This window comes from Curtobacterium sp. PhB130, assembly GCF_003755165.1.
Classification (GTDB): Bacteria; Actinomycetota; Actinomycetes; order Actinomycetales; family Microbacteriaceae; genus Curtobacterium.
This window is the reverse complement of the sequence record NZ_RKII01000009.1, coordinates 1-111,680: the sequence shown is the minus strand read 5'-3', so window position 1 is coordinate 111,680 and position 111,680 is coordinate 1. Positions and strand designations below refer to the sequence as shown.

Here is a 111,680-nt window from a genome sequence, read left to right as displayed (position 1 = left end):
GCCAGCGGAGCGGGTCCTCGGCGAAGTCGGTGAGCCCGGTCCGGGTCAGCACCGGCATCTCCCACGCCCGGAGGACCGTCAACCGGCGGTGCCGCCGTCGGGCCTCGTCGACGGCGATGGCCACCGCGCGCTCGTCGAGCGGTTCCTCCACCGCGAGGACCACGTCACCGTCGATCGGGTGCGGACCGTCCGGCACCACCACGGTCGGCACCGCTGACCGTTCGGCGACCCGGGCAGGACCGTTGCCGGCCGTGGAACCGCGGCGGCTCCGGAAGGTCCCGACGACGAGCAGGTCGCCCGCGTCCGACTCCCGCACCAGTGCGGCGTCCAGGGGACCCGCGTGCCGCACGATCGCGACGTCGACCCCGGGCAGGGCGTCGCGGGTCTCGTCCGCGACGTGCTCCGCCACGCGTTTGCCGTCCGACCCGACACGACCCTCGAGCGCCGGGTCGACCCCGACCACGCGGACGTGCTCGATCCCGGTCCCGGCGCGTGCCGCGACCCAGGCGATGGCCTCTTCGTGGGGACGCGCCGCGTCCGCCGCCAACGTGACCGTTCTCCAGTGCTCGTCCATCCCGATCGACCTCCTCGTCGAGATCCGCCGGGGCGTCAGGTGGCGCTCCTGGCGCGAAGCTACTCCCGCAGGGTGCCGAGCAACCAGTCCATCGCCTGCGGAACACCTGCGAGGACGGCGATGTGCCCGGCGTCCGGCCGCTCGTGGAAGGTCGCGTCGGGCAGCCCGGCCGCGAGCATCCGGCCGTGCGCGAGTGGTATCACCCGGTCCTCGACACCCTGCTCCACGAGCACCGGGACCCGGACGTCCGACAGCGCGAAGCCCCAGTCCGTCACGAACGCCAGGTCGTCGTCCGCGGCGCCCTCGCTCCCCGTCGGCCCCGCGGCCTGCGCGTCCTGACCCAGCGCCGCCCACTCGCCGTCGAGGGCTGCCCAGTCCGCGTCGGTGAACTGCGCCGGGTCGAAGCCGGCCGTCTCCGCCCAGGTGAGTCGCGCCTCCCGTCCGGATCGTGCCGAACGGAGGCCGCCGTCGTCGGCCATGCCCGCCCACCAGGCCGGCGTGTCGACGAACGGGGCGGGGGAGGCGAAGGTGGCGACCGCGGAGACGCGGTCCGGCAGCAGGGCCGCGGCAGCGAGGGCGTGCGGGCCGCCGCCGGAGCCGCCGATGGTGGCGACGCGGTCGATGCCGAGCGCGTCGAGGACCTGCTCGAGGTCGCGGGCGCCGTCGGCGACCGTGCGGCCGGGGAGGGGGTCGGCGCCGCCGAAGCCGGGGCGGGTGAGGGCGACCAGACGGATGCCGCGGGCGGTGGCGGCGGCGAGGACCGGGGCGAGGTGCCTGCCGGTGTGCGGGGTCTCGTGGTGCCACACGAGTGTGGGCGCGGCTGGGCCGGTTTCGACTGGGCTGGTTTCGGGTTGGCCGGTTTCGGGTTGGCCGCTGTCGTCGACGTGGACCGTGCGCTCGTCGCTGAGCCGGATCGCGTGCATGGCGGCGAGCGTAGTCTGCCGGCGTGGTGCGGAGTGCGGGACTGCTGCTGTACCGGACCGGCGCGTCCGGGCTCGAGGTGTTCGTCGCGCACATGGGCGGACCCTTCTGGAAGCGACGGCCACGGGCGTGGTCCATCCCGAAGGGGGAGTTCTCGGCGGACGAGCCCCCGCTGGACGCCGCCGTGCGGGAGTTCGCCGAGGAGATCGGGGTCGCCCCACCCGACGTGCACTACGAGCTGCTCGGGGAGTTCCGGCAGTCGTCCGGCAAGCGGGTCACGGTGTTCGCGGGCGCTGCGCCGGAGTTCTCGGTGTCCGCGGTCCACTCGAACACCGTGCGGCTCGAGCTGCCGCGCGGGTCCGGGCGGTTCGTCGAGGTCCCGGAGGTCGACGACGCCCGGTGGGTGCCGGTGGACGCCGCACGGTCGATGCTGGTCGCGGGGCAGGTCCCGGCGCTCGACGCGCTGGCCCTGCTTCGTCACGAGGACGTCTCGATCTGGCCCGATCCCGCGGATGCTGGTTAGCCTGAGCGAGCGCTGTGGCACACCGGCGCGCGAGCAGGGGAGCACGCATGCGTCAGTGGCGTCGTCGTCGAGTGGTCGTGGCCGGGTTGACCGGGATCGTCCTCGGAGCAGGGCTCGCACTGGGGGGAGCGACCAGCGCATCCGCGGCACCGGTCGGGCAGTGGGGTGACTTCACCGTCAGCGGCACGAACAAGGCGTACACGGGGACGATGACGATGCCCGGGTTCCCGGACACCACGTTCACGTCGAACTCCCGCCAGACGACCGTGATCAGCGGTGCGTCGACGTGGCAGGGGGCGTCGACCGGTCCCGGTGCCCGCTACGGCTCGAGCCGCGGGAACACCTACATCAACCAGCGCCCGAACAGCGACTCGCCCACCGCGGCCGCGGCGTCGACGACGACCTACACGTTCGCGACACCGACGCCCGCCGGCAGCTGGTCCTTCGTCCTCGGGGACATCGACGCCGACCAGGCGACGATCACCGCCACGGTGCAGGGCGGCGGGGTGGCGACCGGAGCCCAGCTCGGGTACCAGGGCTCCTACAACTCGTGCTCCACCGTCTCGGTCGGCGGATGGTCCTGCCCCGCCGACCCGGGCAACGTGCCCGCCGGGTCGGACGTCCCGTCGTACAACGTGTCCTCGACGGCCGGGCTGCTCGTCGGCAACGTCCAGGCGAACGACACCTCCGGCGCCACCGCCTGGTTCACGCCGACGGTCCCGCTCGACTCACTGACCATCACGTACCAGGCGCGCAGCGGGTTCCCCGTCTACCAGACCTGGTTCGCCTCCCGGACGGCGGCGCTCACCGGCACCGCGACGCTCGACGGCACCCCGATCCCCGGCGCGACGGTCACCGTCACGGCGCCGCGCGGGACTGTTTACACCACGACCACCGCGGCCGACGGCACGTACTCGTTCCCGTCGCTCCCGCAGATCGCCGGGTACACCGTGGTGGTCACCCCGCCGGACGGGGCGACACCCATCGACCAGACGGCGACGGTCTCGCTCGTCGGGGCCGACGGCACCGCTGACCGTGCCTTCGTGGCACCGACGGGCACCGCGTCCGTGATCGGTACCGTCGTCGACGAGGACGACAACCCCGTGGCCGACGTCCCGGTCGTCATCATCGACCCGTCCGACGGGTCGACCCTGGTCGAGACCACGACGAACAGCGACGGGGTCTACACCGCCTCCGGGCTGCCCGCCGAGACCGAACTCGGCGTCTCCGTCGGTGGAGCCGACCCCGTCGTGATCACCACCGGCGAATCGGGTGCAGCGCCGGTCGAACCCGACCCCATCGTCGCGCCGGCCGCCGCGGTCGCGACGATCTCCGGCACCGTCACGCTCGACGGGGCTCCGGTGGCGGCGGGGACCGTCGTCGAGCTGCTCGACGGCACAACCGTCGTCGGGAGCACCATCACCGCGGCCGATGGCTCGTACTCGTTCACAACTGTCCCCGGCGGCTACACGGTCCGGACCGTCACCCCCGCTGACGGGGCCACCGGACTCGTCTCGCGTCCCGCCGACGCGACCTCGGGGTCCGCGACCGTCGACTTCCCGTTCACGTCCCCGGTCGCACCCGTCCCCGTCACCGTGTCCCAGCCGGGTACCGTGACGGACTCGAACGGCGATCCCGCTGCGGGCATCCCCGTCACGGCCACCCCGACGGACCCGGAGGCCGGCGCTCCCGTCACCACCACGACGGGTGCCGACGGGACCTTCACACTCACCGGGCTCGCGGCGGAGACGGAGTACACCATCGTCGCGGGCACAGGGGACGGCGCAGGTGATCCTGTGACGATCACGACGCCCGCGACGGGTTCGGGCGTGCCGCTCGCCCTCGTGGTCCCGGCCGCCGCGGTGACCCCGCCGCCGACGTCCACCCCGACGCCGACGCCCACGCCGACGTCGTCACCGACCACGGTGCCGGTGTCCTCGTCGGGCGGTGGCTCCGGCTCCACCGGTGCCCTGGCGTACACGGGGGCCGACATCGGCCCGGCGGCCATCGCAGCCGGCGTGCTGGTGCTCCTCGGTGCCGGGCTGCTCACCTTCCGGGCCGCGCGCAACCGCCGCCGCACGGAGCACTTGCAGGACTGACGCGCTGCCGCACTGCCGCACCGCGCGCCGCCGCACCGCCCGCCGCCGCGGCACCGCACCGCACCGCACGAGGAATTCGACACGGCACCACGGGATCCCGTGGTGCCGTGTCGATTCCGTGGCGCGCTGCCGTCGCGGCGCCGGCCGCGAGCGCGGCTGCCGCCGCGGTGCCGGGCCGCACGCGCCCACTCCGTGCGCGCCGCGGCCGCGCGCCGGCGGCTGCTGCCCCGGAGGCGACCACACGCGGAACGACGAGTGCGCTGTCGTACGACAGCGCACTCGTCGCTGCCCCGCGTGCGCAACGACCCGCGTGCGCAATGAACGACATGGCCGCTGTCCGACGACAGCGACCATGTCGTTCCGGATCAGTTCCCGAGCCCGCCGCGCCTCCCGCGCCGCCCTGCCCCGCCCCCGCGCGCCCGCGTCAGCGCACGCGCCGCGTCCGCTGCGCGCCCGTCACCGTGGCGACGGACCCCGTCATCGTCTGGATCGCCCGGGTGATCACCGGCATGGACGTGGTGACGACGGCGAGCGAGGACGTGATCGCCTCGATCGAGGACGTCGACAGGTGCGACTGGTGCGCCGAGTGCACCGGGAAGCCCCGGCGTGCCGCGACGACCACGCCGAGCGACCCGAGCAGCACGAGGGCCCCGGCCAGGGGGAGCGTCTGCATCCCGGACAGCCCGAGCACCTGCCCACCGATCGCCGCACCGCCCGCGATGCCGATGTTCGACGCACCGTTGACCAGCGCGCCCGCGATGTCGGGGGAGACGCCCCCGGTACGGATCGCGGCGGCCATGAAGAGCGTGCCCGTCGTGCCGTTCGCCGCCATCCAGACGCCGGCGACCACCATCGTGCCGATGAGGGACCCGTGCACGAACGGCAGTGCTGCGAAGGCGGCGGCCATCGTGGCGACGGCGGCGATGAGCGTCTGCCGCGGGGCCTTGTCGACGAACATGCCGGCGAGCCACAGGCCGATCACGCCGGTGCCGCCGAGCACGAGGAGCGCGCCGCTGACCAGCCCGGACGCGAGTCCGGCGTCGATCACGTACGGCCCGATGTACGTGTACACGATGTAGTGCCCGGCGAACAGCAGCAGGTCGGCGACGACCACGGCGAGGAGCCCGGTCCGCGCCCAGGCCTTCGGGGAGCCGATGTGCGGGGACGACGTCCCGCGGACGGACGGCAGGAACGCGAAGGCCACGACGGCGAGTGCTGCGGCGCAGAGCGCGACGGCGCCGACGGCGGGACGCCACCCGATGGACTGCCCGACCCCGGTCGCGAGCGGCACCCCGACGACGAACCCGAGCGAGCTGCCGGAGTACACGAACGCGATGGCGCGCCCGGCGAGCCGCGGCGGCACGATCCGGGTGGCGTACGCGGAGGCGACCGAGAAGAAGAGCGCGTGGGCGACACCGCCGACGACCCGCCCGGCGCAGACCACGGCGAACGACGGCGCGAGCGCGACCATCAGGTTCGAGACGGCGTACCCGACGAGGGTCGCGACGAGCACGGCCTTCCGCGGGAGCCGCGCGGTGAGCGAGGTGAGGGGCAGTGCGAGCAGCGCGACGGCCGCGGCGTAGACGGTGATGACGATGCCCATGGTCGACTCGGTGACGCCGAGGTCGGAGCTCATCGTCCCGAGCAGCCCGACGGGCATGAGCTCGGTGGTGATCGCGAAGAACGTGGCGAGGCCGAGGACGGCGATGCCGACGATCGACTTCGAGGTCAGGACGGTGGTCGAGACGGACGACGTGGTCGTGGTGATGGACGCGGTGTTCGTGGACACGGGGCTGACCTCCTCAGGACGTGGTGGAGCGCGCGACGGGGACGTCACGTCGGCGACACCACGACCGGGTCGGTCGGGCTGTGCGCGCTCGCTGTGGGTGTGCGGGTGGGTGGTACGTGGTCACTCCACGGCGAGTGCGATCAATCCAGTGTTGCACGCGACTCCGCGATTGTCACAGGAGCGCTCCAACGAATTCGCTGAGCGCGGACCGTGGGGACGCCGTGGAACGGACCGACCGCGCCGACCGCGCCACCGGGCACCCGGCACGTTCAGAACGAGTTCGTCACCGTCCCACGGACGCCGCCGCCCGAGAGGTTCACCGTCAGCGTCCCGCTGAGCGACGACGCCGAGAGCGACACGGCACCGTGCAGTGCGTCCTCCCGCGGGTAGCACGCGCTCGTGGCCTGCAGCCGGTCCGCCGTCGCCACCAGGCAGATCGTCGAACGGTCCGTCCCGACCCCGGCCCACACGTTCCACGGCGTCGCCGCGTCGTCCCCGCTCAGCGACCGGTTCGTGAACACGAGCCGCGTGGTGTGCAGGCTCACCGGCGCCTCGAGCGACCCGGGCAGCTGGTCCGCGTACGTCTGCGGGGCGTCGAGCAGCTGCTGGAGCGTGATGGTGCCGGCGGTCGGCGTGACCGACGGTGACGACGGGGCCACCGGGTGCACCGTCCCGATCGCCAGACCCGTCCCGAACGCGACGACGACGGCCGCCGCGGCACCCCCGGCGAGCCACGGCCGCGCCCGCGCGCTCCGCACCACGCGCAGCACCCGTGGCCAGACCCGCGACCACCGACCGGTCGCCGGCTCGTGGAGCGGCTCCCGTTCACCGCCCTCGGACGGGAGGCCCGGATCACCTTCCGACATCGGCTGCCGCTCCGGCGTGGGGTCGGCCTCCATTGCGGCGCGCACCTCCGCCGGTCGGCTCGCGTCCGCGCTCGGCGCATCCGAGGCCGTGCGTGCGGAGCGGGGCTCTGCGGGACCCGAGCGCGACGGGCGAGGGTCCACCGCCGCCGCGCGTGCAGGCCGGCGCCGTCCGGAGTCCAGGTCCGCGAGCGCGATCCGGGCGCGAGCGGCCTCTGCCTCGCTCGATCCCGAGCCCCACGCGACGCGTTCCAGGCGCGCTCGTTCCAGGTCGGTGTCGCGGTCGTCCTCGGCCATGCGCACTCCCGGTTCCCGGTCGCTGCTCTCTCTCGCGTTCAATGGTGGCACTCGGCGCCCCGGTGCGCGCACCGGATCGGCCGGTCGCACGCACCCAGTCCAGGGGAGTACGACGGCTCCATGAGCGATGCACGCGAACCCGACCCCGAGGTCCTCGAACCGGTCAGCCACGACGCGACCTCCGGCGAGGCCGACTACGTCGCGACGAACCCGGGCGGCAGCGGCACCGAGCGGCACAACCCCCTCCCGGAAGAGGAGCAGGGTCGCGGCACCGAGTACGACCCAGTCGACCAGGGCCCCGAGCACGAGGGCTGACCGGCGCTACGCCAGCGCCGGCCGCAGGACCGCGCGCTCGGCCAACGTCCACGCCGCGCTCGTGACGACGTAGAGCGCGGCCGCGAGCGGTGCGATCGCCGCGAACACGACCGTGACGAACGGCGCGAACCGCCCGATCGCCGCCGTCGCCGCAGCCCCGGGCACGTCCGGCGCACCGTCTGCTCCGGGCACGGCAGCGGGGTTCCACCGCAGGTTCGCCCGCCGGGTCAGCTCGACGAGCACCACCAGCACCGCGAGGAGCAGCACCACGACCCAGGCGTGCACCCACAGCGGCGAGGTCACGACGGCGACGAAGGAGTGACCGAGCGGGATGCCGGCGAGCGTCGCCTCGAGCAGCGTGTTCGTCGCGCCGGCGATGCTCGCGTGGGTGAACAGGGCGTAGAGCATCGACACGACCGGCGCCTGCGCGAGCACGGGCAGACACCCGGCGAGCGGTGACACCTGCTCGGCGGTGTAGAGCTCCCGCATCGCGCGCTGCAGTCGCTCGGCGTCCTTCCCGTGGCGCTTCCGCAGCGCGGCGACCTGTGGCGCGAGCCGACGGCGGTCCCGTTCGGCGCGGACCTGCAGCACGGACAGCGGGACGAGCACGGCCCGGACGGCAATGGTGAGGAGCACGACGGCGAGCGCGGCCCCGAGCGGTCCGGCGACGGGGGAGAGTGCCCCGGAGAGCGTGGCGAGCAGGTCGGCCCCGAGGTGCAGCAGGGGTCCGACGACGGGCAGGGTGGAGAGGTCCATGACGTTCCGATCGATGAGGGTGACGGGGGTCGGCGAGCGACCCGGCACCGATCGGTGTCAGGTCGCGGGGACGGCTCCCGGTGCCCGCGGACGGGCGTGCCCCTCGGCGTCGGGGTGGCTCCACGCGATGCGCGTCACCAGGTCGAGCGGTCGGCGCCCGGGGATCCCGACGCGACCGGGTGCGACGCCCAGCACGAGCGCGAGCACCTGTGCGACGAGGACGGCGGCGGCGACCGCGGCGACCCCGAGGCCCGCCAGTGCGAGCATCGGCAGCGCGCCGGAGGCGGGGTCGACGAGGAGCAGCGCGGCGACGGCGCGCAGGAACACCTCGATGACGGCCATGGTCCGTTCAGCGTAGCCCCGCGTGCCGCTCGGGAGGAACGCCCTGGTCAGGGGATGATCACGACATGAGCGCAGGTTCCCCGAGCACCCCCGCCACGCTCGCGTTGGAGCGCGCCGGGGTCCCCTTCACCCCGCACGTCTACGAACACCACGAGACGGCGACCAACTTCGGGGAAGAGGCCGCAGCCGCGCTCGGACTCCGCGAGGAGCAGGTGTTCAAGACCCTCGTGGTGTCGGTGGACGGCACCCTCGCGGTCGCGATCGTCCCGGTGGCGAACCGCCTGGACCTCAAGGCGATCGCCGCGGCCGTCGGCGGGAAGAGGGCGACCCTTGCCGACCCGGCCCTGGCGGAGAAGCGCACCGGCTACGTCGTCGGTGGCATCAGCCCGGTCGGGCAGCGGTCCCGGATCCGCACGGTCCTCGACGTCTCGGCGGAGACGTACCCGACGATTTTCGTGTCGGGTGGTCGTCGTGGGTTCGACATCGAGATCGCCCCGAGCGACCTCCAGGCGGTCACCGACGCGACCACCGCGGCGATCGCCCGGACCTGAGTCGGGTCGCCGCAACTTTCTCCGACGACCGGGAATGACCCGGCGCCCCCTGCGTTGCATTGAGTCGAAGGCACTCAAGTTCCCAGGAGGTCCCGTTGCCAGAGACGTTCGGCCCGACCGGCGGCAGTGACTCGTTCGACGAGTTCCTCGCCCGCCTCCTCGCAGCCCAGAACACCGGCGCCCAGCGATCCGTACCGCTGGGACGGCCGGTCGACATCACCCGGCTCCTCAGCCGACGCACCCACGAGATGCTCCAGCACACCGCCGAGTACGCGGTGGAGCAGGGGCAGCGCGAGATCGACGCACTGCACATCCTGCACGTCCTGATCCGCACCCAGCCGTTCGACGCCGTGATCCGCTCCGGCGGAGTCGACCCCGAGCGCCTCGCCGACGAGGTCGAACAGCGTCTGCCCGCCCCGTCCGACGAGCGCATCGAGGGCCGCCCGGCCCTGACCCCGTCCGCGCAGCGGATCCTCGTCGAGGCCACCCAGGCCGCGCGCGGCTTCGGCAGCACGTACACGGACCCCGAGCACGTCTTCTTCGCGCTCGTCATGGACCAGGAGACCGTCACCGGTCAGCTCCTCGCGGGCGCCGGCGTCACCCCCGCGGTCATGCAGTCCTACGCACAGCAGGCCGCCGACGCGGCACGAGAGGGGCGCCCGATGCCCGGCACCACCGAAGCCGACGAGCAGCAGAGCGACACCCCGACGCTCGAACAGTTCGGCACCGACCTCACCGAGCGCGCCCGTGACGGACGCATCGACCCGGTGATCGGCCGCGCCGACGAGATCGAGCAGACCGTCGAGATCCTGCTCCGTCGCACCAAGAACAACCCCGTGCTGATCGGCGAGCCCGGCGTCGGCAAGACCGCGATCGTCGAGGGCCTCGCCCAGCGCATCGCCGACGGCGACGTCCCGAGCCTGCTCCAGGGCAAGCGCGTGGTCGCACTCGACCTCGCCGGCATGCTCTCGGGCACCCGCTACCGCGGTGACTTCGAGGAGCGCCTCACCAAGGCGATGGACGAGATCGCCGCGCACGCGGACGAGCTCATCGTCTTCGTCGACGAGCTCCACACCGTCGTCGGTGCGGGTGGCGGCGGCGAGGGCGGATCGATGGACGCCGGCAACATCCTCAAGCCGCGCCTGGCGCGCGGCGACCTGCACATGGTCGGTGCGACGACCCTCAAGGAGTACCGCCGCATCGAGAAGGACGCCGCACTCGAGCGCCGCTTCCAGCCGGTCACGGTGGGGGAGCCGAGCGTCGAGGACGCCGTCGCGATCCTCACCGGCCTCGCGCCGCGCTACGCCGACCACCACGGTGTGACCTACACCGACGACGCCCTCCGTGCCGCCGTGGAGCTCTCCCACCGCTACGTCACCGACCGGCACCTGCCGGACAAGGCGATCGACCTCATCGACCAGGCCGGCGCACGCCGCCGACTCGCCCGCTCGGGCGACGTGGACGTCGACGCGCTGCGTGCCGAGGTCGCGGACCTGACGGTCCAGAAGGACCGCGCGGTGGCCGAGGAGCTGTACGAGGACGCGTCCCGTCTGCGCGACCAGATGGTCGAACTGGAGGCTCGCATCACCGCCGCCTCGTCGGCGGACGCGACCCGTGCCTCCCGTCCGGAGCAGCTGGGCACGTCGATCACGGAGGCCGACATCGCAGCCGTGGTGTCCCGGGCCACCGGGATCCCGGCCACCCGGCTCACGCAGGGCGACCGGACGCGGCTCGCCGTCCTTGAGGACGAGCTGCACGAGCGTGTGATCGGCCAGGACGACGCGGTGCGCGCCATCGCGACCGCTGTCCGGCGCAGCCGGACCGGCATGGGCGACCCGGACCGACCGGTGGGGAGCTTCCTGTTCCTCGGACCGACCGGTGTCGGCAAGACCGAGCTGGCGAAGGCGCTCGCATCCTCGCTGTTCGGTGACGAGTCGGCGATGCTCCGCTTCGACATGAGCGAGTTCGGCGAGCGGCACACCGTGTCGCGGCTGGTCGGTGCCCCTCCCGGGTACGTCGGCTACGACGAGGCCGGGCAGCTCACCGAGCGCGTCCGTCGGAACCCGTACTCGGTGATCCTGCTCGACGAGGTCGAGAAGGCGCACCCGGACGTGTTCAACCTGCTGCTGCAGGTGCTCGACGACGGGCGGCTCACCGACGGCCAGGGCCGGACGGTCGACTTCCGGAACACGGTCGTGATCATGACGTCGAACATCGGGTCCGAGCTCCTCGCGTCGCGCTCCGGCGCCCTCGGGTTCTCGGCGTCCGCGGACGGCGGGTACTCGGACGAGGACCTGCGCCAGCGGGTGATGGGCAAGCTCCGCGAGTCGATGCGGCCGGAGTTCATCAACCGGATCGACGACATCGTGCTGTTCCGCAAGCTCGACCCGTCGCAGCTCCGGTCCATCGTGTCGCTGCTGCTGGCGGAGACCTCGTTGCGGCTCATCGCGCAGGACATGGTCCTGTCGGTGTCCGACGAGGCCGTCGACTGGCTCGCCGAGCACGGGTACGAGCCGGAGTACGGCGCCCGCCCGCTCCGGCGCCTGATCCAGCGCGAGGTCGACGACCGCATCGCGACGCTGGTCGTGGACGGTGCCGTGCAGGCCGGTGACACGGTGCAGATCGCCGTGGACGGGGACGCACTCGTCGCCCGCGCCACCGCACCGGTCGTCGCATAGCGCGTCGCCCACAATGGATGAACGCCCCGGGACCACCACGGTCCCGGGGCGTTCTCGTGTGTTCGGGAGTGCAATTTGCCGCCATCCCGAAAAAGAGGTTGCGCGGTCTCGCAGAATGCCGCTACTGTGCAAGCACCACTTCACCGATCCGCTCCGAAAGGGGGCCAACAATGTTCACCATGCAGACGCCGTTCCGTGCAGTCCGTGGGATCACCGGTGCCCCGTTCGCCGGGTCCCGCTGACGCGGAGCGTTCCTCGCCACACCTGACACGCAACCGCTGAGCGCTGCTCGCGGTCGCTGCTCCGGGAGCTGACCGTCGGTCGTTCGAAGTCGCTGTTCGCGCTTCGTCCGAGCGGCGCTCGAAATGCACCCGGAAATGTCGGTGGTCACTGGGACGCTTCCCGTGTCACAAATCGCGGCCCGCGTGACCTGCGGGTCGATTCTCCATTCGCGTATTCATTCGCATGCATGGGTTTCTTCGCCATGCCCTCTTTGTTCAAACACTCTTCATCGAACGGTGACCACGATGTCAACGAAGTCCGTCCTCCGTCCGCCCGGCACGACGCTCGAACCCCGGAAGGTCTCCCTGACCGACCGGATCGCGCTCCGTGTCGGGATGGCACTCATCATCTGGAGCCGCCGCACCCGGCGTGTGCGGCCTCCGGTCGACCCGGCCCTGGTGGCCGAGCTCGAGCGCGAGCGCGCCGAGCGGGAAGCCGAGTGGGCCATGCTCGGCATCGGGATGCGCGCCTGGCGCTGAGCGCCGCCGCGCGCTGCCGGCGCCGGCGCGGCCCGTACGGTTGAGGGATGACCGAAACCGCGTCCGACCTCGTCCAGCGCCTCACCGCGATCGTCCACGACTTCCCGAAGCCCGGGATCCTGTTCCGTGACGTGACACCGGTGTTCGCGGACCCGGTGGCGTTCGGCCGCGTGTGTGAAGCACTCGCCGCGCCGTTCGCGATCGGTGCGGGTTTCGCGGCCGTCGCCGGCATCGAGGCGCGCGGGTTCGCCCTGGCCGGCGGCATCGCGGCGCAGCACCAGGTCGGCGTGCTCACGGTCCGGAAGGCCGGCAAGCTCCCCGGAGAGGTCCTCAGCGAGCAGTACGCGCTCGAGTACGGGGAGGCCGAGCTCGAGCTGCGCCCGGCCCAGCTCCCCGCGGGCACCCGGGTCCTCGTCGTCGACGACGTCCTGGCCACGGGCGGCACCGCGTCCGCCAGCATCACCCTGCTCGAGCGCGCGGGGTACGAGGCGATCGGCTTCGCCGCGCTGCTCGAGCTCGACGGGCTCGCCGGCCGCGAACGCCTCGAGCCGCGCCTGCCCGTCACCACGCTCGGCGTCGTCCCGGCCTGAACGGCCCCGGTCGCCGACTAGCATTGCTCCACCACCAGATCGAGGGAGTTCCACCATCGTGACCGAGTCAGTCGCCCCCGCACCCGACGACGCGCCCCAGGCGCCCGAGCCCGTGACCGCGACGACCACGACGACGGGCACCGAGCTCTTCGACGGCGTCCGTGGCGTCGTCGCGATCCGCGTGGCCGGGGTCCTCAAGGACCTCGCTGCCGAAGTGCAGGCGGGCGAGACCGCCGAGCCGGTCACCCTCGACGAGCAGGACGGCCTCGACATCCTGCGCCACTCCGCCGCGCACGTCCTCGCGCAGGCGGTGCAGCAGATCAACCCGGACGCCAAGCTCGGGATCGGTCCGCCGGTCACCGACGGCTTCTACTACGACTTCGACGTCGCCGAGCCCTTCACCCCGGAGGACCTCAAGGCGATCGAGAAGGGCATGGACCGCATCATCAAGCAGGCCCAGCGCTTCCGTCGCGTCGTCGTCACGGACGAGCAGGCCCGCGAGCTGATGGCGGGGGAGCCCTACAAGCAGGAGCTCATCGGCCTGAAGGGCGCCGCTTCCGACGGCGACTCCGGCGAGAGCGTCGAGGTCGGCGCCGGCGAGCTCACCGTCTACGAGAACGTCGACCCGAAGAGCGGCGAGGTCCTCTGGCAGGACCTCTGCCGCGGCCCGCACGTCCCGCACACCCGCTGGATCGGCAACGCCGCGAAGCTCATGCGCGTCGCCGCCGCGTACTGGCGCGGCTCCGAGAAGAACCCGCAGCTGCAGCGCATCTACGGCACCGCATGGCCCGACAAGGACCAGCTGAAGGCGTACCTGGTCCGGCTCGAGGAAGCGGCCAAGCGCGACCACCGCAAGCTCGGTGCCGAGCTCGACCTGTTCTCGTTCCCGGACGAGATCGGTTCCGGACTGGCGATCTTCCACCCCAAGGGCGGCATCATCCGCCGTGAGATGGAGGACTACTCGCGCCGTCGGCACGAGCAGAACGGCTACTCGTTCGTCTACACGCCCCACATCACCAAGGGCGACCTCTTCGAGACCTCCGGGCACCTCGGCTGGTACAAGGACGGCATGTTCCCGGCCATGCACATGGACGAGGCGAAGGACGAGGACGGCAACGTCACCCGCCAGGGCGCCGACTACTACCTCAAGCCGATGAACTGCCCGATGCACATCCTGGCGTACCGGTCGCAGCCGCGCTCCTACCGCGACCTGCCGCTCCGGATGTTCGAGTTCGGCACGGTCTACCGCAACGAGAAGTCCGGCGTGATCCACGGCCTCACCCGGGTCCGCGGCATGACCCAGGACGACGCGCACATCTTCACGACGAAGGAGCGCATGAAGGAAGAGCTCACCACGACGCTCGAGTTCGTGCTCTCGCTGCTGCGCGACTACGGCCTCGACGACTTCTACCTCGAGCTCTCCACCAAGGACCCGGAGAAGTACGTCGGCGACGACGACGTCTGGGAAGAAGCGACGAACACCCTGCGGGAAGTCGCCGAGGAGTCCGGGCTCGAGCTCGTGCCGGACCCCGCCGGCGCCGCGTTCTACGGCCCGAAGATCTCCGTCCAGGCTCGTGACGCCATCGGCCGCACCTGGCAGATGTCCACGGTGCAGCTCGACTTCAACCTCCCCGAGCGCTTCGGCATCGAGTACGCGGCGGCGGACGGCACCCGGCAGCGCCCGGTGATGATCCACCGCGCCCTGTTCGGCTCGATCGAGCGGTTCTTCGGCGTGCTCACCGAGCACTACGCCGGCGCGTTCCCGGCGTGGCTCGCCCCGGTCCAGGTCGTCGGCATCCCGGTCGCGGAAGAGTACGGCGACTACCTCGACGAGGTGATCGCGAAGCTCCGCACCCACGGTGTCCGCGCCGAGGTCGACCACTCGGACGACCGCATGCAGAAGAAGATCCGCACGCACACCAAGCAGAAGGTCCCGTTCCAGCTCATCGCCGGCGGGGACGACCGTGACGCCGGTGCCGTGAGCTTCCGCTTCCGCGACGGCCGTCAGGACAACGGCGTGCCCGTCGACGAAGCGGTGGAGCGAATCCTCACCGCGATCCGCGAGCGCGCGCAGGTCTGATGCCGGAGCAGCACGACGATCCGCTGGTCATCCGGGACGCGGCCACCGAGGCCGCCGTCCCGGATGCCTTCCAGCGCCTCTGGAACCCGCACCGGATGGCCTACATCGACTCCGGCCGGGCCGGGGAAGGCCGTGGCCACCGGGACGACTGCCCGTTCTGCGAGGCGCCGGCGAAGTCCGACGAGGACGCCCTGATCGTCGCCAGGGGCGAGCACGCCTACGTGCTGCTCAACCTCTACCCGTACAACAACGGGCACCTGCTGGTCTGCCCCTACCGGCACACCCCGCTCTACGACGAGGCAACCCCCGACGAACTCCGGGAGATCGGCGAGCTGACCCAGACCACGATGCGGGTGCTGCGGGAGGTCTCGCACTGCGACGGCTTCAACATCGGCATGAACCAGGGCGAGGTGGCGGGTGCCGGGGTCGCCGGACACCTGCACCAGCACATCGTGCCGCGGTGGCAGTCCGACTCGAACTTCTTCCCGATCATCGCCAGGACGAAGTCGATGTCCCAGCTGCTCGGGGACACCCGTCGGCTCGTCGCGGAAGCCTGGCCCGCCGCGCACTAGACTGGTCGCCATCATGAGCGACAGCACCAGCACCCCCGGCCAGAACGTCAACGGCACGTCGATCACCGGCTCCTCCCGTGTCAAGCGCGGTCTCGCGGAGATGCTCAAGGGCGGCGTCATCATGGACGTCGTCGACGCCGAGCAGGCCCGCATCGCGGAAGAAGCCGGCGCGACCGCGGTCATGGCCCTCGAGCGCGTCCCCGCCGACATCCGTGCGCAGGGCGGCGTCGCCCGCATGTCCGACCCCTCGATGATCGAGGAGATCATCGCAGCGGTGTCGATCCCCGTCATGGCGAAGGCCCGTATCGGCCACTTCGTCGAGGCCCAGGTCCTGCAGGAGCTCGGCGTCGACTACATCGACGAGTCCGAAGTGCTCTCGCCCGCCGACTACCTCAACCACATCGACAAGTGGAAGTTCACCACCCCCTTCGTCTGCGGTGCCACCAACCTCGGCGAAGCGCTCCGCCGCATCACCGAAGGTGCGGCCATGATCCGCTCCAAGGGTGAAGCCGGCACCGGTGACGTGTCCGAGGCGACGAAGCACATCCGCACCATCTCGAAGGAGATCGCGGCGCTCCGCAACCTCCGTCCCGACGAGCTCTACGTCGCGGCGAAGGAACTGCAGGCCCCGATCGACGTCGTGCAGGAAGTCGCCGAGACCGGCAAGCTCCCCGTCGTGCTCTTCACCGCCGGTGGTGTCGCCACCCCGGCCGACGCCGCGATGATGATGCAGCTCGGCGCGGACGGCGTCTTCGTCGGCTCGGGCATCTTCAAGTCCGGCGACCCGGCGGCCCGCGCTGCTGCGATCGTCAAGGCCACGACCTTCCACGACGACCCCAAGGTCATCGCCGAGGTCTCGCGTGGTCTGGGTGAGGCGATGGTCGGCATCAACGTCGCCGACGTCCCCGCACCGCACCGCCTCGCCGAGCGTGGCTGGTAGTCCGACGGCCGGCGCGGCACCCCGCATCGGGGTGCTCGCGTTGCAGGGCGACTTCCGCGAGCACATCGCGTCGCTGACGGCGCTCGGGGCAGAGGTGGTGCCGCTCCGTCGTCCGGAGGAGATCGCGTCGCTCCACGGCGTCGTGATCCCCGGCGGCGAGTCGAGCGTGATGGACAAGCTGTCCCGCGCGTTCGGTGTCGCGGAGCCCCTGTCCGAGGCGATCCGCGACGGGCTGCCGACGTACGGCACCTGCGCCGGCATGATCATGCTGAGCGATCGCATCACCAACGCGATCGGCGGCCAGCAGACCCTCGGGATCCTCGACACGACGGTCCGGCGCAACGCATTCGGCAGCCAGAACGACTCCTTCGAGACCGACATCCCGATGCCCGACCTCGGCGACGCCCCGGTGCACGCGGTGTTCATCCGCGCACCCGTGGTGGAGGAGCACGGTGACGGCGTGCACGTGCTCGGTGCCCTGTCGGACGGCCAGGTCGTCGCGGTGCAGCAGGGCAACGTCATCGCGAGTGCGTTCCACCCGGAGGTCGCGGGGGAAGACCGCTTCCACCGCCGCTTCCTGGACCTGGTCCGGAACGCCTGACCCGGCCACGGGGCGCGCCAGCGTGGCCCGGCCACTTGTCCACAGGCCCTGCGCGCCGGACGTGCACCGAGCCTCCAGGCCGTAAACTCAACCTGACTTTCCGCAAGACGCAAGGAGAACCGTGTCCGGGCATTCCAAGTGGGCGACGACGAAGCACAAGAAGGCCGTCATCGACGGCCGACGTGCCAAGTCGTTCGCGAAGCTCATCAAGAACATCGAGGTCGCCGCGAAGATGGGCGGTGCCGACATGTCGGGCAACCCGACCCTCGTCGACGCCGTGCAGAAGGCCAAGAAGACCTCGGTCCCCAACGACAACATCGACCGCGCGATCAAGCGCGGCGCCGGCCTGACCGGTGAGTCGATCGAGTACACGACGATCATGTACGAGGGCTACGCCCCGAACGGCGTCGCGATGCTCATCGAGTGCCTCACCGACAACAAGAACCGTGCAGCGGCCGAAGTCCGCACCGCGATGTCGCGGAACGGCGGCACCATGGCCGACCCGGGCAGCGTCGCCTACAACTTCTCCCGCAAGGGCGTCATCTCGGTGACGAAGGTCGACGGCCTGTCCGAAGACGACGTCATGACGGCCGTGCTCGACGCCGGTGTCGAAGACGTCATCGACCAGGGCGGCGGCTTCGAGGTCATCACCGAAGCATCCGACCTCGTCACGGCCCGCACCGCGCTGCAGGACGCCGGCATCGACTACGACTCCGCCGACGCCGAGTTCGTCCCCGGTCTCAAGGTCCCGGTCGACGCCGAGACGGCACGCAAGGTGTTCCGGCTCATCGACGCGCTCGAAGACAGCGACGACGTCCAGAACGTCTACGCGAACTTCGACATCCCCGCCGACGTCCAGGCCGAGCTCGACGAGGACGAGGACTAGGCAGGTGCTGCGCGTGCTCGGGGTGGACCCCGGGCTCACCCGGTGCGGTGTCGGGGTGGTCGAGGTCACTCCGAACCGTCGCGCCCGACTGGTGCACGTCACGGTCGTCCGCACGCCGGCGGACATGGCGCTGGAGCAGCGCCTCGTCCTCATCGCCGCCGGGATCGCCGAACAGATCGAAGAACACCGCCCGGATGCCGTCGCGGTGGAGCGGGTGTTCGCCCAGGCGAACGTCCGCACCGTGATGGGCACCGCGCAGGCCTCCGGTCTCGCGCTGCACGCCGCTGCCGTCCGGGGGATCCCGGTCGGCCTGCACACCCCGTCGGAAGTCAAGGCGGCGGTCACCGGCTACGGCAACGCCGACAAGAAGCAGGTCCAGGCGATGATCGCCCGGATCCTCGGCCTGGCGGAGGCACCGAAGCCGGCCGACGCCGCGGATGCGCTCGCGCTCGCGGTGTGCCATGCCTGGAGGCTCGGGGCACCCGACCAGGTCGGCGTGCAGTCCGGCAGCCTGACGCCGGCGCAACGCGCGTGGCGGGACGCGCAGGCCGGCACGGGTGGACGGTCCACGTCGTCGCCGTTGGCGCAGGCCGCGGCCGCCGCAGCGGCGGCAGGTCGCTCCGGTGCCGGGCAGCGCGCCTCGTCGGGGACGTCGGCGGCTGCCCGTAGGCTCGGGGCATGATCGCGAGTCTCCGGGGCACCTGCATCGACGTCGCCGGATCGTCCGTCGTGATCGAGGTCGGCGGGGTCGGCTACGCCGTCACCGTCACCCCCGCGCACGCGCTGACCATGCGCCACGGCGCCGAGGTCTTCGTGCGCACCGCGATGATCGTCCGTGAAGACGAGCACCTGCTCTTCGGCTTCGAGTCGACGGACGCGCTCCGCGTGTTCGACCTGCTGCGGAGCGTCTCCGGCGTCGGTCCGAAGTCGGCGCTCGGCGTCCTCGGGGCGATGGACCCGGCACAGATCGCGAACGCCGTCGCGCACGACGACGACGGCGCCTTCCGCAAGGTCTCCGGCATCGGCCCGAAGACCGCGAAGCTGATCATCGTCGCGCTCTCCGGCAAGCTCGCGGCGTTCGAGACCCCGACCGCTGCCCCCGGTGCTCGTGCCGGTGTCGCGCACCCCGCCTCGGAAGACGTCGTCATCGCGCTCGTCGGGCTCGGCTGGCGCGAAGACGCCGCGCGCAGCGCCGTCGACGACACGATCGCGAACGAACCCGGCGTCGCGGCGATGGGCACCCAGGCGCTGCTCCGCGCGGCGCTCGGCGCGCTCCGTCCCACCGGTGCCGGTCGATGAGCGGCGGCATCACCGCGGCCGACGCCCAGTCCCCGGAAGAACTCGCCTTCGAAGGTGCGCTCCGGCCGAAGTCCCTGGCGGAGTTCGTCGGACAGCGGAAGGTCCGCGGGCAGCTCGACCTGCTGCTGAAGGCGGCGGCGATGCAGGACCGCACCCCTGACCACATCCTGATGGCGGGGCCACCCGGGCTCGGCAAGACGACCCTCGCGATGATCGTCGCGCACGAGTCGGGCCGCCCGCTGCGGATGTCGAGCGGGCCGGCGATCCAGCACGCCGGCGACCTCGCCGCGGTGCTGTCGTCGCTGATGCCGGGCGAGGTCCTCTTCATCGACGAGATCCACCGGATGGCGCGCTCGGCGGAGGAGATGCTCTACCTGGCGATGGAGGACTTCCGGATCGACGTGATGGTGGGCAAGGGTGCGGGTGCGACCAGCATCCCGCTCGACCTCGCGCCGTTCACGCTCGTCGGTGCCACCACCCGGGCGGGCCTCCTGCCGAACCCGCTGCGCGACCGCTTCGGCTTCACCGCGCACCTCGAGTTCTACGAGCGCGACGAGCTCGAACAGGTCCTCATCCGTGCCGCGCACCTGCTCGACCTCGACTTCGACCGCTTCGCCCTGCGGGAGATCGCGGGCCGCTCGCGGGGGACACCCCGCATCGCGAACCGGCTGCTCCGCCGCGTGCGGGACTACGCCCTCGTGCACGGCACCCGGGACGGCATGGCCGCGGTCCAGGGCGCGCTCGAGCTGTACGACGTCGACGAGTACGGCCTCGACCGGCTGGACCGCGCCGTGCTCGAGACGATGCTCACCCGCTTCGACGGCGGCCCGGTCGGGTTGAACACCCTCGCAGTCTCCGTGGGCGAAGAGTCCGAGACCATCGAGTCCGTGGTGGAGCCCTTCCTCGTCCGGATCGGCCTGGTCACGCGGACGCCGCGCGGCCGGATCGCCACCCCGTCGGCGTGGCGCCACTTCGGCCTGACCCCGGGTCAGGGCGGCGTCGGCCCACAGCCCGGCCTGTTCGAGGACGAGTAGTCCGACCGTCTCAGCCGGGGGAGACGACGGGCACAGCCCCGTGCCCTAGACTGCTACGGCCCGAAACCGAAATACCAGAGAAGGCATCGCAATCATGGGTCAAGAAGTCATCCTCATCGTCATCGTCGTGGCGTTCGCGGCCTTCATGTTCTACAACAGCCGCAAGCGCAAGAAGCAGCAGTCCGAACTCGCGACCAAGATGGTCCCGGGCGCTCGGGTCATGCTCTCGTTCGGCCTCTACGGCACGCTCCTCTCCGTCGATGACGAGAAGGTCACCGCCGACGTCGAGATCGCCCCCGGAACCATCGTGACCGTGCACCGTCAGACGCTCTCCCGCGTCGTGGACGACAGCGCATCGGACATCGAGACCACCGCCACCCCGGAAGACGAGCCCAAGCCCGTCGCCGAACTCAACGGTGAGCCCGTCTACGGCGAGCGTGCAGACGACGCCGAGCAGGCGAAGCGCAAGTCCGAGGACTGATCCGCTCACCCGCCCGGACACATCCGTGACCGGGCGGTGACATCTCTGCCGTCGGCGTGCGCGCCGTCGGTCCTGACAGAAAGACGAGACGACCGGTGGCACGATCGACACCCGTCAAGAAGGCGCTGCGCTCGCTCACCTGGTTGGTGATCATCATGGCGATCCTCGCTGGCCTGAACACGGCCGCGTCGATCCTCGCCAGCACCACCAAGGACGACACGGGCAAGTGGTTCGAAGGCGCGAGCTGGGTCCCCGAGCTCGCCCTCGACCTGCAGGGCGGCACGCAGCTGACCCTCGCGGCGCAGAGCACCGACGGTGACTCGGTCACCGCGGACCAGCTCAAGCAGGCGGTGAACATCATCCGGCAGCGCATCGACGCCACCGGTGTCTCCGAGTCCGAGATCAACACCCAGGGCGCGAACAACATCGTCGTCTCGATCCCGGGCAAGCCCGACCAGCAGACGATCGCGCGGATCGAGGCAGCGGCGAAGCTGACGTTCCGCCCGGTCCTCTACACCGAGGCAGCGACCGACACCTCCGTCGGTGACGGGTCGTCCTCGAGCGCCTCGCCGACGCCGTACTCGCCGCCGGCGTCGCTCCAGGCCACGCCGAGCGCGAAGCCGTCGAACGCGAGCGACCTGAACTGGGTCACGCCGAAGCTGCAGGACCTGTACACGAACTACCAGTGCACGGCTCCGGACGACGTCTCCTCCGCGCCCGATGACGAGCCCCTCGTCACCTGCGACCAGGACGGTGCCGCGAAGTACATCCTCGGCCCGGTCGAGGTGTCCGGCGCGAACATCAGCAACGCCACCTCGGGCCTCGCGACGTCCTCCCAGGGCACCACGACCGGTGAGTGGGCGGTCAACCTGACCTTCGACGGCACCGGCACGAAGGACTTCCGCACGGTCACGAACCGCCTCGTGTCCCTGACCGCGCCGCAGAACCAGTTCGCGATCGTGCTCGACGGCAACGTGATCACCGCGCCGACGACGAACAGCGCGATCACGAACGGCAAGGCGCAGATCAGCGGGTCGTTCACCGCGGAGTCCGCGAAGACCCTCGCCGACCAGCTGAAGTACGGCGCCCTGCCGATCAACTTCAAGGTGCAGTCGAACGAGAACATCTCGGCCACGCTCGGCACCGCGCAGCTCATCGGCGGCCTGGTCGCCGGCCTGATCGGTCTGATCCTCGTCATCATCTACTCGGTCATCCAGTACCGGGCCCTGGCGTTCGTGACGGTCCTGTCGCTCGGCGTCGCCGCCGCGCTGACGTACCTCGTGATCGCGATCATGTCCTGGCGCGTCGACTACCGATTGTCGTTGGCCGGCGTCGCGGGGTTGATCGTGGCGATCGGCATCACAGCGGACTCGTTCATCGTCTACTTCGAGCGGATCCGCGACGAACTCCGTGAAGGCCGAGCCCTCGAAGGCGCGGTCGAGTCCGGCTGGAAGCGTGCACTCCGCACGATCCTGGCGTCCGACTCGATCAACTTCCTCGCCGCGATCGTGCTCTACATCCTCGCGGTGAGCGACGTGAAGGGCTTCGCGTTCACGCTGCTCCTCACCACCCTCATCGACGTCGTGGTCGTGATCCTCTTCACGCACCCGATGCTCCAGCTCATCTCGCGCCGCCGCTTCTTCAACGAGGGGCACCGGTTCAGCGGGCTCGACCCAGCGGCCCTCGGTGCCGTGTACCGCGGCCGTGCCCAGTTCCGGGCACCCGTCGTGGACGGCAAACGCCAGCGCAGTGCCGGTGAGGCACAGCGTCGACAGACCATCGCGGAGCGCAAGGCCGGCAACGGCGACAACGGCGGCAAGCCGAACGGGAAGGACAGCTGATGGCGAGCTTCAGCCAGTTCGGCAACGACCTCTACACGGGCAAGCGCTCGTACGACATCGTCGGCCGCCGACGCCTCTGGTACGTGATCGCCATCGCGGCGATCCTGATCTCGCTGGGCGTCCCGTGGCTCCGCGGCGGGTACCAGCTCGGCATCGAGTTCACCGGCGGTTCCGAGTTCACGATCTCGGACGTCAAGAACCTCGATCAGAACCTCGCGACGGACGCCGTCGAGAACATCGTCACCGACGAGATCCCGCGCGTCTCGCAGCTCGGGACGCACGGCATCCGCGTGCAGACCGGGCAGCTCACCGACGCGCAGACCACGCAGGTGCAGGGTGCCCTCGCCGACGCGTACAACGTCGACAGCAGCGAAGTCGCATCGACCTTCATCGGCGCGACGTGGGGTGCCGACGTCCTCGCGCAGGCCATCCGCGGCCTCGTGATCTTCCTCGCACTGGCAGCCGTGTTCATGGCGCTGTACTTCCGCACCTGGAAGATGTCGCTCTCGGCGATGGTGGCGCTGCTCCACGACCTCCTGATCACGGCCGGTGTCTACGGCATCGTCGGGCTCGAGGTCACGCCGGCAGCGGTCATCGGCTTCCTGACGATCCTCGGGTACTCGCTCTACGACACCGTGGTGGTCTTCGACAAGGTGCGTGAGAACACCGCGATGGAGACCCACCGCACCTTCGTGCAGTCGGTGAACCTCGCGGTGAACCAGACGCTCGTCCGCTCGATCAACACCTCGGTCGTGGCGCTCCTGCCGGTCGGCGCGATCCTCTTCATCGGGTCGTACGTCCTCGGCGCCGGGACGCTCCGCGACATCTCGCTCGCGCTCTTCATCGGCATCATCGTCGGCACCTACTCGACGATCTTCATCGCGTCGCCGATGTACGCACACCTCCGCGAAGGTGAGCCGAAGATCAAGGCGGCGGACGCCAAGAAGCAGGCCGCGGCGAAGAAGCGCGCCGAGGTCAACGCGACGGCGGAGGCCTGATCCCGTGGAGGAGATCACCACCGAGGAAGCCCTGCGCCGCATCGCGGCCGGCTCGCGGCTGTACGACGTCCGCGAGCAGGGGGAGTGGGACGACGTCCACGCCCCGCAGGCCACACTCGTGCCGATGTCGGAGCTGTCGGAGCGCTGGACCGAGATCCAGCCCACCGACGAGCCGGCGATCACCGTCTGCCACTCCGGGATGCGGTCCGCACGGGTCGTCGCGGCGCTGGAGCAGTCCGGGGTCCCCGCGGTGAACCTCGCCGGCGGCATGGTCGCGTGGGAAGCCGCCGGTGCGCCGGTGGAGCGCGCCGACGCCCAGCGCGAACGTGGTCACGAGCACTGACGCCACGCGCGTAGTCTGGTCCGATCAGTCCTGGGAGGCGCATCATGACGGACATCCGTGAGTCCTCGAAGCAGGACGACTCCACGCCCAGCCGCCCGGGCGCATCGGTCCCCGGCGCCAGCCCACTGCCGTCGAGCCCGCCGCTCGGCCCGAACACCACGGGCAACCTCGGCTCGCTCCGGTCCCTCCTGCCGCGCCTGTTCTCCCGGGCACAGCCGGCCGGTGCGGTCGACACCCTGATCCGCACGGTGCGCTCGCACCACCCCAAGGCCGACATCACGCTCATCGAGCGCGCGTACTCCGTCGCCGAGCGCGCCCACGACGGGCAGAAGCGCAAGTCCGGCGAGCCGTACATCACACACCCCGTCGCGGTGGCGCAGATCCTGGCAGACCTGGGGATCGGGCCGATCACGATCGCGGCCGCCCTGCTGCACGACACGGTCGAGGACACCGACTACCAGCTGGACCAGCTGCGCCAGGACTTCGGCGACGAGATCGCGATGCTCGTCGACGGCGTCACGAAGCTCGACAAGGTCAAGTACGGCGACAGCGCGCAGGCGGAGACCGTCCGCAAGATGGTCATCGCGATGTCGAAGGACATCCGCGTGCTCGTCATCAAGCTCGCGGACCGGCTGCACAACGCCCGCACGTGGGGCTTCGTCGAGTCGACCTCGGCCACCCGCAAGGCCAAGGAGACCCTCGAGATCTACGCGCCGCTGGCGCACCGGCTCGGGATCCAGATGATCAAGCTGGAGCTCGAGGACCTCTCGTTCGCGGTGCTGCACCCGAAGCTCTACGTCGAGATCGACAGCCTCGTCAAGGAACGGCAGCCGAAGCGCGAGCAGTTCGTGCAGAACGTCATCGGCACCCTCAAGAAGGACCTCAAGGCCGCGAAGGTCCGCGGCGAGGTCATGGGGCGGCCGAAGCAGTACTACTCGATCTACCAGAAGATGATCGTGCGGGGCCGCGAGTTCGACGAGATCTACGACCTCGTCGGCATCCGGGTGCTCGTGCCGACGGTCCGTGACTGCTACGCGATGCTCGGGTCCGTGCACGCGCGGTGGACGCCGCTGCCCGGCCGGTTCAAGGACTACATCGCGACGCCGAAGTTCAACCTCTACCAGTCGCTGCACACCTCGGTCCTCGGACCGCAGGGGCGCCCGGTCGAGATCCAGATCCGTACCCACGAGATGCACCAGCGCGCCGAGTTCGGTGTCGCCGCGCACTGGAAGTACAAGCAGCGTGCCGCCGGCCGCGAAGTCGACAGCTCCAGCGCCACCGACCAGGACATGGCGTGGCTCGCGCACATCACCGACTGGCAGGCGGAGACCAGCGACCCGGGCGAGTTCCTCGACTCGCTGCGCTACGAGATCGGCGCGAAGGAGACCTACGTCTTCACGCCGCAGGGCAAGGTCATCGGCCTGCCCGCCGGCGCCACCCCCGTCGACTTCGCGTACGCCGTGCACACCGAGATCGGCCACCGCACCATGGGTGCGAAGGTGAACGGGCGGCTCGTGCCGCTCGAGAGCTCGCTGTCGAGCGGTGACGTCGTGGAGATCTTCACGTCGAAGAACCCCGACTCCGGCCCCTCGCAGGACTGGCTGACCTTCGTCCGGAGCCCCCGCGCCCGGAACAAGATCAAGCAGTGGTTCACCAAGGAGCGCCGCGAAGAAGCCATCGAGCAGGGCCGCGACGCGATCGCCCGGGCGATGCGCAAGCAGAACCTGCCGCTGCAGCGCATCATGAGCCAGGACTCCATCTCCGAGGTGGCCTCGGCGATGCGCTACGACGACGTCTCCGCGCTCTACGCCGCCATCGGTGAGGGCCACGTCTCCACGCAGTCGGTCATCGAGAAGGTGCTCGCCGGCGTCCAGACGGAGACCGAGACCGACGAACCCGAGCTGGCGTTCCCGCGCCAGGTCACGAGCCGGCAGCTGCGCAACAGCGACAGCGGTGTGCTCGTCCGTGGTGCGCCCGACATCCTGGTCAAGCTCGCGAAGTGCTGCACCCCGGTGCCGGGGGACCAGATCGTCGGGTTCATCACCCGCGGTCAGGGCGTCTCCGTCCACCAGGCGTCGTGCACGAACGTGAAGTCCCTGATGAACGAGCCCGACCGGATGATCGAGGTCGAATGGGCGCCGTCGTCGAAGTCGGTCTTCCTCGTCCAGATCCAGATCGAGGCGCTCGATCGGTCGGGGCTCCTCAGCGACGTCACCCGGGTGCTGACGGACCACCACGTGAACATCCTGTCGGCGACGGTCTCCACGTCGTCCGACCGTCTGGCCCTGTCCCGGTTCGTGTTCGAGATGGGTGACACCACCCACCTGGACCGCGTGCTGAACGCGGTGCGCCGCATCGACGCGGTGTACGACGTGTACCGCGTCAGCGCAGGCTGAGCGACACCGCGCGGACCACGGCAGTCGTGCCGGTGCTGTCTGCGGCGCCCGCGAGCTCGGCCAGTCGTCGCTCGGCCTGACGCACCATCGGCACGGTCCCGAGCCGGTGCAGCCGCTCACGAACGTGGTCGGCCGTCACGTCCGTGACCGCGAGGAGCCCGACCACGGTCGCGGCGCGCTCGGCCCACCCGTCCGGACTGGCGGTGCGCAGCAAGTCCAGCGCCGTCCGGGTCGGCGAGGTCACCGAGGTCCCCGCCAGGAGGACCAGGTCGTCCTCGTCGATCGCGATCTCCCGGATCCGGTCGCCGCCGCTCTGGCGGACGCGTTCCCCGGCACGGACGCAGGCGTCGTGGGGGAGTGGCGGCCGGGAGCGGGCACCCCAGATCCACGCGGCGCTCCGCCCGGAGGCGATGACCCGGTCGTCACCGGTGCTCCACGCGAACGACGCCGCACGGAGTGCCGGGTCCTGCGGCTCGGCGACGGATGCCCAGCAGGCTCCCACGGCGACGAGCTCCCCCGCGAGCACGGCCGCGCGCAACTCCGCTTCGGGCCAGTCCTCGGTGGTGACGAGGCGGGAGGGAGGCACCCGCACATCCTGCCGCACCCACCGGCCGACCCGGTCCCCTTGTGGACAGCGCCCGGCGAAGTGCGCGCGAGCGCGACAGCGCCGGGCGAAGCGCGCGCGCCGGCGCCCGGCTCAGCGCAGGACGTGCGCCCGGTGCACCAGCGCCGCCGCGCCGATGAGCGGCCCGTCCTGCGAGAGCCCGGTCGGGACGATCCGCACCTTCGTGACGAACCCGAACTCACGACGCTCCGCGACCGCCTGCCGCGCGTACTCGAACAGGTCCGGCGTGACGTGCGAGAACCCGCCGCCGATCGCCACCACCTCGAGGTCGACCAGCGACGTCGCCGACGCGATCGCCTGCCCGAGCGCCCGTCCGCTGCGCTTGACCGCGGCGACCGCGATCTCGTCACCCGCCGCGTACGCGGCCGACAGTTCCTCGCCGGTGGTGCCGGTGAATCCCTGACGCTGCGCCCACGCGACGGTCTTCGGGCCGCTGGCCACGGCCTCCAGGCAGCCGGTGCCGCCGCAGGCGCACGGATCGTCGTACCCGCCGCACTCGACGTGCCCGATGTGTCCGGCGTTGCCGGTGGGGCCGCTGACGGTCCGGCCGTGCAGGATCAGCCCGCCACCGACGCCGGTGGACACGATCATGCCCATCACGTGGTCGGAGCCCTGCGCCGCGCCGAGCCAGTGCTCGGCGAGTGTGATCGCGAGCCCGTCCATGCGGAGCGTCACGGGCGTGCCGTCGGGCACGTGCGCGGCGATGCGGTCACGCAGCGGGTAACCGCGCCAGACCGGCATGTTGAGCGGCGAGACGAGCCCGTGCTCCTCGTCGACGGGGCCGGCGGAACCGATCCCGACGCCGGCGAGCGTCGCGTCGGCGGGCAGCGCACCGAGCGCGTCGGTGACGACCTCGTCGACCGCGGCCTGCAGCTCCTCCGAGGTGCGCTGCGGCCCGGTGGGGCTCCGGAAGCGGCTGCCGGGCAGCACGACGCCCTGGTCGCTGACCAGCGCGGCCTCCACCTTGGTGCCGCCGAGGTCGACGGCGAGGGCGAGGGCCCCGGGGTGGTCGGTCGTGGGTTCCGTGTTCGACATGCTCGCTCCGATGCGACGGTCTGGAGGCTCGGTGCGGCCCCGTGACGCGTCGTCGCGTCCGGTCCGCACCCCGGCTCAGGGCAGGTGGTGGGTGGGAGGGTGCGGATCAGTGCGCCGCGGAGCAGCGCCGCGGTCCAGCGCGCCGCGGTTCAGTACGAGCTGGTGTCGTCACCCGCGCCGGAGGCGGCGCCGGTCTCGACGCGGTGCGCGACCTCGTCGAGGATGCGTGCCGAGGCGCTGGTGCCGATGCGGTCGGCACCGGCCTGGACCATGTCGATGAGGGTGTCGAGCCCGCGGACGCCGCCTGAGGCCTTCACGCCGGTGTCCGCGCCGACGGTCTCGCGCATCAGGGCGATGTGCTCCGTGGTGGCGCCACCACCGGCGAACCCGGTCGACGTCTTCACGAACGCGGCGCCACCGGCGACGGCGGCCCGGCTGGCGGCGACGATCTCGTCGTCGGTGAGGAACGCGGTCTCGAGGATGACCTTCACGACCGTGTCACCGGCGGCGTCGACGACGGCGCGGACGTCGTTCCGGACCCGGTCCCAGTCGCCGGACTTCGCGGCGCCGATGTTCTGGACCATGTCGAGCTCGAAGGCGCCGTCGGCCAGGGCCTGCAGCGACTCGGCGACCTTCGCCTCGGTCGAGGTGGTGCCGTGCGGGAAGCCGATGACCGTCCCGACGCCGACCCCGGTGCCCTGGAGGCGCTCCACGGCGTGCCGGACGTCGCTCGGCCGGACGCACACGCTGAAGACGCGGTACGTGGCGGCTTCGTCGAGCTGCGCGTCGACGTCGGCACGGGTGAGTTCCGGCTTCAGGATCGCGTGGTCGATGAGTCGACGGACTGCGTCGGCGGTGACGGGGAAGGCTGCGTTGTCCACCCGACGAGCCTACCCTCAAGGCGCGCGGCGTACCGTGCCCCGCATGCGCGTCCTCGTCACCGGGGCCACCGGCTACATCGGCGGTCGTCTCGTTCCCCGTCTCCTCGAAGCAGGGCACTCCGTGCGGGTGCTCGTCCGCACCCCGCAGAAGCTCGACGACGTCCCGTGGCACGGTGACGTCGACATCGTGCAGGGGGACCTGCAGGACGCCGACGCCGTGGCCACCGCGGTGGACGGGATCGAGGCCGTCTACTACCTGGCGCACGCGATGGGCGCCGACGGCGACTTCGAGTCGGCCGAGCGGAAGGCCGTCGAGACCATGGCGTCCGCCGCGGAGGCCGCTGGTGTGCGCCGCTTCGTGTACCTCGGCGGCCTGCACCCGGACGGCGAGCTCTCGAAGCACCTGCGCAGCCGGAAGGAGGTCGGCGACGTCCTGCTCGGCTCCGGTGTCCCGACGATCGCCTACCAGGCCGGTGTGGTGATCGGCTCCGGCAGCACCTCGTTCGAGATGATCCGGCACGTCACGGACGTCCTGCCGTGGATGCCCGCGCCGAAGTGGGTCCGCAACCGGATCCAGCCGATCGCCGTGCGCGACGTGCTCTACTACCTCGTCGCGGCGCTCGACATCCCCGACGACGTCAACCGGACGTTCGACATCGGTGGGCCGGACGTGCTCCGGTACGGCCAGATGCTGAACGGCTACGCGGTCGAGGCCAAGCTGCCCCAGCGCCCGATCTCGTCGCTGCCGGTCATGACGCCGGGGCTCGCCGCCCACTGGTTCAACGCCGTCACCCCCATCCCGCGCAAGCTCGCGACCCCGATCATCGAGTCGCTGCAGTTCGAGTGTGTCCAGCGCGAGCACGACATCGACGACGTGGTCCCGCGCCCCGCCGGGGGACTCACCTCGTACCGACGGTCCGTGCGGCTCGCGCTGACGAAGATGCGCAAGGGCGAGGTCCAGACGAGCTGGCGCAGCGCGACGCTCGCGAGCACGCCGGCCGACCCGCTGCCGAGCGACCCGGACTGGGCCGGCCACACCGTCTACGTGGACGACCGGCACCGCCACAGCGCCGCGCCGCCGGAGGCCGTCTGGAGCGTCGTCGAGTCCATCGGCGGCGAGAACGGCTGGTACTCCTTCCCCCTCGCGTGGGTCGCACGCGGCTGGATGGACAAGATCGCCGGCGGTGTCGGGCTGAACCGCGGCCGTCGCGACCCCAAGCGTCTCGAGCAGGGCGACGCGCTCGACTGGTGGCGCGTCGAACGACTCGACCGCGGGCGCTACCTGCGGCTCCGGGCCGAGTTCAAGTCACCGGGTCGTGCGTGGCTCGAGATGACCGTGACCCCGACCGACGACGGCGGCTGCGACTACCACCAGCGGGCGCTGTACTTCCCGCAGGGACTCGCCGGACGGCTCTACTGGTACTCGATCCTGCCCTTCCACGGGGTCATCTTCCCCGGCATGGTGGAGCGCATCACGGCCCGTGCCGAGCGCGAAGCCCACCGCACCGACTCGACGCAGGCCAACAGCACGCACCAGAATGGGTCTCGCACGCCGGAGCACGAGGAGGCAGCATGAGCGACGACGAACGCGGCACGATCCTGTTCCTGGGGGACAGCATCACCGCAGGCGGGTCCTGGGACGAGCGTCTGCCGGACGAGCAGACCCTGAACCACGGCATCAACGGCGACACGACGGACGGCGTCCTCGAACGGCTCGACGCCGTCGTGGCAGCCGCACCGGAAGAGATCGTGCTGCTCATCGGCACCAACGACTTCGGCAACCACCGCAAGAGCGCCGAGCACGTCGTGCGGAACGTCGAGACGATCCTCGTGACGCTCCGCCGCGAGCTCCCCGGGGTCCGGCTCCTGCTGGTCTCGATCCTCCCGCGGCAGGCCGAGTACACCCCGCGCATCGAAGAGGCGAACCGGCACCTCCGCCAGTTCGTCGCCACCTGTCACGCGCAGTACCTCGACGTCTGGCCGGCCCTGGCCGACGGGGACCACCTCGCCGAGCAGTTCACCGACGACGGCCTGCACCTCACCGACGAGGGCTACCGGGCGTACGTCGCCGAACTCGTCCCGGCGCTGGAACGGCTCCGCGGCCTCCCGCCGATGTCCCGGCCCATCACCGCGATCGAACTGGACGAGGCCTCCGCCTGATGGCAGCACGGAAGGGACGGCCCCCGGTCGGGTCGTCGTTCGGGGCGGCCGCGTCCAGCGCACGCCCGGCCCCTGCGGTGTCCGCCACCCCGGCGTTCACCCGTCCGGCGCTCGCACCGTCCCTGCTCGCGGCCATCGTGCTGCTGGCGTGCATCGCGTTCCTGGACGCCCCCGCGTTCGTCTTCGTGCGCTGGGGGATCACCGTCCTGGCCCTGATCGTGCTGGTCTTCTGCATCCGCGGCCGCTCCTGGTGGACCGCCGTGCTGATGGCCGCCGTCGCGGTCTGCTGGAACCCGCTCGTCGTCGTCCCGATCCCCGGGCAGGTCTGGGCGGCGCTGCAGGTCGTCGCCGCCGCGCTGTTCATCGTGGTCGGCATCGTCGTCAAGGTGCCCCGAACGACGGAAGCACCGCCCGCCCGGTAGGATCGGCAGCGTCGGGCACGTGGTCCGACCACACGAGACGAAGGGCATGGATGAGCAACGAGACCGAGCCGGTGACCGAGAGTCCTCTGCTGAACCCTCGACCGTCCTCCGGCGGTCTCGATCGATCCGACGTCGTGCTCCGGAAGGGGCGCTTCACCCTGCTGAACGGGCACCTGACCCCGCAGCAGTCCATGATCGAAGACCTGCTCTTCCTCGACGACGCGCTCACCGCCGCGGACGTCGACCACCTCCTCATCCGCGGCAACGACCAGCGCCCGGTGATCGCGCTCGACGAGCGGGACCGCCAGCGCGCCGAGTCCGCCGTGATGGACGCCGCCGTCGGCGAACCGTTCTACGCGAAGCCGCCGGGGAAGCCCGCGGTGCTCGTCGTCGACGACGGCCTCGGCTCGCCGGACGACCTCGTCCTGCGCGTCTTCCGTCCGCGCGTCGAGCCGCTCGGTCGTCTCCGCTACGGCGCCGAGACCAGCGTCCAGATGGAGTTCTGGCGGGTGACGGACACCGAGGTCCTCGCACCGGTGGAGAACGCCCTGATGCGTCGCAGCCTGCCGGTCGAGGAGTTCGTCCTCGTCGACATCGAGCGCTACGGTCGCACCTGGCGCACCGTCGAGCACATGTTCGACGACCACGTCTCGGACATCCGCTTCCCGATCGACATCGTCTTCTCGTGGGTGGACGGCAACGCGATCGAGTACCAGCGAGCCCGCCAGGCAGCGCAGTCGTCCGCCGTCCTGGGGGAGGGCGACGACGCCCCCGCCCGCTTCCGGCAGATCAACGAGCTCAAGTACGCACTCCGCTCGGTGTACATGTACGCGCCGTGGGTCCGGACGATCTACATCGCGACCGACTCCCCGGCACCGGCATGGCTCGCCGACCACCCGCGCGTCCGGATCGTCCGCAGCGAGGAGTTCTTCGCCGACCCGTCCGTGCTGCCGACGCACAACTCCCAGGCCGTCGAGTCGCAGCTGCACCACATCCCGGGCATCAGCGAGCACTTCATCTACTCGAACGACGACATGTTCTTCGGCCGGCAGGTCGACCCGTCGGTGTTCTTCAGCCCGGGCTCCGTGACGAAGTTCATCCTCGCCACCACGCGGATCGGCCTCGGCTCGAACAACCCCGCGCGCAGCGGCTTCGAGAACTCCGCGCGGGTGAATCGCCGGCTCCTCGCGCAGCGCTTCGGCGCCGTGACGACCCGGCACCTCGAGCACGCTCCCACCCCGCTCCGCGCGAGCATCATGACCGAGATGGAGCACGAGTTCGCGGACGAGTTCGCGGCGACCGCCGGCTCCCGGTTCCGTGCGGCGGAGAACATCTCGGTGACGAACTCGCTCTACCACTACTACGCGCTGCTCACCGGTCGCGCGATCGTGCAGGAGAACGCGCCCGTCCGCTACATCGACACCACGATGCAGTCCGGGCTCCGCGCACTCGAGGACCTGCTGAAGAAGCGGAACGTCGACTTCTTCTGCCTGAACGACGGCAGCTTCCCCGAGGTCAGCGACGACGAGCGCACCACCCGCGTCACCGACTTCCTGGACCGCTACTTCCCGTTCCCGGCCCCGTGGGAGAACCCGGACGCGTAGCGCCGCGGGAGGACGCGTGCGCTGGCGCTGGCGCTGGCGCTGAGATCGCACTTCGTGTCGGGTCCGTCACGGACGATCCGACACGAAGTGCGATCTCACCAGGTACGGGACCAGCGCCGGGGCCGGGGCGCGTCAGCGGTGGACGGGGGAGACGGGGACCGAGTCGAGCGTGAAGACGGGGATGCTCGAGGTCACCGGAGCCGGCTCGACCGCCGCGGGGATGACGACTCCGGCCGCCGCGAGACGGGCGTCCGTCTGCTCGGACGACACCGGCTCACCGACCGTGGCGTACTGCCCGATCGGCACCACCGAGTGCACGACGTTGTGGCCGTACACGTGGACCAGGTTGAACGACTGCGCACCGTCGCGGCCGCGCGTCCCGCCCTGGAACTCGTTGAGGTCCTGCGTGTAGCACGTGGCACTCGCCACGGAGACGGGGATGCCGGCGAACACGGCGCTCGTCGAGTAGTGCAGGTGCCCGGCGATGATGGCCAGGATGTCGGATCCCTCGACGACCTCGGCCAGCGCCTGCTGCTCGCGGAGCTCCACGAGGACGGTCAGGTCCTGCACGCTCGGGACGGGCGGGTGGTGCATCGCGAGGATCGTGCCGTGCGGTGCGGCCTCGGAGAGCACCTCTGCGAGCCAGTCGAGCTGCTCGGGGGTGACGATGCCGTAGTGCTCGCCCGGGACGCTGGTGTCGAGGGTGATGACGCGGAGGCCGTTCACCTCGTACACGAAGTCCACCGGCCGGTCGGTGGGGTGGAGTCCGAAGAGCTCCTGGCGGAACGCGCCGCGCTCGTCGTGGTTGCCCATCGCCCAGATCACCTGGGCGCCGATGCGCTCGGCAGCCGGCTCGATGATCCGTCGGACGCGGGCGTAGGCCCCTGGCTCGCCCTTGTCCGCCACGTCCCCGGTGATGATGATCGCCTCCGGACGGGCACCGGATGCCTCGATCTCGTCGATGATCTGCGACAGCCGTGCGGCCGAGTCGACGTCCCCGTAGAGGTCGCCGTCACCCGCGATGAGGTGGGTGTCGCTGAGGTGGAGCAGGAAGTGGTTCGGCCTGGGGTGCTCGGCCGTCCGGGATTCCATCGGGTTCTCATTCCGTTGGTGGGCCCCTCGGGGGAGGAGCCCGTTCCAGATGCGTGGTGCAACACGATGCCACACCGTCCTGGACGAGTCCAGCACGCCCTCGTGAATCGCGGGTGAACCGAAGGCGGCGTGGCACGAAACAACCCCCACCACGATCGTGGCGGGGGCTGTTTCGTTGCGCTGTCCGGACTCAGTGTCCGCCGGCTCCGACCTGCGGGGCCTGGTGCGTGCCCTCGAGGTCTGGGCCGTGGTGCGCGGCGTGCGCAGCCTCGAGCTCGGACTTCGAGACGGGCGCGATGCGGTCCTCGAAGAAGAAGCGCGACATGCCGGCGCGGACCTTCTGGACCGGGGTGATCTGCCCCTTGGCGTTCGGACGGATCATGAGCGGCTTGTACTCGTTGAACTGCAGGAGCTTCCAGCGCTCGTACTCGTCGAGCTGCTCGTGGACCTCGATGTACTCACCGTGCGGGAGTCGGACGATGCGGCCCGACTCGTAGCCGTGGAGGACGATCTCGCGGTCCTTCTTCTGCAGCGCCAGGCACACGCGCTTCGTGATCCAGAAGGCGACGAACGGGCCGAGGACGGTCGTGGCCTGGATGACGTGGATCACGCTGTCGATCGAGACCAGGAAGTGCGTCGCGATGATGTCCGAGCTCGCCGCGGCCCAGAGGCTGGCGTAGAGCGTGACTCCGGCAGCGCCGAACGCGGTGCGGGTCGGGGCGTTGCGGGGACGGTCCGCGATGTGGTGCTCACGCTTGTCGCCGGTGACCCACGCCTCGATGAAGGGGTAGATGAAGATCGCCAGGATGAGTCCGACGAGCACCGCGATCGGCGCGAGGATGTTGAACGACACCGTGTAGCCGAACCACACGACTTCCCAGTGCGGGGGCACCAGTCGGAGCGCGCCGTCCGCGAAGCCGATGTACCAGTCGGGCTGGGTACCGGCGGACACCGGGGAGGGGTCGTACGGGCCGTAGTTCCAGATCGGGTTGATCGTGAACAGCGACGCGATGAGGGCGAGGATGCCCGCGACGATGAAGAAGAAGCCACCGGCCTTCGCGGCGAACGCCGGGAGGATCGGGACGCCCACGACGTTGTCGTTGGTCTTGCCGGGGCCCGCGTACTGCGTGTGCTTGTTGACCACGACGAGCACGAGGTGGACACCGAGGACCGCCACGAGGATCGCCGGGAGCAGCAGGATGTGCAGCGTGTACAGGCGGCCGACGATCGCGGTTCCGGGGAACTCGCCGCCGAACAGGATGTAGCCGATCCAGACGCCGATCACCGGGACGCCCTCGATCATGCCGACGATGATGCGGAGACCGTTGCCGGAGAGCAGGTCGTCGGGGAGCGAGTAGCCGGTGAAGCCCTCGGCCATGGCGAGGACCCACAGCACGAAGCCGAAGACCCAGTTGAGCTCGCGCGGCTTGCGGAAGGCACCGGTGAAGAACACGCGGGCCATGTGAAGCATCACCGAGGCGACGAACAGCAGGGCCGCCCAGTGGTGGATCTGCCGGACGAAGAGCCCGCCACGGATGTCGAACGAGATGTTCAGCGTCGACTGGAGTGCCGTCGACATCTCGACGCCCTTGAGCGGGACGTAGGAGCCGTTGTAGACGACCTCGGTCATCGAGGCACCGAAGAAGAACGTCAGGAACGTCCCCGACAGCAGGATGACGACGAAGCTGTACAGCGCGACTTCACCGAGCATGAAGCTCCAGTGGTCGGGGAAGATCTTGCGACCGACCTCCTTCACCAGACCGGAGATGCTCGTGCGCTCGTCGATGTAGTTGGCGACCCCGCCGATGATGCGGGACCCACGCTCCGGAGCGGGCTTGGTGCTCGCCGTGTTCGGTGCGTTCGTGGTGGTGGTGCTGGTCATCAGCGTTCACGCTCCCAGAAGGACGGTCCGACCGGCTCGTGGAAGTCGCTCTGCGCAACCAGGTAGCCGTCGTCGTCGATCGCGATCGGAAGTTGGGGGAGGGGGCGAGCCGCCGGACCGAAGATGACGTCGCAGTTGTTCGAGACGTCGAAGGTCGACTGGTGGCAGGGGCACAGCAGGTGGTGCGTCTGCTGCTCGTAGAGCGCGACCGGGCATCCGACGTGGGTGCAGATCTTGGAGTAGGCAACGATACCGTCGTAACCCCAGTTCTCGCGGCCCTTCGAGGGGTTGAGGTCCTTCGGGTCGAGGCGCATGAGGAGCACCGCGGCCTTGGCCTTCTCCTCGAGCATGTCTTCCTTGTCGAGGAGCCCGTCCGGGATCACGTGGAAGACCGAGCCGATGGTGACGTCCGAGGCCTTGATCGGCAGACCGGTCGGGTCCTTCGTCAGGCGCGTGCCCTTCGCCCACATGGTGTGGCGGAGGAGCTCGTTCGGGTCGGCGGCCGGGGCGAGGTCGCGGACCAGCACGATGCCGGGCAGCGGGAACGCCACGAGGGCGCCGATCATCGAGTTGCGGATCAGCTTGCGACGGCTGAAGCCGGACTCCTTGTCGGCGAGCTGGAAGGCCTCGACGGCCTTCGCGCGGGTCGCGTCGGTGCCACGGGTGGGGTGGCGGAGCTCGCTGATCTCTCGGTCGGAGACCAGGGACTTCGACCAGTAGACCGCGCCGATGCCGAGGGCGAGCAGCGCGAGCGAGATGGCCAGACCGAGGAAGAGGTTCGCGGTGCGGACCGTCCCGAAGTCGTCGGACTTGATCGGGAACGCGACGTACGCGGCGATCGACAGGACGCTGCCGACGATCGAGAGGTAGAAGAACGTCGCGACCTGGCGCTCGGCCAGCCGCTGCTTCTTCGGGTCGACGTCGGTGCGGCGCGCGCGGTGCGGCGGCTCACCCGGGTTCTCGAACGGTTCCGCGGGCAGGACCGCGGTGCCGGCCGGCACCGAGGTGCCGTGCTTCTCGACAGCCGAGGACGAGTTCAGCGCCTCGTCGTCGTGCTCTGCCATGGTGTTCCCTTCAGTGTCGTGCGACACGGACGATCAGTTGGACTTCGCGGTCAGCCAGACGGTCATCGCGACCACCGCGCCGAGTCCGAAGATCCAGATGAACAGACCCTCTGCCACCGGGCCGAGGGCGCCGAGGCCGAAGCCACCGGGCGAAGCGTTGTCCTGCACGTACTTGAGGTACGTGATGATGTCGGCCTTCTGCTGCGGCGTGATGTTCAGGTCGTTGAACACCGGCATGTTCTGCGGACCCGTGACCATGGCCTCGTAGATGTGCTTGCCCGTGACGTTCGTCAGGTTCGGCGCGTACTTGCCCTCGGTCAGGGCACCACCGGCACCGGCGACGTTGTGGCACATCGCGCAGTTGATGCGGAAGAGCTCCGCACCGGCGGCGGCGTCACCGTCGGAGCCGTCGGTGAGCGACGTCGAGGGGATCGACGGGCCGGGGCCGAGCGAGGCGACGTACGCCGCGAGGGCGTCGACCTGCGTGTCGGTGAACTGCGAGGGCTTCTCTTCGGCCTGGGGGCCCTGGGCAGCCATCGGCATGCGACCGGTGCCGACCTGGAAGTCGACCGACGCTGCGCCGACACCGATGAGGGACGGGCCCTCGCTGGTGCCCTGTGCGGACAGGCCGTGGCAGGTGGCGCAGTTGGACGCGAAGAGCTTCTGGCCTTCGTTCACCTGCGACTGGCTCGCGGCCGCGACCGTGGTCGTGCTGCTGTCGTCGGCGGAGGCCGTGGAGCTGAACAGCGCGTACGCACCGCCGGTGGTCATCAGACCGACGACGATGAGCGAGACGGTCGCCAGCGGGGAGCGGCGGCCCTTCTTGGACTTGGTTCTGTTGAACATGCGGTGGGTGCTGTCCGATTCCTACTTGAGAAGGTAAATGACGGCGAAGAGGCCGATCCAGACCACGTCGACGAAGTGCCAGTAGTACGACACGACGATGGCCGTGGTGGCCTCCTTGTGGCCGAAGTTCTTCGCGGCGAAGCCACGGCCGAGCGTCAGGAGGAAGGCGATCAGGCCACCGGTCACGTGCAGGCCGTGGAAGCCGGTGGTGAAGTAGAACGCCGAGCCGTAGGCACTGGAGGAGAGCGTGATGCCCTCGTGCCAGAGGTTGGCGTACTCGAAGATCTGGCCGCAGACGAAGACCGCGCCCATGCAGTACGTGACGAAGAACCACTCCGTCATGCCCCAGTCACGGGGGTTCCAGCTCGTGCGGTGCACCTGGAAGCGCTCGGCGGCGAAGACCGCGAACTGGCACGCGAAGCTGGACAGGACCAGCACGATCGTGTTCACCGAGGCGAACGGCACCTCGAGGTGGGCGGTCTCGGTCGCCCAGAGCTCGGGGGAGGTGCTGCGCAGCGTGAAGTAGATCGCGAACAGGCCGGCGAAGAACATGACCTCGCTGCCCAGCCACACGATCGTCCCCACGGCAACGGGGTTCGGCCTGTTGAGGACCGTACCGCTGGCTGGTCTGGAGAGAGGGGTGCTTGTCACAGAGTCCATTATGGCCGAAACCACCGACAGTGTTTTGCCAGGCAACTGGCGGGTCGTTCGAAAACAGTACGATCGCGGGTATGTCTGACGTTCTCTCCTGGCCTGCCGTCATCAGTGCGCTCATGGCGCGCGAGGACCTGACGATCAGGCAGTCCACATGGGCCATGGAGGAGATCGTGCACGGGCGCGCCACCGACGCCCAGATCGCCGCCTTCGCCGTGGCCCTCCGCGCCAAGGGCGAGACCGTCGACGAGGTGGTCGGTTTCCGCGACGCGATCCTCGAAGCCGCCGTCCCGCTGGACGTCGACCCGATGGCGCTCGACATCGTCGGCACCGGCGGCGACGTGGTCGGCACCGTGAACGTGTCGACGATGGCGGCGATCGTGATCGCCGCCGCCGGCGTTCCGGTCGTCAAGCACGGCAACCGCGCGAGCTCCTCGAAGTCGGGCTCGAGCGACGTCCTCGCGGCGCTCGGTCTCGACCTCACGATGGACGCGGTGCGCGTCGCGGACACGTTCCGGCGTGTCGGGCTGACCTTCGCCTTCGCGAGCGCCTTCCACCCGGGCTTCGCGCACGCCGCCCCGGTCCGCCGTGAGATCGGCGTGCCGACCGTCTTCAACTTCCTCGGCCCGCTCGTGAACCCCGCACGGTGCGAGGCGAACGCCGTCGGCGTGGCGCAGCTCGAGCTGGTCCCGATCATCACGGGCGTGTTCCAGACGCGCGGCGCGACCGCACTGGTGTTCCGCGGCGACGACGGCCTCGACGAGCTCACCACGACCGGCCACAGCCACATCTGGGAGGTCACCGGCGGCCGCGTCACCGAGCACGACCTCGACCCGCGCGACCTCGGCATCGCCCGTGCCCGGATGGAGGACCTGCTCGGCGGCGAACCCGCGGAGAACGCGGCGATCGTCCGGCGTGTCCTGGCGGGGGAGACCGGTCCGGTCCGCGACATCGTGCTCCTGAACGCCGCGGCCGGCCTGGTCTCGTTCCGCCTCGCCGAGGACCCGGAACAGTGGGACCGGCCGATCCTGCACCGCTTCCGCGAGCAGCTCGTCGTCGCGGCCGAGGCGATCGACTCCGGTGCCGCCGAGCGGAAGCTCGCCGACTGGGTCGACGCGGCACCCGTCGCGTAGCCGACGGACCGCGCGGGTCACGTCGGGCACACCACGGCCCTGGACCACGGACGGGAGGCCCGGTGCCGGTCCCAGGGACCGGCACCGGGCCTCCCGGCTGGTGCGTCGCGTCAGCTGACGACTACTGGACGTCCTCGTCGACCCAGTCGAAGGTCTTCGTGACGGCCTTCTTCCAGAGGCGCAGCGTGCGGTCGCGCTCCGCGGCGTCGAGCTGCGGCTCCCAGCGCTGGTCCTCCTGCCAGTTGGCACGGAGCTCGTCGAGGTTCGCCCAGAAACCGACGGCGAGGCCGGCTGCGTAGGCGGCGCCGAGCGCGGTGGTCTCCGCGACGACCGGTCGGACGACCGGCACGTCGAGGATGTCCGCCTGGAACTGCATGAGCTCGTTGTTGGCGGTCATGCCGCCGTCGACCTTGAGCTCGGTCAGGTCCACGCCGGAGTCCGCGTTCACGGCGTCGAGGACCTCGCGGGTCTGCAGCGCCGTGGCCTCGAGGGCCGCACGGGCGATGTGGCCCTTGTTGACGTAGCGCGTCAGGCCGACGATCGCACCGCGGGCATCCGGACGCCAGTACGGCGCGAACAGGCCGGAGAACGCCGGGACGAAGTACACGCCGCCGTTGTCGTCGACCGTCTTCGCCAGCGCCTCGACCTCCGGGGCGCTCTGGATGAGGCCCAGGTTGTCGCGGAGCCACTGGATGAGCGACCCCGTGACGGCGATCGAGCCCTCGAGCGCGTAGTGCGTCTCCTGGTCACCGAGCTTGTAGCCGACGGTCGTCAGCAGCCCGTTCTCGGAACGGACGATCTCCGTGCCGGTGTTGAAGATCAGGAAGTTGCCGGTGCCGTACGTGTTCTTCGACTCGCCCTTGTCGAACGCGGCCTGGCCGAACGTCGCGGCCTGCTGGTCGCCGAGGATGCCGGCGATCGGGACCTCGCGGAGGAGGTTCGACGACTCGACGTGGCCGTAGACCTCGGAGGAGCTGACGATCTCCGGGAGCATCGACTTCGGCACACCGAAGTCCGCCAGGATGTCGTCGCGCCACTGCAGCGTCTCGAGGTCCATGAACAGCGTGCGGGACGCGTTCGTGACGTCGGTCTTGTGCACGCCGCCGTCGACGCCACCGGTCAGGTTCCAGAGGACCCAGGTGTCGGTGGTGCCGAAGAGCAGGTCCCCGGCCTCGGCCTTCTCGCGTGCACCCTCGACGTTCTCGAGGATCCACATGATCTTGGTGCCGGCGAAGTACGTCGCGAGCGGGAGACCGACGACCGACTTGTAGCGGTCGGTGTCGCCGTCGGCGAGCTTGTCGACGATCGACTGGGTGCGGGTGTCCTGCCAGACGATCGCGTTGTAGACGGCCTTGCCGGTGGTCTTGTCCCACACGACCGCGGTCTCGCGCTGGTTCGTGATGCCGACCGCGGCGACGTCGTGGCGGGTGATGTCGGCGCGGGAGAGTGCCTGGCCGATCACCTCACGGACGTTGTCCCAGATCTCGGCGGGGTCGTGCTCGACCCATCCCGCGCGCGGGAAGATCTGCTCGTGCTCCTTCTGTCCGACGGAGATGATCGAACCGGAGTGGTCGAAGACGATTGCACGGGTGCTGGTCGTGCCCTGGTCGATGGCGACGATGTAGTCGGCCATTGGTGCTCCTTACGGGTGTTCGGTGCTGCGGCCGGCCCCGGCGTTGGGGCCGGCCGACGGGGACGGGTGTGGGATCAGGCGAGGGGGAGCAGTGCGTACGACAGACCTGCCGCGATCGCACCACCGATGAGCGGACCGACGACCGGCACCCAGGCGTAGGCCCAGTCGCTCGAGCCCTTGCCCTTGATGGGCAGGAAGGCGTGCGCGAGGCGCGGGCCGAGGTCACGGGCCGGGTTGATCGCGTACCCGGTCGGGCCACCGAGGGAGACACCGATCGCGATCACGAGGAACGCCACGGGGATGGCGCCGAGCTCGGACGGGGTCTTGCCGTTCGTGAACGCGATCACCACGAAGACGAGGACGAAGGTGCCGATGATCTCGGTGACGAGGTTCCAGCCGTAGGAGCGGATGGCCGGGCCGGTGGAGAAGACGCCGAGCTTGGCGGCCGGGTCGGGCTCCTCGTCGAAGTGCTGCTTGTAGGCGAGCCAGACGATGACCGCACCGATGATCGCGCCGATCAGCTGGGCGAGCCAGAAGAGGAACATCTCACCGACGGTGATGTTGCCGAGGATGGCCTGGGCGAGGCTGACGGCCGGGTTCAGCTGGCCGCCGGACTTGTACGAGACGGTGACGCCGGCGAAGACCGCGAAGCCCCAACCGATCGTGACCATGAGGAAGCCTGCGCCGAAGCCCTTGGACTTCTTGAGTGACACGGCGGCGACGACACCGCCACCCAGGATGATGAGCATCGTGGTGCCGACGAGCTCGGAAAGGAACTTGACGCCGATGTCGTCCATCGGTGACCTCCATTGCGCTGGTTGGGGGTCCCGATGCTGCTCGGCACTCCCCATCGAGTGATTGTGGCGAGCATACTGCCGGGGATTTCCGACGGGTGATGAACACGTGAGCGATCTGCGGGAAGTTGCACGAACGTGCATGAGGAGTGTGCGTCAGGCCATTCCGGGGCGGGATCCCCACGGGCACCCCGTGCACGAACGTGCAGGTCCGGGGAACGCACGCCCGTTGTAGCCTGGGCCCACTCCGGACGACGTCGGCGGTGTGCAGGCCTCGTCCGGGCGTCCGACCCGTGGAGGCCCCGTCATGAAGAAGCTCATCAACGACCCGCAGGACGTCGTCATCGAGACCGTGCGGGGGTTCGCCCAGGCGCACGCCGGTCACGTGGTCCTCGTCGAGGACCCGATCCACCTGCACCGCGCCGACGCCCCGGTGTCCGGCAAGGTCGGCATCGTCAGCGGCGGCGGCAGCGGGCACGAACCCCTGCACGCGGGCTTCGTCGGGTACGGCATGCTCGACGCCGCCGTTCCCGGTCCCGTCTTCACGAGCCCCACCCCTGACCCGATCGTCGCGGCGACGAAGGCCGTGGACGGCGGAGCGGGCGTGCTCCACATCGTGAAGAACTACACCGGCGACGTGCTCAACTTCGAGACGGCCGCCGAGCTCGCCGGGATGGACGACATCCGGGTCGAGTCCGTCGTGGTCGACGACGACGTCGCCGTGCAGGACTCGCTCTACACGGCCGGCCGCCGCGGCGTGGCCGGCACGGTCGTCGTCGAGAAGTGCGCCGGTGCCGCTGCCGAGCGCGGCGACGACCTCGACGCGGTCGCGGCCGTGGCCCGCCACGTCAACGACGTCACGCGGTCGATGGGCCTCGCGATCGCGCCGGGCACCGTGCCGCACGCGGGGGAGCCGTCCTTCTCGCTCGGGGACGACGAGGCCGAGCTCGGCATCGGGATCCACGGCGAACCCGGACGCGAACGCATCGCGATGGCGCCCGTGGACGCCCTGGTCGACCGGGTCCTCGAGCCGATCCTCACCGACCTCGCTGCCCCTGCCGGCTCCCGGCTGCTGCTCCTGGTCAACGGGATGGGCGGGACGCCGCTCTCCGAGCTCTACATCGCCTATCGACGCGCCGCCGAGGTGCTCGCGGACCGCGGCCACGAGGTCGCGCGTAGTTTGGTGGGCGACTACGTCACGTCCCTCGAGATGCAGGGGTTCTCGATCACCGTCACGGTGCTCGACGACGACCTGATCACCCTGTGGGACGCACCGGTCGAGACCCCGGCGCTGCGCTGGGGCCGCTGACACCGACCGGCCGGCACCGTCCGGCCGCCGATCCGGGCCGTGCTCGGCCCGCAGGAAGGAACACCAATTGGCGCTCGACACCGCATGGGCCATCGACTGGGTCCGACGCACCGCCGCGACGATCGACGAGCACCGGGCGGAACTCGTCACGCTCGACCGCGAGATCGGTGACGGCGACCACGGCGAGAACCTCGACCGCGGCTTCCGCGCCGTGCTCGAGGCCGTCGACGGTGGCTCGTTCGACACCCCAGGGTCGGTCTTCAAGACGGTCGCCACGAAGCTGATCTCGACGGTCGGCGGTGCCGCCGGTCCGCTGTTCGGGACCGCGTACCTCAAGGCAGCGCAGGCCGCCGGTGACGCCACCGAGCTCGACGCGGACACCCTCGTCGCGGTGCTCACCGCGGCGCGCGACGGCGTCGTCTCGCGCGGCAAGGCCGCCGTCGGCGACAAGACGATGATCGACGCGTGGACCCCGGCGGTCGACGCGGCCGCCACCGCTGCGCAGGCGGGGGAGAGCCCGGAGCGGGTGCTCGCGGCCGCCGCGGACGCCGCGGTCACCGGCGCCGAGTCCACCGAGCCGCTCGTCGCCCACAAGGGCCGCGCCAGCTACCTCGGCGAACGCGCCGTCGGGCACCGCGACCCCGGCGCACAGTCCACGGCCTACATCCTCCGCGCCGCGGTGGACGCGGCGTGAGCGTCGGCATCCTGATCGTCTCGCACAGCGCGGCGATCGCGTCCGGCACCGTGGAGCTCGCCCGGCAGATGGCGGCGGACGTGCAGCTCGTCGCCGCGGGCGGCACGGACGACGGCGGGATCGGGACCTCGTTCGAGGCGATCACCGCGGGCATCGAGGAGCTCTCCGGCGCCGACGCGATCGTCGTCCTGTGCGACCTCGGCTCCGCCTACCTGACCACCGACACGGCGCTGGACTTCCTCGACGACGGCGTCCGGGAACGGGTCCACGTGTCCGACGCCCCCATCGTGGAGGGTGCGGTGGCCGCCGCGGTCGCGGCCCAGACCGGTGGTGACGTCGACGCGGTGCTGGCCGCCGCGGCGTCCGCCGCAGCGTCCGAGGCGGACGCGGGCACGGCCTCCGGTCCGGATGCCGGCGACCGTCTGTCGGACGGAGGACGGCCTGGAGGCCCGGTGCCGGATGACGGCGCCGGTCCCGCCGGCGATGTGACTGCGTCCACGACCGTCGAACTGGTCAACGAGACCGGGCTGCACGCCCGCCCAGCGGCCGAGTTCGTGAAGACCGCCGCGAAGTACGACGCCGCGGTCCGCGTGAACGGCGTCGACGCGAAGAGCCTCCTCGGGATCATGGCGCTCGCGCTGCCCAAGGGGGCGACGGTGACCATCGAGGCCAGCGGCGACGACGCCCAGGACGCGGTCGACGCGCTCGACGAACTGGTGCGCTCCGGCTTCGGGGAGTGACCGGTCGGCTCCGGCGCGTCGCCGGGGTCGGTCGGCTCCGGAGCGTCGCCGGGGTCAGGCGGCTCCGGCGGGTCGCCGGGGTCAGTCGGCTCCGGCGGGTCGCCGGGGTCAGTCGGTGATGCTGACGGTCGCGGCGACGTCCACGTCGGACGGCCCGCCGACGGCGCCCGCGGTGGCGAACAGGGTGGCCCCGAAGACCGCGCTCCAGAACGTCCGCGCATCGCGGGGGATCCCGCGCGCGCTCGTCCAGCCGTGGTCGCCGACGATGCGCTCGAGGTAGCGCTCGGACTGCCGGAACAGCACGGCGAGCAGCGTACCGGTGCGCTCGCGCAGGGCGTCGTCGTCCTGCGCGAGCCCGAGCGCGGTGACGAGGAGCCCGGTGGAGGGCATCGCGAGTGCGGTCCGGGCCAGGACGTCGCGAAACGCCGGCGCCGTCGTCGCCCGTCGACCGGCCGCCTGCAACCGCGTGGTGTCGCGGAGGAACCGGACGAAGGCGGCGTCGATCACGAGCCGGTCCTTCGAGCCGAAGTGGTGCGTGATCTGGTTCGGGTAGACCCCGGCGGTCCGCGCGACCTCGCTCACGGTCAGCGCGCGTGGACTGCGGTCGGCGAGGAGATCGGCCGCCGCCGAGAGGATCCGGGCGCGTGTCGCCGTGCCCCGTGTGGTTGCCATCGCTGAATTGTACGTGGTACAACTCCACTTGTGCAGCATACAAATCGAGATTCCGACGACATCGTCATCACCGGCTACGGCGCCGTCTCGCCGTTCGGGCACGGCGTCGCCCCGCTCTGGGACGCGCTCGTCGCCGGGCGGTCCGGCGTCCACGAACTGCAGCGGGACGGCGACCTCTGGGCGCAGGTCCCGATCCGGATCGGCGCCGACGCAGACCTGGACGCCGACGGGGCACTCGGCCGGGTGCGTGCGAAACGCCTCGACCGGAGCCAGCAGCTCGCGCTCGTCGCGTCGGAGGAGGCGTGGGCCGACGCCGGCGCGCCGTCCGTCGACCCCGAGCGGCTCGCGGTCGTCCTCGGGACCGGGATCGGCGGGATCGAGACCCTGCTCGACGCGCACGACGAGCTCGGCCGGAACGGCGCCAGGCGGGTGTCGCCGCGGACGGTGCCGATGCTCATGGCGAACGGCGCCGCCGCGCAGATCAGCATCGACCTCGACGCCCGGGCCGGTGCGTACACGACCGTCTCGGCGTGCGCGTCGGGTGCGGAGGCCATCGCGATGGCCGCCCGGCTGATCCGGAGCGGTGAGGCGGACGTGGTCGTCACCGGGGGAGCGGAGGCCGCGGTCACCCCGGTCACGATGGCCTCGTTCGCGCAGTCCCAGGCGCTCGCCAAGCCGAACGGTGAGGACCCGATGACGCTGTCCCGGCCGTTCGACGTGTCCCGACGCGGCTTCGTGCTCGGGGAGGGCGCCGGGATCGTCGTGCTCGAACGGGCATCGCACGCGGCAGCCCGGAACGCCCGGGTGCACGCGGTGCTGGCGGGGTGGGGGATCACCTCCGATGCATTCCACATCACCGCGCCGCGGCCGGACGGCTCCGGTCAGGAGCGCGCCATGACCTCGGCGCTCCGGATGGCCGGGCTCACGGGTGCCGACGTGGACCACGTCAACGCGCACGCCACGTCGACGCCGGTCGGGGACGCCAGCGAGGCGCAGGCGATCGCACGGGTCGTCGGTCGGGAGGCGGTGGTCACCGCGCCGAAGAGCGCGATCGGCCACATGTTCGGTGCGGCAGGGGCTGTCGAGACGATCCTCACCGTCCGCGCGCTGGAGACCGGGGTGGTGCCGCCGACGCTGAACCTGGAGCACCTCGACCCGGCGATCGACCTCGACGTGGTGTCGGGGACGGCTCGGTCGACGACGATCCGGGCGGCGCTGAACAACTCGTTCGGGTTCGGCGGGCAGAACGCGTCGCTGGTGCTCAGCGCGGCGTGAGCGTCTGCAGCCCGGTCACCCGGAGGAGATCGAGCTTCGCGGCGTCCTCGGAACTCGGCACCGCGGTATAGACGACGATCCGGAGGTCCCCGCCGGGCACGCTGAGCACATCGCAGTCCACCGCGATCGGCCCCACCGGCGTCCGGAGCGTCTTCCGGCTCGCCCGGTGCTCGGCCACGCGCGCCGTCGCCCACCGCCGCTCGAACTCCGGGGACTCGCGGCGCAACCGCGCGACGAGGTCGGCGAGCTGCCGGTCACCCGGGTACCGTCCGAGCGCCGCACGGAGGTCGGCGACCAGGTCGCTGGAGAACTCCTCCTGGTGGTCGTCGTCGTACTCGACGCCGTCATGGCCGACCATGAAGTGCCGCCACACCAGGTTCCGCTCCGGCCCGACGAGTCGCTCGGGGTCGCCGGTGAGCGCCGCCCAGAGGCCGTTCCACAGCAGGATGTCGTGGGTCGCCGTGAACACGGCGAGGGGCACGTCGCCGAGCCGGTCGACCACACGCTGCACCCCCGGGGTGATGTGCCGGGGCACGACACCGCGCGACGGGGGAGCGGCGTCGGCGACACGGAACAGGTGGTCGCGCTCCTCCGTGGTGAGGCGGAGGGCGGTCGCGAGGGAGCCGAGGAGCTGCGGAGAGGGGTTCGTCGACCGGCCCTGCTCGAGACGCACGACGTAGTCGACGCTCACCCCGGCGAGTGCTGCGAGTTCCTCGCGGCGGAGCCCCGGCGTCCGACGGCCGGGTGCCGCGGGCAGCCCGACCTCCTCCGGGGTCACCCGGTCGCGCCAGGACCGCAGCACGTTCGCGAACTCGCTCATGCGTCCATCCTCCCTCGGACCCGCCGCGGCGAGGTGGTACTCCCGGTCCCACTGTCGAAGGGCACCTGGGTCATCCGCGACCACGGGGCGAGGCTGGGCCCATGACCACCACACTCATCACCGGAGCCAACCGCAGCCTGGGGCTCGAGACCACCCGCCGACTCGTCGAGGCCGGCCACACCGTGTACGCCGGGATGCGCGACCCCGCAGCCGGCGACGCGGCCCGGGCACTCGGCGCACACGTCGTCGCGATCGACGTCACCGACCAGGCGAGCGTCGACGCGGCCATCGCGTCCCTGCCGGAGCTCGACGTCCTCGTGAACAACGCCGGGATCCTCGGGACCTCGTTCGGCGTCGACGACCTCGACGCCGCCGCGATCGCCCACGTCCTCGACACCAACGTCACCGGCATCGTCCGGGTCACCCAGGCCGCGCTCCCGCTGCTCCGCGCGTCGTCGAACCCGGTCGTCGTCAACGTCGCGTCAGGGGTCGGCTTCGCACGGTGGCTCAGCACGCCGGGCCGCGACGAGTACCCGGTGCCCGCGATCCCGTACGCCGCGTCGAAGGGTGCCGTGATCGCGCTCACCGTGCAGTACGCGAAGAACCTGCCGACCTTCCGGGTGAACGCGAGCGACCCCGGGTACACCGCGACGGAGTTCAACGGGTTCGGCGGGCACCAGACCGTCACCGAGGGCACGGACGCGACCGTCGCACTGGCCACGCTCGGCGCGGACGGGCCGACGGGCGAGTTCCACGACCGGACGGGCCGCATTTCGTACTGACCCGCAGCCCGCAGCCCGCAGCCCGCAGCCCGCGGCCCGCGGCCGGCCCAGCCTGGTCGGGTCGGGACGGGGTCGTCCGGCCCGGTCGGGACGGGGTCGTCCGGCGCGGTCGCCGCGTCGAGCCGGCTCAGTCGTCGGACGGGGTGCGGCGGCGGAGCGTCGCGACCACGACGAGCGCCGCGGCGAGGACGAGCGCGCCACCGCCGACCCAGAGTGCCGCCCAGGGCGTGCCGCTCTCGTCGGCGGCCGACGCGGGCCCCGTGGCCTCGAGCGTCACCTCGATCTCGGTCGGCCCCGGGCTCGGGTCCTCACTCGGGCTCACGCTCGGGGCAGCAGCCGTCGGGGTGGTCGCCCGCAGCGCCGCGGTGAACCCGAGTTCGCCCGTGATCGGGTGCCCGTCGGGGGAGACGTACCGCCAGCGCACCGTGTACGCGCCGTCGGTCAGCGCGACGGCCTTCGACATCGTCGTGCCGTCGACCAGGACCTCGCCGGTGGAGACGTCCGCACCGGCTCCGTCCCGGACTTCGATGCGGAGTCCCGCGTCGAGTCCGGTGAGCGGCGCCTCGGAGAACGTGAGGTCGACGCGGTCGATCGGGGCGTGCACCGTCTGACCATCGGTCGGGTTGCTCGACACGAGGGCCGAGTGGGCGTCGGCGGGATCGGCGAGCACCAGGCTCGTCAGACCGACGACGACGGCGAACAGGGACATCCGGACGCTGCGGCGGACCGCGGTGGGGGACATGCGGCAATTCTACGAGATGTCGAACGCTCGCCGTCGCCCCGGACTGGCAGGGTGGACGCATGCGCGCAGTCCGGTACCAGCAGTTCGGGACGCTCCCCGAGATCGTCGACGTCGACCGACCCACGTGTCCTTCGGACGGCGTCGTCGTGGAGGTGGCTGCCACGGGCGTCTGCCGGAGCGACTGGCACGCCTGGCGCGGCCACGACGACTCCGTGCACCTGCCGCACGTCCCGGGACACGAGTTCGCGGGCGTCGTCGTCGAGGTCGGCGCCGAGGTCCGGCACCACCGGCTCGGTGCCCGTGTCACCGCGCCGTTCGTCTTCGCGTGCGGCACCTGCCGGGAGTGTCTGGCGGGACAGACCCAGGTCTGCACACGCCAGGAGCAGCCCGGGTTCACGCTGCCCGGCTCGTTCGCCGAGCTCCTCGCCGTGCCGCACGCCGACGTGAACCTCGTCGCGCTGCCCGACGCGGTCGCGTTCGTCGACGCCGCCGGACTCGGATGCCGCTTCGGGACCGCCTACCACGCCCTCCACGAGCAGGGGCGGGTGCGTGCCGGTGAGCACGTCGTCGTCGTCGGCTGTGGGGGAGTCGGGCTCTCCGCGATCGTGGTCGCCGTCGCCGCCGGAGCCCACGTGATCGCGGTCGACGTCTCGCCCGCGGCTCTCGCGCGTGCGGCCGCGCTCGGCGCGGACACCGTGACGTCCGGTCCGGCCGCCGTCGACGAGGTCCGTGCACGCACCGACGGGGGAGCGCACCTCTCGATCGACGCGTTCGGCAGCCGCGCCACCTCGGTCACCGCGGTCGCCTCGCTCCGCCCGCGTGGTCGCCACGTCCAGGTCGGACTCCTGCTCGACGAAGAAGCCGCCCCGGCGATCCCGATGCGCCGCGTCATCGCCGAGGAGCTCGAGCTGCTCGGCAGCCACGGCATCTCCGTGGGGGAGTACGCCGCGATGCTCGACGACATCGTCACCGGACGCCTCGACCCGGGTGTCACGCTGGGGCGCACCATCACCTTCGACGAGCTCCCGGACGCGCTCGTGGCCATGGACGGTCCGGCAGCGCAGGCGGGGATGACGGTCGCGCTCGTCTGAGACGACGCCCACCAGGGCTCGCCTACGGTCGCGGTCATGACGACGACCATGAAGACCGTCTCGGCGCTGATCGCCGCCGCAGGGATCGCCCTCGTGCTCAGCGGCTGCGTCGGGAACGCGCAGAAGCTCGACCCCGCCGCGACCGGACCGCTGGCGGAGAACACGACCCCGGCGGCCGAGTGCGGGTCCGCCTCGGGCGCCGCGGTCGCCGCCCTCACCCAGACCGCGAAGGGCCTCGACGGCGACGTGCTCGCGAAGGTCCAGCCGGGGGACGGCGGCTGGTACCTCGGTGCCGCGATCACGCCCGCGTCCGGCAGCCAGCTGTCCGACGACGACGTCGCGGTGTGGGGCAGCACGAAGGACCCGAGCAGCGGTGACTTCGACGGGCAGCTCGTGCCGGTGAACGACCTCGCGAAGGACGCCGACACGGCAGCGGCACCCGCGACGTCCGACACCTTCAGTGCGACGTCCAACGCGGCCGAGCTCGTGCAGGACTGCGTCGTCTACAGCTCGGAGCACTGAGCCGCGCCAGGGAGCGGCGGAGCGCGAAGCCTCATCCGCAAGGGGTGAAGCAGGCCGCCTGCGCCGCTCCTACGCTCGGCCCATCATGCAGCGCAGCCAGGAACCCACCCCGCGCACCGACCGTGCCGGCACCGCCTCATCGCAGGACGGTCGACGCCTCGACCTCCACGGCGCGATCGAGGGCGGCCTCGCGATCGGGTCGATCGTCACCGTGACCGACGATGCCGGGGTCCAGGTCGGGCAGGTGCACGACCTCTCGCTCTCGTCGGACGGCTCGTCGCGGGGGAGCGGGTCCCTCCTCGGCGCGCTCGCGGACGACGGCGCGCTGACGCCGGGCGCGACACGCGCGTTCGGGAGTGCCGTGCTCGCGTCGGCGGCCCCGGACGTGTCGACGAGTCTGTTCGGGGGATCCGGCGAGCTGCTCGAGCTCGGGACCCTGCGTGTGGGTCACCCGGTCCCGGTCGGCGTCCTCGCCGCACGGCTCAACCGACACACGTTCTGGTGCGGGCAGAGCGGCTCGGGGAAGACCTACGCGCTGGGCGTCCTGCTCGAACAGGTCCTGCTGCACACGCGGCTCCCGATGGTGATCCTGGATCCCAACAGCGACTTCGTCGCCCTGGGGGAGCGTGCCGGGACCGCGTCGACGGCGGCCGGCCGTGCCGCGCAGGACGAGCTGCAGCACCGGAGCGTCAGGGTGCTCCGACCGCGTCCCGGCGATCACGAAGCACTCCGTGTCCGGTTCACCGCACTGTCGATGGAGGGGAAGGCCGCTGTCCTGCGGCTCGACCCGGTCGCGGACCGCGACGAGTACAACGAGCTGGTCCACCTCGAGCTCGAGGTGGGGAGCCAGGACACGACGCAGATCGTGCCGCAGCTCCGCACGCGCGACTCCGCCGCGGCCCGGGCGCTCTCGGCACGGGTCGAGAACCTCGGGCTCCTCGGATGGGACCTGTGGGCGCGCGAGCACCGAGCCGCTGCGGAGGTCCTCGACGAACGGCCCGACGCGACGGTGCTCGACCTCGCGGGCTTCTCGAACCCGGACGAGTACCTGGTCGTTGCGATGTCCGTCCTCGACGACCTCTGGGCGAAGCGGGAACGACGACGGCCGTGCTCATCGTCATCGACGAGGCGCACAACCTCTGTCCGTCGGACGACGGCTCGCCCCCCGCTCCGGTCGTGAGCCTCGCACCGCGTGACCTGACATAATATGCATTATCGGCGCGCGGCCGAGCGTGCTCCGGAGGACGTCAGAGCGGTCCGGCGAGCCCCACCAGGTTGCCCGCAGGGTCCGCGATGTGCGCCACCGCGACGAAGCCGTCCTCGTTCCGCTGCACGTCCATCACCAGCGTCCCCCCGAGCTCGACGGCGTGACGGACCGAAGCGGCCACGTCGTCCACACCGACGTAGAACACTGTGTGCGCGCCGAACCCGGGGCCGCCGCCGATGCCGCCTGCCGCTGCGCCCGCGCTCGGGTCCGGCTCGACGAACGCGTACGAAGACGGCTCGGACACCGCGGGCGCGACCGGCGCTCCGGCCGGTGCGTCCCAGCCGAACAGCGCGCCGTAGAACCTGCGGAGCCGCTCGGGGTCCGGGCCGATGACCTCGACGTGCACGATGGGTCGTCCCATGCAGTCAGCCTGCTCCGCCCGGCTCGTCCTGTCCGCCGTCGGCACCGGAACGACTCCGGCCGATCCGTCGCCAGCGGTGCCGACGTGGTAGTCAGGCACGAGCGTACTGACTCCCCCGGCGGAAGGAACCACCCGTGCAGCACGAACTCCAGGACCGAACAGCGCTCGTGACCGGATCGACGCAGGGCATCGGACTCGCCATCGCCGTCGACCTGGCGCGCGCCGGCGCATCCGTCGTGGTCAACGGCCGCGGCGAGGACGGGGTCGCCCGCGCCGTGGAGCACGTCCGTGGTGCCGTACCGGGTGCCGTCGTCGAGGGCGTCGCCGCGGACCTCGCCACCGAGGCCGGCGCGACGACGATGGCCGAGCGCGTCCGTGACGTCGACGTGCTCGTCAACAACCTCGGCATCTTCGAGAGCAGGCCGCCCCTGGAGATCACGGACGACGAGTGGCGTCGGTACTTCGAGGTGAACGTCCTGTCCGCCATCCGGCTGATCCGGACCTACCTGCCGGGGATGACCGAGCGGCGGTGGGGACGCGTCATCTCGATCGCCAGCGACTCCGCCGTCGTGGTCCCGGCGGAGATGATCCACTACGGCATGACGAAGACCGCGCTGCTCGCCGTGTCACGCGGTTTCGCGAAGGCGGCGAAGAGCTCGGGCGTGACCGTGAACACCGTGATCGCCGGGCCGACGCACACGGGCGGCGTCGAGGACTTCGTCGCGCAGCTCGTCGGGACCGACCTGCCGTGGGACGAGGCGCAGCGCGAGTTCATGCGCGAGCACCGCCCGCAGTCCCTCATCGAACGACTCATCGAACCCGAGGAGATCGCGCACATGGTGACCTACCTCGCCTCACCGCGGGCATCGGCGACGACGGGCGGCGCGCTGCGTGCCGACGGCGGGTACGTGGACTCGATCCTGCCCTGAGCGCCGTCCGTCGAGCCGAACGCGTCGCCCCCGGAACCACGAAACGGACACGACACTCGGTCCTCCGAGGTGTCGTGTCCGTTCTGTGGTGTGGTGTGGTGCTTGCTTGCTGCTCCCGGTCGTGCGGAGCGAACTGCTCAGGCGTCGGAGGTCGGCACGTCGTCCGCGTCGATCTCCAGCGCCGCGTCCTCGCGCCCGGACTCCTCCACCGCGTCGGTGTCGGTGTCCGGCTGCTCGGGAGCCTCGCTCTGCGTGGTTTCCTCGGCTGGGTCTGGCTGGCTGTAGCTCATGCGCCGGACGCTACGCGCGCCAGTCTGGGCGCGTCGCAAGCCGTCCGGGCGGCGCACCACGTGCCGTGGGCGCCCCACCCACCGGTCTGGAGGCTCGACACCCGACCGCCACCGAGCCTCCCGTCCGCCGCGTGGCCGGGCCGAGCGGAACGGCGCTATCGTCGAGCACCGTGGAACGCGTGCTCGTCGGGTTGATCGGTTCGGGGCTCAGCAGGTCGCTCACGCCGCTGATGCACGAGTCGGAGGGCGCGCGCCTCGGCCTCGACTCGGAGTACCGGCTCCTCGACCTCGATGCGCTCGGGCGCCCGGCGTCCGACCTGCCGGCCGTGCTCGACGAGGTGCAGGCGCAGGGCTTCGCCGCCGTCAACGTGACGCACCCGTGCAAACAGGCCGTGATCCCGCTGCTCGACGATCTCGACCCGGACGCGGCGCGCATCGGCGCGGTGAACCTCGTCGTCTTCCGTGACGGCCGCCGGATCGGCCACAACACCGACTGGCTCGGCTTCCGGATCGCGATCGAGCAGGGTCCGGGCAGTGTCGCCGGTGCCGCAGTGGTGCAGTTCGGCGCGGGCGGTGCGGGCGCGGCGATCGCGTACGCACTGGTGTCACTCGGCGTCGCGCGGTTGACGATCGTCGATGCGGACGCCGACCGGGCCGAGGGGCTCCGGGTGTCGCTGGGATCGGACGTGGTCGACACCGTCGCCCTCGACGACGCGCCGTCGGTGCTGGCGCAGGCGGACGGCGCCGTCAACGCCACTCCCCTGGGCATGAACGACGACGGACGCGCCGCGTTCGATCCGTCGGTGCTGCCTGCCGCCGCCTGGGTCGCGGACGCCGTCTACTTCCCGATCGACACGCCGTTGCTGCGTGCCGCCCGGGCCGCCGGGCGGAGGACCGTGGACGGCGGCTGGATGGCCGTCGGCCAGGCGGTGGCGAGCATCCAGGAGATCACGGGCCGCTCCCCCGACCTCGACCGGGTCCGTGCCGACTTCCTCGGGTTCCTCCGCGACGGACGGACCGCGGGATCGCGCTGACCTGGATCGCGCTGACCTGGGTCGTGTTGACCTGGGTCATGTTGACCGGATGTCGTCGTCCGGGGTCGTCGTCGTCCGGTTCAGCCCCTGACGTAGTCCGCCAGGTGCTTCCCGGTCAGGGCCGTGCGGTCGGCGACGAGTTCGGCGGGCGTGCCCTCGAACACCACACGACCGCCGTCGTGTCCGGCGCCGGGCCCGAGGTCGATGATCCGGTCCGCGTGCGCCATCACGGCCTGGTGGTGCTCGATGACGACGACGCTCTTGCCGGAGTCGACGAGCCGGTCGAGGAGCCCGAGCAGCTGCGCGACGTCGGCGAGGTGCAGCCCCGTCGTTGGTTCGTCGAGGACGATGATGCCGCCCGGTTCGCCGAGGTGTGTCGCGAGCTTGAGGCGCTGCCGTTCGCCGCCTGACAGCGTCGTGAGCGGCTGTCCGATGGTCAGGTACCCGAGCCCGACGTCGACGAGCCGCTGCAGGATTGCGTGCGCGGCGGGGATCCGGGCGTCACCGGCGGCGAAGAACTGCTCCGCTTCGGCGACGGGCATCGCGAGCACCTCGCTGATGTCCTTGCCGCCGAGTCGGTACTCGAGCACGGACTGGTCGAACCGCTTGCCGTCGCACTCCGCGCACGTGGTCGAGACGCCGGCCATCATGCCGAGGTCGGTGTAGATCACGCCGGCCCCGTTGCACGACGGGCAGGCACCCTCCGAGTTGGCGCTGAAGAGGGCCGGCTTGACGCCGTTCGCCTTCGCGAAGGCCTTGCGGATCGGCTCGAGGAGCCCGGTGTAGGTGGCCGGGTTGCTCCGACGGGAGCCCTTGATGGCGCTCTGGTCGATGGCCACGACGTCGTCGCGCGGGGCCAGCGAGCCGTGGATGAGCGTGCTCTTGCCGGAGCCGGCGACCCCGGTGACGACGGTGAGCACCCCGAGCGGCACGTCGACGTCCACGTGCTGCAGGTTGTGCCGGTCCGCGCCGCGGATCTCGATCGCGCCGGTGGGGCGCCGGAAGGAGGACTTCACGGACACCCGGTCGTCGAGGTGCTTCCCGGTGACCGTCCCGCTCCCCCGCAGTCCGTCGATCGACCCCTGGTAGCAGAGTGTTCCGCCACCGGTGCCGGCGCCCGGGCCGAGGTCGACGACGTGGTCGGCGATCTGGATGACCTCGGGCTTGTGCTCGACCACCAGCACGGTGTTGCCCTTGTCGCGGAGGCGGAGCAGCAGCCCGTTCATCCGCTCGATGTCGTGCGGGTGCAGCCCGGTGCTCGGTTCGTCGAACACGTAGGTGACGTCGCTGAGGCTCGACCCGAGGTGCTTCACCATCTTCACGCGCTGCCCTTCCCCACCGGAGAGCGTGCCGGTGGGACGGTCGAGTGAGAGGTACCCGAGCCCGATCTCCACGAAGGAGTCGACGGCGTCCCGGAGGCCGTCGAGGAGCGGTCCGACCGAGGGTTCGTCGAGCCCGTGCAGCCACGCGGCGAGGTCGGTGATCTGCATCGCGCAGACCTCGGCGATGTCCTTGCCGGCGACCTTCGACGACCGCGCAGTCTCGTTGAGGCGGGTCCCGCCGCAGTCCGGGCAGGTGGTGAACGCGACGGCGCGGTCCACGAACGCCCGGATGTGCGGCTGCATCGCTTCGCGGTCCTTCTGCAGGAACGACCGGCGGACCCGGTGCACGAGCCCCTCATAGGTCATGTTGATGCCGGCGATCTTCTGCTTCGTCGGCTCGCGGTACAGGAAGTCCTGCCGTTCCTGCTCGGTGAAGTCGCGGATCGGCTTGTCCCCGTCGAAGTACCCGGATTCGGCGTACAGCCGGACGTTCCAGCCGTCGGTGCCGTACCCGGGGATCGTCAGTGCGCCGTCCCGCAGTGCGCGCGAGTCGTCGAAGAGCTGCGTGAGGTCGATGTCGGTGACGCTCCCCCGCCCTTCACACCGGGCGCACATGCCGCCGAGGCGGTTGAAGGACACCTTCTGCGCCTTCGCGTCAGCGCCCTTCTGCACGGTGATGGCCCCGCCCGCCGACACCGTCGCCAGGTTGAACGAGAACGCGTTCGGCCCGCCGACGTGCGGCTGCCCGAGGCGGCTGAACAGGATCCGGAGCATCGCGTTGGCGTCCGTGACCGTCCCCACCGTGGACCGCGGGTCGGCGCCGATCCGTTCCTGATCGACCACGATCGCCGTGGTGAGGCCGTCGAGCACATCGACGTCCGGACGGCCGAGCGACGGCATGAACCCCTGCACGAAGGCGCTGTAGGTCTCGTTGATCATCCGCTGCGACTCGGCGGCGACGGTGCCGAAGACGAGCGAGCTCTTGCCGGAGCCGGACACCCCGGTGAAGACGGTCAGTCGGCGCTTCGGCAGGTCGACGTCGATGCCCCGCAGGTTGTTCTCCCGCGCGCCACGGACCCGGATCCGGTCGTGGCTGTCGGCCACCGGCGACTCACTGGTATGCATGTCGATCAGGGTACTGGTCGGCGCCGACACGGAGAAGGCGGACGAGACCACCGTGCGCGGCCATACTGGCGCCATGGCACTCCGCTGGTACTCCGTCGTCGTCGACAGCTCCGACCCCCACGCCCTCGCGCGCTGGTGGGGCGAGACGCTCTCCTGGCCCGTCGTGTACGAGTCCGACGACGAAGCGGTGATCGCGCCGGCCTTCGCCGAGGGGCTGGAGGGGACGATCCCGCGTGAGCAGCTGCCGCAGGGGATCGTCTTCGTGCCGGTGCCGGAGGGCAAGACGGTGAAGAACCGCCTGCACATCGACCTGGTCCCCGCGCCGGACGACTCCCACCAGGACGCCGTGGACGGGCTCGTGGCACGCGGTGCGAGCCTCGCCGACGTCGGTCAGGGCGACGTGCCGTGGGTCGTGCTCGCGGACCCCGAGGGCAACGAGTTCTGCGTGCTCACGCCGCGGGAGTGACCGCGCGTCAGCCGAACCGGCGCACCAGGTCCGGCAGCTCCGCGGGCTCGAACGGCTCGTCCGTGGCGTCGAGTTCGTCCGCGGTCCACCAGCGGGAGTCGAGGATGTCGACGCGCTCGTCGTCGGTCCACTCGTCTGCGGAGAGCACGAAACCGGTCGTCCGCACCACGTAGAACTCTGCGTGCCCACGGTCGTGGTCCGCCTGGTCCCAGACGACGTCGAAGTCCCACGACCAGACCGGCTCCCCCGGGTCGTCGATGACGATGCCCGTCTCCTCACGGAGCTCGCGGATCGCCGCATCCCGGTGGCGCTCCCCCGGGTCGACCCCGCCGCCCGGCGTGATCCAGCGGTGGAAGCCGTCGCTCGACGGCGCGTTCGTGTCCATCAGGAACACGCGGCCCTCGGGGTCGAGCAGCAGGATCCGCGAGGTGTGGCGGAGGCCAGGACGGGCGGTCATCGCGGAGCTCGTCAGCCCTGCGTGAAGCCGGAGACGTCGCCGACGAGGCGGGTGTGGTCGGCCGGGATGGGTTCGACGGCGGCGAGGGCGATCTCGGCGGCGAACTCGGACACGCTGTAGAGCTTGCCGACGGCGCCGCGACGCTCCTCGATCGCGCCGGGGTTGATGCGGTTCAGCAGGGTCGCGGTGATCGTGCCCTCGATCATGTCGCCGGAGACGACGACGAACTCGATGCCGGCGGCGTCGAGCTGCGGGACGAGTTCGCGCAGCGCGGTCTCGCCGGCGTGCTTGCTCTTGGCGACGGGCAGGTACTCGGGCAGCGTCTCGGCGGTCTCGACGAAGTGCGCCTGGTGGCTCGTGACGAACACGACGCGGGAGCCGGCGGCCATGTGCGGCACCGCGGTCTGGAGCATGTCGACCTGGGCGTCCCGGTTCAGCCGGAGCGCGTAGTCGTCACCCATGCCGGACTCCATGCCGCCCGACGCGTTGAGGACCAGGAGGTCGATGCCGCCCCATGCCTGCACCACGGCGTCGACCATGGCCTGCACGGAGTCGTGGTCGGTCAGGTCCGCGCCGACGGCCAGGGCGTCCCCGCCGGCGGCGACGATGCCCTCGGCGATCTGTTCGGCACGGCGGGCCTTGTTGCGGTAGTTCACGACGACCTTGGCGCCGGCTTCGGCGAGGTACCCGACCGTGTCGGCGCCGATGCCGCGGGACGATCCGGTGACCAGGGCGCGCTTGCCGGCGAGTGCTGCGGGGGCGAGGGGGTTGCTCACGTGGTTCTCCTGTTCGGGGGCAGGCCCGACGACGGTTCGAGGGACGGGTCTGGCGACCCGGACGAGCCTACCAATCACCTGCGAGTCGCCCGTTCTCGTTTGATATGTTGAACGGACTTGAACCGGCCGTCGCGACGCTGCGCTGCCGCGCGCGACCGAGGGAGGGAGATCGCGTGAACATCGATGACTGGATCCAGACCATCGTCTGGATCGCTTTGGTGCTGGTCCTGGGGGTGGTCGAGATCTTCACGCTCGACTTCATCTTCATCATGCTGGCCGCGGGAGCCGCCGGTGGGTTGATCGCCGCGCTGATCGGCGCGCCCTGGTGGCTCTCCGCGATCATCGCCGCGGCACTCGCCCTCGTGCTCCTGTCGCTCGTCCGTCCCCGCCTCCTCCTGGCGCTCGGCCGTGGCGCCGACCCGCACCGCACCGGTGTGCAGGGGCTGATCGGCATGCCGGGCACCGTCGCCGTCGCGTTCACGTCATCCGCTCCCGGCCAGGTCCGCCTGGCGAACGGCGAGACCTGGAGCGCCCGCATCGACGCCACCGCTCCGGACCGCACCCCGCCGCTCGGCACCCATGTCGTCGTCGAGTCCATCGAGGGCTCGACCGCCGTCGTCCGAACCCAACAGAAGGCTGCTTCATGACCCTCACACCCGGGACGATCGTGCTCTTCGTACTGATCGTCGTCATCGTCATCTTCGTGATCGTCGTCCTCGCCAAGGCGATCCGGATCGTCCCGCAGGCGACGGCCGGGGTCGTCGAACGCCTCGGCAAGTACCACAAGACGCTCACGCCCGGGCTGAACCTGCTGGTGCCGTTCATCGACCGGCTCCGGCCGCTGCTGGACATGCGCGAGCAGGTCGTGTCCTTCCCGCCGCAGCCGGTCATCACCGAGGACAACCTGGTCGTCTCGATCGACACGGTCGTCTACTTCCAGGTGACCGACGCCCGTGCCGCGACGTACGAGATCGCGAACTACCTCGGCGCCGTCGAGCAGCTCACGACCACCACGCTCCGCAACGTGGTCGGTGGCCTCAACCTCGAAGAGGCACTGACCAGCCGCGACAACATCAACGGCCAGCTCCGGGTCGTCCTCGACGAAGCGACCGGCAAGTGGGGCATCCGCGTCGGCCGTGTCGAGCTCAAGGCGATCGAGCCGCCCGTGTCGATCGTGGACGCGATGGAGCAGCAGCTCCGTGCGGAGCGGAACCGTCGTGCCGCGATCCTGCAGGCCGAGGGCACCAAGCAGTCCCAGATCCTCGAGGCCGAGGGGCAGCGGCAGGCCGCGATCCTCCAGGCCGAGGGTGCCGCCAAGGCGCAGGTCCTCCGCGCCGAGGGTGAAGCCCAGGCCATCGCGACGGTCTTCGACGCCATCCACGTCGGTGACCCCGACGAGAAGCTGCTGTCCTACCAGTACCTGCAGATGCTCCCCAAGATCGCCGAGGGCACCGCGAACAAGGTCTGGATGATCCCGAGCGAGTTCACCGAAGCGCTCTCCGGCATCGCGAAGGGCTTCTCGACCCAGCGGACGAGCGGCGCTCCCGCAGCGGGCGGTGCCGGCAGCACCGACTTCCTCGCGAAGATCTCCAAGCTCGCGAACGAGAGCCTGGCGAACACCACCGCCACCGACGGCGCCGGCGCCAACCCGAACGCCACGGCGTCGGACATCGTCCCCGACTCGGTGCTCGACGAGCGCCTGGCGGAGTCGAACCGCAGCGTCGAGGAGAAGCTCGCCGCCGCGGCCGAAGCGACGCGCAAGCAGCTGAACGACGACCGGCAGCAGGGCGACCGGCAGCAGGGCGACCAGCAGTAGCGACGAACTGCACGTGACGCACGAAGGCCCGCTCCCTGATCAGGGAGCGGGCATTCGGTGTCGACGGCTACGCGCCGCGTCGTGCACGCAGGAACGCGAGGCGCTCCTGCAGCAGTTCCTCGAGCTCTTCGCGTGAGCGACGCTCGAGCAGCATGTCCCAGTGGGTACGGGGTGCCTTGACGTCCTCTGCTGCGACCTCGACGGGAACGCCGTCGTCACCGAGCAGTCGTCCTTCTCGGCCGCTGCGCGGGTCGTTCCAGCTCTGCGGGACCTCGGCATCGGCCGAGAACACCACGTCGAAGGTCTCGCCCGAGTCGGCCTGGTAGACCGCGCGCTTGCGATCCGAGAGCTCGACGCCCTCTTCGCTCTGGAGGCTCTGACTCCCGAGCCGCATGCCGCGGAGACTCCGATCAGCCATGGTGGACTCCTCTCGCTCGTTCCCCCCCTGCAACACTGTCCCACGGGGGTTCGTTCCGGAACGCCCGCATTCACAGAGGGTTCCCAGTGCCACCTGGGGGCACGGTCAGGCCCGCGAGCGGACCACCGCCCGCACGGTCAGGCCCGGCGACGGCTCCACGGCGCGCACGCCAGCAGCACCAGCAGCCCGCCGAGCGAGAGCACCAGCGCGATGAGCCCCGACACGACGGTCGCGGGCGTGGTCGAGGTCCCGAGCGGCACGTCGGTGATCATCGACGACGCGGTGTACTCCGGCACCCGGTCGATCGTCCGGCCGGTGGGGTCGATCACCTGCGACGCCCCGACGGTCGAGATGTTCACGAGCGAACGCCCGGTCTCGATGGCCCGCATCCGGGCGATCTCGAGCTGCTGGAGGTTCTCGTCGGTGCCGGAGAAGTCGGCGTTGTTCGTCTGTGCGAGGATCACCTGCGCTCCCCCGCGCGCCATGTCCCGCGTCAGGCCGTCGTCGACGATGTCGAAGCAGATCGCGATGCCCGCCTTGACCCCGGCGACGGACAGCACGTTCGGCTTCGTCCCCGGCGTGTAGTCGCGCTGCAGCAACCCGATGAGCGACGGCGCGAGCTTGGAGAAGAACCAGCGGTCCGGCACGTACTCGCCGAAGGGCACCGGGCGCTTCTTGTCGTAGGAGGACTGCCAGCCGTCCGCCGTCCACACGAACGACGTGTTGTGCAGCACCCCGGAGGACGTCTGGGTGATGGCCCCGGCGACGATCGGTGCCCCGACCGACTGCACGACGGAGTCGAGCGCACTCGCGATCACCGGCTGTGCGCGCGGGTCGAACTCCGCCGACCCCTCCGGCCAGACCACCAGGTCGACACCCTTCGCGCTGACGTCGGTCGCGGTGACCTGCGACTCGAGCACCTCGCCGGGGGCCGCGTTGTCGAAGTACCCGGCCGGCCCGTTCCCCTGCACGGACTCGATGCGGATCGTGCCGTCCGTGGCGGTCGGCCACGCGGGCACGGCGAGCACCGCGGCGACGAGGAGACCCGCCGTGGCGACGCGGGCGGGCAGCCGGACGGAACCGCCCGGAACGGTGGGCACGACGAGTCCGAGCGACACCACGACGGCGACGCAGTACACGACGACGAACGAGACCCCGAGCACGCCGACGTACGCGGCCAGGTGCGCGAAGGGGCTGTCGGACTGCGAGAGGCCGACGCGTCCCCAGGCGAAGCCCCCGTACGGCCAGCTCCCGGAGAACCACTCACGTCCGGTCCACAGTGCGGCGATCACGGCCGGGAGGCCCCACACGCGTCCGCCGGTCGAGGTCACGACCCGTGCGACCCAGCGGTACGCGAGCGCGATGGCCACGCTGCCGAGCGCGAACATGGCCGCCTCGAAGAGCGCCAGCGCCAGCCACGGGACCGGCCCGAGGTACCGGCCGGCCCAGGAGATCGCCGGCACCCAGAACGCGACACCGCCGACGTAGCCGATCCAGGCAGCGCGCCGCCAGCCCTGTCCCATCGCGGCGAGGAGCAGGCACGCGACGGCCGGGTAGGCCAGGAACCACCAGCCGGGTGACGGGAACGACAGCGCGAACAGCAGCCCGCCGATGACCGCCAGCGGCAGGGCGACCCGCACCGGCAGCGCAGCGAACGGTGACGGCCGCGAGACGCCGCCGAACCCGCCAGACACTGCCGGAAACGGCCGCGTCTCGGTGGGACGGCGGCGTCTCGGTGGGACGCCACCGTCGTGCGGAGGCGCGACGGACTCGCGGACGGACACCGGGCCTCCCGTCAGACCGTCGCGTACGCGACGATGCCGCGGCGGACCGCGTCCGTCGCACGTCGGGCGGTCTCGGCGAGCTCGGGGTCGCCGGCGTTCTTGATCTGGTCGAGGAGGTCGATGACCTGCTTCGACCAGCGGACGAAGTCACCGGCAGCGAGGTCGAGTGCCCGCAGGACGTCGTCGAGCGCGGAGCCGGACGCCCAGCGGAACATGCCGAGCGCGATCGCGGGGGTCGGCGGCTGCGAGCCGGCGAGCCGGGCGTCCCGCTCGACGTCGTCCAGGCGGGACCAGATCGTCAGGGTCTCGTCGAGGGCCGGGCGGAACGCGCCGCGGGGCAGGGCGTGCTCGGTGCCGGGCGCGTCTTCGCGGCGGGGCTGGTAGACGATCGTGGCGGCCATCGCGGCGAGCTGCCCGGGGGTGAGTTCCTTCCAGACCCCGGCCTCGAGGCACTCGGCGACGAGCAGGTCCCGCTCGCCGTAGATCCGCTGCAGACGGCGGCCACCGGCGGCGACGGTGAGCTCGCCCTCCTGCTCGGACGGCACCAGGTAGCCGAGCTGCACGAGCACGTCCGTGACCCGGTCGAAGGTCGTCGCGACGGCACCGGTGCGGGACCGGATCTGCTGCACGAGCTTGTCGTTGACGCGCTTGAGCTTGTACCAGCGCTCGGCCCAGCGGGCGTGCGCTTCACGGTCGGGGCAGGCGTGGCAGGGGTGGCGCTGCAGGGCACGGCGCACCTCGGTGATGGACGCCTGCCGTTCGGCACGAGCACCGTGCGACGCTTCCCGCCCACCGGGGACGTTCGTGCGCTCGAGGTCGGACAGCTGCCGACGGAGCGCCGCGTACTCGGTGAAGTCGCCGAGGTGGCACTGCATCGACTGCTGGTAGCCGTCGAGGGACTCCTGCTGCGACCGCACCTTGCGGGCCAGGTCGACCACGGAACGGTCCGCCTGGAACTGGGCGAACGACGTCTCCAGCACTTCGCGGGTGCGCTGACGCCCGAACTGCTCGATGAGGTTCACGGCCATGTTGTACGTCGGCTTGAACGAGGAGTTGAGGGGGTACGTGCGACGGCTCGCCAGCGAGGCGACGGCCTGCGGTTCGAGGCCGTCGGTCCACTGGATCACCGAGTGGCCCTCGACGTCGATCCCGCGGCGCCCGGCACGACCCGTCAGCTGGGTGTACTCCCCCGGCGTGATCGGCACGCGGGCTTCGCCGTTGAACTTCTCGAGCTTCTCGAGCACCACCGTGCGGGCCGGCATGTTCACCCCGAGCGCCAGGGTCTCCGTCGCGAAGACGACCTTGAGGAGCTTGCGCTGGAAGAGGTCCTCCACGACCTCCTTGAAGGCGGGCAGGAGTCCGGCGTGGTGTGCGGCGACCCCGCGCTCGAGGCCCTCGAGCCATTCCCAGTACCCGAGGACGGCGAGGTCCTCGTCGAGGAGCGTGCGGCAGTGGTACTCCGCTGTCTCGCGGATCTCGTTGCGTTCTTCCCGCGTCGTCAGCGAGACCCCGGACCGGAGCACCTGCCGGACGCCCTGGTCGCAGCCGTTGCGGCTGAACACGAAGAAGATCGCGGGGAGGAGCATCCGTTCGTCGAGCATCCGCGCGATGTGCTCACGGTGCAGCTTCTCGGTGCGCGGCCCACGGCGGTCGACGTAGCCGCCTCGGCCACGGCGCCCGCGGTGTCCACCGCGGCTGTCGTTCCGCGCGCCACCGCCGACCAGACGGAGCAGTTCCGGGTTCACCCGGTTCGTCGCGGCGGCGCCGGACGAGTCGAACAGGTCGACCATCTTGTTGCCGACGAGGACGTGCTGCTCGAGCGGGACCGGACGGTCCTCGGACACGATGACGTCGGTCTCGCCACGGACGGTCTGCAGCCAGTCGCCGAACTCCTCGGCGTTGGAGACCGTGGCGGAGAGCGAGACGAGCCGGACCTCGGTCGGGAGGTGCAGGATCACCTCTTCCCACACGGCGCCGCGGAACCGGTCGGCCAGGTAGTGCACCTCGTCGAGGACGACCCAGGCCAGGTCGTCGAGCAGGTCGGAGTCCGCGTAGATCATGTTGCGGAGCACCTCGGTCGTCATCACGACGACGCGGGCCCGCGGGTTGACGTTCGTGTCACCGGTGAGCAGCCCGACCTCGGACTCGCCGTAGGCCTCGACCAGCTCGGCGTACTTCTGGTTGCTCAGCGCCTTCATCGGCGTCGTGTAGAACACCTTCGCCGTCGGCTGGCGCATCGCGAGCCAGATCGCGAACTCCGCGATGATCGTCTTGCCGGCGCCGGTCGGTGCGGCCACCAGGACGCTCCGGCCCTGGTCGAGGGCGTCGCACGCGGCGAACTGGAACGGGTCGAGGTCGAACCGAAGGTCGGCGCGGAAGAGCTCGAGGTTGCGCGAGCGGTTGCGGACGCGGGCCGCCTGGAACCGTTCCGCTGCGCTCAGACCGGTGTCCGTCACAGCCCGTACTCGGCGTCGAGCTTGGCCTGCCGCTTCGCGAGCCGCCGGTCGTGGAACCACGTCACCACGCAGGCGGCGACGTACAGCACCGTCATCGGCACCGCGAGGAGGAACATCGAGATGACGTCGGCGCTCGGCGTGACGATCGCGCAGAAGACCAGGATGCAGAGGATCGCGACGCGCCACGACTTGATGATCGCCTTGGCCGTCAGCACCCCGACGAAGTTGAGCAGCACCAGGAACACCGGCAGCACGAACGCGATCCCGACCGCCACGATGAGCTTGATCGTGAAGTCGTAGTACGCCTTCGCGTCGACGATCGACGTGTCCTGACTCGACACGAAGCTGCCGAGGATCCCGACGATGTGCGGCAGGACGTACCAGCCGAAGTAGCAGCCGGCGAAGAACAGCGGGATCGCGGTGCCGAGGAAGCCCCACACGTACTGCTTCTCACGCCGAACGAGCGCCGGGACGATGAACGCCCAGATCTGGTACAGCCACACCGGGCTCGCGATGACGATGCCGATCGTGATCGCGATCTGCAGCCGGAGGTCGAACGCCCCCGTGATCATCGGGAAGTTCAGCTCGGCGGTGTGTCCGCCGACCTTCGCGAGTTCGGCCACCGGGGCGCGGAGCGAGTCGAGCACGAACGGCGTCAGGAACCAGCCGCCGACAGCACCGAGGAGCACTGCGAGGACGGCCTTGAACAGGCGGTTGCGCAGTTCGATGAGGTGTTGCCCGAGGGACATGCGGCCTTCGGGTTCGTTGGGACGGCGACCCTGCCGCTTCTCTCGCCCGCGCGCGGTCGTCGAAGCCATGCGTCGATCTTACGGTGTCGGGACCGACACACGGTGGCGGGCCGTGCGAACGCACAGCGGACGTCCCGTCGCGGGTGAGCCGCGGGTGAACGTGGTGCCGCGGTGCGGCAGGTCGCGCGGGTCCCGCCGGTCAGCGCGGGAGGGCGGACGCGGCGAAGGCGCGCACCGCGTCGCGCGCGGCCGGCGGGTCCAGCACGACCGCGCGGCCGGGCAGGCCCGCGACGAGCCGCACCACGCCGTCGAAGCCCGCCGACGCCGCGAGCCGGATGCGCACCCGCCCGTCGGCGTCGGGCGCGTCGGCGGTGTCCGCGAGGAAGTCCGCGACGAGGGGCAGCGACGACGCGTCGAGCTCCAGCGTCACGATGACGTCCTCCGGGGTCTGTTGGAACAGGGTGTCCGGGATGTCGACGTCGTCGATGGAGTGCGTTGCGACACGGTCGTCGACCGCGACGCCGGACATCCGGTCGAGCCGGAAGGTCCGGAGCGCCCCGCGGTCGAGGTCCCACGCGCGGAGGTACCAGTCGGTGTCGATCGACTCGACGCGGAGCGGGTCGACGCGGCGGGTGCTGCCCTGGGTGCGGGGGCCGGCGTACCCGAACGCGAGCCCCTTGCCCCCGGACATCGCCCGACGGATCGTGGTGAGCGCGGCGTCGTGGAGTTCCTGCCCGACGGCGACGTTCGCCGCGGCACCGCCGGCACCGCGGGAGAGCTTGGCCATCAGGGTCCGGATGGCGTCGCGGTCGGCGGCTTCCGGCAGCGCGGAGAGGTACTGCAGGCCGGCGATGAGCGCCGAGGCCTCGCGGGCGGAGAGTCGCGGGGAGTCGTCGATCGCGACGAGGTTCGTCAGGACGATCATGTCGTTCTGCTCGAAGTCGTCCCAGGCGATGTCGAACAGGTCACCGTGCTGGTACTGCATCGTCTCGCCGGGGATCCCGGACACCGCGATGAGCTCGACGGCCCGGCGGATCCGGGTCTCGGGCACGCTGAAGTGCCGCGCCGCCTCGGCCACGGAGACGCGCTCCCGGTCGATCAGGTACGGCACGAGCGCCAGGAGGAACGCGAGCTTGTCCTGCGCCTGCAGCGGTTGGGCGTCAGCCACGGAGCACCCCTTCGCTGTGGTCGGCCACGAGTCCCTCGAGTCGGGCGACCACGCGGTCGCGCACCTCGGTCGGCTCGAGCACCCGGACTTCCGGCCCGAAGGCGGCGAGCTCCTCGGCGAGGATCTGCGGGTCGACGTAGTGCAGCACGAGGACGCCGTCGTCGCCGACGGTGGTGTCCCGACGTCGGCCGAGACGACGCTCGGCGTCGGACCCCGGTGCGACGGCGATCGTCGCCGTGCGCGCCGACCAGATCCGGTCGAGCTCCGCGAGGGCCCGCTCCCCCGCGCCGGCCGGTGCCGGGTGCTGCCCGGACTCGAACTGCGACACCGGGCCGACGATCCGGGACAGCAGGTAGTTCTTGTCCCCGCCGGTCGATGGCTCGTGCGCGGCGAGCATCCAGCGCCCGCCGTGCTGCACGAGCGCGAGGGGCTCGAGTTCGCGGCGACGGGGCTCGTGCTCCCCCGGCGTGATGTAGTCGAAGCTCACCGCGGCGGCGCGGTCGAGCGCCGCACGGAGCGGTTCGAAGGCGGCGTCCCGGGCGCGGAGTCGCGGAGCGTACGCGGTCATCCCGGCCACCCCGGCGGCGTCGTCGTCCTGCCCGGCGGAACGGACCTTGAGCAGGGCGCGGCGGGAGTCCGAGGAGAGCGCGCCTTCACGCCACGCCATCGCGGCGAGCGAGAGCAGCGCGGACTCGTCCGGCGTGAACCGGACATCGAGCGGCAGGTCGTACTCGCCCTTCGGGATCCGGTAGCGGAGCGTCTGGTTGTTGCCGGCGGCTCCGGGGGTCTCGATGGTCTCGAGCGGGATGCCGAGTTCGCGGACGTCGTCCTTGTCGCGCTCGAACTGGCGCTCGAGCGACGCGTTGTCACCGCCGGTCGTGAACCGCTGCCGGTACCCCTGCACGTTCGCGAGGATCTCGGACTTCGTCAGACCGGCTTCGGTCGACAGCAACGCGAGCACGAGGCTGAACAGGCGTTCTTCCGCCGGTACGCGGGGCACACGGGTCGTCGGCACGAGGCGATTCTAGGACGTGACCGAGCCGAGCACGTCGATGACGTACGCGTAGGCGACACCCTGCTGGTGGACGATCGCGAGCACCTGGTCGCCGACCTTGCGGCCGAGGAGCGCCGTGCGGATGCCGTCGTCGACCTGGCCCTTGGCGAGCGGCACGGTCTGCGCGCCGGTGCCGTCGGTCCAGCTCGAGCCCGCGACGGTGGAGTCGGTACCCCAGGTCACGGCGGTGTACTTGATGATCGCGGTGTCCTTGGCGGTGAGGACGGAGCCGGAGCCCTTGCGGAGCAGGTGGGTCTCGTTCGAGGACGGCGCGGCCTTGGTCGGCACCGTGATACCGGGCGCGCCGTCGGGAGCGAGGACCACGGCGGGCATGTCGTCCCCGGCGAGCTGCGGCGTGCCGGTCGCGCGGGCGTCGAACGCCTTCTTCACGTCGATCACGGCGACGACCGCGGACTCGGTCTTCTTCGTCGAGGTGGTGCCGTCGCTCAGGGCGCTCTGCGGGAGTGCCACGGCGAGGCGGTCACCGACGTTGGCGCACTGGAGCGCTTCGCCGAGCGCGCCGGCGTTCGTCGAACCGGCGGTGATCGGGGAGGTCGTCCCGGCGTACCCGCTCGTCTGTGCGACCTTGCCGGTCGAACCGTCGACCAGCGTGTACTCGATGAGCACGGGGGTGCCCTTGTCGATGCGTCGTCCGTCGCCCTGCTTCAGGATGGAGACCTGCGTGCCCTTGACCGTGAGACCGGCCGGGACGGACACCTTCGGCTGCTTGCCGAACGCGCCGGTCGCGGTCACGGCTTCGGAGGCGGCACCGGGAGCGTCGCAGCTGGACGGCGTGGTGCCTGCCCCGCTCGACGCGCACGCGGTCAACGACGCGACCAGTCCGATGGTGACCAGGAGTGCGGGGATGGTGCGCACGGACCCTCTTTCCGTTCGATGCAGGACGAGCGACTGACGTAGCCTACCGGTCGTCGCCATCAGCCTCGGCCGGGGTGCCGGTGGCGTCGAGCGCCTCTGCCGCCGCGACCTTCCGCGCCTGTGCCGCCGCCTGCCGCGCCACCTTGCGGAGCTTCTTGTCACTGGCGGACCGTTCGCCCACCGCACCGGGGGTCCAGGCCTCCACGTCCTCGTCGGAGAACTCGGCCTTGCCTGCGCGACGCTTCAGGTTCGGGAGCACCACACCGTCCGCCAGACGACGTGCGGTGACGAGGAACCCGGTGTGCCCGACCATCCGGTGGTCCGGCCGGACGGCGAGCCCCTCGACGTGCCAGGTGCGCACCAGGGTCTCGCTGGACTGCGGGTCGGTGAAGCGTCCGGTGTCGCGGAGTGCCTCTGCGGTCCGGCTCAGCTGCGTCACCGTGGCGACGTAGCAGACGATGAGGCCACCGGGCACGAGGGCGTCCGCCGCGGCGTCGACGCACTCCCACGGCGCGAGCATGTCGAGCACCACGCGGTCGATGCTCTGCGGCTCGGTGGCTCCGGGGAGCTCCTCGACGAGGTCGCCGACGGTGACGCTCCAGTTGTCCGGGACGGCGCCGAGGAAGGTGCCGACGTTGCCGCGGGCGATCTCGGCGAACTCGTCACGACGCTCGAACGACTGCAGGCGACCGGTCGGGCCGATCGCACGGAGCAGCCAGAGCGAGAGTGCGCCGGAGCCGACCCCGGCCTCCACCACGCGGGCGCCGGGGAAGACGTCGGCGAACGCGACGATCTGGGCGGCGTCCTTCGGGTAGACGATGGCCGCGCCGCGGGGCATCGACATCACGTAGTCGTTGAGCAGCGGCCGCAGCGCGAGGTACTCGTCCCCGGAGCTGGCCGTGATGACGGAGCCGTCCGGCTGCCCGATGACGTCGTCGTGCGCGAGCATGCCGCGGTGCGTGTGGTAGATCACGCCGGGCTCGAGGGAGAGCGTCGTGAGCTTGCCCTTCGGCCCGGTCAGCTGCACCCGGTCCCCGGCGCGGAACGGGCCGCGCGGCGGGGTGTGCGGTGCGCCGCCGGCGGTGTGCGGCAGTTCGGCGGTCATCGGGCGTTCCCCTCGGAGGTCTGACGGGCCGCCAGCGCCGGCGACGTGAGCTCGACCAGGCGGTCCACGTCGACGCCGGCCAGCGAGGTGAGGTAGACGTCCCCGGCGGTCTCCGGCAGCGGGACGATGTGCTCGACGGCGATGGTGACGGCGCCCGAGGCGACGGCAGCGGCGACGCCGGTGGCCGAGTCCTCGATCGCGACGCACGCGGTCGCGTCGACACCGAGGTGCGCTGCAGCGGTCAGGTACGCCTCGGGGTGGGGCTTCGGGTGCTCGACGTCGTCACCCGCGACGACGACCTGGAACCCGCGGTCTGCGAGTGCCTCGGCGGCGACGAGCGCCATCCGACGGCGGGACATCGTGACGAGCGCGGTCGGGATGCCGCGGGCGTGGAGTTCCTCGACGAGCTCACGCGCACCCGGACGCCACGGCAGGTCGCCGTGCTCCAGCCGCTCCATCACGTAGGAGGTCATCCACTGGACGATCTCCTCGACCTCCATGTCGACGCCCTTGTCGCGCAGGATCTCCCCCGAGCGCTCGAGGCCGCTGCCCACCAGGGACAACCCGTCCTCGTGGGTCCACTCGGCACCGTACTTCTGGGTCAGCTCCACTTGGGACTGCTGCCAGATCGGTTCGGTGTCGATGATCGTGCCGTCCATGTCCCACAGCACGGCTGCGGGCAGGACGAGGGCGGGAGGATGCGCGGTCACGGGCGACGAGTCTACCGGCGCACGCGGAGCGGACCCGCCCGAGGGGCCTACAGTGGATGCCTGATCGTGTCCGGTCGGTTGTGGAGCGTTCGTCCCCCACGCCGCCCCGCTCCACTCCATCACCAGGAGGTCCGCTCCGTGCCACAGCACTCCCCCTTCAACGACGGCCGGCTCCTGGTCGTCGCGTTCGAGGGCTGGAACGACGCCGGTGAGGCCGCCAGCGGTCTCGCGCGGCGGATCGTCGACGCGCTCGGCCTCGACGAGCTGCGGGAGATCGACGGGGAGCGGTACGTCGACTACCAGTTCAACCGGCCGAACGTCGGGAGCGACGACAACGGCGTCCGTGGCATCCAGTGGCCCCGCATCGTCCTGCACGGCCCCGGTGAGCTCGGCCGACCGGTGATCGGCGCCGGCGGGTCCCCCGCGGAGCGCGACGTGTTCGTCCTCGTCGGCCCTGAGCCGTCCCGCACGTGGCGGGCGTTCTGCGCGGAGATCATCGACCTCGCCGACGTCTACTCGATCGACGCGGTCGTCTTCGTCGGCGCGATGCTCGCCGACGTCCCGCACACCCGGCCGATCTCGGTGTTCGTGTCGAGCGAGAACGCCTCCGTCCGGCAGGCCTTCGACGTCGACAAGTCCTCCTACGAAGGCCCGACCGGCATCCTCGGCGTGCTCTCCGACACCATGGACAAGGCCGGCCTCACCACGCTCTCGCTCTGGGCCTCGGTGCCGCACTACGTGCACAACGCGCCGTCCCCGAAGGCCACGCTCTCCCTGCTCGACAAGATCGAGGAGCTCACCGACGTGACGGTCCCGCGGGGCACGCTCCTCGACGACGCGACCCAGTGGGAAGAGGGCATCGACGCGCTCGCCGCGGACGACGAGGACATGGCGTCCTACATCGGGCAGCTCGAGCAGGCCCGGGACACCGTGGACTCCCCCGAGGCGTCCGGCGACGCGATCGCGCAGGAGTTCGAGCAGTACCTCCGCCGTCGGGAGCGCAAGGACGGCAAGGACGGACCCGGCCAGGCCGGTGAGGGCCCCTGGCGGCCCCCGCAGCCGCCGCAGTAGCGGCAGGTCACGTCCCGGACGTGGCCACATCCGGACGGGAGGCCCGGTGCCAGCTGGCACCGGGCCTCCCGTCCGTCTGATGGCGGGGCACACCGCCGGACGCTGAGATCGCAGTTCGGGTCGCGTCCAGTGCAGGTGGGCGACACGAAGTGCGATCTCAGCGAGGCGTCAGCCGATGCGGATGCCGAGGAGGGAGTCGATCAGGTCGACGAGCTCGGGCGTGCTGCGCGTGCCGCCCGCGATCGCGGTGTCGACCGCAGCGACCGCCCCCGGCGTGTCGAGGTCGTCCGCCACGCGGGCGCGGATCCGCGTCACGACGTCGGCCGCGTCGTCGGCGTGTCCTGCACCACCGGTGGCCCAGGCGTCCCACGTCTCGAGACGGCGCGTCGCGCTCGCGAGCTCGGCGTCGAACCACTCCCAGTCGTCCGAGTAGCGGTGCGAGAGCAGCGCGAGCCGGATCGCCCGCGGGTCCGCCCCGTCGTCGAGCAGGCCACGCACGGTGACCAGGTTGCCGAGCGACTTCGAGATCTTCTCGCCCTGGTACGCGATCATCCCGGTGTGCACGTACGCGTTCGCGAGCGGCTGGTGCGCCAGCGCCGCCGCGTGGCCGGCACTCATCTCGTGGTGCGGGAAGACGAGGTCGCTGCCGCCGCCCTGCACGCTGATCGGCAGGCCGAGGCGGTCCCCCGCGATGACGCTGCACTCGATGTGCCAGCCCGGGCGGCCCTCGCCGACGGGCGACTCCCAGCTGGGCTCGCCGGCGCGGACGGCACGCCACAGCAGCGGGTCGAGCGCGTCGCGCTTGCCGGCACGGTCCGGGTCGCCACCGCGCTCCGCGGAGAGCGTGAGCATGGTGTCCCGGTCGAGTCCGCTCTCGTCGCCGAGCACCCACGCCTCGGTCGGGCGCTGCACGTCGAAGTAGACGTCGTCGCCGGCACTGTCGGGCGTCGGCACGCTGTAGGCGTAGCCGGTCTCCTGCAGGAACGCGACGGCCTCGGCGATGCGCTCGACCTCGTCCGTGACGGCGACGAAGTCGTCCGGGGGCAGGATGCGGAGCGACACCATGTCACGGCGGAAGAGGTCGATCTGCGACGCCGCGAGCTCGCGCCAGTCGACACCGTCCCGCGTGGCGCGCTCGAGGAGCGGGTCGTCGACGTCGGTGGTGTTCTGCGCGTACTCGACGTCGAGGCCCGCGTCGCGCCAGACCCGTCCGAGCGTGTCGAACGCCAGGTACGTCGCCGCGTGGCCGAGGTGGGTGGTGTCGTACGGGGTGATGCCGCAGACGTAGAGCGCGGCGCGGTCGTCACCACGGGTCGGGTCCACGGGCTTCCCGGCGGCCGTGTCGTGCACGACCGGACGCGGGGCGTTCCCGGGGACATCGGGGACGTCTGGGGCCTCCCAGGCCCTCACGGCTGGATCACTCCGAGCGACAGCAACACGATGAGAACGATACCGAGTGCCACCCGGTAGTACACGAAGGGCATGAAGCTGCGCTTGCTGATGTAGTTCATGAACGCCGCGATCACGACGAAGCCGACGACGAACGCGACGACCGTGGCGATCACCGTGTCCACGACACCGAACGGTGCGCCGGTGTCACCGAGGGACGTCGCCGCCTCGTAGAAGCCGGAGAGGAACACCGCGGGGACGGCGAGGAGGAACGCGAAGCGAGCAGCGGCGGCGCGCGTGTAGCCGAGCGCGAGACCCATCGACACGGTCGCCCCGGAGCGGGAGACGCCGGGCATGAGGGCCAGGACCTGCGCGAGGCCGATCAGGATGCCGCCGCCGAACGTCATGTGCTCGATGCGCCGTTCCTTGCGGCCGACCCGGTCGAGCACGCCGAGCACGATGCCGAACCCGATGAGGACGATCGCGACGATCCAGAGCGACCGGAAAGTGGTCTCGATCGTGTCCTGCAGCAGGAGCCCGACGATGCCGATGGGGATCGTGCCGAGGATCACCAGCCATCCCAGCCGCGCATCCGGGTCGTTCCGCGGGACCTTCCCGGAGAGCGACTGGAACCACCGCCGGACGATGCGGGTGATGTCGCTCCAGAAGTAGATGAGCACGGCGGTCTCGGTGCCGAGCTGGGTCACGGCGGTGAACGCGGCGCCCGGGTCCTGCGCGTCGGGCAGGAACAGGCCGACGATGCGCAGGTGCGCGCTGGAGGAGACGGGCAGGAACTCGGTGAGTCCCTGCACGAAGCCGAGGAAGATGGCCTCGAGGATGTGCACGGGCGCGGCCTTTCGGGAGCGGGTCGGCGTCGGGAGGTCGCGTCAGGCGACCCGGCAGTATATCAGTACGAACCGAGCAGGTCGCCGAGCACACGCCGACCGAAGGCGAGCGACTGGAGCGGCACACGCTCGTCCACGCCGTGGAACATCGCCGGGAAGTCCACGCCGGCCGGCAGCTGCAGCGGGACGAAGCCGTAGCCCGCGATGCCGAGCGTCGAGAGCGCCTTGTTGTCTGTTCCGCCGGACAGCAGGTACGGCAGGACCGGTGCGCCCGGGTCGTGCCGGCCGAGCACGTCCCGCACGGCGTCGACCAGCGGGCCGCCGAAGTCCTGTTCGAGGCCGATGTCGCGGAAGGACATCACCACCTCGACGTCGTCGCCGGCGAGCTCCCGCACCCGCTCGAGCACCGACTCCTCGTCGCCCGGGAGGCAGCGGATGTCGATCAGCGCCTCGGCCGCGTCGGGGATGACGTTGTGCTTGTAACCGGCCTGCAGGACCGTCGGGTTCGTCGTGGTGTGGAGTGCGGCGTGGATGAACCGCGACGCGGAGCCGGTGGCGAGGGCGACCTCGTCCGGGCCGGTCACCGCGGGGTCGACGCCGAGGAACCGGGCGACCTCCGACACCATCGCATCGGTGGTGGCGGAGAGGCGGACCGGCCACTCCTCGCTCCCGATGCGGGCGACCGCCGCGGCGAGCTTCGTCACCGCGTTGTCCTTGATCACGTGGGAGCCGTGCGCGGCGGTGCCCGTCGCGACGAGCTTGATCCACATCAGGGCCTTCTCGCCCGTCTGCAGCAGGTACGCGCGCCGGTCGCCGAGCGTGATCGAGTACCCGCCGACCTCGCTGATGGCGGCGGTGGCGCCGTCGAACACCTCGGGGTGGTTCGACACGACGTGGTGCGAGCCGAGGACTCCCCCGGCCTCCTCGTCCGCGAAGTACGCGATCACGAGGTCACGCTCGGGCGCACCCTGCGCCGCGACGACGTCCCCGAGGGCGGTGAGCATCATCGCGTCCATGTTCTTCATGTCCACGGCGCCGCGGCCCCAGAGCGAGCCGTCCTTGACCACGCCGCCGAACGGGTCGACGCTCCAGTTCGCCGGGTCGGCCGGCACGACGTCGAGGTGCCCGTGCACCACCAGGGCGGGCTTGTCCCGGTCGCGGCCCGGGATGCGCGCGACGACGCTCACGCGGTCGGGCTCGGACTCGAAGAGCTGCGGGGTGAACCCGAGGTCGCGGAGCTTCGCCTCGACGTAGTGGGCGGCCTCGGTCTCACCCCGGGACTTGCCCTCGCCCCAGTTCGTGGTGTCGATCCGGATGAGGTCCCTGGCGATCGCGGCGGTGGCTTCGAGCTCGCGGTCGTCGCCACGCGCCGCGTCAGCTGCCAGGCCGGTCTCGGTGGCCGTCGTGGTGCCCTGGGGATCCGTCATGCACACCACGCTACCGGCCGCCTCCGATGCCCTCGTTCGCCGTGACTCCGCGGGACGCGCCCGGGATGCACGCCCGTGTTCAACTGCCGTTCAGAGCCGTGCTAATGTCTTCTCCGGCAGCAACGCCGGGGAAACCCGCCGGAGCGGCCGACACAAGTGAAGAACACCTGTCCGGGTGGCGGAATTGGTAGACGCGCTAGCTTGAGGTGCTAGTGCCCGTATTAGGGCGTGGGGGTTCAAGTCCCCCCTCGGACACGCAGTGTTGAGACACGCGGCGAAAGGCTCACCTTCGGGTGGGCCTTTCGTTTTTGTGCGCCCGGATTCTCCTGGCTGGTCCCGCGCGTGCGTGCGTGCGTCCGCATCTTCCGACATCACACGCGTCGAACGACTCCCGCGGTGTCGATCGATGCGCACGCAGATGCGCACGCAGACGCGCACGCAGCCGCGCACGCCCGCCACACGACGGACGGGAGGCCCGGTGCCAGCTGGCACCGGGCCTCCCGTCTGTGGAGCGGTCTCCGCTACTTCGTCGCGTCGACGAACGCGCGACGCGGGTCCGTCTCCTTGATCAGCGACGTGGCGTCACGGCCGGAGACCGCGCCGGTCACCCAGCCGATGATGATCCGCGCCTTGCGGTTCAGCGTCGGCATCGCGTAAACGTGGTACGCCCGGTGCGCGAGCCAGGCGAAGAGGTTCGTCATCTTGATGCCCTTGATGTTCGCGGCACCCTTGGCGACACCGTACGACGCGACGGTGCCGATCGACGGGTGGCGGTACTCCTCGAGCGGCTTGCCCGTGATCGTCGCCACGACGTTGTCCGCGGCCACGACGGCCTGGCGGACGGCGTTCTGCGCGTTCGGCGGGTAGTACGCCGGCTGCTTGTCGGCCGTGAGGTCCGGCACCTGCGCGACGTCACCGAGGCCCCAGACACCCGGGACGACCTCGTGCGAGGTCTCGTCCTCGACCTGGAGCTTCGCGTTTGCGGCGAGGTGGCCCTTCGGTCCGCGGGGCAGGTCGGACGCGTCGAGGAGCGGGTTCGGCTTGACGCCGGCGGTCCAGACGAGCAACCCTGTGGCGAACTCGTCACCGTCGGAGAGCTTCACGACACCGCCCTCGCAGCTCGGCATGGTGGTCTTCAGGCGGACGTCGATGCCGCGGGCGCGCAGCGACTCGAGGGTCCACTTCGAGAGCTCCGGACCGACCTCTGGTGCGACGCGGTCGAGGGCGTCGATGAGCACCCAGCGCGGCTGCTCCCCCGCGAGCGACGGGTAGGTCTTGATCGCGGCCTGCGACACGTCGAAGAGCTCGCCGATCGCCTCGACGCCGGTGTAGCCACCGCCGATGAAGATGCTGGTGAGCAGACGGCGACGCTCGTCCTCGTCACGCGTGGCAGCGGCCTTCGCGATGTTGTCGAGGAGCTTCGCGCGGACGTAGGCGGCCTCTTCGACGCTCTTGAAGCCGACGCCCACTTCCTCGAGCCCGGGGGTCGGGAAGGTCCGCGTGACGGAGCCGAGCGCGACGACGAGCTGGTCGTAGCCGAGCGTGCGGTCGTCACCGCCGGCCGTGGCGATCGACACCGTCTTGTCGGCGGCCGAGATCGCGGTCACCTTGCCCTGGATGACGCGGGTCTTGCGGAGCGCGCGGCGCAGCTCGACGGTGACGTCCTTCGGGTTGATGTGGCCGCCGGCGACCTCCGGCAGGAACGGCAGGTACGTGTAGTACGTGTTCTGGTCGACGAGGGTGATGCGCATCGGCACCGTCGCGGCGTGCTTCTGCAGCTGCTTGACGGTCGTGTAGCCGGCGGAGCCGCCACCGAGGACGAGGACGTGAGGGATCGAATCTGCCATGCCTCCGGTCTACCCGATCAGGGCTCGCAACGTCATGATCGCCGCGCAGATTGCCCAGAACGTCACCAGATCAACGACGGCCGTCGCGCAACCGCCACCACGCGGTCTCGGCGAGGTCGAGACCCATGAAGACGCCGTGAGCCGTCCGGCGCGACTCGACGAGGCTGAACCGACGGAGCCGGTAGCCCCCGCCGAAGCGGTCGATGATCGCCTCGGGCGAGGAGTCCTCGGAGCGCTTGACGAGCCACGTCCGATCGTCGACGGCGACGATCACGCCAGCACCGTCACCGACGCCCGCCGATCCGGGAGCGCAGGATGTCGATGCGCTTCTGGATCTGCTCGATGCTCGCCTGCGCCACGGCCGGGCCACCGCTGATCCGCCGGAGCTCGGCGTGGATCGACCCGTGCGGCTCGTTGGCGTGCCGCGACCAGATCGACACGAGCCGCTGGAGCTCGGAGCGCTGCTCCTTGATGGTCATGTACATCGGCCGGTCGGGCTCGGGAGCCTTGGGGGTCCCGTCCTTCACCGCACGACCCTTGGAACGCTTCGCCTGGGTGGCCTGGCGCGCCCGGAGCAGGTCGCGCACCTGGTCGGGTTCGAGGAGCCCCGGGATCCCGATGAAGTCGAGTTCTTCGAGGGAGCCGATCTCGCCGCCGGTCCCGAACTCGCCGCCGTCGTAGAGGACCCGGTCGAAGGAGGCCTGCGAGTCGAGCGCCTCGAACGGCTGCACGTCGAGCAGGCTCTCCGAGGCACGGTCTTCCTTGTTGGCCTCGGCGACCATCGCGTCCTCGGGGTTGTACATCCCGTCGTCGGCGTCCTTCGGGCGGTCGAGCGCGTGGTCCCGCTCGAGCTCGAGCGTCGCTGCGAGGGCCATCAGCCCCGGGACGCTCGGCAGGAACACGGAGGCGGTCTCCCCGCGACGCCGGGCCCGCACGAAGCGGCCGATCACCTGGGCGAAGAACAGCGGTGTGCTGGCGCTCGTGGCGTACACGCCGACGCAGAGCCGTGGGACGTCGACGCCTTCGGACACCATCCGGACCGCGACCATCCACCGCGAGGTGTCGGCGGCGAACGCCCCGATCCGGCTGGACCCGGCGGCTTCGTCGGAGAGGACGACCGTCGGCCGCTCCCCCGTGATCTGCTGCAGGATGCGGGCGTACGCGCGTGCCGTGGTGGTATCGGTCGCGATGACGAGCCCGCCGGCGTCGGGCACGCCGCGACGGACCTCGGTCAGGCGCTTGTCCGCGGCGGAGAGCACCGCCGGCATCCACTCGCCTTCTGGTGAGAGCGCGGTGCGCCAGGCCTGCGCGGTGATGTCCTTGGTGACCTGTTCGCCCAGGGACGCCGACATCTCGTCGCCCATCCGGGTCTTCCAGCGCATCTGCCCGGCGTACGCCATGAACAGCACCGGGCGGACGACGCCGTCGGCGAGGGCGCGTCCGTAGCCGTAGTTGTAGTCGGAGATCGAGGTGCGGATGCCCGCTTCGTCCGGGGCGTACTGCACGAACGGGATCGGTGCGGTGTCCGAGCGGAACGGGGTGCCGGAGAGGGACAGCCGGCGCGTGGCCCCGCTGAACGCCTCCCTGATGCCGTCGCCCCAGGTCAGGGCGTCGCCGCCGTGGTGGACCTCGTCGAGGACGACCAGGGTGCGGCCGCCCTCGGTGATCTTCTTGTGGACCTCGGGGTTCATGCCGACCTGGGCGTACGTGATCGCCACGCCCTGGTAGTGCCGGCCGAACATCCCGTCGCCGTTCTTGAACATCGGGTCGATGCGGATGTTGACGCGGTCGGCGGCGTCGGCCCACTGCCGCTTCAGGTGCTCGGTCGGTGCGACGACGACGATGCGGTCGACGGTGCCGCGGGCCAGGAGCTCGGTGGCGAGACGCAGCGCGAACGTGGTCTTGCCGGCGCCCGGGGTGGCCGCCGTGAGGAAGTCGCGCGGCTCGGTCTCGAAGTACTTCGTGAGCGCTTCGACCTGCCAGGCGCGGAGCTTGGACGCGGTCCCCCACGCGGCGCGGTCCGGGAACGCCGGCGACAGGTGCTCGGCGGCCGCGTTGCCCGCGATCTCCGCCAGTTCGGCCGGCGCCAGTTCGACCGACGACTGCGGGACCCCGGCCGACGACGAGGCGAGTTCGGCCGACGACGAGGCGAGTTCGGTGGACGACGCCGTGGCCGGATCGGGATGGACACCGCCGGCCGCGGCGGACTGCTGCTGTTCGTACTCCGCTGCGCTCACTTCAGGCGATTCTACCGTCACCCGATGTCCTGCCGGGCATGCGGCGGACGCTGCTCGGGCGTGCCGCGGACGAGCGATGCGGGTCGCAGCACGCCGGCGCCGAACCGGGCGGTGACCGCGTCGACCGTGGTCTCGGTCTCCCGCCACGGCGCGTCGTCGTCCCACAGCGCGTTGCTCGCCGCGGTGGGCACGAGGTTCTCCCCGCGGACGCCGATCAGCCGGATCCGGTTGCCCTGGCGGTGCAGTACGTCGTAGAGCTCGACGGCTTCGCGGTGGATCCGGCGGGCGACGTCGGTCGGTTCGGCGAGGGTGCGTGAGCGGGTCAGGGTGGTGAAGTCGGTGTAGCGGACCTTGAGGGCGATGGTCCGGGCCTGCACGTCGGCGCGGCGCATCCGGACGGCGACCTTCTCGGCGAGCCGCAGGAGTTCGCGGGCGACGGCGTCGCGCTCGGTGAGGTCGGTGCCGAACGTGACTTCGTGCCCGATCGACTTCTCGCCAACGGCGGTGTCGACGACCCGCGGGTCACGCCCCCAGGACAGGTCGTGCAGGCGCTGTCCGCCGGCCGGGCCGAGCGCGGACACCAGGGAGGCGAGCGGTGTCGTGGCGAGGTCGCCGACGGTGCGGATGCCCCGGCGTTCGAGGGTCTCCTGCGTCTTGCCGCCGACGCCCCACAGCGCCGACACGGGCTGCGGGTGCAGGAACGCCACGGTGTGTTCCGCGGGGACGACGAGGAGGCCGTCGGGCTTGGCACGGCTGGAGGCGAGCTTCGCGACGAACTTCGTCGAGGCGGCACCGACCGAGCAGTGCAGGCCGGTCTCCGCGAAGACCTTCTGCCGGATCGCCTGCCCGATCTCCCACGGGGTGCCGTACAACCGAACGGCGCCGGCGACGTCGAGGAACGCCTCGTCGATGCCGAGCCGTTCCACCCGCGGAGTGAACTGCTCGAACACGTGCATCACGGCGGCGGACTTCGCCTGGTACTTCTCGAAGTGCGGCTCGACGATCACCGCGTTCGGGCACCGTCGTTTCGCGACGGCCATCGGCATCGCCGAGTTGACGCCGTACTTGCGGGCTTCGTACGTGGCGGCGGTCACCACGGAGCGGTCGGAGTCGTGTCCGACGATCACGGGCAGCCCGACGAGGTCGGGGCGGTCGAGCAGTTCGACGGAGGCGAAGAACGCGTCCATGTCGACGTGCAGCACCGTCGCGGTCAGGTCCGCGACCGGTCGGTCGGAGACGAGCCGGTTGCGTCCGTCCTGCTTGCTCACGAGGAGATGGTGCCACCGACCGCCGACATCCGCGTCGCGGCGCCCGCGACGACGGGCATCCCGACCCGCTCCGCGAAGAGCGCGAGGGACTCGTCGATGCGCCCGAGCGCGTGCACCCGGGCCCGCACCGCGTCTCCGGCGTCACCCGGGTCGGCGGTCGCGACGACACCCTCGAGCACGTCCGTGATCCGCGTCCACGCGGGCGAGCCGGATGCGTCTGTCCCGGGGCCGGCCACGACGCGGTCCGCCAGCCGGTCGACGGATGCGGCGAGGACCTCGGCCGCACCGCGCAGGGTGGCGGGCACGTCCACCGGGGCCGCACCGGGCCTCCCGGCCAGCTCCCTGGCGAACGTCGCCGCCGCCTGCAGGGACGCACGCATCCGCGCGTCCGCGCGCGCCGGCCCACCCGTCGGGAACCGGACCATCGGCTTCAGGACCGCCTCCAGCTGGTAGGTGGCGGCGTCGACGGCGCGTGACCGGGCACGCAGGTCCGGTGCCGCAGCAGGCGTCGGACGGGAGGCCGGGGTCGGGTCCGCCGCGTCGGCGGGCTCCGTCTCGTCGACGTCCACCCCCACGGTCGCCAGCACGAAGGCACGCACCGCGACGAGCTGCCGCCGCACCGCCCGGCGGACGACGCTCCGCGTGGCGAGCGGGAGCACCACGATGCTGACCAGGATGGCGATCGTGGCGCCGAGCAGGTTCTCCGCGAGCCGGATCGGGATGAGCGCGTTGGTGAAGGTGCCGGAGAAGTCGTAGACCTGGCAGAGCACGACGACGAGACACGCGGCCCAGACGGCGTACACCCCACCGAACCCGTACGTGCCGACGGCGAGCAGCACGCAGACGAGCACCATCGTCACCCAGGGGTGGTCGGTTCCGAGCACGTGTACGAGCGCGATCCCGACGATCCCGCCGACGACCGTGCCGACACCGCGGTGGATGCCCTTGCGGACGCGTTCGTGCGTGGTGTTCGTGCCGGCGAGGACGATCATCACGCCGATGACGCCCCAGTAGAAGCGGCTGCCGTCGAGGAGCAGTGCGAGCGGTTCGGTGATCGCCACGGCGATGGCGGCGTGCACCGCGGTCCGGAGCGACGCGGTCATGTGCAGCCGGCGCCACGGCCCCTCGGCGACCGCGTCGGCGACGACCGGGACGGCTCCGGCGGGACGGCCACCGGCCAGGATCACCGGCGACGCGAACGGCACGCCGTCGCCGCTCCGCGGGAGCTCGTCGGCGACCTCGCGCCAGCGGAGCCCGGCGGTCCGGAGGTCGGCGAACTCGCGGGCCATCCGGTGCACGAGCACGGTGGTCCGCGATGCCGGGTCGGCCGCGGAGGCGGTGATCGCGAAGCGTGCGGCGAGGGTCCGGCCGGCATCGTCGCCGGCGCTGCCGCCGTGCCGCAGGACGATCGTGACCGCGCGGAGGGCCGCGTGGCGGACGTCCTCCGGAGCACCCTGCTCGACCAGGGTCGCTGCGGCACGGCCGAGCTCGTCGATGGCGAAGTGCGTGTCGAACACCAGGCGGTGCAGCTCGTCAGCGGCGTCGGTGCCGCTCGCCGCCAGCATCCCGTCGACCGTCAGCGCGATCTCGTGGTACTGCGAACGACGTCGTGCCAGCCGCCGGAGCGCACGAGCGCGGGCACGGGAGTCATCGGCGACGGCGAGGGCGGCCGCGGAGGCCTCGAGGACGTCGGCCCCGCGCGCCAGGAACCCGCGCCGCACCCGCAGCAGCGACCGGTACGCGTCCGGCCGGAGGAACACGGTCCGGATCACGATCGTCGCCGCCAGGGACGCCGCCACGACGATCGAGAGCGGCAGGACGCTCGTCTCCGGCAACGGCAGGAGCAGCCCGCACAGGTACCCGGAGAACGCCACGATCGCGGCGTCGGAAGCCCACTTCCCCCACTGGAACGCGAGGAACTGGACGAAGAGCAGCACCACGATGAGCACGAGCTCGAGGATCCGGAACGGGTGCAGGGCGATGCTGCCCGCGAGCGCTGCCACGAAGGGCACGATGACGGCTCCCGTCCGGCCCGCCACCCGCCCGGCGCTCGGGTCGACGATGACCAGGCAGGTGATGAACGCCGGCATCGCGCCGATCATCAGGCCGAGGACCGCCGGCAACCCGAACTGGAGCGCGACGGCGTACCCGACGGCCATGCCCGCGGGGACGCAGAGCAGGGTGCGGAGCGCGCCCTCGCTCTTCACGAAGCCCGGGTCGAGGACGAGGAGCCGGTCCCAGAGTCGCTGGCGCGGGCTCCGCAGGCGGGGCGGGAGGCGATGCGTCGGTGCTGGTCGGCGGTCCGTCGTCACGGGTGGGAGGCCTCCGGCTTCGGTCGCTGTTCGGACCCTCATAGTACCGCAGTTGAACTAGTTGCCGATCGGCCCGCCCGCTAGTTGCCGATCGGCCCGAGCACCTCGCTCGCGATCGTCCGCGCCGCCGAGTCCCGCGACGACGGGTGGTACTGACCGGCACGGACGTCACGGGCCAGCCGCGCGAGCTCGCTCGACGCCCGGTAGGCGCCGCCGCCGACCACCCGCATCGCCTCGTCCACGACGTGCTGCGCGGCGTCCACCGCGCGCGCCTTCGTCCCCACCAGGAGCGGGAACCAGCGCGCACCGTGGTCCTCGAGCTCGTCGACGTCCCGGGCGAGCGCGTCCACCTGCAGCGCGACCGCGTCGACGGCGCCGCGCATGTCCGCGATCGCCCGCCGGACGTCCGGGTCTTCCGAGCGCGGGGTCCCGTCCATCGCGCGGCGCTCCCGGACCTGCGCGACCGCGAGCTCCAGGGCACGCGTCGCGATGCCGACGTACACGGAGGCGACCAGCAGCTCGAACGCGGCGAAGACCCCGAACACGAGCGGGTCGGCGGTCGGCCCGACGGGCAGGGTGCGCACGATCCGGTCCGCCGGCACGTGCACGCCCTCGAGCAGGGTGGTGCGGCTCTGCGTGGCCCGCATCCCGAGGGTGTCCCAGTCGTCGAGGTGCCGGACGCCGCCGTCCGCGCGCACGGCGAACCCGTGCACCAGGCGCGGCGCCTCCCCCGTCGTGTCCCTGCCGAACACGCTGAGGACGTCCCACGCCGGTGCGAGCGAGGTGAACACCTTCGTCCCGGTGAACCGGTACCCGCCCGCACCGTCCGGCTCCGCCGTCGTCAGCGAGTCGAAGAGCACGCGGTCGTTCCCGGGTTCGCTGACCCCGAAGGCGAGCAGGCGGTCCGCCGCGGCGTGGTCCGTGACGGACTGGAGGAACGACCCACCCCGCGCGGACACGCTGCGGGCCGCCTGCACCCAGACCTGGTGCATGCCGAGCGCCAGGGCCGTCGCCGGTGCGGCTCCGGCGATCGTCCGCTGCACGGCCGCGGTGGCACGGAGCCCGAGGCCGCTGCCGCCGTCCGCGATCGGCACGCCGATGCGCAGGTACCCCGCCGCGCGGAGCTCGTCGAGGTCCTCGGTGCAGAACGCGTTCTCCGCGTCGTACCGGGGAGCACGCTCCGCGATCCGGGTGAGGAGGTCCTCCGGGACCGTCCACGGCTTTGCCTTCGTCATGGCACGAGACTATGTTCCGAGGGGTGTCAGATCGTCATCCCTGGTCCAGGTACGTCGCGATCGGTGACTCGTTCACCGAGGGACTCGGGGACCCCGACCCCACCGTGCCCGGCGGGTACCGCGGCTGGGCCGACCGGGTCGCCGAGGTGCTCGCGAACCAGACCGACGACTTCGCCTACGCCAACCTCGCCGTCCGCGGACGCCTGCTCCAGCAGATCATCGACGAGCAGGTGGAGGACGCACTCGCGCTCGGCCCGGACCTGATCACCGTGTCCGCCGGCGGGAACGACATCATCCGCCCGGGCTCGGACCCGGACGAGCTCGCGTCCCGGTTCGACAAGACCGTCACGGAGCTCCGCCGCGACGGCGCGACCGTCGTCATCTTCACCGGGCCGGACGTCGGGATGACCCCGGTGCTCGGGCTCGTCCGCGGCAAGGCGGCGATCTACAACGAGCACCTGCACGCCATCGCGCTGAAGCACGACGCCCTCGTCGCCGACATGTGGGCGCTCCGGGTGCTCCGCGACCCGCGCATGTGGGCGCCGGACCGGCTGCACCACTCCCCGATGGGCCACGCGACGATCGCGGCCGCGGTGCTCGACGCGCTCGGGGTCGACCACGAACTCGCCCCGTTCAACCCCGAGCCGCTCGCGGCCCGTCCCTGGCGGGAAGCCCGCGCCGAGGACCTCGGCTGGGCACGGGAGTACCTCGTGCCGTGGGTGGTCCGGCGAATCCGGCACACCTCGTCCGGTGACGGCATCAGCCCGAAGCGCCCCGAGCTGCAGACGGTCCTCGAGCACAAGAGCGACACGCCCTAGCCCACCGTCGAGGGCGGCCTACGCCCCTTCGAACGGGTTCGTCCAGCGCCACCAGATGCCCGGGTCCGGGATCTCCTGCTCGAGCACCAGTGGCACGGTGACCGCCTTGTGGTCGGTGATCGAGAAGCGCACCCGGCCGACGCGCTCCCCCTTGGTGCCTGTGGTGACCGAGTCGAGCTTCGTCGTCGCCTTCACCGTGGTCTTCCCCCAGACCAGGACCTCCGACGCGGCCTTCGTCACCGCGTCGGTCTCGTCCTTCCACGGGGTCGAGTACGTGCCGAACGACTGGCCGGCGTGCGTCAGGGTCACCACGTGGAAGTTGTCCGCGACCGAGTGCAGGAGCCGCTGGACGTCGTCGTCGAGGGTGTCGTGGTCGACCCCGCCGAGCATCGCGCCGATCACGGTGACGGTCTTGCCGCCCCGCTCGTACGTGGCGGCGAACAGCAGGCACGCGCCGGCCTCGTCCAGGGTGCCGGTCTTGATCCCCTCGACCCCGTCCATGCCGAGGAGCTTGTTCGAGTTCTCGATGTCCCCGACCCCGGGGACGGTGACCGCCTTCGTGCCCACGACCTCCTTCACCACCGGGTTCGCCAGCGCGAGCTGCCCGAGGTCGACGAGGTCGGTCGCGGTGGACTTGTTCGCCGCGTTCAGGCCCGTCGGTTCCTGGATCGAGGTGTCGTCCAGACCGTGGTCGTGCAGCCAGGATGCCGCAGCGGTCTTGTACGCGTCGAGCGACCCGAACGCCCAGATCGCCAGGGAACCGGCGTAGTTGTTCGCCGACTTCATCAGCATGACCTGCAGCGTCTGGTACTCCGACAGGCGCAGCCCGGACGGCATCGGGGCGACCTCGCCGTCCACCGCCAGGTACTTCGCGTACAGCCCTTCCATCTCCGACGTGAAGTCGATCGTCGGACCCGCCTGCCCCTGCGCCAGCGGCTTCGCGTCGAGCACCACGAGCGCGGTGACGACCTTCGAGATGCTCGCGATCGACCGCGGCTTCGTGTCACCGCTCGTCCGGAGGCTCTCCGGGAAGTCCGGGGCCTCCACCGCGGTGGCGCCGTACGACGGGAACGTCAGCGACGGCAGCGTCGCGGTCGGGGCGGCGTACGACGTGGTCGTGGCGCTCGCCGGGGAGAACGGCACGACGGCCGCCGCGACGAGGTACGCGATCGCCAGGATCAGGACGGCGACGACCGAGATCGTCACGGGCCTCCGGACAGCGGAGCGGGGGCGGCGGACGACACGTGACACGGGAATCGAGCGTACCGGGGGGCGGTACCGGCCGTCTGGGGAACCGCCGGGGTGTGGAGAAGCCGGACCGAGCCTCCCGTCCGGGGGTTCCGGACCATCGACGAGACCGCGGCCGCTGCGGGCTGCGTACTCCTGTGCTTACTGCGTCCGCTTCGCCTGCTGGGCGGCGGCGACCGCCCACAGGCCGACGGCGCTCGCCGCGGCCACGTTGAGGGAGTCGACCCCGTGGTGCATCGGGATCCGCACCGTCGTGTCCGCCGACGCGATCGCGGCCGGCGTGAGGCCCTGCCCCTCGGTGCCCATCACGAGCGCGACCCGCTCGGGGACGTCCGCGGCGAACACGTCGAGGTCCACCGAGCGGTCCGTCAACGCCATCGCGGCGAGGTGGAAGCCCTGCGCGCGGAGTTCCTCCCCCGCCTCCGGCCAGTCACCGATGCGGGTCCACGGGACCTGGAGCACCGTCCCCATGCTCACCCGCACGCTCCGGCGGTAGAGCGGGTCGGCGCATCGCGGGCTGACCAGCACGGCGTCCGCACCGAGCCCGGCGACGCTCCGGAACACCGCGCCGACGTTGGTGTGGTCGACGATGTCCTCCAGGACGACGACCAGCCGGGCGTCCCGCACGACGTCTGCGACGCTCGGCAGCTCCGGGCGCTGCATCGACGCGATCGCGCCACGGTGCATCCGGAAGCCGGTGAGCTCCTCGAGCAGGGCGTCGGGGCCGACGAACACCGGACCGTCGTGGTCGGCGACGAGCGGCAGGACGTCCTCGAGCCACTTCTCCTGCACCAGGACGCTTCGCGGCACGTGCCCGGCGCGGATCGCCCGCTCGATGACCGTGTTCGACTCGGCGATGTACAGCCCGCCCTCGGGTTCCGAGACCCGGCGGAGCGCGACGTCGGTGAGGCGCTGGAAGTCGTCGAGGCGGGGGTCGTCGAGGGTGTCGATGCGGACGGGGTGCACTGGTCTCGTTCCGTGGGAAGTGGCGGGGGCGGTCGGCTGTTGAGGGTACCGTGAACGTGATGGCGACGAGCGACGCGACCGACGGGACACCCGCTGTGATCGACGGCCTGGACGAGGTCGTCGGCCTCCTCGCGGGCAAGCGCGTCGCCGTGCTCTCCGGAGCGGGCCTCAGCACCGACTCCGGGATCCCGGACTACCGCGGCGAGGGCCGTCGGGTCCGGAAGCCGATGACCTTCCAGGAGTTCCGCGCCGACCCCGCGAAGCGCCAGCGCTACTGGGCCGGCTCGCACCTCGGGTGGCGCACCTTCGCCGCGGCCCGGCCGAACGCCGGTCACAAGGCGCTCGCCGCGCTCGAAGCGTCCGGCGTCGTCTCCGGCGTGATCACGCAGAACGTCGACGGACTCCACCTCCGCGCGGGCTCCCGCCGCGTCGTGGAGATCCACGGGTCGATGGACCGCGCGCTCTGCCTGACGTGCGGACAGGTGTTCGCCCGCGCCGACCTCGCCAGGACCATCGACGGGCTCAACCCGTGGATCGACGAGCCCGGATCCGTCCTCCTGCAGCCCGACGGGGACGTCGAGATCACCGAGGTCGACCGGTTCGTCGTGCCGGACTGCTCCGTGTGCGGCGGGATGCTCAAGCCGGACGTGGTGTTCTTCGGCGAGTTCGTGCCCACCGAGAAGTTCAGCGAGTCGGTGTCGATCGTCGCGGACGCGGACGCGCTCCTCGTCGTCGGGTCCTCGTTGACCGTGAACTCCGGCGTGCGGCTCGTCGACCACGCCGCCCGCCGCAAGCACCCCGTCGTCATCGTGAACCGCGGCGACACGCGGAGTGATCGTCGGGCGGCCGTGAAGGTGGACGCGGGGACGACGGAGACGTTGGTCGCGCTCGCGGCGCGGCTCGCGCTGTAATCCGGGCTGCGGCGCGCTCTGCGGCTCGCGCTGCCACTCGCGCTGCGGCTCGCTCTGCCATGATCGAACGGTGACGACCCTCCTCTACCTCGTCCGGCACGGTGAGACCGACTGGAACAAGCAGCGCCGCATCCAGGGCTCGACCGACATCCCCCTCAACGACACCGGGCGGTCCCAGGCCACCGAGACCGCCGGCCTGCTCGCGCGCCGGTCGTTCGACGCCGTCGTGGCATCGCCCCTCGTTCGCGCGTACGAGACCGGGTCGATCATCGCCACGCGGCTCGGGCTCCCGGCGCCGACCACCTACCCGGGCCTCGCCGAGCGGTCCTACGGCGAGGCAGAGGGCCTCACCGACGACGAGGTCCTGGCGAACTACCCGCACGACGACATCCCGGGGCGGGAGTCCCGCGCGGCGCTGCTCGACCGCGTCACGGAGACCCTGGGCGAGATCGCCGTGCGGTACGACGGCGGTGTGATCGTCGTCGCGACCCACGGCGCCGTGATCCGGAGCGTCGTCAACGCCGCAGCCCCCGGCACCGCCGACCGGCACCACACCCCGATCCGGAACGGGTCCGTGCACTCGTTCCGCTGGGACCCGGAGCGCTTCCACGCGGAGCTGGTGCGCTTCGACGACCCGATCGAGGACGTCTCCGAGGCCCCGGGCAAGTACGCCTTCGACTACCAGAACCCCCTCGAGCGCCGGAGCTAGGGGCCGCCGAAGAACCCGCCGAGACCGGTCGCCCCGTCGGGCCGTGCGGCCTTCGCCTGCGCCGTCCGGATCCCCTGCGCGCCGTCGTCGCCCGTGCGCGGCGCCAGCGGGTCGTCGAGCCCCTCGAGCGCCTTCGCCCGCCGGGCTCCGGTGACGGCGAACACGACGCACATCGCAACGAGTCCAGCGAACACGATCAGCAGCGTGGCGAACACGACGGCCCCTCTCCGTTCCTGCCACCGTACCGAGCGTCAGCCAGAGCGGTGCACTCCGTTGCGCGATCGTTGCCCACGGGGCCGCCCATCCAATCGCTCCCCGGACTACGATCCTGTTCACCCAACGGCCCGGACCCGCGCGTGAGGGGGCGACATGACGATGGACGGACCCGGCACGGGCGGCCGCCACCGCGACTGGCCGCCGCGGGACGACGACGACCTCGATCGCGCGTTCGGACCGGACACGGCGTCGGTGCCGGTCCGGACGACGCCGCAGCGCGTGCGCTCGTGGTCGCTGCTCCTCGGCGGGGTCGTCGTGGTCGCCGTGGTCCTCGTCGTCGCGCTCTCGATGATCATCGGCAGCGTGCAGACCGGCGTCGGCGGGATCTTCCCCCGCCCGGACGCCACCCTCGCGAAGTTCACCTCCGAGGCACGGACCATCGACGGTGTCGCTGGCACGTCCACCGCCGAGCCGACGAAGACGTCGTTCGCGAGCTACGACGTCACGGCGACCGTCACCACGACCCCGGGCCTCGTCGACACCGCACGCGAGGACCTCGTCGACCGCTTGAGTGCCGCCGCCGCGGACACGAGCGGGAACGGCGTGCACGTCTGGGCCGTCGCGGACTTCGGTGACGTCGAGGTCGGGATCTCACCGTCGGACGAACGCACCGAGCAGCGGCTGGCCCTCGCGTGGACGGTCCGGGCGATCCCCGGCGTGCAGGAGGTGCACTGCCTCTGGACGACGGCCGGCGAGAGCCGCTCCGACGAACCGGACGCCCAGGCCGTCACGGTCGAGACGGCCCCGACCGGGGTCGATCAGCACACGGCACAGACGCGCGTCGCCGAAGCCGTGCACAGGGTGTTCCCGGACGCGACGGTCGAGGTCGCCCCCGCGAAGTCCTGACGCTCACGTCGCCGCGAACCCCGGCGACGCGTCAGCCCCGCCGCCCCCGCGCCGCCACCGCACGCTCGACCGCCTGCACGACCTGCTCCGCAGACTCGTCCCACCGGAACCGCCCCGCACGCACGACGGACTCCGTCGACGCAGCGACCCACCGCGCCTCGAGCCGTCGCACCGCAGCGGCCACCGCGGACGGCGATCCGGGGTCGAAGTACTCCGCCACGTCCGCGCCGATCTCGCGGAAGATCGGGATGTCGCTGACGGCGACGGGCGTGCCGACCCCCATCGCCTCGACGAGCGGGATCCCGAACCCCTCGTCGTACGACGCCGTCACGAGTGCCGTCGCGGAGCGCAGCGCGTCCAGGTACTCCTCGTCCGATGCCCCGTCGTGGAACACCACGGCGCCCGGTCCGGCCAGCGCCGACAGCCGTGCACGATCGGCCTCGGACACCCGCGACATGCAGTGCAGTGTCCAGTCGGCGCCGAGCAGCGGCAGCGCGGCCACCAGCGTCTCGACGTTCTTGTACGGCATGAACGAGCCCATGTACACGAGCGTGCGGGTGCGGCCGTCAGCAGGCGACCGCACGGACGCCGGGTCGGCAGCGTTGTACGCCACGGTCACCGGGCGCTTCGTCAGCCGGTGTGCGGCGATCAGCCCGGCGGTCGTCGCGGACACCGTCACGACCCCGTCCGCACCGTTCAGCAGCATCCGCTGCGGCCACCACGCCAGGTGGAACGCACGCCACCCGAGCCGCAACGGCCACGAGAACTCCCGTGGCGGTGTCCGGTTCCGGTAGTAGATCAGGTCGTGCAGCGTCAGCACGAGCGCGTACGACCGCCCACGCGAGCCCATCGTCTGCATCGGCGAGAACACGGCGTCGAGTCCGAGCCGGTTCACGTGCCGCGCGACGAGCGGCTCCCCCGCGTCGGTGGGCGCCGGGATCCGCTCCCACGGGATGCCGTCCGGCAGCGACTCGAGCTGCCGCTCGTCGTTGACGAGCAGCACGAAGTCGTGCCGGTCCGGCAGGTTCGCCACGATGCCGGCGGTGAACCGGCTGATCCCGTCGTGCCGTCCGATCCGCACGTAGCGGCAGTCGATCCCGATCCGCAGGCGGCTCACGACGTGCGCTCCCCGCCTCGGTCCGGCCGGGAGGCTCGGCTCGCCCTGGCACCGCGCGCCGGCTTGGGTACGGGGTCGGCCATCCGGCGCAGGGTCGCCTCCGCGGCGGCGGCGGGGGTCTCGTAGTGCACCAGGTGCCCGACGTCCGGGATGACGACGAGCTCCGCGTTCCGCAGGCGGTCGGCGAGTGCGCGCTGTTCCGGGACGGCGGTGATGTCGTCACGCTCCGCGGCGATCATGAGCACGGGCACGTCGATGCGGTCGGCGTACTCGGACACGTCGTGCGTGACCGAGGTCCGGAACGCCTCGAGCACGCTCGTGCGGTTCGCGAACGCCGAGAAGTACCGGTCGTGCTGCTCGTGCACCCATCGGCGCATCTCCGGGTCCCGCGACTTGAGCATCGCGATGCTCATCACCCGCACGATCGCGCGGTTGCGGAGGAGCCCGAGGCCGACCGGCCGGGGCAGCGCGGCGCCCGCGCGGTAGTACGCGATGGCGATGCCCGTGCCGACCGCGCGCGGGCCCTGGAGCGCTGGGGCGGCGATCGGGTTCACCAGGACGAGCAGCCGGGTGTCGAGGCCGGCTGCGACCGCTGCCGACACCACGATCGAGCCGAACGAGTGCCCGAGGACCACCGCCGTGCGGTCGAGGCCGACCGCCGCGTGGAACGCACGGAGCCACGCCACGTAGGAGTCGACGTCGGAGACCGCGAGCGGGTCGGAGATGCCGAAGCCGGGCAGGTCGGGGACGATCACCCGGACACCGACCAGGTGCGCCGCGATCGACTCGAGGCCGTGGTGGTCACCGCGGAACCCGTGCACGGCGAGGACGGTCTGCGCGGCGTCGGCGGGGCCGTACTCCCAGTAGTGCGTGGTGCGGCCGTCGACCTCCACGGCTCGGTGCACGACGGGCGTCGACGCCATCAACGACGAGTACGGGGAGAGGACCGGCGGTTGCATCCGCGCCAGTCTATGGAACGCACTCGGGAGCAGCCGCCTATCGTGTCCGGAGCGGGCCTCCAGCCACGGGTCCGTCGATGACGACGAGGAGCACGGTGACCTTCACAGCCCCGATCCAGCTGCCCGGACTGACGCTCGACCCTCTCTGGTACAAGCGATCCGTCTTCTACGAGTGCATGATCCGGTCGTTCGTCGACTCGAACGGGGACGGCACCGGCGACCTCCAGGGGCTGATCAGTCGCCTCGACTACCTGCAGTGGCTCGGCGTCGACGCATTGTGGCTGCCGCCGTTCTTCAAGTCCCCGCTGCGCGACGGCGGCTACGACATCGCCGACTACAAGGCGATCCTGCCGGAGTTCGGCACGCTCGAGGAGTTCCGCGAGCTCGTCACGAAGTCGCACGAGCGGAACATGCGCATCGTGATCGACATGGTGATCAACCACACCAGCGACCAGCACGAGTGGTTCCAGCAGTCCCGCGAGGACCCGGACGGCCCCTACGGCGACTTCTACGTCTGGCGTGACACCGACGAGCACTACGAGAACATCCGCATCATCTTCGTCGACACCGAGGAGTCGAACTGGACCTTCGACCCGGTCCGTCGGCAGTTCTTCTTCCACCGGTTCTTCTCGCACCAGCCGGACCTCAACTTCGAGAACCCGGCCGTCGTCGAAGCGGTGTACGACGTCGTCCGGCACTGGCTCGACCTCGGTGTCGACGGCCTCCGGCTCGACGCGATCCCGTACCTCTTCGAATCAGAGGAGGGCAACGGCGAGGGTGAGCCCGAGACGCACGAGTTCATCAAGAAGCTCCGCGCGATGGTCGACGAGGAGTACCCCGGGCGTGTCCTGATCGCCGAGGCGAACCAGTGGCCCCGTGAGACCGCCGCGTTCTTCGGCACCGACGAGGAGCCCGAGTGCCACATGGCGTTCGACTTCCCGGTGATGCCCCGCATCTTCTACTCGCTCCGCGCCCAGCACGCGAAGGAGCTCTCCGCGATCCTCTCCGAGACGCTCGACGTGCCGGAGAGCGCCGCGTGGGGCGTGTTCCTCCGCAACCACGACGAGCTGACGCTCGAGATGGTGAGCGAGGAGTACCGCCAGGCGATGTACGGCTGGTACGGCTACGACCCGCGGATGCGGTCGAACATCGGCATCCGGCGCCGCCTCGCTCCCCTGCTCGACAACTCCCGTGCCGAGCTCGAGTTGATCCACGCGCTGCTGTTCTCGCTGCCCGGGTCGCCGTTCCTGTACTACGGCGACGAGATCGGGATGGGCGACAACATCTGGCTCCCGGACCGCGACGCGTCGCGCACGCCGATGCAGTGGACCCCGGACCGGAACGCCGGCTTCTCCACCGCCGACCCGGGCAAGCTGTTCCTGCCGGTCGTCCAGTCGCTCGTCTACAACTACGCGCAGGTCAACGTCGAGGCGCAGCTCGCCCAGTCCCGTTCCCTGCTGCACTGGGTCCGCAACGTGATCCACGTGCGGAAGGCACACCCGGTCTTCGGGATGGGGTCGATCGCGGTGCAGCAGACCGACAACGAGAGCGTCCTGGCGTTCGTCCGCTCGTGGGAGGGCACCGGCACCCAGTTCGGTCCCTCCGCCGAGGACGTCCTCTGCGTGTTCTCGTTCGCGGTCAACGCCACCACGGCGACGATCTCCGCACCGGAGTTCGCGGGCCGCCCGCTGTACGACCTGTTCGGCGGCAGCTCGTTCCCGTCCTTCGACGAGGAGGGCAACGTCACGCTGACGCTCGGGACGCAGTCGTTCTACTGGCTGCACGTCGGCGCCGCACCGAACGCGTGACGTCCCGCGCGGCGACGGGGTGTGTCGGTGCGTCCGGTTAGCCTGACACCGTGACGTTCACGACAGCACAGCTCGACACGCCGACGCCGGCGCAGGACCTCTCGACCCGGCCCTGGTGGCACGCACTCGGGGTCTTCGACCTCGAGACCACCGGCATCGACGTCGAGACGGCACGGATCGTCACCGCGCACGTCGGCCTGATCGACATGACGGGTCGCAGCATCGTCGAGGGCTCGTGGCTCGCCGACCCCGGTGTGCCGATCCCGGAACAGGCCTCGGCGGTGCACGGCATCAGCACCGAGCGCGCCCAGGCCGAGGGGCGTCCCGCCGGAGAAGTCGTGGCGGAGATCGTCGCCGCGATCGAGGCGGTGTTCGCCCGCGGGATCCCGCTCGTCATCTACAACGCCCCGTACGACCTCACGCTGCTCGACCGGGAAGCCAAGCGGCACGGCATCGCGTCCCCGGTGATCGGCAACGTCGTCGACCCGCTGGTCATCGACAAGGCGCTCGACACCTACCGCAAGGGCAAGCGCACGCTCGAAGCGGCGGCAGAGGTCTACGGCGTCACACTCTCCGACGCCCACGACGCCGGCGCCGACGCGATCGCTGCCGGCCGTGTGGCGCAGGCCATCGCGGTGAAGTACCCGGACGACCTCACCGTCTCCGCGGAAGAGCTACACCGCAAGCAGGTCGGCTGGTGCGCGGACCAGGCGGTCTCGTTCCAGGAGTACATGCGCAAGAAGCGCGACCCCTCCTTCACCGCCGACGGCCGCTGGCCCCACCGCACCGCCGACTGAGGCGTCCCCGCATCCGCGGTGTCGAACGGCGCCGCACAACGGAACCCGGCTCGAACCACGAACGTCCGTGGTTCGAGCCGGGTTTGCTTGTGCGACGCCGATCCGCACCGCGGCACGCGCGCGAGCGACCGGCACGCGAGCGACCGCGCGACCACGCGAGCACGCGAGCACGCGCGCGCGCGACCGCGGAACGCGAACGGGCGGCCCTCCCGAAGGAGGACCGCCCGTGGAGCGCGAGGCTGCTTACTTGCTGAAGCCCTTGAAGCGCTGGTTGAACTTCTCGACGCGACCGGCCGAGTCGAGGATGCGCTGCTTGCCCGTGTAGAACGGGTGCGACGCGGACGAGATCTCGACGTCGATCACCGGGTAGGTGGCACCGTCGAGCTCGATGGTCTTGTCGCTGTTCGCGGTCGAACGCGTCAGGAACGTCTCACCGGAAGCCAGGTCGCGGAAGACGATGGCGCGGTACTCGGGGTGGATGGCGGTCTTCATGGAGATTCCTCGGGGGTGGTTGCGGTGTTGAGAGAAGGGGCGGATGCCCCGGAAGTCATTGGCTCACGCCAGCCGTCCACGTTACCAGATGGCAGGCACGATGTGGGGCAGGACTCAGGCTGCGCGCGCCGTGAAGCGCCCGGAGTCCTTCGTCACGGTGAGGTCGATGCCGAACGCCTCGGTCAGCGTGGCGTCCGTGAGGACCTCGTCGATGGGGCCGGCGGCCTGGATGTGCCCGTCCGCCAGGATCAGGGCGTGCGTGAAGCCCTCGGGGATCTCCTCGACGTGGTGCGTCACGATGACGATCGCCGGCGAGTCGGAGCTCTTCGCGTAGCCGCCGAGCGTCCGCACGAGGCTCTCGCGCGCGCCGAGGTCGAGCGACGCGGCGGGCTCGTCGAGGAACAGGATCTCGGGGTCGGTCATCACCGCTCGGGCGATCTGCACGCGCTTCTGCTCGCCGTCGCTGAGCTCCCCGAAGGTCCGGTCGGTGAAGGCGCCGAGGCCCCACTCGTCGAGGACCCGCTGGGCGCGGCGCACGTCGAGCTCCTCGTACTCCTCGTTCCAGCGACCCGTGACCGAGTACGCGGCGGTGAGGACCACGTCGATGACCTTCTCGGTCACCGGGATCCGGCGGGCGAGGGCGGTCGACGCGAACCCGATGCGGGGTCGCAGTTCGAACAGGTCGGCGCCGCCGAGCTCGGTCCCGAGCACCTCGACCTCTCCCGAGGTCGGGAAGGACTGCGCACCCGCGACCTGCAGCAGCGTGGTCTTGCCGGCACCGTTCGCACCGAGCACGACCCACCGCTCGTCGTCCTGCACCTCCCACGAGATCCCGTCGAGGATGGTGGCCCCGTTCCGGACCACGGACACGTCTGACAAGCGCACAACCGAGGGCATGCCCCAACCCTACGCGAGCGGACGTGCCGAAACGGGGCACACGCCGAGGGTCACTCCGCGAGCAGTCCCTCGATCTGTCCGAGCGCCAGCAGCATGCCCTCGCGCATCCCCATCTCGAGGAGCTGTTCGAGCTGCTCCGCCGTCGCGAAGTGCGCCGTGTTCGTCATCCTGGTGCGCCCACCGAGGTCCTCGAGGGTCATCACCATCGTGGTGATCGGCATCGAGGTGTCCGGCTCCCCCGACTCGTCGGCGAACCCGTCCTCGATCGTCAGGGAGCGCGGCGGGTCGACCGCGGTGACGACCCAGTAGCCCGGCGCCTTCGACCCGTCTGGCCCGGTCATGAAGTAGTCGCTCCGGGCTCCCGGTTCGAGCGAGTGCCGCACGAACGTCGCCGGCCAGGTCGGCGGACCCCACCAGCGCTCGAGCTGCCGAGGGTCCTCCCACACCTGCCAGACGCGTTCGACGGGCGCGTCGAACTCGGCGGTGAAGGTCATGGTGAGTGCGTCGACGTCGTGCGACGCATCGATGGTGGTGCTCATGTGCCGGTCCCCTCGGGGTCGGGTGTGCTCCCTCAGGGAGCGGTGGAGGGTCGACCGGCGGGGTCCTCGTCGCTGAGGAGCTCCGTGATCCGCTCGGCCCGGTGCCGCCACAGGTCCTCGTAGGACCGCAGCAGACGATCGGCGCGCTGCACGCCACCGATCTCGCTCGTGACGATCTGCTCCCGCCCGCGCCGTTCCTTGCGGACCAGCTCGGCACGCTCGAGCACCGCGACGTGCTTCTGCACGGCCGCGAAGCTCATCGCGTACCCGGCGGCGAGCGAGGACACCGACTGCTCGCGCACGATGACGCGCCGGACGATGTCCCGGCGCGTCGCGTCCGCGAGGGCCGCGAACACGCGGTCCACCGCCTCGGCGTCCATCTCATCACGTACAACCATCGAGTTGTACGTTACGCCGCGCAGGTTCCGTGCGCAACGGCCGGGAGGCCCGGGTGACGTCCGTTGCGCACGTCACCCGGGCCTCCCGTCGGTTCCAGGGCCGTGGTGCGCTCAGCGCGCGGCCAACACCTCGTCGTAGACGGCGCGCGTGCGCGTCGCGATCGCGGCCCACGTGAACTCGGTCTCCACGCGGAGGCGGCCGGCGCGACCCATCAGCTTGGCGAGACCGATGTCGGACAGCACCTCGTTGAGGGTCGCCGCGAGGTCCGCGACGTACTTGTCGGGGTCGGTCGGCGTGCCGGTGCCGTCGGTGGCCTGGTCGATCGGGACGATCCGACCGGTCAGGCCGTCGGCGACGACCTCGGGGATGCCGCCCGTGCCGGTGCCGACGACGGGGATGCCGCAGGCCATCGCCTCGAGGTTCACGATGCCGAGCGGCTCGTAGATCGACGGGCAGACGAAGACGGTGCCCGAGGAGAGCACGTGCACGATCTCCTGGTGCGCGAGCATCCGGTCGATCCAGACGACGCCGTCGCGCTCCTTCCGGAGGTCCTCGACGAGGCCGGTGACCTCCGCCATGATCTCCGGGGTGTCCGGCGCGCCGGCACACAGGACGATCTGGACCTCGGGTGGGAGCGCCGCGACCGCGCGGAGCAGGTACGGCAGGCCCTTCTGGCGGGTGATGCGCCCGACGAAGACGACGCTCGGGCGCTCCGGGTCGATCCCGAGTGCGCGCACCGCGTCCTCGTTCACGTCGGGCTTCCACTCGTCGACGTCGATGCCGTTGTAGACGACCCGCACCTTCGCCGGGTCGATGGACGGGTACGAGCGGAGGATGTCGGCGCGCATGGCCTTGGACACCGCGATGACGGCGTCGGCCTGCTCGAAGGACTCCCGCTCGAGCCAGCTGGAGAGCCGGTACCCGCCGCCGAGCTGCTCGGCCTTCCACGGGCGGAGCGGCTCGAGGGAGTGCGCCGTGACGACGTGCGGGATGCCCTGCGTCAGCTGCGCGAGACGACCGGCACCGTTGGCGTACCAGGTGTGCGAGTGGACGAGGTCGGCACCCTCGGTGTCCGCCGCGATCTGCACGTCGGTGCCGAGCGCCTGGAGCGCGCCGTTGGCGTTCTCGAGCCCCTCGGGGGTGCGGTAGGCCCACACGCCCTCTTCGTCGCGGAACCCACCGAAGGCACGGACGCGCACCTCCGTGTCGGTCCCCGAGCGCAAGGCCGCGGTCAGTTCGGCCACGTGGACGCCAGCACCGCCGTAGACCTCCGGCGGATACTCCCTGGTCAGTAGATCGACTCGCACGCGTTCAACGTAACCGGTTCCCAGTCCGCACGCCTACTGTGAACCACATGCCATCGAAGAAGATATTCGGCATCGTCCTCGCGGGGGGCGAAGGAAAGCGCCTCATGCCGCTGACCGCCGATCGTGCCAAGCCAGCCGTCCCGTTCGGTGGCAACTTCCGCCTCATCGACTTCGCGTTGTCGAACCTGGTCAACTCCGGGCTCAACCGCATCGTCGTGCTGACCCAGTACAAGTCGCACAGCCTCGACCGCCACGTCGCGGAGACCTGGCGCATGGAGGGGCTGCTCGGCTCCTACGTGGCGTCCGTCCCGGCACAGCAGCGGCTCGGCAAGCGCTGGTTCGCCGGCTCGGCCGACGCGATCCTGCAGTCGCTCAACCTGCTCCGCGACGAGCGCCCGGACATCGTCGTCGTCGTCGGCGCCGACCACGTGTACCGGATGGACTTCTCCCAGATGGTCGAGGCGCACATCGCCTCCGGTCGCAGCGCCACCGTCGCGGCGATCCGGCAGCCGATCGGGCTCGCCGACCAGTTCGGTGTCATCCAGGTCGCCGCCGACGACCCGACCAAGATCGACGCGTTCCTCGAGAAGCCGACGGACGCCATCGGGCTGGCCGACTCCCCCGGCGAGATCCTCGCGTCGATGGGCAACTACGTCTTCGACGCCGATGCCCTGGTCGACGCGGTGCTCCGCGACGGGCAGGTCGAGACGTCGAACCACGACATGGGCGGCGACATCGTCCCCGACTTCGTGAACCGCGGCGACGCGGGCGTCTACGACCTCAAGGGCAACGAGGTCCCCGGGTCGAACGACCGCGACAAGTACTACTGGCGCGACGTGGGGACGATCGACTCGTTCTACGACGCCCACATGGACCTGATCGCCCCGGTGCCGGTGTTCAACCTCTACAACACCGACTGGCCGATCTTCAACCAGCAGACGAACCTGCCGCCGGCGAAGTTCGTCCGGGATGCGAACGGGAACACCGGCTCCACCGTGGACTCGATCATCGCGCTCGGCTGCCTGCTCTCCGGGGCCACCGTCGAACGCAGTGTCATCGGGCCGTGGTGCGGGATCGACTCCGGGTCGAAGGTCCTCGACTCGATCGTGTTCGAGCGGGCGTCGATCGGTGCCGGGTCCGTCGTGAACCGGGCCATCCTCGACAAGGACGTGGTGATCGCGCCGGGTGCCCAGGTCGGCATCGACCGCGAAGCCGACGAGGCCCGCGGGTTCACCGTCACCGAGTCCGGGATCACCGTCGTGGGCAAGGGCGTGCGCGTCGAGGCCTGACGGCTGCCGACGCCCGACCGCCCCGACGCTCGACGCTCGACGTCACAGGAGGCGCGGCACCGTTACCGTTGTGACGTGCCGCGCTTCCTCGTCGTCCTCGATGCCGACTCCACCCTGCTCGAGGACGAGGTCATCGAGCTCCTCGCCGACGCCGCCGGGACCCGACCACAGGTGCAGGCGGTCACGGAGCGCGCCATGCGCGGCGAGATCGACTTCGCCGAGAGCCTCCGGGAGCGTGTCGCGACCCTTGCGGGCCTCCAGGCCGACGTCTTCGCGCGTGCACGGGAGTCGGTCCGTGTGACGCGGGGCGCGGCGGAACTGGTCCGCGGCGTGCACGCGGCCGGTGGCACCGTCGGGGTCGTGTCCGGCGGGTTCCACGAGGTGCTCGACCCGTTCGCGGCGTCGCTCGGGCTGGACCACTGCCAGGCGAACCGGCTCGAGGTCGCCGACGGCGTGCTGACCGGGCGGGTGCTCGGCGACGTCGTGGACGCGCACGCGAAGGCTGCGGCGCTCCGGGCGTGGGCATCCACGGACGGTGTGCCGCTCACGCGGACGATCGCGATCGGCGACGGGGCGAACGACCTCGAGATGATGCGGGTCGCCGCGCTGTCGGTGGCGTTCGACGCGAAGCCGCGCGTGCGGGAGTCCGCCGACGTCGTCGTGGTGGACCGGGACCTGTCCCCGGTGCTCGCGGCGCTCGGCCTGCGCGGCTGACGCGCGTCGCGGCCGCGCTCGCACAGGAGACCGGCGGCCCCGGCAGGCCGGCGGCGGCGCGCTGGCGTCTAGTGGCCCATCCCGAGGCCGCCGTCGACGGGGATGACCGCGCCGGAGACGTACCCGGCTCCGTCGCTCGCCAGGAACAGCGTGGCGTCCGCGACGTCGTCCACGGTGCCGTAGCGCCCGGCCGGGATCTGCTTCTTGAACTCGGCCTGCAGCTCCTCCGGGAGTGCGGCCGTCATGTCGGTCTGGATGAACCCGGGCGCGACGACGTTCGCCGTGATGCCGCGGGACCCGAGCTCGCGCGTGATCGACCGCGCCATGCCGACGAGTGCGGCCTTGGACGAGGCGTAGTTGACCTGGCCGACCTGGCCGTAGGCGCCGACGACGCTCGACATCAGCACGATGCGGCCGAACTTCGCGCGCATCATGCCCTTGGTCGCGCGCTTGACCACGCGGAAGGTCCCCGTGAGGTTCGTGTCGATGACGCTCGTGAAGTCCTCCTCGCTCATGCGGAGGAGCAGCCCGTCGTTCGTGATGCCGGCGTTCGCGACGAGGACCTCGATCGGGCCGAGCTCGGCCTCCACCCGGGTGAACGCCGCGTCGACCGAGGCCGAGTCCGTGATGTCCGCCTGCACCGTGAGCGCACCCTCGGGTCCGCCGTCGCCGCTCCGTGAGGTGACGGCGACACGGTGCCCGGCCTCGATGAAGCGCGTCGCCAGCGCGTGGCCGATGCCGCGGTTGCCGCCGGTGATGAGGACGGTACGGGGGGTGGTCATGGTGGCTCCGTTCGGTGGGTGCTCGCGGGCGCGCGGGAGGGACCGCAGCCCCGACACGCCCGCACGAGCCTACCGGTGCGGACGCGGACCGGATGATGCGGCCAAGTGTCGGTGGGCGGGCTTAGGCTTGGGACAGGGAAGACGGAGATCGAAACGCATGAAGACGACGCGACACATGACGCGACGCACGACGCAGGCCATCACGGCCCTTCCGGAGACACCGCAGATCGACCGGAAGCACCGTCTGTCGCGGTACATCTGGCAGATGGCGGTGCGCGTGATCCTCTTCGTCGGGGCCGTCCTCGTCTACACGGTCTGGCACAGCCCCTGGCTCGCCCTCATCCCGATCGTCCTCGCTGGCATCATCCCGTGGATCGCGGTCGTCATCGCGAACGCCGGCAGCCACACCGAGTCCGACTACGTCGCGCCGGCCGGGGCCGTGGTGCGCGCGGCCGACTACGACCCGCGACTCCGTGAACAGCAGGAAGACGCCCGCGCGCAGGCCTACCGCGACGAGCAGGAGCGTCTCCGTCAGGGCGCGCAGCACGCGCAGGAAGAATGGCAGCGCAACGGCGACCGATCCCGCGTCTGGGGGCACCGCTGATGGGCGCCACCTTCGACCTCGTCACCGAGCCGGGCTCGACGCCCGTCTGCTCCCGTGCCGGTTGCTCCACCTCGGCCAGCTGGCGCGTCAACTGGCGGAACCCCCGCATCCACGCGATCGACCGCGTGAAGATCTGGGCCGCCTGCGACGAGCACCGCGACTTCCTCGCCGGGTACCTCCGCTCCCGGACGTTCCCGGTCCGCGTGACCGGCATCGACGAGGACGTCGATCACCTCGACGACGCCAAGCAGCACGACGACACACCGAAGAACGACGTCGGTGAGCGGCGCGCGGCGAACGAGCGATGAGCGAGTTCGACCCACGCTCCCGCTACGGCCGACGCCACGCGGAACGGCTCCGACGCGCCGCTGACGAAGCCCGTCGTGCGGTGCCGGTCGACCAGCTCCCCGAACGCGCCCCGGACGATCCGTTCGTCGGGTGGGGCTTCGTCCGCAGCCGCCGCTGGCTCGGGTACTTCGCGATCGCCGTCGCGTTCGCGATCGTCTGCGCGCTGTTCGGCATGTGGCAGTGGGACCGCCGGAACGAAGCCGTGCGGGAGAACCTCCAGGTCTCGCAGAACTACGACCACACCCCGGTCGCCATCGACCAGGCGCTCCCCCGTGCCTCGAGCTGGAACGACGACCAGACCTGGCTCCGCGTCAGCGTCACCGGCCGGTACGACACCGACGACCAGCTCCTCGTCCGGAACCGCGTCCACAACGGGCAGCCCGGCTTCGAGGTCCTGACGCCCCTCGTCACCGCCGACGGCCGCGCCTTCGTCGTCGACCGCGGCTGGGTGCCCACCGGGAACCGGCAGGACGCGCCGGACAGCATCCCCGCGCCGCCCTCCGGCCAGGTCACGGTCATAGCCCGGCTGCAGCAGACCGAACCGCGGATCCCCGGCCGCACCGACCCCGCACACACCGACCAGGTGCAGTCGGTCACGCTCAGCGACGTCGCGAAGAAGGTCGACCCGCCGATCTGGACCGGCGCGTACGGACAGCTCGCGTCCGAGAACCCGGCCCCGACCCAAGCTCGGCCGCTCGGCTGGGACCGCCCGAGCGCGGACACCGGGCTGCACCTGAGCTACTTCATCCAGTGGTTCATGTTCGCCGCGGGGGGCTTCGGGTTCCTGACGTACCTGATGGTGCAGGAGTACCGGAACCTCAACCAGGACGATCCGGAAGAGCGCGAGCGCGCCCTCGAGCGGCAGCGCCGGAAGGACGCCCGCCCGAAGACGGACGCCGACATCGAGGACGAGCTCCTCGAGTCCACACGTCGGCGCTGACGTCCCGCCAGGGCATCTCCGGTGCCCGCAACGGCCTGGAGGCTCGTGGCGGTGCCGCCACGAGCCTCCAGGCCGATCCGGGGACGCCCCCGGCGACTAGGCGAGCTCGATGAGCTCGGCGTAGTCCTTGTTCCAGTGGTCCTCGGTGCCGTCCGGCAGCAGCAGCACACGCTCGGGGTTGAGCGCCTCGACCGCTCCGGTGTCGTGGGAGACGAGGACGACGGCCCCCTCGAAGCCGGCCAGCGCGTTGAGGATCTCCTCGCGCGACGCCGGGTCCAGGTTGTTCGTGGGCTCGTCGAGCAGCAGCACGTTCGCACCGGAGACCACGATCATCGCGAGCGAGAGCCGGGTCTTCTCACCGCCGGAGAGCACGCCGGCCTTCTTGTAGCCGTCGTCGCCCGTGAACAGGAACGACCCGAGGACACGACGGGCCTCGGTCTCGTTGAGGTCGGTCGAGGCCGAGACCATGTTCTCGATCACCGTGCGGTTCACGTCGATGTTCTCGTGCTCCTGCGCGTAGTACCCGATGCGCAGGCCGTGACCCGGGAGGATCTCGCCGGTGTCCGGCTTGTCCGCACCCGCGAGGATGCGGAGCAGCGTCGTCTTGCCGGCACCGTTGAACCCGAGGATGACCACGCGGGAACCACGGTCGATCGCCAGGTCGACGCCCGCGAAGATCTCGAGCGACCCGTAGGACTTCGACAGCCCCTCGGCCATGAGGGGCGTGCGGCCGCACGGCGCCGGCGTCGGGAACCGGATCTTCGCGACCCGGTCGGCGACGCGCTCGTCCTCGAGGCCCGCGAGCAGCTTGTCTGCCCGCGCGACCATCTGGTGCGCCGCAGCCGCCTTCGACGCCTTCGCGCCGAACCGAGCGGCCTGGTCCTTCAGCGTGGCGGCCTTCTTCTCGGCGCCCGCACGCTCCTTGCGGCGGCGCTCCTCGTCGGCGACGCGCTGCCGCTGGTACAGCTTCCAGCCCATGTTGTAGACGTCGATGGTCTGGCGGTTGGCGTCCAGGTAGAACACCCGGTTGACGACCTCGTCGACCAGCTCGACGTCGTGGGAGATCACGATGACGCCGCCGGGGTAGGTCTTCAGGTGCTCGCGGAGCCACACGACGCTGTCGGCGTCGAGGTGGTTCGTCGGCTCGTCGAGGATCATCGTCTCGGCGTCCGAGAACAGGATCCGCGCGAGCTCGATGCGACGACGCTGACCACCGGAGAGCGTCTTCAGCTGCTGGTCGAGGATCCGGTCCGGCAGCTTGAGGTTCGACGCGATCGACGCGGCCTCTGCCTCGGCCGCGTAGCCGCCGAGGGCGTTGAACTGGTCGTCGAGACGGGAGTACCGGCGCATCGCCTTGTCGGCGACGGTGGGGTCCTCACTCGCCATGTCGAGCGTGGCCTGCCGGATGCCCTCCACGAGCTCGCCGAGGCCGCGGGCGTCGAGGATGCGCTTGCGGGCGGTGTCCTCCGGGTTCCCTGAACGTGGGTCCTGCGGCAGGTAGCCGATCTCGCCGGTGCGCTCGATCTTGCCGTCGGTCGGCGGCTGCTCCCCCGCGAGGGCCTTGGTCATGGTGGTCTTCCCCGCGCCGTTCCGGCCGACGAGACCGATCTTGTCGCCCTTCTCCACTCGGAAGGACACGTTCTCCATCAGGAGGCGAGCCCCGACGCGGATCTCGAGGTCGTGCACGGCAAGCACAGTGGAAGTCCAATCAGTTGGTGGTTTTGCACAACGACGTGTGCAGGAGGTACACCGCTACGCTGACGGGACCGATGGTCCCGAACGGGACCAGCAGTCCATTCTAGGAGAATCCATGACGAACGCCACCGGGTTCGCTCCCCGCGCAGTCCTCGCCGACCGTCTGCGGACGCAGGGGCTCGCCACGAACGCCGCCCTCGTCGCGGGTGGTGCCCTGTTCACCGCCGCCATGGCCCAGGTCGAGGTGCCGATGTGGCCCGTGCCGATCACCGGCCAGACGCTCGCGGTCGTCCTCGTCGGCGCGACGCTCGGAGCACGCCGTGGCGTCCTCTCGATGCTCGTGTACGCGATCGCCGGCCTCGCCGGAGCGCCGTTCTTCGCCGACATGACCGGCGGCATCCACGCCCTCGCCGTCCCGAGCTTCGGGTACGTCATCGGCTTCGTCCCCGCCGCCGGGGTCATCGGCTGGCTCGCGCGCCGCAACTGGGACCGCAAGGTCGGCCGGGCCGCGCTGGCCTTCACGCTCGCGAGCGCGATCCCCTTCGTGACCGGGCTGCCCTACCTGGCCGTCGTCCTCGGCACGCTCGGCGCGCCGAACGACCTGCAGTCGGTGCTCGCCGCCGGCCTGTACCCGTTCATCGCGGGCGGCCTCGTGAAGGCGCTCATCGCCGCGGGCATCGTCCCGCTCGCCTGGAAGGCGCTCGGCCGCCGCTGACACGCCCAGCGCGTCGCCCCCGGCGCGTGGTGCGCACACGACAGACGGGAGGCCCGGTGCCAGCTGGCACCGGGCCTCCCGTCTGTGCAGGTGGTGGCGACTAGATCGAGAAGCCGAGCGCGCGCATCATCTCGCGACCGTCGTCGGTGATCCGGTCCGGACCCCACGGCGGCATCCAGACCCAGTTGATGCGGAACGCGTCGACGATGCCGTCGAGCGCGTTCGCGGTGTCGCCCTCGATGACGTCGGTCAGCGGGCAGCCGGCACTCGTCAGCGTCATGCTGATGATGAGCGCCGATGCCTCGTCGTCCCAGGCCAGGTCGTAGATGAGCCCGAGGTCGACGATGTTCACGCCGAGCTCCGGGTCCTGGACCTCCTTCAGGCCCTCGACGACCTCGTCGAACTTCTCCGGTGCGAGTGTGGTGATCATCAGTTCCCCGCGGCGGCGGCTGCGGCCTGCACGTAGCGGTCGTAGCCCTCGTTCTCGAGACGGTCGGCGAGCTCCGGACCGCCCTGCTCGGCGACCTTGCCCGCGACGAACACGTGCACGAAGTCCGGCTTGATGTAGCGGAGGATGCGCGTGTAGTGCGTGATGAGCAGCACGCCGAGGCCGGTCGCGGCCTTGGCGCGGTTGACGCCCTCCGAGACGATCTTCAGCGCGTCGACGTCGAGGCCGGAGTCGGTCTCGTCGAGGACGGCGAACTTCGGCTTGAGGAGCTCGAGCTGCATGATCTCGTGGCGCTTCTTCTCGCCGCCGGAGAAGCCCTCGTTGACGTTGCGCTCGGCGAAGGACGAGTCCATCTTGAGGTCGGCCATCGACGTGCGGAGGTCCTTGACCCAGCCGCGGAGCGCCGGTGCCTCGCCGTCGATCGCGGTCTTCGCGGTGCGGAGGAAGTTCGACACGGTGACGCCCGGGATCTCGACCGGGTACTGCATGGCGAGGAACATGCCGGCGCGGGCACGCTCGTCGACGCTCATGTCGAGGACGTTCTGCCCGTCGAGGGTGATCGAGCCACCGACGACGTGGTAGCGGGGGTGCCCGGCGATCGTGTAGGCGAGGGTGGACTTGCCCGACCCGTTCGGCCCCATGATCGCGTGGATCTCACCCTCGTTGATGGTGAGGTCGACGCCCTTGAGGATCTCCTTGACACCCTGGTCGGTGTCGATCGAGACCTTGAGGTCGCGGATTTCGAGAGTGGACATTGCGTTCCTTCGGTTGCAGCTGTGGTGCGGCGTCAGCCGCGGGAAGTGTGTGGGGGGGGTCTCAGTCGACCGGCACGGGGTCGTGCACGTCGACGTAGACCTCGCCGTCACGGACCTCGACCCGGAAGACCGGGACGGGCTCGTAGGCGGGGAAGTTCTGCGGCTTGCCGGTGGTCAGCGAGAAGCGGGAGCCGTGGGCCCAGCACTCGAGCGAGTCGCCCTCGACGAAGCCCTCCGCCAGGGAGATGTCCCCGTGCGTGCAGGTGTCCCCGATGGCGTGCACGGTGCCGGCGGAGTCCTTGACGATCGCCACCGCGGTGCCGTCGACGACGACGCGCATCGGGGTGTCCACCGCGATGTCGTCCTCGGCGCAGACCTTCTCGGCCATCAGACCGCCGTCTCGGTCTGCGCGGCGGCCGACTGCGCGGTCGCCCCTTCGGCGTTCGCCGGTTCGGCGTTCGCCGGTTCGGCGTTCGCCGGTTCTGCCAGCACGGTGCGGCCTTCGAGGAGCTCCTGCTCGACCGCGGCGATGAGCCGTTCCTCGAGCTCGGGCGCCCCGATCTTCTGGATGACCTCGACGAGGAAGCCGAGCACGACGAGACGACGTGCTTCTTCCTCGGGGATGCCACGGGCCTGCAGGTAGAACAGCTGCTCGTCGTCGAAGCGACCGGTGGCACTCGCGTGTCCGGCGCCCTCGATGTTGCCCGTCTCGATCTCGAGGTTCGGGATGCTGTCCGCGCGGGTGCCGTCGGTGAGGACCAGGTTGCGGTTCTGCTCGTACGAGTCGGTGCCGTCCCCGGCGCGGCCGATGAGCACGTCGCCGATCCAGACGGTGTGCGCGCCCTGGCCCTGCAGTGCGCCCTTGTAGTTGACCCGACCGCGCGTGTTCGGCGCGTCGTGGTTCACGTAGACCTGCTGCTCGATGTACTGGCCGGCGTCGGCGAAGTACACGCCGTACATCTCGGTGTCCGCGCCCTGCTTCGCGAGGTGCGTCGACGGGTTCACGCGGACGACGTCGCCGCCGAGCGAGACCACGACGTGCTTGAGGAAGGCGTCGCGGTTGACCTCGGCGAAGTGCGTCGAGACGTGCACGGCGTCGTCGGCCCAGTCCTGCAGCGACACGACCGTCAGGCGGGCGTTGTCGCCGACGACGATCTCGACGTTCTCGCTGAGGAGCGCCGAGCCGCGGTTGTCGATGACGACGATGCCCTGGGCGTTCGGCTCGGCCGTGATGACGGTGTGCGCGGCGCGCGGCTGCGAGCCGAAGTCCGACCGGGTGATCGTGATGGACTCGTACGCGTCGGTGGCCTTGATCGTGACGGCGAGGACGGCGTCACGGGCGGTCCAGGCGGCGGCCGCCGCACGGTCCTCCGGCAGGCCGGCGGTACCGACGCGGGGGTCGTCGCTGCGACCCCACTCGACGTCGGCGCCGTCGGTCTCGGTCGCGAGGAACGGGTACGCGGAGCCGTCGAGGCCGCCCGCGAGGAGCGGGGCGAGCTTGTCCAGCGGCGCGAACTTCCAGTTGACCTCTCGGCCGGTGACCGTGGCGTACGCCTCGATGTCGCCGGACTGCGGGCGATCCGAGCGGGTCTGCACCGGGATCTTGGTGTCCCAGCCGCCGTCGGAGTGCGCCTTCGCGCCGTGCTGTTCTGAACCAGCACTGTGCGCAGTACCCGTGGGAGCTGCTGCTGCGGGCTCGATCGGCTGGTCGATGCGGGGTGTCGGGGTGGAACTGGACATCTAGCCGACGGATCCTTCCATGCTCATCTCGATGAGCTTGTTGAGTTCGAGCGCGTACTCCATCGGGAGCTCACGGGCGATGGGCTCGATGAAGCCACGGACGATCATCGCCATCGCCTCGTCCTCGGGCATGCCGCGGGACATCAGGTAGAAGAGCTGCTCCTCGCTGACGCGGGAGACGGTCGCTTCGTGGCCGAGCTGGACGTCGTCGACGCGGATGTCGATCGCCGGGTACGTGTCCGAGCGGCTGATCGTGTCGACGAGCAGCGCGTCGCAGCGGACCGTGTTGGCGGCGTGGTGCGCGTTCGGGTCGACCCGGACCTCACCGCGGTACCCGGCACGGCCACCGCCGCGGGCGATCGACTTCGAGACGATCGAGGACGTCGTGTACGGCGCCATGTGGATCATCTTCGCGCCGGCGTCCTGGTGCTGGCCGGGACCGGCGAACGCGACGGAGAGGGTCTCGCCCTTGGCGTGCTCACCGGCGAGGTAGATCGACGGGTACTTCATCGTCACCTTCGAGCCGATGTTGCCGTCGATCCACTCCATCGTCGCGCCTTCGTGCGCGATCGCACGCTTGGTGACGAGGTTGTAGACGTTGTTCGACCAGTTCTGGATCGTCGTGTAGCGAACGCGGGCGTTCTTCTTCACGATGATCTCGACGACGGCCGAGTGCAGGGAGTCCGACTTGTAGATCGGGGCGGTGCAGCCCTCGATGTAGTGCACGTAGGAGTCTTCGTCCGCGATGATCAGCGTCCGCTCGAACTGGCCCATGTTCTCGGTGTTGATCCGGAAGTAGGCCTGGAGCGGGATCTCGACGTGCACGCCCTTCGGGACGTAGACGAACGAGCCGCCGGACCAGACGGCCGTGTTCAGCGCGGCGAACTTGTTGTCGCCGGCCGGGATGACGGTGCCGAAGTACTCCTGGAAGAGCTCCGGGTGCTCACGGAGCGCGGTGTCGGTGTCCATGAAGATGACGCCCTGCTGCTCCAGGTCTTCACGGATCTGGTGGTAGACCACCTCGGACTCGTACTGCGCGGCGACACCGGCGACGAGACGCTGGCGCTCCGCCTCCGGGATGCCGAGCTTCTCGTACGTGGCGCGGATGTCCTCGGGGAGGTCTTCCCACGACTGCGCCTGCTTCTCCGTGGAGCGCACGAAGTACTTGATGTTGTCGAAGTCGATGCCCGTCAGGTCGGCACCCCACGTCGGCATCGGCTTGCGGTCGAAGAGCTGCAGGCCCTTGAGCCGGTTCTTCAGCATCCACGCCGGCTCGTTCTTGAGGTTCGAGATGTCGGTGACGACCTCGTCCGAGATGCCACGACGGGCGGAGGCGCCGGCCGAGTCGGAGTCGGACCAGCCGAACTCGTATTGGCCGAGCCCCTCGAGCTCGGGACGGTCGATGAGCACGTCGGACATGGTCTCCTCGTTTCCTTCTCGCGGCAGCTTCTCGAGTGGCAACCAGCGGCTGCTGGACACCATTCCATCCCAGACCGCCGACACGATGGTGCTGTGCACGGCGAACTCGGTGTTGCTGCGTCGCAACGTCGATGGTTCCACGCAGCCCTGAGTGTGCGCATCCGGGGTGATCGGCGATCACGGCTCGTTCGGAGCCGGCGCCTGCCTAGACTTGACTGCTGCTGAACCCTCGAATCCTACAGGTTCGCTGCACGGAACAACAGGAAGGCACCACCCTCGTGACTCGCGTCGGATCCCCCGTCGACCAGGACACCCGCACCCGGTGGTGGTCCCTGCCGCGTGTCGTGGACCCCCGTGTCGTCGTGCTCGCCTGGGCCTCCTTCGTGGTCGAGGTCGTCCTCATCGGCACCGGTGGCCTCGTCCGCCTGACCGCGTCGGGCCTCGGATGCCCGACCTGGCCGCGCTGCACCGCGGATTCGCTCGTGTCGACGCCGGAGATGGGCGTCCACGGGATCATCGAGTTCGGCAACCGTCTGCTCACCTTCGTGCTCGTCATCGTCGCGATCGCGATGTTCCTGCTGGTCGTCCGGATGCGCCGTACGCGCCCGGAGCTGTTCTGGCTGGCGTTCGCCCAGGGCGCAGCGATCCCGGTCCAGGCGGTCATCGGCGGCCTGAGCGTCCTCACGAACCTGAACCCCTACGTCGTCGGCCTGCACTTCGTCGTGTCGACCGCACTCGTGGCCATCACCGCCACGCTGGTCTACCGCGCGGTGAACGGCCCCCGGACCGCGCCGAGGCTCGTGCCGAACTGGTACGTCGGCGTGGTCCGCGGCACCATCGCCGCGACGGTCGTCACCGTGCTCATCGGCATCCTCACCACGGGCAGCGGTCCGCACGCCGGTGCCGACGCGGCCGTCGACGGCGGGCGTCTGCACCGCACGGGCCTCGACCCGGCGATCCTGCAGCACGTGCACGCCGTCCCCGCGTACGTCCTCTTCGCGCTGACCCTCGTGCTCGTCGTCGGCGCCGTCCGCCTGCGGCTGTCGAGCCGGTGGGCGCTGGTGCTCCTGATCGTCGAGTTCGTCCAGATCGCGGTCGGACTCACCCAGGCGCGCACCGCCCTGCCCGTCGGTCTGGTCGGCACGCACATGGTGCTCGCCGGGCTGCTCGTCGGCGCGGTCACCGCGGTGACGCTCTCCACCCGCGCGTCCGGCGGCCCCCAGGCCGTCCGGGAGCCGCTCCCCCGCTAGCTGTAGTTCCCCGTGAGGTTATGAACGCGATCTGATGGGGTTTGGCCGCCGAGGCCGGTGTGTGGTCGGTGGTGATTGTAGTGATGCAGCCAGTCC

At 70.9% G+C, this 111,680-nt stretch carries 113 protein-coding genes and 1 tRNA gene (1 of these 114 running past the window's edge); 54 read left to right on the top strand and 60 right to left on the bottom strand.

Annotation, left to right across the window (positions count from 1 at the left end):
* Together EDF24_RS13935 and EDF24_RS13930 are read right to left on the bottom strand one after the other, a co-directional pair.
* On the bottom strand, positions 1 to 574 hold the 5' portion of the coding sequence (locus tag EDF24_RS13935; protein ID WP_123703632.1) for a universal stress protein. Its footprint begins 353 nt before the window's first position; 574 of the gene's 927 nt are visible here — the first part of the coding sequence; its start codon is at positions 572 to 574; its stop codon lies off the left edge, out of view.
* Positions 575 to 633: 59 nt separating this feature from the next.
* Positions 634 to 1,497: an alpha/beta fold hydrolase gene (locus EDF24_RS13930; RefSeq protein WP_123703630.1), complete on the bottom strand. Its 864-nt coding sequence runs from the start codon at positions 1,495 to 1,497 to the stop codon at positions 634 to 636.
* Positions 1,498 to 1,520: 23 nt separating this feature from the next.
* On the opposite strand from EDF24_RS13930, the gene EDF24_RS13925 reads away from it, so the two are divergent.
* On the top strand, positions 1,521 to 2,018 hold the full coding sequence (locus EDF24_RS13925) for an NUDIX domain-containing protein (protein ID WP_123703628.1): 498 nt from the start codon (positions 1,521 to 1,523) through the stop codon (positions 2,016 to 2,018).
* Positions 2,019 to 2,065: 47 nt separating this feature from the next.
* The gene (locus EDF24_RS13920) at positions 2,066 to 4,117 is read left to right on the top strand and encodes a carboxypeptidase regulatory-like domain-containing protein (RefSeq protein WP_123703626.1); all 2,052 of its coding nucleotides are present in this window, start codon (positions 2,066 to 2,068) and stop codon (positions 4,115 to 4,117) included.
* 424 nt (positions 4,118 to 4,541) lie between these two features.
* On the opposite strand, the gene EDF24_RS13915 is transcribed toward EDF24_RS13920, so the two are convergent.
* Entirely contained in the window at positions 4,542 to 5,906 is a 1,365-nt protein-coding gene (locus EDF24_RS13915; RefSeq protein WP_123703624.1) for an MFS transporter, read from the bottom strand.
* Positions 5,907 to 6,175: 269 nt separating this feature from the next.
* On the bottom strand, positions 6,176 to 7,066 hold the full coding sequence (locus EDF24_RS13910; protein ID WP_123703622.1) for a hypothetical protein: 891 nt from the start codon (positions 7,064 to 7,066) through the stop codon (positions 6,176 to 6,178).
* Between the two features lie 120 nt (positions 7,067 to 7,186).
* Here EDF24_RS13910 and EDF24_RS13905 point away from each other — a divergent pair, with 120 nt between their 5' ends.
* Entirely contained in the window at positions 7,187 to 7,381 is a 195-nt protein-coding gene (locus tag EDF24_RS13905; RefSeq protein WP_123703620.1) for a hypothetical protein, read from the top strand.
* A gap of 6 nt (positions 7,382 to 7,387) precedes the next feature.
* On the opposite strand, the gene EDF24_RS13900 is transcribed toward EDF24_RS13905, so the two are convergent.
* Both EDF24_RS13900 and EDF24_RS13895 read right to left on the bottom strand, forming a co-directional pair.
* The gene (locus EDF24_RS13900) at positions 7,388 to 8,137 is read right to left on the bottom strand and encodes a membrane protein insertase YidC (protein ID WP_123704079.1); all 750 of its coding nucleotides are present in this window, start codon (positions 8,135 to 8,137) and stop codon (positions 7,388 to 7,390) included.
* A 57-nt stretch (positions 8,138 to 8,194) separates the two neighbouring features.
* Positions 8,195 to 8,479 carry a DUF6412 domain-containing protein gene (locus tag EDF24_RS13895; protein ID WP_123703618.1) on the bottom strand — a complete coding sequence of 95 codons (285 nt, stop codon included), beginning with the start codon at positions 8,477 to 8,479 and terminating at the stop codon, positions 8,195 to 8,197.
* A 65-nt stretch (positions 8,480 to 8,544) separates the two neighbouring features.
* Between EDF24_RS13895 and ybaK the strand changes: the two genes are divergently transcribed.
* The 17 genes from ybaK (at position 8,545) to EDF24_RS13810 (ending at position 26,530) form a co-directional block, all read left to right on the top strand.
* Positions 8,545 to 9,030: a Cys-tRNA(Pro) deacylase gene (gene ybaK / locus EDF24_RS13890; protein ID WP_123703616.1), complete on the top strand. Its 486-nt coding sequence runs from the start codon at positions 8,545 to 8,547 to the stop codon at positions 9,028 to 9,030.
* 95 nt (positions 9,031 to 9,125) lie between these two features.
* Positions 9,126 to 11,708: an ATP-dependent Clp protease ATP-binding subunit gene (locus EDF24_RS13885; protein ID WP_123703614.1), complete on the top strand. Its 2,583-nt coding sequence runs from the start codon at positions 9,126 to 9,128 to the stop codon at positions 11,706 to 11,708.
* A 527-nt stretch (positions 11,709 to 12,235) separates the two neighbouring features.
* Positions 12,236 to 12,469 (top strand): hypothetical protein, encoded by a 234-nt coding sequence (locus EDF24_RS13880; RefSeq protein ID WP_123653423.1) that lies wholly within the window; start codon positions 12,236 to 12,238, stop codon positions 12,467 to 12,469.
* A 47-nt stretch (positions 12,470 to 12,516) separates the two neighbouring features.
* Positions 12,517 to 13,059, top strand: coding sequence for an adenine phosphoribosyltransferase (locus EDF24_RS13875; RefSeq protein ID WP_123653424.1), 543 nt, complete (start codon positions 12,517 to 12,519; stop codon positions 13,057 to 13,059).
* Positions 13,060 to 13,171: 112 nt separating this feature from the next.
* Positions 13,172 to 15,139, top strand: coding sequence for a threonine--tRNA ligase (thrS, locus tag EDF24_RS13870; RefSeq protein ID WP_123704077.1), 1,968 nt, complete (start codon positions 13,172 to 13,174; stop codon positions 15,137 to 15,139).
* Positions 15,139 to 15,711: an HIT domain-containing protein gene (locus EDF24_RS13865; RefSeq protein WP_123703610.1), complete on the top strand. Its 573-nt coding sequence runs from the start codon at positions 15,139 to 15,141 to the stop codon at positions 15,709 to 15,711. The genes thrS and EDF24_RS13865 overlap by 1 nt, the downstream gene beginning before the upstream one ends.
* Before the next feature lie 13 nt (positions 15,712 to 15,724).
* The gene (pdxS, locus tag EDF24_RS13860) at positions 15,725 to 16,651 is read left to right on the top strand and encodes a pyridoxal 5'-phosphate synthase lyase subunit PdxS (protein ID WP_123653426.1); all 927 of its coding nucleotides are present in this window, start codon (positions 15,725 to 15,727) and stop codon (positions 16,649 to 16,651) included.
* On the top strand, positions 16,641 to 17,252 hold the full coding sequence (pdxT, locus tag EDF24_RS13855; RefSeq protein ID WP_123703608.1) for a pyridoxal 5'-phosphate synthase glutaminase subunit PdxT: 612 nt from the start codon (positions 16,641 to 16,643) through the stop codon (positions 17,250 to 17,252). The genes pdxS and pdxT overlap by 11 nt, the downstream gene beginning before the upstream one ends.
* 121 nt (positions 17,253 to 17,373) lie before the next feature.
* Positions 17,374 to 18,138, top strand: a complete 765-nt coding sequence (locus EDF24_RS13850) for a YebC/PmpR family DNA-binding transcriptional regulator (protein ID WP_123653428.1) — start codon at positions 17,374 to 17,376, stop codon at positions 18,136 to 18,138.
* A 7-nt stretch (positions 18,139 to 18,145) separates the two neighbouring features.
* Entirely contained in the window at positions 18,146 to 18,820 is a 675-nt protein-coding gene (gene ruvC / locus EDF24_RS13845) for a crossover junction endodeoxyribonuclease RuvC (protein WP_123653846.1), read from the top strand.
* Entirely contained in the window at positions 18,817 to 19,437 is a 621-nt protein-coding gene (gene ruvA, locus EDF24_RS13840; protein ID WP_123653429.1) for a Holliday junction branch migration protein RuvA, read from the top strand. Before ruvC ends, ruvA begins: the two co-directional genes overlap by 4 nt.
* The gene (gene ruvB, locus EDF24_RS13835; protein ID WP_123653430.1) at positions 19,434 to 20,471 is read left to right on the top strand and encodes a Holliday junction branch migration DNA helicase RuvB; all 1,038 of its coding nucleotides are present in this window, start codon (positions 19,434 to 19,436) and stop codon (positions 20,469 to 20,471) included. Before ruvA ends, ruvB begins: the two co-directional genes overlap by 4 nt.
* 94 nt (positions 20,472 to 20,565) lie before the next feature.
* Entirely contained in the window at positions 20,566 to 20,952 is a 387-nt protein-coding gene (yajC, locus tag EDF24_RS13830; RefSeq protein ID WP_123653431.1) for a preprotein translocase subunit YajC, read from the top strand.
* A 95-nt stretch (positions 20,953 to 21,047) separates the two neighbouring features.
* Positions 21,048 to 22,793, top strand: coding sequence for a protein translocase subunit SecD (gene secD / locus EDF24_RS13825; RefSeq protein WP_123653432.1), 1,746 nt, complete (start codon positions 21,048 to 21,050; stop codon positions 22,791 to 22,793).
* The gene (gene secF, locus EDF24_RS13820; RefSeq protein WP_123703606.1) at positions 22,793 to 23,791 is read left to right on the top strand and encodes a protein translocase subunit SecF; all 999 of its coding nucleotides are present in this window, start codon (positions 22,793 to 22,795) and stop codon (positions 23,789 to 23,791) included. The genes secD and secF overlap by 1 nt, the downstream gene beginning before the upstream one ends.
* 4 nt (positions 23,792 to 23,795) lie before the next feature.
* The gene (locus EDF24_RS13815) at positions 23,796 to 24,134 is read left to right on the top strand and encodes a rhodanese-like domain-containing protein (protein WP_123703604.1); all 339 of its coding nucleotides are present in this window, start codon (positions 23,796 to 23,798) and stop codon (positions 24,132 to 24,134) included.
* A gap of 44 nt (positions 24,135 to 24,178) precedes the next feature.
* On the top strand, positions 24,179 to 26,530 hold the full coding sequence (locus EDF24_RS13810; RefSeq protein ID WP_260233449.1) for a bifunctional (p)ppGpp synthetase/guanosine-3',5'-bis(diphosphate) 3'-pyrophosphohydrolase: 2,352 nt from the start codon (positions 24,179 to 24,181) through the stop codon (positions 26,528 to 26,530).
* On the opposite strand, the gene EDF24_RS13805 is transcribed toward EDF24_RS13810, so the two are convergent.
* From EDF24_RS13805 to deoC, 3 genes are all read right to left on the bottom strand, one after another.
* The gene (locus EDF24_RS13805) at positions 26,517 to 27,116 is read right to left on the bottom strand and encodes a hypothetical protein (protein ID WP_123703602.1); all 600 of its coding nucleotides are present in this window, start codon (positions 27,114 to 27,116) and stop codon (positions 26,517 to 26,519) included. The genes EDF24_RS13810 and EDF24_RS13805 overlap by 14 nt on opposite strands.
* A gap of 111 nt (positions 27,117 to 27,227) precedes the next feature.
* Positions 27,228 to 28,190: an ROK family protein gene (locus EDF24_RS13800; RefSeq protein WP_123703600.1), complete on the bottom strand. Its 963-nt coding sequence runs from the start codon at positions 28,188 to 28,190 to the stop codon at positions 27,228 to 27,230.
* 149 nt (positions 28,191 to 28,339) lie between these two features.
* Positions 28,340 to 29,071, bottom strand: coding sequence for a deoxyribose-phosphate aldolase (gene deoC, locus EDF24_RS13795; protein WP_123703599.1), 732 nt, complete (start codon positions 29,069 to 29,071; stop codon positions 28,340 to 28,342).
* Between the two features lie 43 nt (positions 29,072 to 29,114).
* On the opposite strand from deoC, the gene EDF24_RS13790 reads away from it, so the two are divergent.
* The 4 genes from EDF24_RS13790 to EDF24_RS13775 are packed head-to-tail and all read left to right on the top strand — an operon-like array spanning position 29,115 to position 33,257.
* Positions 29,115 to 30,647 (top strand): SDR family oxidoreductase, encoded by a 1,533-nt coding sequence (locus tag EDF24_RS13790; RefSeq protein WP_123703597.1) that lies wholly within the window; start codon positions 29,115 to 29,117, stop codon positions 30,645 to 30,647.
* Positions 30,644 to 31,231, top strand: coding sequence for a GDSL-type esterase/lipase family protein (locus EDF24_RS13785; protein WP_123653439.1), 588 nt, complete (start codon positions 30,644 to 30,646; stop codon positions 31,229 to 31,231). The genes EDF24_RS13790 and EDF24_RS13785 overlap by 4 nt, the downstream gene beginning before the upstream one ends.
* A complete protein-coding gene (locus tag EDF24_RS13780) occupies positions 31,231 to 31,653 on the top strand; it encodes a DUF6804 family protein (RefSeq protein ID WP_185021672.1) in 423 nt (140 codons plus the stop codon). Before EDF24_RS13785 ends, EDF24_RS13780 begins: the two co-directional genes overlap by 1 nt.
* A 50-nt stretch (positions 31,654 to 31,703) precedes the next feature.
* Positions 31,704 to 33,257, top strand: a complete 1,554-nt coding sequence (locus EDF24_RS13775) for a stealth conserved region 3 domain-containing protein (protein ID WP_123653440.1) — start codon at positions 31,704 to 31,706, stop codon at positions 33,255 to 33,257.
* A gap of 132 nt (positions 33,258 to 33,389) precedes the next feature.
* Here the strand turns inward: EDF24_RS13775 and EDF24_RS13770 are convergent, their stop codons facing one another.
* The 5 genes from EDF24_RS13770 to EDF24_RS13750 all read right to left on the bottom strand — a co-directional run bounded on the left by EDF24_RS13770 (position 33,390) and on the right by EDF24_RS13750 (position 38,801).
* Entirely contained in the window at positions 33,390 to 34,349 is a 960-nt protein-coding gene (locus EDF24_RS13770; RefSeq protein WP_123653441.1) for a phosphodiesterase, read from the bottom strand.
* A 190-nt stretch (positions 34,350 to 34,539) separates the two neighbouring features.
* Entirely contained in the window at positions 34,540 to 36,231 is a 1,692-nt protein-coding gene (locus EDF24_RS13765) for a cytochrome bc complex cytochrome b subunit (protein WP_123653442.1), read from the bottom strand.
* Positions 36,231 to 37,295, bottom strand: coding sequence for a ubiquinol-cytochrome c reductase iron-sulfur subunit (locus EDF24_RS13760; protein ID WP_123653443.1), 1,065 nt, complete (start codon positions 37,293 to 37,295; stop codon positions 36,231 to 36,233). Before EDF24_RS13760 ends, EDF24_RS13765 begins: the two co-directional genes overlap by 1 nt.
* Before the next feature lie 33 nt (positions 37,296 to 37,328).
* Entirely contained in the window at positions 37,329 to 38,141 is an 813-nt protein-coding gene (locus EDF24_RS13755) for a cytochrome c (protein WP_123653444.1), read from the bottom strand.
* Positions 38,142 to 38,162: 21 nt separating this feature from the next.
* The gene (locus EDF24_RS13750) at positions 38,163 to 38,801 is read right to left on the bottom strand and encodes a heme-copper oxidase subunit III (RefSeq protein WP_123653445.1); all 639 of its coding nucleotides are present in this window, start codon (positions 38,799 to 38,801) and stop codon (positions 38,163 to 38,165) included.
* 71 nt (positions 38,802 to 38,872) lie between these two features.
* On the opposite strand from EDF24_RS13750, the gene trpD reads away from it, so the two are divergent.
* Positions 38,873 to 39,928, top strand: a complete 1,056-nt coding sequence (trpD, locus tag EDF24_RS13745; RefSeq protein ID WP_123653446.1) for an anthranilate phosphoribosyltransferase — start codon at positions 38,873 to 38,875, stop codon at positions 39,926 to 39,928.
* A gap of 121 nt (positions 39,929 to 40,049) precedes the next feature.
* Here trpD and glpK read toward each other — a convergent pair whose 3' ends face one another.
* Both glpK and EDF24_RS13735 read right to left on the bottom strand, forming a co-directional pair.
* Positions 40,050 to 41,561 (bottom strand): glycerol kinase GlpK, encoded by a 1,512-nt coding sequence (glpK, locus tag EDF24_RS13740; RefSeq protein ID WP_123653447.1) that lies wholly within the window; start codon positions 41,559 to 41,561, stop codon positions 40,050 to 40,052.
* Positions 41,562 to 41,635: 74 nt separating this feature from the next.
* Complete coding sequence (locus EDF24_RS13735) at positions 41,636 to 42,358, bottom strand: MIP/aquaporin family protein (RefSeq protein ID WP_123653448.1); 723 nt, start codon at positions 42,356 to 42,358, stop codon at positions 41,636 to 41,638.
* 304 nt (positions 42,359 to 42,662) lie between these two features.
* On the opposite strand from EDF24_RS13735, the gene dhaK reads away from it, so the two are divergent.
* From dhaK to dhaM, 3 genes are all read left to right on the top strand, one after another.
* Positions 42,663 to 43,664 carry a dihydroxyacetone kinase subunit DhaK gene (gene dhaK / locus EDF24_RS13730; RefSeq protein WP_123653449.1) on the top strand — a complete coding sequence of 334 codons (1,002 nt, stop codon included), beginning with the start codon at positions 42,663 to 42,665 and terminating at the stop codon, positions 43,662 to 43,664.
* Between the two features lie 67 nt (positions 43,665 to 43,731).
* Positions 43,732 to 44,358 carry a dihydroxyacetone kinase subunit DhaL gene (dhaL, locus tag EDF24_RS13725; RefSeq protein WP_123703595.1) on the top strand — a complete coding sequence of 209 codons (627 nt, stop codon included), beginning with the start codon at positions 43,732 to 43,734 and terminating at the stop codon, positions 44,356 to 44,358.
* Positions 44,355 to 45,098, top strand: coding sequence for a dihydroxyacetone kinase phosphoryl donor subunit DhaM (dhaM, locus tag EDF24_RS13720; protein ID WP_123703594.1), 744 nt, complete (start codon positions 44,355 to 44,357; stop codon positions 45,096 to 45,098). The genes dhaL and dhaM overlap by 4 nt, the downstream gene beginning before the upstream one ends.
* 108 nt (positions 45,099 to 45,206) lie before the next feature.
* Here dhaM and EDF24_RS13715 read toward each other — a convergent pair whose 3' ends face one another.
* On the bottom strand, positions 45,207 to 45,770 hold the full coding sequence (locus EDF24_RS13715) for a TetR/AcrR family transcriptional regulator C-terminal domain-containing protein (RefSeq protein ID WP_260233448.1): 564 nt from the start codon (positions 45,768 to 45,770) through the stop codon (positions 45,207 to 45,209).
* 30 nt (positions 45,771 to 45,800) lie between these two features.
* On the opposite strand from EDF24_RS13715, the gene EDF24_RS13710 reads away from it, so the two are divergent.
* Complete coding sequence (locus EDF24_RS13710) at positions 45,801 to 47,045, top strand: beta-ketoacyl synthase (protein ID WP_221181379.1); 1,245 nt, start codon at positions 45,801 to 45,803, stop codon at positions 47,043 to 47,045.
* On the opposite strand, the gene EDF24_RS13705 is transcribed toward EDF24_RS13710, so the two are convergent.
* Positions 47,032 to 47,865 (bottom strand): helix-turn-helix domain-containing protein, encoded by an 834-nt coding sequence (locus tag EDF24_RS13705; RefSeq protein ID WP_123703592.1) that lies wholly within the window; start codon positions 47,863 to 47,865, stop codon positions 47,032 to 47,034. The two genes, EDF24_RS13710 and EDF24_RS13705, sit on opposite strands and share 14 nt — an antisense overlap.
* Positions 47,866 to 47,966: 101 nt before the next feature.
* Here EDF24_RS13705 and EDF24_RS13700 point away from each other — a divergent pair, with 101 nt between their 5' ends.
* Positions 47,967 to 48,647, top strand: coding sequence for an SDR family NAD(P)-dependent oxidoreductase (locus tag EDF24_RS13700; protein WP_123703590.1), 681 nt, complete (start codon positions 47,967 to 47,969; stop codon positions 48,645 to 48,647).
* Between the two features lie 127 nt (positions 48,648 to 48,774).
* Here the strand turns inward: EDF24_RS13700 and EDF24_RS13695 are convergent, their stop codons facing one another.
* Positions 48,775 to 49,389: a copper resistance CopC family protein gene (locus EDF24_RS13695; protein ID WP_123703588.1), complete on the bottom strand. Its 615-nt coding sequence runs from the start codon at positions 49,387 to 49,389 to the stop codon at positions 48,775 to 48,777.
* A gap of 59 nt (positions 49,390 to 49,448) precedes the next feature.
* Here EDF24_RS13695 and EDF24_RS13690 point away from each other — a divergent pair, with 59 nt between their 5' ends.
* From EDF24_RS13690 to EDF24_RS13680, 3 genes are all read left to right on the top strand, one after another.
* A complete protein-coding gene (locus EDF24_RS13690) occupies positions 49,449 to 50,480 on the top strand; it encodes an alcohol dehydrogenase catalytic domain-containing protein (protein WP_123703586.1) in 1,032 nt (343 codons plus the stop codon).
* Positions 50,481 to 50,516: 36 nt separating this feature from the next.
* Complete coding sequence (locus tag EDF24_RS13685) at positions 50,517 to 51,002, top strand: hypothetical protein (protein WP_123703584.1); 486 nt, start codon at positions 50,517 to 50,519, stop codon at positions 51,000 to 51,002.
* Between the two features lie 85 nt (positions 51,003 to 51,087).
* On the top strand, positions 51,088 to 52,182 hold the full coding sequence (locus tag EDF24_RS13680; RefSeq protein ID WP_123703582.1) for a helicase HerA domain-containing protein: 1,095 nt from the start codon (positions 51,088 to 51,090) through the stop codon (positions 52,180 to 52,182).
* A gap of 67 nt (positions 52,183 to 52,249) precedes the next feature.
* Here EDF24_RS13680 and EDF24_RS13675 read toward each other — a convergent pair whose 3' ends face one another.
* The gene (locus EDF24_RS13675; RefSeq protein ID WP_123653459.1) at positions 52,250 to 52,630 is read right to left on the bottom strand and encodes a VOC family protein; all 381 of its coding nucleotides are present in this window, start codon (positions 52,628 to 52,630) and stop codon (positions 52,250 to 52,252) included.
* A gap of 134 nt (positions 52,631 to 52,764) precedes the next feature.
* Here EDF24_RS13675 and EDF24_RS13670 point away from each other — a divergent pair, with 134 nt between their 5' ends.
* The gene (locus EDF24_RS13670) at positions 52,765 to 53,559 is read left to right on the top strand and encodes an SDR family NAD(P)-dependent oxidoreductase (protein WP_123703580.1); all 795 of its coding nucleotides are present in this window, start codon (positions 52,765 to 52,767) and stop codon (positions 53,557 to 53,559) included.
* Positions 53,560 to 53,696: 137 nt separating this feature from the next.
* Here the strand turns inward: EDF24_RS13670 and EDF24_RS19245 are convergent, their stop codons facing one another.
* The gene (locus EDF24_RS19245) at positions 53,697 to 53,849 is read right to left on the bottom strand and encodes a hypothetical protein (protein WP_165931544.1); all 153 of its coding nucleotides are present in this window, start codon (positions 53,847 to 53,849) and stop codon (positions 53,697 to 53,699) included.
* A 170-nt stretch (positions 53,850 to 54,019) separates the two neighbouring features.
* On the opposite strand from EDF24_RS19245, the gene EDF24_RS13660 reads away from it, so the two are divergent.
* Entirely contained in the window at positions 54,020 to 54,883 is an 864-nt protein-coding gene (locus EDF24_RS13660) for a shikimate dehydrogenase (protein ID WP_123703576.1), read from the top strand.
* A gap of 80 nt (positions 54,884 to 54,963) precedes the next feature.
* Here EDF24_RS13660 and EDF24_RS13655 read toward each other — a convergent pair whose 3' ends face one another.
* Positions 54,964 to 57,330 (bottom strand): excinuclease ABC subunit UvrA, encoded by a 2,367-nt coding sequence (locus tag EDF24_RS13655; RefSeq protein ID WP_123704069.1) that lies wholly within the window; start codon positions 57,328 to 57,330, stop codon positions 54,964 to 54,966.
* Here EDF24_RS13655 and EDF24_RS13650 point away from each other — a divergent pair.
* Positions 57,329 to 57,796 (top strand): VOC family protein, encoded by a 468-nt coding sequence (locus tag EDF24_RS13650; RefSeq protein WP_311316811.1) that lies wholly within the window; start codon positions 57,329 to 57,331, stop codon positions 57,794 to 57,796. The genes EDF24_RS13655 and EDF24_RS13650 overlap by 2 nt on opposite strands.
* 7 nt (positions 57,797 to 57,803) lie before the next feature.
* On the opposite strand, the gene EDF24_RS13645 is transcribed toward EDF24_RS13650, so the two are convergent.
* Both EDF24_RS13645 and EDF24_RS13640 read right to left on the bottom strand, forming a co-directional pair.
* Positions 57,804 to 58,253, bottom strand: a complete 450-nt coding sequence (locus EDF24_RS13645; RefSeq protein WP_123703572.1) for an NUDIX hydrolase — start codon at positions 58,251 to 58,253, stop codon at positions 57,804 to 57,806.
* A gap of 11 nt (positions 58,254 to 58,264) precedes the next feature.
* Positions 58,265 to 59,029: an SDR family oxidoreductase gene (locus EDF24_RS13640; RefSeq protein WP_123653464.1), complete on the bottom strand. Its 765-nt coding sequence runs from the start codon at positions 59,027 to 59,029 to the stop codon at positions 58,265 to 58,267.
* Between the two features lie 173 nt (positions 59,030 to 59,202).
* Here EDF24_RS13640 and EDF24_RS13635 point away from each other — a divergent pair, with 173 nt between their 5' ends.
* Positions 59,203 to 59,676, top strand: a complete 474-nt coding sequence (locus EDF24_RS13635) for an NfeD family protein (RefSeq protein WP_243698401.1) — start codon at positions 59,203 to 59,205, stop codon at positions 59,674 to 59,676.
* A complete protein-coding gene (locus tag EDF24_RS13630) occupies positions 59,673 to 60,845 on the top strand; it encodes an SPFH domain-containing protein (RefSeq protein ID WP_123703570.1) in 1,173 nt (390 codons plus the stop codon). The genes EDF24_RS13635 and EDF24_RS13630 overlap by 4 nt, the downstream gene beginning before the upstream one ends.
* A 67-nt stretch (positions 60,846 to 60,912) precedes the next feature.
* Here the strand turns inward: EDF24_RS13630 and EDF24_RS13625 are convergent, their stop codons facing one another.
* From EDF24_RS13625 to EDF24_RS13585, 9 genes are all read right to left on the bottom strand, one after another.
* Entirely contained in the window at positions 60,913 to 61,263 is a 351-nt protein-coding gene (locus tag EDF24_RS13625) for an RNA polymerase-binding protein RbpA (protein WP_123653466.1), read from the bottom strand.
* Between the two features lie 137 nt (positions 61,264 to 61,400).
* A complete protein-coding gene (lnt, locus tag EDF24_RS13620) occupies positions 61,401 to 62,957 on the bottom strand; it encodes an apolipoprotein N-acyltransferase (RefSeq protein WP_123703568.1) in 1,557 nt (518 codons plus the stop codon).
* Between the two features lie 101 nt (positions 62,958 to 63,058).
* Positions 63,059 to 65,503, bottom strand: coding sequence for an RNA helicase (locus EDF24_RS13615; RefSeq protein WP_123703566.1), 2,445 nt, complete (start codon positions 65,501 to 65,503; stop codon positions 63,059 to 63,061).
* On the bottom strand, positions 65,500 to 66,252 hold the full coding sequence (tatC, locus tag EDF24_RS13610; protein ID WP_123653851.1) for a twin-arginine translocase subunit TatC: 753 nt from the start codon (positions 66,250 to 66,252) through the stop codon (positions 65,500 to 65,502). The genes EDF24_RS13615 and tatC overlap by 4 nt, the downstream gene beginning before the upstream one ends.
* A gap of 199 nt (positions 66,253 to 66,451) precedes the next feature.
* A complete protein-coding gene (locus EDF24_RS13605; RefSeq protein WP_123703564.1) occupies positions 66,452 to 67,420 on the bottom strand; it encodes a YafY family protein in 969 nt (322 codons plus the stop codon).
* Positions 67,413 to 68,435: a YafY family protein gene (locus EDF24_RS13600; protein ID WP_123703562.1), complete on the bottom strand. Its 1,023-nt coding sequence runs from the start codon at positions 68,433 to 68,435 to the stop codon at positions 67,413 to 67,415. Before EDF24_RS13600 ends, EDF24_RS13605 begins: the two co-directional genes overlap by 8 nt.
* A 9-nt stretch (positions 68,436 to 68,444) precedes the next feature.
* The gene (locus EDF24_RS13595; protein WP_123653471.1) at positions 68,445 to 69,350 is read right to left on the bottom strand and encodes an FKBP-type peptidyl-prolyl cis-trans isomerase; all 906 of its coding nucleotides are present in this window, start codon (positions 69,348 to 69,350) and stop codon (positions 68,445 to 68,447) included.
* A gap of 43 nt (positions 69,351 to 69,393) precedes the next feature.
* A complete protein-coding gene (locus tag EDF24_RS13590; RefSeq protein WP_123653472.1) occupies positions 69,394 to 70,455 on the bottom strand; it encodes a tRNA (adenine-N1)-methyltransferase in 1,062 nt (353 codons plus the stop codon).
* Complete coding sequence (locus EDF24_RS13585; protein ID WP_243698402.1) at positions 70,452 to 71,165, bottom strand: HAD family phosphatase; 714 nt, start codon at positions 71,163 to 71,165, stop codon at positions 70,452 to 70,454. Before EDF24_RS13585 ends, EDF24_RS13590 begins: the two co-directional genes overlap by 4 nt.
* 138 nt (positions 71,166 to 71,303) lie before the next feature.
* Between EDF24_RS13585 and EDF24_RS13580 the strand changes: the two genes are divergently transcribed.
* A complete protein-coding gene (locus tag EDF24_RS13580) occupies positions 71,304 to 72,236 on the top strand; it encodes a proteasome assembly chaperone family protein (protein WP_123653473.1) in 933 nt (310 codons plus the stop codon).
* A gap of 168 nt (positions 72,237 to 72,404) precedes the next feature.
* Here the strand turns inward: EDF24_RS13580 and mshC are convergent, their stop codons facing one another.
* The 3 genes from mshC to EDF24_RS13565 all read right to left on the bottom strand — a co-directional run bounded on the left by mshC (position 72,405) and on the right by EDF24_RS13565 (position 75,897).
* Complete coding sequence (gene mshC / locus EDF24_RS13575; protein ID WP_123703560.1) at positions 72,405 to 73,646, bottom strand: cysteine--1-D-myo-inosityl 2-amino-2-deoxy-alpha-D-glucopyranoside ligase; 1,242 nt, start codon at positions 73,644 to 73,646, stop codon at positions 72,405 to 72,407.
* Positions 73,643 to 74,470 (bottom strand): undecaprenyl-diphosphate phosphatase, encoded by an 828-nt coding sequence (locus EDF24_RS13570; protein ID WP_123703557.1) that lies wholly within the window; start codon positions 74,468 to 74,470, stop codon positions 73,643 to 73,645. The genes mshC and EDF24_RS13570 overlap by 4 nt, the downstream gene beginning before the upstream one ends.
* Before the next feature lie 62 nt (positions 74,471 to 74,532).
* Positions 74,533 to 75,897 (bottom strand): M20/M25/M40 family metallo-hydrolase, encoded by a 1,365-nt coding sequence (locus EDF24_RS13565; RefSeq protein WP_260233447.1) that lies wholly within the window; start codon positions 75,895 to 75,897, stop codon positions 74,533 to 74,535.
* 169 nt (positions 75,898 to 76,066) lie between these two features.
* Between EDF24_RS13565 and EDF24_RS13560 the strand changes: the two genes are divergently transcribed.
* Positions 76,067 to 76,152, top strand: a tRNA-Leu gene (locus tag EDF24_RS13560).
* A gap of 266 nt (positions 76,153 to 76,418) precedes the next feature.
* Here the strand turns inward: EDF24_RS13560 and EDF24_RS13555 are convergent.
* The 6 genes from EDF24_RS13555 to EDF24_RS13530 form a co-directional block, all read right to left on the bottom strand.
* The gene (locus EDF24_RS13555; RefSeq protein ID WP_123653476.1) at positions 76,419 to 77,744 is read right to left on the bottom strand and encodes an NAD(P)/FAD-dependent oxidoreductase; all 1,326 of its coding nucleotides are present in this window, start codon (positions 77,742 to 77,744) and stop codon (positions 76,419 to 76,421) included.
* A gap of 70 nt (positions 77,745 to 77,814) precedes the next feature.
* Complete coding sequence (locus EDF24_RS13550) at positions 77,815 to 78,018, bottom strand: hypothetical protein (RefSeq protein WP_123653477.1); 204 nt, start codon at positions 78,016 to 78,018, stop codon at positions 77,815 to 77,817.
* Between the two features lie 10 nt (positions 78,019 to 78,028).
* On the bottom strand, positions 78,029 to 79,834 hold the full coding sequence (locus EDF24_RS13545; protein ID WP_123704063.1) for a DEAD/DEAH box helicase: 1,806 nt from the start codon (positions 79,832 to 79,834) through the stop codon (positions 78,029 to 78,031).
* A gap of 164 nt (positions 79,835 to 79,998) precedes the next feature.
* Positions 79,999 to 81,249 (bottom strand): DNA polymerase IV, encoded by a 1,251-nt coding sequence (gene dinB / locus EDF24_RS13540; protein ID WP_123653478.1) that lies wholly within the window; start codon positions 81,247 to 81,249, stop codon positions 79,999 to 80,001.
* The gene (locus EDF24_RS13535; protein ID WP_185021671.1) at positions 81,246 to 83,561 is read right to left on the bottom strand and encodes an FUSC family protein; all 2,316 of its coding nucleotides are present in this window, start codon (positions 83,559 to 83,561) and stop codon (positions 81,246 to 81,248) included. Before EDF24_RS13535 ends, dinB begins: the two co-directional genes overlap by 4 nt.
* 80 nt (positions 83,562 to 83,641) lie before the next feature.
* Positions 83,642 to 84,796, bottom strand: coding sequence for an acyl-CoA dehydrogenase family protein (locus EDF24_RS13530; RefSeq protein ID WP_123703554.1), 1,155 nt, complete (start codon positions 84,794 to 84,796; stop codon positions 83,642 to 83,644).
* A 23-nt stretch (positions 84,797 to 84,819) separates the two neighbouring features.
* Here EDF24_RS13530 and EDF24_RS13525 point away from each other — a divergent pair, with 23 nt between their 5' ends.
* Positions 84,820 to 85,614, top strand: coding sequence for an SGNH/GDSL hydrolase family protein (locus EDF24_RS13525; protein WP_123653481.1), 795 nt, complete (start codon positions 84,820 to 84,822; stop codon positions 85,612 to 85,614).
* Between the two features lie 18 nt (positions 85,615 to 85,632).
* Here the strand turns inward: EDF24_RS13525 and EDF24_RS13520 are convergent, their stop codons facing one another.
* Together EDF24_RS13520 and EDF24_RS13515 are read right to left on the bottom strand one after the other, a co-directional pair.
* A complete protein-coding gene (locus EDF24_RS13520; RefSeq protein ID WP_185021670.1) occupies positions 85,633 to 86,865 on the bottom strand; it encodes a D-alanyl-D-alanine carboxypeptidase family protein in 1,233 nt (410 codons plus the stop codon).
* Between the two features lie 138 nt (positions 86,866 to 87,003).
* Entirely contained in the window at positions 87,004 to 87,828 is an 825-nt protein-coding gene (locus tag EDF24_RS13515; protein WP_123653483.1) for an RNA methyltransferase, read from the bottom strand.
* Between the two features lie 59 nt (positions 87,829 to 87,887).
* Between EDF24_RS13515 and EDF24_RS13510 the strand changes: the two genes are divergently transcribed.
* Together EDF24_RS13510 and EDF24_RS13505 are read left to right on the top strand one after the other, a co-directional pair.
* Positions 87,888 to 88,739 (top strand): Sir2 family NAD-dependent protein deacetylase, encoded by an 852-nt coding sequence (locus EDF24_RS13510; RefSeq protein ID WP_123703550.1) that lies wholly within the window; start codon positions 87,888 to 87,890, stop codon positions 88,737 to 88,739.
* 70 nt (positions 88,740 to 88,809) lie between these two features.
* Positions 88,810 to 89,448: a histidine phosphatase family protein gene (locus tag EDF24_RS13505; protein ID WP_123653485.1), complete on the top strand. Its 639-nt coding sequence runs from the start codon at positions 88,810 to 88,812 to the stop codon at positions 89,446 to 89,448.
* Here EDF24_RS13505 and EDF24_RS13500 read toward each other — a convergent pair.
* Positions 89,445 to 89,663 carry a hypothetical protein gene (locus EDF24_RS13500; RefSeq protein ID WP_123653486.1) on the bottom strand — a complete coding sequence of 73 codons (219 nt, stop codon included), beginning with the start codon at positions 89,661 to 89,663 and terminating at the stop codon, positions 89,445 to 89,447. The genes EDF24_RS13505 and EDF24_RS13500 overlap by 4 nt on opposite strands.
* A 154-nt stretch (positions 89,664 to 89,817) precedes the next feature.
* On the opposite strand from EDF24_RS13500, the gene EDF24_RS13495 reads away from it, so the two are divergent.
* Positions 89,818 to 90,570: a hypothetical protein gene (locus EDF24_RS13495; RefSeq protein ID WP_123703548.1), complete on the top strand. Its 753-nt coding sequence runs from the start codon at positions 89,818 to 89,820 to the stop codon at positions 90,568 to 90,570.
* A 31-nt stretch (positions 90,571 to 90,601) separates the two neighbouring features.
* Here EDF24_RS13495 and EDF24_RS13490 read toward each other — a convergent pair whose 3' ends face one another.
* Positions 90,602 to 91,678, bottom strand: coding sequence for a glycosyltransferase family 1 protein (locus EDF24_RS13490; RefSeq protein WP_123704061.1), 1,077 nt, complete (start codon positions 91,676 to 91,678; stop codon positions 90,602 to 90,604).
* Positions 91,679 to 91,683: 5 nt separating this feature from the next.
* Positions 91,684 to 92,646 carry an alpha/beta fold hydrolase gene (locus tag EDF24_RS13485; RefSeq protein WP_123703546.1) on the bottom strand — a complete coding sequence of 321 codons (963 nt, stop codon included), beginning with the start codon at positions 92,644 to 92,646 and terminating at the stop codon, positions 91,684 to 91,686.
* A gap of 95 nt (positions 92,647 to 92,741) precedes the next feature.
* Here EDF24_RS13485 and treS point away from each other — a divergent pair, with 95 nt between their 5' ends.
* Together treS and EDF24_RS13475 are read left to right on the top strand one after the other, a co-directional pair.
* Entirely contained in the window at positions 92,742 to 94,454 is a 1,713-nt protein-coding gene (gene treS / locus EDF24_RS13480; protein WP_123653489.1) for a maltose alpha-D-glucosyltransferase, read from the top strand.
* Between the two features lie 50 nt (positions 94,455 to 94,504).
* Positions 94,505 to 95,251, top strand: coding sequence for a 3'-5' exonuclease (locus tag EDF24_RS13475; RefSeq protein WP_123653490.1), 747 nt, complete (start codon positions 94,505 to 94,507; stop codon positions 95,249 to 95,251).
* Positions 95,252 to 95,494: 243 nt separating this feature from the next.
* Here EDF24_RS13475 and EDF24_RS13470 read toward each other — a convergent pair whose 3' ends face one another.
* From EDF24_RS13470 to glgA, 5 genes are all read right to left on the bottom strand, one after another.
* Positions 95,495 to 95,743: a type B 50S ribosomal protein L31 gene (locus tag EDF24_RS13470; RefSeq protein ID WP_123653491.1), complete on the bottom strand. Its 249-nt coding sequence runs from the start codon at positions 95,741 to 95,743 to the stop codon at positions 95,495 to 95,497.
* A 114-nt stretch (positions 95,744 to 95,857) separates the two neighbouring features.
* On the bottom strand, positions 95,858 to 96,640 hold the full coding sequence (locus tag EDF24_RS13465; RefSeq protein ID WP_123703544.1) for an ABC transporter ATP-binding protein: 783 nt from the start codon (positions 96,638 to 96,640) through the stop codon (positions 95,858 to 95,860).
* Positions 96,641 to 96,690: 50 nt separating this feature from the next.
* Positions 96,691 to 97,179, bottom strand: coding sequence for an SRPBCC domain-containing protein (locus EDF24_RS13460; RefSeq protein ID WP_123653493.1), 489 nt, complete (start codon positions 97,177 to 97,179; stop codon positions 96,691 to 96,693).
* Between the two features lie 32 nt (positions 97,180 to 97,211).
* A complete protein-coding gene (locus tag EDF24_RS13455; protein WP_123653494.1) occupies positions 97,212 to 97,577 on the bottom strand; it encodes a helix-turn-helix transcriptional regulator in 366 nt (121 codons plus the stop codon).
* A 111-nt stretch (positions 97,578 to 97,688) separates the two neighbouring features.
* A complete protein-coding gene (gene glgA, locus EDF24_RS13450) occupies positions 97,689 to 98,885 on the bottom strand; it encodes a glycogen synthase (protein WP_123653495.1) in 1,197 nt (398 codons plus the stop codon).
* A 47-nt stretch (positions 98,886 to 98,932) separates the two neighbouring features.
* Between glgA and EDF24_RS13445 the strand changes: the two genes are divergently transcribed.
* A complete protein-coding gene (locus EDF24_RS13445; RefSeq protein ID WP_123653496.1) occupies positions 98,933 to 100,174 on the top strand; it encodes a glucose-1-phosphate adenylyltransferase in 1,242 nt (413 codons plus the stop codon).
* Between the two features lie 75 nt (positions 100,175 to 100,249).
* Entirely contained in the window at positions 100,250 to 100,888 is a 639-nt protein-coding gene (serB, locus tag EDF24_RS13440) for a phosphoserine phosphatase SerB (RefSeq protein ID WP_123703542.1), read from the top strand.
* 68 nt (positions 100,889 to 100,956) lie between these two features.
* On the opposite strand, the gene fabG is transcribed toward serB, so the two are convergent.
* Positions 100,957 to 101,670, bottom strand: a complete 714-nt coding sequence (gene fabG / locus EDF24_RS13435) for a 3-oxoacyl-ACP reductase FabG (protein ID WP_123703540.1) — start codon at positions 101,668 to 101,670, stop codon at positions 100,957 to 100,959.
* 175 nt (positions 101,671 to 101,845) lie between these two features.
* Here fabG and EDF24_RS13430 point away from each other — a divergent pair, with 175 nt between their 5' ends.
* Genes EDF24_RS13430 through EDF24_RS13420 form a run of 3 tightly spaced genes read left to right on the top strand, consistent with a single transcriptional unit; the run spans position 101,846 to position 103,562 of the window.
* Positions 101,846 to 102,274 (top strand): DUF3099 domain-containing protein, encoded by a 429-nt coding sequence (locus EDF24_RS13430; RefSeq protein ID WP_123653499.1) that lies wholly within the window; start codon positions 101,846 to 101,848, stop codon positions 102,272 to 102,274.
* Positions 102,274 to 102,582 (top strand): hypothetical protein, encoded by a 309-nt coding sequence (locus EDF24_RS13425; protein ID WP_395868124.1) that lies wholly within the window; start codon positions 102,274 to 102,276, stop codon positions 102,580 to 102,582. The genes EDF24_RS13430 and EDF24_RS13425 overlap by 1 nt, the downstream gene beginning before the upstream one ends.
* Positions 102,579 to 103,562 (top strand): SURF1 family protein, encoded by a 984-nt coding sequence (locus EDF24_RS13420; protein ID WP_123703539.1) that lies wholly within the window; start codon positions 102,579 to 102,581, stop codon positions 103,560 to 103,562. Before EDF24_RS13425 ends, EDF24_RS13420 begins: the two co-directional genes overlap by 4 nt.
* A gap of 96 nt (positions 103,563 to 103,658) precedes the next feature.
* Here the strand turns inward: EDF24_RS13420 and EDF24_RS13415 are convergent, their stop codons facing one another.
* Complete coding sequence (locus tag EDF24_RS13415) at positions 103,659 to 105,257, bottom strand: ABC-F family ATP-binding cassette domain-containing protein (RefSeq protein WP_123653501.1); 1,599 nt, start codon at positions 105,255 to 105,257, stop codon at positions 103,659 to 103,661.
* Positions 105,258 to 105,372: 115 nt separating this feature from the next.
* On the opposite strand from EDF24_RS13415, the gene EDF24_RS13410 reads away from it, so the two are divergent.
* Positions 105,373 to 105,972 (top strand): biotin transporter BioY, encoded by a 600-nt coding sequence (locus EDF24_RS13410; protein ID WP_123653502.1) that lies wholly within the window; start codon positions 105,373 to 105,375, stop codon positions 105,970 to 105,972.
* A gap of 100 nt (positions 105,973 to 106,072) precedes the next feature.
* Here the strand turns inward: EDF24_RS13410 and EDF24_RS13405 are convergent, their stop codons facing one another.
* From EDF24_RS13405 to sufB, 5 genes are all read right to left on the bottom strand, one after another.
* A complete protein-coding gene (locus tag EDF24_RS13405; RefSeq protein WP_123653503.1) occupies positions 106,073 to 106,402 on the bottom strand; it encodes a metal-sulfur cluster assembly factor in 330 nt (109 codons plus the stop codon).
* Positions 106,402 to 107,175 carry a Fe-S cluster assembly ATPase SufC gene (gene sufC / locus EDF24_RS13400; protein WP_123653504.1) on the bottom strand — a complete coding sequence of 258 codons (774 nt, stop codon included), beginning with the start codon at positions 107,173 to 107,175 and terminating at the stop codon, positions 106,402 to 106,404. The genes EDF24_RS13405 and sufC overlap by 1 nt, the downstream gene beginning before the upstream one ends.
* 61 nt (positions 107,176 to 107,236) lie before the next feature.
* Positions 107,237 to 107,563 (bottom strand): non-heme iron oxygenase ferredoxin subunit, encoded by a 327-nt coding sequence (locus tag EDF24_RS13395; RefSeq protein ID WP_123653505.1) that lies wholly within the window; start codon positions 107,561 to 107,563, stop codon positions 107,237 to 107,239.
* Positions 107,563 to 108,915 carry a Fe-S cluster assembly protein SufD gene (gene sufD / locus EDF24_RS13390; protein WP_123703538.1) on the bottom strand — a complete coding sequence of 451 codons (1,353 nt, stop codon included), beginning with the start codon at positions 108,913 to 108,915 and terminating at the stop codon, positions 107,563 to 107,565. The genes EDF24_RS13395 and sufD overlap by 1 nt, the downstream gene beginning before the upstream one ends.
* Entirely contained in the window at positions 108,916 to 110,334 is a 1,419-nt protein-coding gene (sufB, locus tag EDF24_RS13385; protein WP_123653507.1) for a Fe-S cluster assembly protein SufB, read from the bottom strand.
* Here sufB and EDF24_RS19240 point away from each other — a divergent pair.
* Both EDF24_RS19240 and EDF24_RS13380 read left to right on the top strand, forming a co-directional pair.
* Positions 110,318 to 110,485 (top strand): hypothetical protein, encoded by a 168-nt coding sequence (locus EDF24_RS19240; protein ID WP_165931278.1) that lies wholly within the window; start codon positions 110,318 to 110,320, stop codon positions 110,483 to 110,485. The two genes, sufB and EDF24_RS19240, sit on opposite strands and share 17 nt — an antisense overlap.
* A gap of 127 nt (positions 110,486 to 110,612) precedes the next feature.
* Positions 110,613 to 111,584: a heme A synthase gene (locus tag EDF24_RS13380; protein WP_123653508.1), complete on the top strand. Its 972-nt coding sequence runs from the start codon at positions 110,613 to 110,615 to the stop codon at positions 111,582 to 111,584.
* Here the strand turns inward: EDF24_RS13380 and EDF24_RS13375 are convergent.
* On the bottom strand, positions 111,581 to 111,680 hold a 100-nt coding region (locus tag EDF24_RS13375; RefSeq protein ID WP_148070897.1), incomplete at its 5' end, for an integrase core domain-containing protein. The two genes, EDF24_RS13380 and EDF24_RS13375, sit on opposite strands and share 4 nt — an antisense overlap.

What these genes read in the sequence shown, in the direction of transcription:
- EDF24_RS13930 (WP_123703630.1), bottom strand. Translation starts at nt 1,497, where the DNA reads ATGCACGCGATCCGGCTCAGCGACGAGCGCACGGTCCACGTCGACGAC.
- EDF24_RS13920 (WP_123703626.1), top strand. Translation starts at nt 2,066, where the DNA reads ATGCGTCAGTGGCGTCGTCGTCGAGTGGTCGTGGCCGGGTTGACCGGG.
- EDF24_RS13910 (WP_123703622.1), bottom strand. Translation starts at nt 7,066, where the DNA reads ATGGCCGAGGACGACCGCGACACCGACCTGGAACGAGCGCGCCTGGAA.
- EDF24_RS13905 (WP_123703620.1), top strand. Translation starts at nt 7,187, where the DNA reads ATGAGCGATGCACGCGAACCCGACCCCGAGGTCCTCGAACCGGTCAGC.
- EDF24_RS13900 (WP_123704079.1), bottom strand. Translation starts at nt 8,137, where the DNA reads ATGGACCTCTCCACCCTGCCCGTCGTCGGACCCCTGCTGCACCTCGGG.
- EDF24_RS13895 (WP_123703618.1), bottom strand. Translation starts at nt 8,479, where the DNA reads ATGGCCGTCATCGAGGTGTTCCTGCGCGCCGTCGCCGCGCTGCTCCTC.
- ybaK (WP_123703616.1), top strand. Translation starts at nt 8,545, where the DNA reads ATGAGCGCAGGTTCCCCGAGCACCCCCGCCACGCTCGCGTTGGAGCGC.
- EDF24_RS13880 (WP_123653423.1), top strand. Translation starts at nt 12,236, where the DNA reads ATGTCAACGAAGTCCGTCCTCCGTCCGCCCGGCACGACGCTCGAACCC.
- EDF24_RS13875 (WP_123653424.1), top strand. Translation starts at nt 12,517, where the DNA reads ATGACCGAAACCGCGTCCGACCTCGTCCAGCGCCTCACCGCGATCGTC.
- EDF24_RS13865 (WP_123703610.1), top strand. Translation starts at nt 15,139, where the DNA reads ATGCCGGAGCAGCACGACGATCCGCTGGTCATCCGGGACGCGGCCACC.
- pdxS (WP_123653426.1), top strand. Translation starts at nt 15,725, where the DNA reads ATGAGCGACAGCACCAGCACCCCCGGCCAGAACGTCAACGGCACGTCG.
- ruvA (WP_123653429.1), top strand. Translation starts at nt 18,817, where the DNA reads ATGATCGCGAGTCTCCGGGGCACCTGCATCGACGTCGCCGGATCGTCC.
- ruvB (WP_123653430.1), top strand. Translation starts at nt 19,434, where the DNA reads ATGAGCGGCGGCATCACCGCGGCCGACGCCCAGTCCCCGGAAGAACTC.
- yajC (WP_123653431.1), top strand. Translation starts at nt 20,566, where the DNA reads ATGGGTCAAGAAGTCATCCTCATCGTCATCGTCGTGGCGTTCGCGGCC.
- secF (WP_123703606.1), top strand. Translation starts at nt 22,793, where the DNA reads ATGGCGAGCTTCAGCCAGTTCGGCAACGACCTCTACACGGGCAAGCGC.
- EDF24_RS13810 (WP_260233449.1), top strand. Translation starts at nt 24,179, where the DNA reads ATGACGGACATCCGTGAGTCCTCGAAGCAGGACGACTCCACGCCCAGC.
- EDF24_RS13800 (WP_123703600.1), bottom strand. Translation starts at nt 28,190, where the DNA reads ATGTCGAACACGGAACCCACGACCGACCACCCCGGGGCCCTCGCCCTC.
- EDF24_RS13790 (WP_123703597.1), top strand. Translation starts at nt 29,115, where the DNA reads ATGCGCGTCCTCGTCACCGGGGCCACCGGCTACATCGGCGGTCGTCTC.
- EDF24_RS13785 (WP_123653439.1), top strand. Translation starts at nt 30,644, where the DNA reads ATGAGCGACGACGAACGCGGCACGATCCTGTTCCTGGGGGACAGCATC.
- EDF24_RS13780 (WP_185021672.1), top strand. Translation starts at nt 31,231, where the DNA reads ATGGCAGCACGGAAGGGACGGCCCCCGGTCGGGTCGTCGTTCGGGGCG.
- EDF24_RS13775 (WP_123653440.1), top strand. Translation starts at nt 31,704, where the DNA reads ATGAGCAACGAGACCGAGCCGGTGACCGAGAGTCCTCTGCTGAACCCT.
- EDF24_RS13770 (WP_123653441.1), bottom strand. Translation starts at nt 34,349, where the DNA reads ATGGAATCCCGGACGGCCGAGCACCCCAGGCCGAACCACTTCCTGCTC.
- EDF24_RS13765 (WP_123653442.1), bottom strand. Translation starts at nt 36,231, where the DNA reads ATGACCAGCACCACCACCACGAACGCACCGAACACGGCGAGCACCAAG.
- EDF24_RS13760 (WP_123653443.1), bottom strand. Translation starts at nt 37,295, where the DNA reads ATGGCAGAGCACGACGACGAGGCGCTGAACTCGTCCTCGGCTGTCGAG.
- EDF24_RS13755 (WP_123653444.1), bottom strand. Translation starts at nt 38,141, where the DNA reads ATGTTCAACAGAACCAAGTCCAAGAAGGGCCGCCGCTCCCCGCTGGCG.
- EDF24_RS13750 (WP_123653445.1), bottom strand. Translation starts at nt 38,801, where the DNA reads ATGGACTCTGTGACAAGCACCCCTCTCTCCAGACCAGCCAGCGGTACG.
- trpD (WP_123653446.1), top strand. Translation starts at nt 38,873, where the DNA reads ATGTCTGACGTTCTCTCCTGGCCTGCCGTCATCAGTGCGCTCATGGCG.
- glpK (WP_123653447.1), bottom strand. Translation starts at nt 41,561, where the DNA reads ATGGCCGACTACATCGTCGCCATCGACCAGGGCACGACCAGCACCCGT.
- EDF24_RS13735 (WP_123653448.1), bottom strand. Translation starts at nt 42,358, where the DNA reads ATGGACGACATCGGCGTCAAGTTCCTTTCCGAGCTCGTCGGCACCACG.
- dhaK (WP_123653449.1), top strand. Translation starts at nt 42,663, where the DNA reads ATGAAGAAGCTCATCAACGACCCGCAGGACGTCGTCATCGAGACCGTG.
- EDF24_RS13715 (WP_260233448.1), bottom strand. Translation starts at nt 45,770, where the DNA reads ATGGCAACCACACGGGGCACGGCGACACGCGCCCGGATCCTCTCGGCG.
- EDF24_RS13705 (WP_123703592.1), bottom strand. Translation starts at nt 47,865, where the DNA reads ATGAGCGAGTTCGCGAACGTGCTGCGGTCCTGGCGCGACCGGGTGACC.
- EDF24_RS13700 (WP_123703590.1), top strand. Translation starts at nt 47,967, where the DNA reads ATGACCACCACACTCATCACCGGAGCCAACCGCAGCCTGGGGCTCGAG.
- EDF24_RS13695 (WP_123703588.1), bottom strand. Translation starts at nt 49,389, where the DNA reads ATGTCCCCCACCGCGGTCCGCCGCAGCGTCCGGATGTCCCTGTTCGCC.
- EDF24_RS13690 (WP_123703586.1), top strand. Translation starts at nt 49,449, where the DNA reads ATGCGCGCAGTCCGGTACCAGCAGTTCGGGACGCTCCCCGAGATCGTC.
- EDF24_RS13685 (WP_123703584.1), top strand. Translation starts at nt 50,517, where the DNA reads ATGACGACGACCATGAAGACCGTCTCGGCGCTGATCGCCGCCGCAGGG.
- EDF24_RS13680 (WP_123703582.1), top strand. Translation starts at nt 51,088, where the DNA reads ATGCAGCGCAGCCAGGAACCCACCCCGCGCACCGACCGTGCCGGCACC.
- EDF24_RS13675 (WP_123653459.1), bottom strand. Translation starts at nt 52,630, where the DNA reads ATGGGACGACCCATCGTGCACGTCGAGGTCATCGGCCCGGACCCCGAG.
- EDF24_RS19245 (WP_165931544.1), bottom strand. Translation starts at nt 53,849, where the DNA reads ATGAGCTACAGCCAGCCAGACCCAGCCGAGGAAACCACGCAGAGCGAG.
- EDF24_RS13650 (WP_311316811.1), top strand. Translation starts at nt 57,329, where the DNA reads ATGTCGATCAGGGTACTGGTCGGCGCCGACACGGAGAAGGCGGACGAG.
- EDF24_RS13655 (WP_123704069.1), bottom strand. Translation starts at nt 57,330, where the DNA reads ATGCATACCAGTGAGTCGCCGGTGGCCGACAGCCACGACCGGATCCGG.
- EDF24_RS13645 (WP_123703572.1), bottom strand. Translation starts at nt 58,253, where the DNA reads ATGACCGCCCGTCCTGGCCTCCGCCACACCTCGCGGATCCTGCTGCTC.
- EDF24_RS13630 (WP_123703570.1), top strand. Translation starts at nt 59,673, where the DNA reads ATGACCCTCACACCCGGGACGATCGTGCTCTTCGTACTGATCGTCGTC.
- EDF24_RS13625 (WP_123653466.1), bottom strand. Translation starts at nt 61,263, where the DNA reads ATGGCTGATCGGAGTCTCCGCGGCATGCGGCTCGGGAGTCAGAGCCTC.
- tatC (WP_123653851.1), bottom strand. Translation starts at nt 66,252, where the DNA reads ATGTCCCTCGGGCAACACCTCATCGAACTGCGCAACCGCCTGTTCAAG.
- EDF24_RS13590 (WP_123653472.1), bottom strand. Translation starts at nt 70,455, where the DNA reads ATGACCGCCGAACTGCCGCACACCGCCGGCGGCGCACCGCACACCCCG.
- EDF24_RS13565 (WP_260233447.1), bottom strand. Translation starts at nt 75,897, where the DNA reads ATGACGGATCCCCAGGGCACCACGACGGCCACCGAGACCGGCCTGGCA.
- EDF24_RS13555 (WP_123653476.1), bottom strand. Translation starts at nt 77,744, where the DNA reads ATGGCAGATTCGATCCCTCACGTCCTCGTCCTCGGTGGCGGCTCCGCC.
- EDF24_RS13530 (WP_123703554.1), bottom strand. Translation starts at nt 84,796, where the DNA reads ATGACGAAGGCAAAGCCGTGGACGGTCCCGGAGGACCTCCTCACCCGG.
- EDF24_RS13510 (WP_123703550.1), top strand. Translation starts at nt 87,888, where the DNA reads ATGGCGACGAGCGACGCGACCGACGGGACACCCGCTGTGATCGACGGC.
- EDF24_RS13495 (WP_123703548.1), top strand. Translation starts at nt 89,818, where the DNA reads ATGACGATGGACGGACCCGGCACGGGCGGCCGCCACCGCGACTGGCCG.
- EDF24_RS13485 (WP_123703546.1), bottom strand. Translation starts at nt 92,646, where the DNA reads ATGCAACCGCCGGTCCTCTCCCCGTACTCGTCGTTGATGGCGTCGACG.
- EDF24_RS13470 (WP_123653491.1), bottom strand. Translation starts at nt 95,743, where the DNA reads ATGAAGACCGCCATCCACCCCGAGTACCGCGCCATCGTCTTCCGCGAC.
- EDF24_RS13465 (WP_123703544.1), bottom strand. Translation starts at nt 96,640, where the DNA reads ATGCCCTCGGTTGTGCGCTTGTCAGACGTGTCCGTGGTCCGGAACGGG.
- EDF24_RS13460 (WP_123653493.1), bottom strand. Translation starts at nt 97,179, where the DNA reads ATGAGCACCACCATCGATGCGTCGCACGACGTCGACGCACTCACCATG.
- EDF24_RS13455 (WP_123653494.1), bottom strand. Translation starts at nt 97,577, where the DNA reads ATGGTTGTACGTGATGAGATGGACGCCGAGGCGGTGGACCGCGTGTTC.
- EDF24_RS13445 (WP_123653496.1), top strand. Translation starts at nt 98,933, where the DNA reads ATGCCATCGAAGAAGATATTCGGCATCGTCCTCGCGGGGGGCGAAGGA.
- fabG (WP_123703540.1), bottom strand. Translation starts at nt 101,670, where the DNA reads ATGACCACCCCCCGTACCGTCCTCATCACCGGCGGCAACCGCGGCATC.
- EDF24_RS13430 (WP_123653499.1), top strand. Translation starts at nt 101,846, where the DNA reads ATGACGCGACGCACGACGCAGGCCATCACGGCCCTTCCGGAGACACCG.
- EDF24_RS13425 (WP_395868124.1), top strand. Translation starts at nt 102,274, where the DNA reads ATGGGCGCCACCTTCGACCTCGTCACCGAGCCGGGCTCGACGCCCGTC.
- EDF24_RS13420 (WP_123703539.1), top strand. Translation starts at nt 102,579, where the DNA reads ATGAGCGAGTTCGACCCACGCTCCCGCTACGGCCGACGCCACGCGGAA.
- EDF24_RS13410 (WP_123653502.1), top strand. Translation starts at nt 105,373, where the DNA reads ATGACGAACGCCACCGGGTTCGCTCCCCGCGCAGTCCTCGCCGACCGT.
- EDF24_RS13405 (WP_123653503.1), bottom strand. Translation starts at nt 106,402, where the DNA reads ATGATCACCACACTCGCACCGGAGAAGTTCGACGAGGTCGTCGAGGGC.
- sufC (WP_123653504.1), bottom strand. Translation starts at nt 107,175, where the DNA reads ATGTCCACTCTCGAAATCCGCGACCTCAAGGTCTCGATCGACACCGAC.
- EDF24_RS13395 (WP_123653505.1), bottom strand. Translation starts at nt 107,563, where the DNA reads ATGGCCGAGAAGGTCTGCGCCGAGGACGACATCGCGGTGGACACCCCG.
- sufD (WP_123703538.1), bottom strand. Translation starts at nt 108,915, where the DNA reads ATGTCCAGTTCCACCCCGACACCCCGCATCGACCAGCCGATCGAGCCC.
- EDF24_RS19240 (WP_165931278.1), top strand. Translation starts at nt 110,318, where the DNA reads ATGAGCACGTCGGACATGGTCTCCTCGTTTCCTTCTCGCGGCAGCTTC.
- sufB (WP_123653507.1), bottom strand. Translation starts at nt 110,334, where the DNA reads ATGTCCGACGTGCTCATCGACCGTCCCGAGCTCGAGGGGCTCGGCCAA.